Raw genomic sequence first — 113,367 nt, 5'->3', positions numbered from 1 at the left:
CGCGCTGCTGGTGTTCGCGGTCGTCATTCCGGTCTTCGCCTACGCCAACGTGGGCCTGGCGATCCATGACGAGGTGCCCGCCGGGCTGCTCGGCTACGGCCTGGGCCTCGGCCTGCTGGCCGGCGTCGGCCATCTCGCCGTACGCAAGTTCGCGCCCTACGCGGACCCGCTGCTGCTGCCGCTGGCGACGCTGCTGAACGGACTCGGACTGGTCGCCATCTGGCGGCTGGACCAGTCGAAACTGCTCCAGCAGATCGGACAGGCCGGCGGCAAGGCGACCAACCAGCTGATCTACACGGCCATGGGCATCGCCCTCTTCATCGCCGTGCTGATCTTCCTCAAGGACCACCGCACACTGCAGCGCTACACCTACATCTCCATGGCCGGCGCGCTGTTCCTGCTGCTGCTCCCGCTCGTGCCCGGCCTCGGCGCCGACATCACCTACGGCGCCAAAATCTGGATCCAGATCGGCAGCTTCACCATCCAGCCCGGCGAGTTCGCCAAGATCGTGCTGGCGGTGTTCTTCGCCGGCTACCTCATGGTCAAGCGCGACGCGCTCGCCCTCGCCAGCCGCCGCTTCATGGGCCTGTACCTGCCACGCGGCCGCGACCTCGGCCCGATCATCGTCGTCTGGATCATCTCCATCCTCATCCTGGTCTTCGAGACCGACCTCGGCACGTCGCTGCTGTTCTTCGGAATGTTCGTCATCATGCTGTACGTCGCCACCGAGCGGACCAGCTGGATCGTCTTCGGTCTGCTGATGTCCGCGGCCGGCGCGGTCGGCGTCGCCAGGTTCGAACCGCACGTCAAGACCCGAGTCCAGGCCTGGCTCGACCCGATGCGCGAGTACACGCTGAGCCGCACCCCGAACGGCGACGGCCTGGTCCACTCCGAGCAGGCCATGCAGGCCCTGTGGGCCTTCGGCTCCGGCGGCACCCTCGGCGCCGGCTGGGGCCAGGGCCACTCCGAACTCATCCGCTTCGCCGCCAACTCCGACTTCATCCTCGCCACCTTCGGCGAGGAGCTCGGCCTGGCCGGCATCATGGCGATCCTGCTGATCTACGGCCTGATCGTGGAGCGCGGCGTGCGCACCGCCCTCGCCGCCCGCGACCCCTTCGGCAAGCTGCTCGCCGTCGGCCTCTCCGGCGCCTTCGCCCTCCAGGTCTTCGTCGTCGCCGGCGGCGTCATGGGCCTGATCCCGCTGACCGGTATGACCATGCCGTTCCTCGCGTACGGCGGTTCGTCGGTCATCGCCAACTGGGCGCTCATCGGCGTACTCATCCGCATCAGCGACACCGCCCGCCGCCCGGCGCCCGCCCCCGCCCCCAACCCCGACGCCGAGATGACCCAGGTGGTCCGCCCGTCATGAACAAGCCCCTGCGCCGGATCGCGATCTTCTGCGGCCTTCTCGTCCTCGCCCTGCTCATCCGCGACAACTGGCTCCAGTACGTCAAGGCCGACACCCTGCGCGAGGACCCCGACAACCGCCGCGTCCTCATCGCCCGCTACGCCACCCCCCGCGGCGACATAATCGTCGGCGGCAACCCGATCACCGGGCACACCGAGACCACCTCGGGCGACTTCAAGTTCAAGCGCACGTACAAGAACGGCGCCATGTGGGCGCCCGTCACCGGCTTCGTCTCGCAGGCCTACGGCGCCAACCAGCTGGAGTCCATCCAGGACGGCATCCTCAGCGGCACCGACGACCGGCTCTTCTTCCGCAACACCCTCGACATGATCACGGGCAAGGAGAAGGAGGGCGGCAACGTCGTCACCACCCTCAACGCCGCCGCCCAGAAGGCCGCCTACGACGGTCTGAAGAAGCAGGGCGGCAAGGGCGCCGTAGCCGCCATCGAACCCTCCACCGGCAAGATCCTGGCGCTGGCCTCCTTCCCGTCGTACGACCCCTCCACGATCGCCGGCGGCGGCGACTCCGACGCGGCGGCCTGGAAGAAGCTCGACAAGAAGAACAACCCCGACGACCCGATGCTCAACCGGGCGCTGCGCGAGGTCTACCCGCCCGGCTCCACCTTCAAGGTCGTCACCGCCGCAGCGGCCCTGGAGAACGGCCTGTACACGACCGCTGACGAGAAGACGAAGTCGCCGGACCCGTGGGTCATGGAGGGCACCACCACCAAGCTGCCCAACGAGGGCAACATCCCCTGCGAGAACGCCACCCTGCGGGTCGCCCTCCAGTACTCCTGCAACACCGTCTTCGGCAAGATCGGCTCCGACCTCGGCAACGACAAGATGCTGGAGGAAGCCAAGAAGTTCGGCTTCACCGAGGAGCAGTTCACGCCGACCCGCACCAGCGCGTCGGTCTTCTCCGACGACATGAACCCCTCGCAGACCGCGCTGTCCTCCATCGGCCAGTTCAACACCGCCGCCACCCCGCTCCAGATGGCCATGGTGGCCTCGGCGGTCGCCAACAACGGCACCCTGATGAAGCCGTACATGGTCGACGAGCTCCAGACGCACAACCTCGACGCCCTCGAGAAGACCGACCCCGAGGAGCTCAGCCAGCCGCTGACGCCGGAGAACGCCCAGATCCTCCAGTCGATGATGGAGACGGTCGTCGAGGACGGCACCGGCAAGAACGCCCGGATCCCGAACGTCAAGGTCGGCGGCAAGACCGGTACCGCCCAGCACGGCGTGGAGAACAGCGAGAACCCCTACGCCTGGTTCATCTCCTACGCCAAGCTCAGCGACAACAGCTCGCCGGTGGCCGTGGCCGTGGTGGTCGAGGACGACAACGCGGTCCGCGACGACATCTCCGGCGGCGGCCTCGCGGCCCCCATCGCCAAGAGCGTCATGGAGGCGGTCATCGACAGCAAGAAGTGACCCCGCTCACGTCCCCTTCACATCGGTGCACGTTGCGATACCGGTCCTGTATCGGGTTACGGGCTTGGCCAGGTCACACAAGATGAGCCGGGTACGGTATGCCCGGACGGACCACCGCCACACCCACAAGGGTGACGGCGGGACCGACGGAGAGGGCTGGTAGGTAGCTATGGAAGAGCCGCGTCGCCTCGGCGGCCGGTACGAACTGGGCCAGGTGCTCGGTCGTGGTGGCATGGCGGAGGTCTACCTCGCGCATGACACCCGGCTCGGCCGCACCGTGGCGGTGAAGACGCTGCGAGCGGACCTCGCGCGCGACCCGTCATTCCAGGCCCGGTTCCGCCGGGAGGCCCAGTCGGCCGCCTCGCTCAACCATCCCGCGATCGTCGCGGTCTACGACACGGGCGAGGACTACATCGACAACGTGTCGATCCCGTACATCGTCATGGAGTACGTGGACGGCTCCACGCTGCGTGAGCTTCTTCACTCCGGCCGCAAGCTGCTGCCGGAGCGCGCCATGGAGATGACCATCGGCATCCTCCAGGGCCTCGAGTACGCCCACCGCAGCGGCATCGTCCACCGCGACATCAAGCCGGCCAACGTCATGCTGACGCGCAACGGCCAGGTCAAGGTGATGGACTTCGGCATCGCCCGCGCCATGGGCGACTCCGGCATGACGATGACCCAGACCGCGGCCGTCATCGGCACCGCCCAGTACCTCTCGCCGGAGCAGGCGAAGGGCGAGCAGGTCGACGCGAGGTCAGACCTCTACTCGACCGGCTGCCTGCTGTACGAGCTCCTGACGGTACGCCCGCCCTTCGTCGGCGACTCCCCGGTGGCCGTGGCCTACCAGCACGTCCGCGAGGAAGCCCAGGCCCCGTCGGTCTTCGACCCCGAGATCACGCCCGAGATGGACGCGATCGTGCTGAAGGCCCTCACGAAGGACCCCAACTACCGCTACCAGTCGGCCGACGAGATGCGCGCCGACATCGAGGCCTGCCTCGACGGCCAGCCCGTCGCCGCCACGGCCGCGATGGGCTCGGTCGGCTACGGCGGCTACCCCGACGACCAGCCGACCACGGCCCTGCGCGCCACGGACGCCGGCGCCACGTCGATGCTGCCGCCCATGAACCCGGACGACGGCGGCTACGGCTACGACGACCGCATCGACCGACGCCGCCAGAAGAAGTCCAACACCTCGACGATCCTGCTGGTCGTCGCGGCTGTGCTGGTGCTGGTGGGCGCGGTTCTGATCGGTAAGTGGATCTTCGACGGGGAGGGGGTGGCCAACGACACCACCTCCGTTCCGGACTTCGTGAGCAACACCGAGCCCGAAGCCAGGCAAGCGGCCACGAACGCCGAACTGAAGCTCGAGTTCACGCAGAAGCCCTGTGAGAACCAGGTCAAGGGCAAGGTCTGCACTCAGGACAAGCAGCCCGGCGAGAAGGTGAAGAAGCAGTCCGTCGTCAACCTGGTCATCTCGACCGGTGCTCCGAAGGTGACGGTGCCGAGCGTGATCGGCCTGAGCCTGGAAGACGCCAAGACGCAGCTCGAGGGCGACGACTACGGCTTCGAGATCAAGACGGAGACACGTGAGGTGTCCTCCGACGATCCCGGCACCGTCCTCGACCAGGACCCGCGGCGTGGCGAGGAGGTCGAGAAGGGCTCGACGATCACCCTCACCGTCGCCAAGGAAGAGGAGAAGTCCACCGTCCCGGCGGTCCTCGGCAAGACCTGCGACGAGGCAAAGGCCCAGATGACGGCCAACGACCTGGTCGGCAACTGCACCGAGGTCGAGACCCAGGACCCCAACCAGGTCGGCAAGGTCATCGCGACCTCGCCGGAGGCGGGCAGCCAGGCGGACAAGAACTCGACGGTGACGATCCAGATCGGCAAGCAGGCCCAGCAGAAGACGCCGGTGCCGAGTGTGGTGGGTCAGACGGTGGGCCAGGCCAAGCAAACCCTGCAGGCAGCAGGCTTCACCAACATCCAGTTCGCCGACGGCAGCGACCAGAGTGACACCGCCTTCGTCACCGACCAGGACCCGAAGGGCAACCAACAGGTCGACGACCCGGCGAACACGCAGGTGACCCTGACCACCTTCGGCGCCGGAGGCAACGGCGGCAACAACGGAGGTAACAACGGCGGCCAGATCTTCGGCGGCGTGACGGGAACGTCCGCCCGCACGGAGGACTGACCCTCCCGCACACAACCGAGCCCCGGCGCCCTGACAGGGTGCCGGGGCTCAGCCATGTCCCTGCCGCGAACCGGCGAGGCTCGGAAACCCGTTCCCCTCTCGCTCGTGCCTTCCCACTTCACGGCTCGTTGACCGGGTGGGGTGGGGACCCAGAGCTCTGCCCCAGCCATACGGCTACACCGTGAACGGAAGGGCAGAACGTGATCGACCAATCGGCACTGCTGGAGTCCAAGAGCCTGCGCGACAGCGTGCTGGAACGAACCGACGTCCTCGACAGGGTGAAGGCGCTGTCACTGCTGCCGGACGGGATGCATGTGACTACGGCGATGGTGGCGGCGTACTTCGGGGTCACCACCGATGTCATCCGGCAGCTCACGAAACGCCACCGCGAAGAGCTGGAAGTCAACGGGATGGTTGTACTGCGCGGCTCTGACCTGCGGAAATTCGAGAGTGACAACGTGTCACTCTCGCTGGGCAGTCATCCACAGGCACGTCGAAGCCTCACCATCTACTCCCGGCGCGCCGTCCTCAACATCGCCATGCTCCTCCGCGACAGCGACGTCGCACGTCAGGTGCGCGCGTACCTCCTCGACATGGAGTACGCGGCCCGCACACAGCCTGTGGAAAACCCGCCCCCGACCGACATCGCCTCCCTCGACGACCGCATCGCCCGCATCGACCAGCGCATCACCCACATCCTCGGCAAGACCGTAGTGCCGATGTTCAACGCACTGATCGCCACCTCCGGCGAACACCGCCGCGAACTCATCGAGCTCCGCGAGGACATCCAGAACGTCGAGCGCAAACTGTGCTGGCACCACCGGCGGATCAGCACCCTGGAAGGAGAGTCACCGACAGACCAGGTACGCGCCTCCATCGCAGCCATGACCTGGCAGGCCTTCGAACGCCACGTCGCTGATCTGCTGCGCCGGGACGGCTGCATGGGCGTCGTCGTACGACAGGCCCGCAGCGACCGGGGTATCGACATCACCGGGCACACCGCGGACGGCCGCAGCGTGGCCGTCCAGTGCAAGAACCGGACCGGCCGTGTGTCCGTCCCCAGCGCCGAGATGCAGAAGTTCGCCGGAGCGGCATGCGCGATCGGGCAGGTGGATATCGCGCTCTTCGTCGCCACATGCAACTTCAGCAGCGAGGCACAAGCAATCGCTGACCTGAGCGGAGTCGTCACCGTAAACCGCGACGAATTGGAGGCATGGAGCGCAGGCGCCCGCCTCCCGGCCCTGCGATAGACCTCACACGCCAAGGGCCCGAAGCCGCAAAGACAAGTTGCGGCTTCGGGCCTCCACCATGCTAGGTGACCGACCTCCTGCAAGGAGCTCAGTCAGCGCAACTCCTCCGGCAACGTCCGCTCCGCATCCACCTTCTCCACCCGCTCCAACTCCCCCCACACGATGTACCGGTACCGGCTCGTGTACACCGGCGTGCAGGTCGTCAGCGTGATGTAGTGGCCCGCCTTCGTCTTGCCCGACTCCTTCGGGATGGCGGAGAGGACCTTGACGTTGTACTTCGAGGTCTCGGGGAGGATGCCGTAGACCTTGTAGACGTACCACTTGTCCTTCGTCTCGAAGACGATCGGGTCGCCCTTCTCGATCTTGTGGATGTTGTGGAACTCCGCCCCGTGCCCGTCACGGTGCGCGGCCAGGGAGAAGTTGCCCTTCTTCCCCGAGGTCGGCAGGGTCGCCTTGACCGGGTCGGTGTAGTAGCCGGCGACGCCGTCGTTGAGGATCTTCGTCGACGTGCCCTTCTCGACCAGGATGTCGTCACCGCTCATCGTGGGCACATGCAGGAAGCCGATGCCGTTCTTCGAGTCGAACTCGACGGGACGACCGGAGCCCTCGTCGTCCTGGTGGGCCCAGATGTCACGCACCTTGTCGGCCTGCTTCGCCGCCGCGCGATCGGCGACGACGTTCGTCCACCACAGCGAGTAGACGACGAACAGACCCAGCACCAGGCCCGCCGTGATGAGGAGTTCCCCGAACACGCTGACCGCCATCGCGCCCCGGCCCATACCCCGGCGGCGTGGCGGGGGCGCATTGGTTTCCTCTGGTGCGCCTTCAGTAGTCGCTGCCACGTTCATCGGGGTCCTCCGTGGATGCCCTGGCCTTCAGGCCGGGAAGGAAACGTACTCCTGCAGAACAGGGCAGGGAGAGCCAAGTCGTCGCCAGGACGATTCGGCGTCCACCACTGATAATTCGTCAGGCACTCACAAGATGACATGATAGTTTGTGAGCCATGTCCACTCATGTGAAGCGGGCGTTCAAGTACCGCTTCTATCCGACCGATGAGCAGGCAGCGGAGCTGTCGCGCACGTTCGGATGCGTGAGAAAGGTCTACAACCTGGCGCTCTCGGCACGTACTGAGGCGTGGGCGCTGCGGCAGGAACGGGTCAACTACAACGCAACATCGGTGATGCTGACGGCGTGGAAGCAGACTGAGGATCTGGCATTCCTCAACGACGTCTCCTCCGTCCCGCTCCAGCAGTGTCTGAGGCACTTGCAGGCCGCATTCACCCACTTCTTCGCCAAACGGGCCAAATACCCGCGGTTCAAGTCGAAGAAGAGGTCCCGAAAATCCGCGGAGTACACCTCCAGCGCGTTCCGGTTCCGGAACGGAAAGCTGACCCTGGCCAAGATGACGGAACCGCTGGACATCGTGTGGTCCCGTTCCCTCCCAGAAGGCGCATCGCCGTCCATGGTGACCGTGTCCCAGGACAGCGCGGGCCGCTGGCACGTGTCCCTGCTGTGCGAGGATCCGTCCGTCAAGCCGCTCCCGGCCACCGGCACGGCGATCGGCGTGGACGCTGGGCTCGACCACCTGCTGACCCTGTCGACCGGAGAGAAGATCACCAATCCCCGGCATGAACGGCGTGACCGCTGCCGCCTCGCCAAGGCCCAGCGGCAGCATGGCCGCAAAGCCACAGGCAGCAACAACCGGGAGAAGGCGCGCCGGAAGGTCGCCAAGGTCCACGCCCGGATCGCCGATCGCAGGCGTGACCACTTGCATCAGATCACCACTCGCCTCGTTCGTGAAAACCAAACGATCGTGATCGAGGACCTCACCGTTCGGAACCTGCTGAAGAACGGCCGCCTCGCCCGCGCCATCTCCGATGCGGCGTGGAGCGAGTTCAGGAGCCTGCTGGAGTACAAAGCCCACTGGTACGGCCGCGAAGTGATCGCGGTCGACCGCTGGTTCCCTTCGTCCAAGCTCTGCTCCACCTGTGGCAGCTTGCAGGACAAGATGCCGCTCAACGTCCGTATCTGGACGTGCGCCAGCTGTGGTACGGCCCACGACCGGGACGTGAACGCAGCGAAGAACCTCTTGGCCGCCGGGTTGGCGGTGTCGGCCTGTGGAGCCGGTGTAAGACCTCAACGGAGCACTCCGGGCGGGCAGTCGGCGACGAAGCAGGAAGCCCTACGGCGCGAGCCGCAGGATTTCCCCTCCCGGAGGAGGGGAAGGAAGCCAACTGCCCTTAACTGACGAGCGCATCCGGCTTGCCCTTGCTGCGCGGCCGTTCCTCGACCATCTTGCCCCAGACGATCAACCGGTACTTGCTGGTGAACTCCGGCGTACACGTGGTGAGTGTGATGTAGCGGCCCGCCTTGGTGAACCCCGACCCCGGCGGAACCGGATCCAGCACACTCACATTGCTCGGCGACGTCACCGGCAGGATCGACGCCATCTTGTACACGAAGTACTTGTCCTGCGTCTCCACGACGATCTCGTCGCCCTGCGAGAGCCGGTTGATGTACCGGAACGGTTCACCATGGGTGTTGCGATGCCCCGCCAACCCGAAGTTCCCGGTCTTGGCGTCCGGCATCGGCGTCTTCAGCTTGCCCTCGCCGTAGTGACCGACCATGCCCCGGTCGAGCACCTTCTTGTTGCTGACGCCCTCGGCGATCGGGACGACGACATCCAGCTTCGGGATGTGCAGGATGGCGAAGCCCTGCCCCGGCTCGAACGTCCCGGGATTGCGCTTGCCGCTCGCCCAGTCGTCCTGAAGGCTGCTCGCCTCCTTGTCCGCCTGCGCATGCGCCCGGACGTTCGTCCACCACAGCTGGTAGCTCACGAACAGCAGCATCAGCACACCGGTGGTGATGAACACCTCACCGATCGCCCGGCTGGCCAGCACCCCCGGACTGGGCTTACGCGCCTTGGCCTGCCTACGGGCCTCCACCCGCGAGAGCGGCGCACCGGAACTCTCCGAGCCCGACCCCGACTCCGTCTCCTCGCCCTCCGACGCCGGCCGGGAACCCCCATGGCGCCCATGACGCCGCTTGGCCGCCTTTCTACGGGCCGCACGGCCACCCGTCGGGGTTCCGGTGGTCGAAGTGACGGAAGAGGCGGCAGAAGCCGATATGGACTCGCCGGCACCCGCAGTCGGCGGATCCGCTATCCGCAGCGCTACGGTCTCGTCGTCCGCCGGAGGTATGTACGGCTCCGCATACGGCTCCTCGTACGACGCCGCCTCATACGGCTCCTCATAGGCGCCGGGGCCATACCCCTCACCCCCATAGTCGTCACCCCCATAGTCGTCACCCCCGTAGGCGTCACTCCCGTAGGCGTCACTCCCATAGGCGTCCGCGGCATGACCGTCAGCGGCAAAGCCCTCACCGCCGTAGCCATCACCGCCGTACCCCGCAGCGCCGAACCCCTCGACCCCCTGGCCCCGCGCCTGCCCCTGCCCCTGCCCCTGCCCCTGCCCCTGCGTGACGTAGTCCTCCCCGCCCTGCCACTCCCCGAGCGCACCGGAGCCCTCGTACGGCTGCTGCCCGTACGAGGTGCCCTGGTCGCCGGCGCCGCCGTAGGAGTCCGTGAAGGACTCCCCGTACGAGGCGCCGGACTCGCGCTCGGGGCGCAGCGCGGTCACGCCGTGGCCCTGCCCACCACCGGGGCGAGCCCCGCAGACCTTGCCACCGCACCCTGGTCGCCGCACTCCACCAGCCAGTTGGCCAGCATCCGGTGCCCATGCTCGGTCAGGACCGACTCGGGGTGGAACTGCACACCCTCGACCCGGAGTTCACGGTGCCGCAGCCCCATGATGATCCCGTCGTGCGTACGAGCCGTGACCTCCAGCTCGGCCGGCACCGTCCCCGGCTCCGCCGCCAGGGAGTGGTAGCGAGTCGCCGTGAACGGCGTCGGCAGGCCCGCGAAGACACCCCTGCCCTCGTGCTCCACCAGCGAGGTCTTGCCGTGCAGCAGCTCCGGCGCACGGTCCACCACACCGCCGTACGCCACCTGCATCGACTGCATACCGAGACACACACCGAAAACCGGCACGCCGGTCGAGGCACAGTGCCGGACCATGTCCACGCACACCCCCGCCTCCTCCGGCGTCCCCGGCCCCGGCGACAGCAGCACACCGTCGAAACCGTCCTGGGCATGCGCCGTCGACACCTCGTCGTTGCGCAGCACCTCGCACTCGGCACCGAGCTGGTACAGGTACTGGACCAGGTTGAAGACGAAGCTGTCGTAGTTGTCCACGACCAGAATGCGCGCGCTCACTGGTTGTCCACCGTCACATCGTTGAAGGGCAGCAGCGGTTCGGCCCACGGGAAGACGTAGTTGAACAGGACGTAGACCACGGCCACGACCAGAGCGAGCGAGATCAGCGCCCTCACCCACGCATTCCCCGGCAGATGCCGCCAGATCCAGCCGTACATGCCGTCCCTTTCGTCGCACCACGGCACCAGACTCACGCCGTACAGCCAACAGACTAACGGCGCAACGCCTCCGGTTTCCCGGCCTCCACAGGCTGGGTGGAGTCCAGATGGGCCCACACGATCAGCCGGTGACTGTGCCCCCACTCCGGATCACACGTGGTCAGAGTGAGATAGCGGCCCTCACGCGTGTACCCCGACTTACGGGGCACAGCGTCGATCACCTCAATGTCCGTGGGCAGGGTTTTGTAAGGGCCTTTGTCGATCCGATACGTGAACCAGGTGGTCCCGTCGGTCAGGACCACGGCGTCACCGGGCCTCAGCCTCGGCAAGTCCTTGAAGGGATCACCGTACGTACGCCGGTGACCGGCCACCGAAAAGTTCCCCTTCTGCCCCAGCTGCGCGGTCCTCGCGTAATGACCGAGCCCCTTCTTCAAGGTCCCGGTGGCGGTGCCTTCGAGCACCGGCTTGTTCCACGTGAAACCAAGACGCGGGATGTACATGATCGCGAAAGGCTTGTCCGCAGAGTACGGCGCGGGCGTCGGCGGACTCGCCTGCGCGCCCTTGCCCTGACCGGCCTCGCTGCCGGGAGCCGCGGCCGTGGGCCGCACCGCCCCCTGCGCCCACTGCTCCTGTAACCGATCAATCTGATCGTCCATGACGTGATCGGCCTTCACACCGGTCCAGAACAGCACATAGACGACGAACAGGACGATCACAGAGCCCACAGTGATGCACAGCTCGCTGACGGTCCTGACGACGACACGCACCGGCAGCTCCAGAGAGGACTAGAGCGGGCTCATTCCACAGGCTTGGCGTACTGCAGATCCACTGTGCCCGAGTAACCCGGCAGAGTCACCGTCCCGTCCTCGGTGACTTTCCAGCCAAGACCGTAGACATTCACGTACACCATGTAGTTCTGGATCGCCGGCGAAGCCGCGAGCGCCGTCTGCATCTTCTCCGGGTCCCCCACCGCCGTGATCTTGTACGGCGGCGAGTAGACCCGCCCCTGAAGAATCAGGGTGTTACCCACACAGCGCACCGCACTGGTCGAGATCAACCGCTGGTCCATGACCTTGATGCCCTTGGCGCCGCTCTGCCACAACGCGTTGACCACGGCCTGCAGGTCCTGCTGGTGAATGACCAGGTAGTCGGGCTGCGGCTCGGGATAGCCGGGAAGCTTCGCGGTCGCGTCCGGCGGAGCGTCGTTCAGCGTCACCGAGATCGCCTCACCCGACAGCTTCTGCGTCCCCGCGTTCCGCTCCAGCGCCGCCAGCTTGTCGTCCTCGGCCTGGGTACTGCCGTCATCCCGCTCGGCCAACGCCTCCACGTCATCCCGCAGGACCGCGTTGGACTCATTGAGCTGACCGTTCTTGTGACTGCGCTCCTGGATGAGGTCCGACAGCTTCAGCAGCGAGGCGTCCGTACGGATGTTGGTGCCCTTGGCCGTGTTGAAACTGGTGAAGAAAATGAGCCCCGCGAGAGCGAAGACGGCCGCGGTCAGCACCCGCACCGGCCGGAATCGGCCACGGACAGGACTGGATCCCGTCCCGGGGGAGTCGGCAGAATTGCTCAACGTACCCTTATCTCCTTCGGCGCCGCGGAAGCACTACGCTAACGGACGCCCGGGGGAGCAATCAGAGTCCCCTTGTACGCTGCCCCGAGCCAGCCACAGTTCCCTGCGCGGCCACGCAGCGCATCGACAGGAGAGACCCTCGTGCCGAAGTCACGTATCCGCAAGAAGGCCGACTACACGCCGCCGCCGTCGAAGCAGGCGGCAGCCATCAAGCTGAACAGCCGCGCCTGGGTCGCGCCCGTGATGCTGGCCATGTTCCTCATCGGCCTGGCCTGGATCGTCGTCTTCTACGTGACTGACGGTTCGCTGCCCATCGACGCCCTCGGCAACTGGAACATCGTGGTGGGCTTCGGCTTCATCGCCGCCGGATTCGGCGTCTCCACCCAGTGGAAGTAGCCGCCGAACGGGCGGTCACTTCACGGTGAACGCAGCTCTGCCCAGGGCTATCCGCTGAGTTATCCACAGCCGTTGTCCACAGTGTTGAAAAAGAAAGACGATCTGTGGATAACTCATCGACCGTTGACGCCGGTGTGACGAATTAACAGACCGGCGCCCGCAATCGAAAACCTGTTCACCCCCTGCCTGACCTGCGGAAACGCGGCTCGGTGACAGGGGGTACAGCTGTTCCCGCACAATGTGCACAAGATCCGGCACCCACTGTGGACAACAGGGCGCGTTAAGTGAGCTGGGCAGTCCTGAGCAGGGTCAGGAGCACCACGACAGCCAGGACCAGCGCGCATGTGCCGTACTGGATCAGCGCCCGGTGCTCACGTGGGGCGTGGACCATCGCGTAGCCCGTGATCACGCCGGCGACGAGGCCGCCGATGTGGGCCTGCCAGGAGATGTTGAATCCTGGGGCGAAGGTGAAGATCAGGTTGATCACCAGCAAGGCGATGATCGGCCGCATGTCGTAGTCGAGGCGCCGCATCAGGACGGCGGTGGCGCCGAACAGGCCGAAGATGGCGCCGGAGGCGCCGAGTGTGGCGGTGGTCGGTGAGGCCAGGAGGTAGGCGAGGGCGCTGCCTGCGAGGCCGGAGACGAAGTAGACCGTGAGGTAGCGGGCGCGGCCGAGGGCGGTTTCCAGGGGGCCGCCGAGCCACCAGAGGCTGAGCATGTTGAAGCCGAGGTGCCAGGGTGCCTCGTGGGTGAACATCGAGGTGACCAGGCGGTACCACTCGCCTCCCGCGACGCCTTGGGTGGGTGTGTACGGCGCCGGTGGCCATGCGCCGAGGAGGACCAGGTCGTTGCGGAGGGCGTCGCTGGTCTGGACGGCGATGAAGATCGCCAGGTTGATCCCGATGAGGATCTTGGTGAGGAGGCGGGGGTCGGCGGTGAGGGTGCCGCCTGCCAGGGTGCGGGGCTGGGAGGCGCTGGGGGCGCGGCCGGTGCCGGATCCGGTGCGGACGCAGTTGGGGCATTGGAAGCCGACGGAGGCGTTGACCATGCATTCGGGGCAGATGGGGCGTTCGCAGCGGGTGCAGCGGATGCCGGTCTCGCGGTCCGGGTGGCGGTAGCAGACGGGCAGGCTCTGGGCGTCCTGCGGGCTGCCTGCCGGCTGGTCCATGAGGTCCCCTAGGTCGTCGTACGCGGTGCACGTCCTCATGCACCGCCCCGCTCATCCTTACGGACGAGCGGGGCGTTTGGTTCCCTGTGGGAGGTGTCGGGCGCTGTGCGCGTCGCGGTCTCAGCTCTCGCGGGTTTCGATGACGACCGACTCGATGACGATGTCGTTGACGGGGCGGTCGGTGCGCGGGTTGGTCTGGACGGCGGCGATGGTGTCGACGGTCTTCTGGCTGGCGGGGTCGGTGACCTCGCCGAAGATGGTGTGCTTGCGGTTCAGCCAGGTGGTCGGGGAGACCGTGATGAAGAACTGGGAGCCGTTGGTGCCGGGCCCGGCGTTGGCCATGGCGAGCAGGTAGGGCTTGTCGAAGCGCAGGTCGGGGTGGAACTCGTCCTGGAACTGGTAGCCGGGGCCGCCGGTGCCGTTGCCGAGGGGGTCGCCGCCCTGGATCATGAAGCCGCTGATGACGCGGTGGAAGACCGTGCCGTCGTAGAGCTTGGCCGTGGACTTCTCGCCGGTGGTGGGGTTCGTCCACTCACGCTCGCCCTGGGCAAGTTCGACGAAGTTCTTGACCGTGATCGGCGCGTGGTTCGGGAAGAGCCGGACCTCGATGTCGCCGTGGTTGGTCTTCAGGGTGGCGTAGAGCTGCTCGGCCACGATCTGCCTTCCGTTGTCTTCCTGTGACCCTCCGATCCTCGCATGGACGTGGGTGTCCGTCGCCCGGCGTTCGTTCACCCGCACGCAACCGGGCTGATTCCTTGCAGAAAACCCATCGAGTCGGTCCGTGGCGGGGGCGCGACGGGAAGAACCGTGGCATTGTCGACGACAAGCCACGTTGCCCCGCATTGGTCCGTTATTGCACTTGATCAAGCACATCGGCACCCATATGCCCGCCCTCACATGCCGCAGAGCGTTCCGGCAGGCATGATCCGTAAAAGGGTGGAAAGTCGAATTACCGTACGCCACCGAGGAGGAGGAAACCCGTGACCCGCATCGACAGCGTGCGCGCCGCGACCGGCTCGGCGAAGGACAGCGTGCTGCACGCCGCGGAAGTGGTGGCGCCCTACGCCGACACCGCCAAGGACAGGGCTACGCACTACGCGCACGAGGCGCGCGTACGGCTCGCGCCGAAGGTGACGCAGGCCACCGAGCAGGCCCGCGCGCAGGCCCTTATGCAGTACGGCACGTATGTCGCGCCACGCCTGGAGCAGGCCCGTGCACATGTGCCGCCGAAGGTCGACCAGGCTGCCCATGAGGCTGCCGTCCGTACGCGTCAGGCTGCCCGGCAGGCCGCCGTCTACTCCCGGCCGAAGCTGGAGCAGGCTGTGGCCGCGGCCGGGCCCGTCAGGGACGAGGCCACTGCGCGTGGTGCGGCCGCGTTGGCCGCGTTGCGCGGTCAGGTCTCGCCGAAGGAGATCCAGAAGCTGGTCCGTAAGCATCAGCGGCGTGCCAAGGCGGGCCGTGCCGCGAAGATGCTGGCGGTGCTCGGTGTTCTGGCGGGCGGCGCTTTCGCGGCCTGGAAGTGGTGGGACAAGCAGGCCAACCCTGACTGGTTGGTCGAGCCTCCGGCTGCGACCGAGGTCCCCGAGGCGAATCGTCTGTCGTCGGTGGACGGCAGCGGCCAGTCTGTTCTCGATCCTGAGGTGCAGGCGAAGGAAGCCGAGGAGGAGGCGGCCCGGCGCGACGAGGGCCGGTGATGTGAAGGGCCGGTGACGGCCCTGGGCATCGAACTGGACTGTGGGGCGGGAGACTTGAGGGTCTCCCGCCCCACAGTGATGTTTCACGTGGAACACCGACCGGGTTCCACCAGGCGACTGCGCGACGGTGCGTGTTTACGCCCGCCCTCCACGATGACGTTTGCAACGGCCGCCATGTGCAGGTCCCGCGCAGATTTCCTTAACGGCATGCGTCCGCCTGATTACGCGAAGGCATGCACACCAGCTCACACGGGCCCCCCGCACCCGGGCGCCCACCCCGGCATCATGTCCACGACCTGCGCAACCATCGACGTCACCACTCGTCGCGGGCATTTGCGCAAACATCTGCAATGACGCCACGTCGCTTCACGTGACGCACGTCACCCGGGGCGTCGCGCCCGTTCGGGTCCGGGCATGCGAAGACCGGCCAGAGGCGGTGAAGCGTCTGACCGGTCCGAGGTGTGGAGCCTAGGGGAGTCGAACCCGAAATTGTTACCTTCCCGACCTGCGGAAATGCCGGAGAACCCGGACAAACACTCCTGTTCCATACTCCTGCATCCCGCTCGATCCCCTTCGATCCGCGCCCCGTGCTGACACGTCAGCACGGGCCTGCCAGCCGTTGCAGCCACGAACCTTGGACCGACCTTGATCTTCCACAGGCCCATAATCCCTGCGATCGCAAGCCGCTGAACTGACAGTGCTATCGCAAACTTCGCCTGATGTTCCGACCACACCCCACGAACAGCATGTCGGGCCCCTGCCCCCAAGCGAAGGCCTCTGATTCTGATGCGCCTCTGACCGGCTACTCAAGGGTTTGGCGGACTGGTACGTCGGACCTGGGCACCACCGGGACCTAGTGCACATGTGTGCCAAAAGGGAACCAACGCTCCCACCTTCCCCAGCCGAGCAGTCACGGTCTTCACTCCGCGAGGCGAGGCATCGGGGCGCCGCAACGGACACTCTCACTTCACCCCTGCGGCTGAGCTCCGACCGAGGGTCAGTGTTCAAGCTTCGCCGAACATGACGTTAGCGGTCGAGTTCAGCTGCGAACTCATCTGGTCCAGCCGGCCACTCCCGCACTTCCCAGTGTGACGCTCGCCGCATGCGGAAGCTGACTTTTCGCCTGCGGCCCCTACCGAGTCACGGGCTGTTGGGTCAACATCAACTGAAGACGTATCAAGGCCCGTGAGGTTCAGGGAGAAGCGTGCGCGAAGACATGACCATCGCAGGCCGCTACAAGCTGTTACGCACGCTCGGCAGCGGCGGCTTCGGTGAAGTCTGGGAGGCACTGGACCAGACTCTTGACCGGCTAGTCGCCATCAAGTTCATCACTGGCATCGCTCAGTACCCGGAAGCAGCCAGCCGGTTCGCACGCGAGTCCAAGACCCTCGCCAAACTGAACCACCGCAGCATCGTCACGGTCCACGACGCCGGAACGATTGAACACGGCGGCCACTCAGTGCCGTACGTCGTGATGGAACTCTTGGCCGGCTCGACTTGGGATGTCGCGCAAGTGAACTCGGTCGTTGAAACCGGAGCGAGCCTGGCGGACGCGCTCGCTCACATCCACGACGTGAAGATCGTTCACAGGGACGTCAAGCCCGCGAACATCATGATCCGCGCGGACGGGACCGCCGTGCTGATGGACTTCGGCATTGCGCGCGACGACAACTCCATCACGCGTACCGTCACCGCACCCGGGATGGGGTTCGGTACCCCTGCCTACATGGCTCCCGAACAGCTCGACGGCGAACCCGCCACCCCCGCCTCCGATGTCTATGCACTGGGCCTGGTCCTGGTCGAGAAAGTCACCGGCACGCGCGCCTCCTCCGGGCTGCTCGCCCCCAAGGACCGCGACTCGGTCCCCCCCGGACCTGCTGATGCTGCTGGATCGGATGACCTCCCTGCAGCCGGCCGAGCGGCCTTCCGCCGTCGAATGCCGCGAGCTGCTGCGAGAATCCACCTCCACGCCACCCCCCGGCGCGCTCCCAGGCCGCCGCGCTGCGACGTCGAGGGCTACGGCACACCTTCGCGGTGTGCCAGCCGCAGCGGGCCAAGCGGGGCCGGAGAGCCGCCCGGTGACGATCAAGCACGGTGGCAGGAGCGCGACCGCCGCAATCACGCTGGCATTGCTGTGCGCTGCAGCGGGCCCGGTCCTAGCGCAGGCTCAGCCGCTGATGGGCGTGTCATGGGCGGCCTGGTTCGTCACGGGCGCGCTGCTGCTTCTCCGGCGCAAGGTGGCCGGACGCTGGGTGATCGCGACAGCTGGCGGCGCGGTGACCCTGCTGTACCTATTCCTTCTGGGGGTGGGAGCGGCGACGAAGGGACCCCCGGTGATCGTCTTCGTCATCGGCCCACTGACGGCCCTTTCGGCGGTCGCCGCCATGATCACAGCCCTAGACCCGTCCACCGGCCACTGGTGCCGCCGTCAAAGCTAGATGAGCTGCCCTCGTTCGAACCGGTTTTTCCGGCACGAACGAGGGCGGCGAGGTGGGGAGCCTTCACGGCCCGCCACCGGGCCTGGGGATTCGACCGGCTTGAACACCATGGCCAGGGCGGGGGCCGCACTGTCAGCGCACTTGGTGACCTTCGTGTGCACCTCAACGTACGCCGACCGACGCCGCACTCCGCGTCGTGATCCCAACACGACTGCGCTCTGATCCGCTGACATTGACGTAAGCACAGCGACGGTCATGAGGAGATCACCCCGCCTGGGGAACACCCGGTGGCCCGAATCTACGGTGGCCGTTGGATCTGGTAGTCGATCGCGGCTCCGGACCCGTCTCGGTGTTCAGCGATTGCTATCCCAAGGCGGGCGCGCCATGACCTCAACCCGGATTCGGCAGAGCCGCCCGTGGGGTGCAGGCCACCCAAACCGGGATGCCGATGCCGGTGGCCAGCGGTTCACCGAAGAGCTGCCCGGAGACAAGATCCGACAGTTGCGTCGTCCCATGCCGGTCGGTGCGGGCGGCCAGAAGACGGCTGTCGGAGCAGTTCACGATGGTCACCGACCCGCCGGTGGGAGCGGTCAGAGGCTGGTCGAGGAGCCGGCCGGTGGCGGGATCCCAGAGCCGCACCGTGCCGTCCTTGCCGCTGGTGGCCAGCAGGCGGCCGTCCGGGGAGAACGCCACCGCCCAGACAGTGTCAGTGTGGCCGGTTAAGGGCATGCCGACGGGCTTCCTGGTGACCGTGTCCCACAATCGCACCGTCCAGTCCCGGCCAGTCGTGGCCAACAGGCGACTGTCGGGAGAGAAGGCCACGCCTTCCGAGTCTGCGGTGTGACCGGTCAGGGGTCTGCCGACTCGCTTGCCCTGGACCGGGTCCCACAGCCGCACTGTTCCGTCCCTGGAGGTGGTGGCCAGCACACGGCCGTCAGGGGAAAATGCTGCCCTGACCACGGTGTTGGTGTGGCCAGTGAGCGGTTTGCCGACGGGACGGCCGGTAGTCGTGTCCCACAGCCGCACCGCGCTGTCCCGGCCGCAGGAGGCGAGTAGGCGGCCGTCCGGTGAGACCGCCACGCCCACCACGGCATTTACGTGGCCGGTGAGGGGCGGGAGGAGCGGCTTGCCGGTGGCTGTGTCCCACAGCCGGACCGAGCTGTCGCCGCTGCCAGTGACCAGAAGGCTGCCGTCGAAGGAGAACTTCAGGTCCCAGACAGCGGCGGTGTGCCCGGTCAGCGACGGCCCGACCGGTCGCCCGGTCGCCGGATCCCATAGCCGGACGTCGCTACTGCTCGCTGCCAAGGTCTCTTCGCCGCCCGTGGTGGCAACGCAGTACTCGCCGGGCCCGGGGCCCGGTGCGTCCGGGGCGAAGTCCGCCTGTCGGAACGGACCTGTGTCCACCTTGGTGGGAGGCACCGTCGACTCGGACGGACGGTCGAGCTGCCGCAGGGCACCGGCTAGATGCCCTGCGTCCCGGTGCCGTCGATCGGGCTCCTTGTGCAGCAGGGTCAGTACTAGCTGGTCCCAGGCGGGTGGGATATGGCCGGACACGGAACTCGGAGCCGGCGGCTCCTGGACGAGGTGCGCCGAGATCTGGCCCACGGCGTCGGGGGCCTGGAACGGCAGCTGCCCCGTGATCATCTCGAAGAGGAGGCAGCCGAGCGCGTACAGGTCACTGCGTGGTTCGGGGAAGCCCCGTGCCTGTTCCGGGGCCATGTACGCGGGGGTGCCCACGAGGAAGCCGGTCTGGGTGAGCCGGTCGGCGGTCGCCCCAGTGTCGACCGCCCGGGCGACACCGAAGTCGAGGATCTTCACAGTGCCGGACTGCGTGAGCAGGATATTCGACGGCTTGAGGTCCCGGTGCAGAATTCCGGCCTCGTGCGCGGCTGCCAGCGCGTCGCACATCTGCGCGCCCCATCGGGCGGCGTCCGACAGGACGACCGGGCCCCGGCGCAGGGTCACGTTCAAGCCCTCGCCGCGGAGCAGCTCCATCACCAGATACGGCACCTTGCCAGGGCCGGCGCCAGCCCCGATCTCAGAGTCGGCTTCGGTTTCGCCGAGGTCGTGGATGGTCACGATGTTCGGGTGCTGCAGGCGCGCGGTGAGCTGTGCCTCCCGAAGGAACCTGGCGCGTGCCTGGTTGCCTCGGCTTCCGCCTCCGGCGAGCGGGGAGATCACCTTGGCCGCGACAGGTCTGCCCAAGGTCTCGTCCTGGGCCTCCCACACCTGCCCCATCCCACCCTCACCGACCAGCCGCACCAACCGGTAGCGCCCACCGAGGAGTTGACCTTGCCGCATCACACCACCCCCTGTTCCAGACGCAATTAAGCCTCCCGTCGCCACGGGCGGGCCTGAATCCCGCACGAGGACTACGGAAGCGGGGGACGGCCTGCCGATGCCGGGCAAGCATTCCACCCCATGCGTCTCCGTGACCATGGAACGGCTGGTGACGCACACAACCGACACGGATCGGCTCCCACCCCAACTCGCCGCGCAGCCGGCAATGCGGTGGCACCAGTGCAGAACCCGCGCCCGGGCGCGGGCGCCTCGCGGCCCTGCGTACAGCGCCTGCCTCAGTGCCTCGAAGCAGCTCTCCCCCTACGTGACGGTTTGCCGGTTCGCTTGGCAGGTCGTTTCGGCTGTGGGTGGGGGCATCCCCGCCGCTGACTCTGGCTGAAGCTCGCCAGCGCGGCACTCGGCGGGGCACCGGTGGCCTTCGCAGAGACACATCAAATCGGCGGCGCGGACGCAAAGCGCTTCATGGCCGAGGGCCAGCGGCGCCTCCCCTGCGATCGACGCCGTCACAAACGGCGTCGAGTCCATCGTCGAGATCCTGTTCCTCAAGGGCGACTACGAGGAGAACGTCTTCGCGAAGTCGAGCTGACGGGCACAGGAGACGCCCGCTTCGGCAACCGGAGCAAGAATCCCGGACGTCGACTGCCAGGACGAAGACGGACACCGCGCGCACCGACCTGCGACTCGCGGTAGGCACTCCATCCACATGTAAGAGATGCAATGCAACTTCGCAGCTTACGCAAACCTTCGATGGTGGCGCTCGCCGTGCACTTGAAGAAGCAATCTTGAGCCGACTGCGGACTTTTTCTTCCTCACAGGCTGGGGACAGACAAACCTGCTGTTCAGAGCCACTATTTCGTGCGGCGCGACCCGCTATCCACAGGCCCGTCCCTCGGGTTGCCCACAGCCGAAGGTCAAGTATCCCCAGAGGCAAGGCCGTTGTACCCAGGCGCCTGTGGACAGCCAGATTCGACTGGGGCCATGGGCGTGCCACTATCAGTGAGCCGGGCGACCGAACTGGTCCTCTGCGTATTGCAATTGACGTTGAGTAGGTTTCACGTGAAACGACGCGTGGGCGCAACTCGCCGACATGAAGCGGAGTTGGGCCTCTCGTTTGTCAGGTGCGTGCCGTAGAAACGACATGCCAGACACGACGCACTGCCCCAGCTGACCCGCTTCGTGTCAGTGACGCACCACAGAATTGTTCATGGCGGCCTTTTGGAGCCACCGCCAACACGGCGCTGGCTCCCTGCTCGCAACAGAAGGCCACCGACTTCGACAGCAAGAACCGACGACCTCAGGAGGTCACGATTCCCACCGCGAAAGAGCCTGAGGGCTCCCACCGTCAAAACAGCCCTGACCAGCACCTTGAGGGTCCCCCGCTCGGCGAGAAGCCGCAGACCAAGCGGCTTAGCCCGGCCCAGATCCGGGCGCGTCGACTGCTGGACACCGCGAGCGACGAACTCGTGCGCCTGGTCATGCAGGCGTCCGCGACCGGTGCGTACGTGTGGGCGGTCCACTGGATCGAGCGCCGCTGAGCTCATGCCGCCTGGGAGTAGTGGTGCTCCCAGGCGGCCACCGTGTACCGACACGGCCGCCTGGTCAGACCGCGTTCTGCCGGAGATCGAGGTAGTCCCGACGGACCCCGGGTACTTCATCGAGATCCTCGACGTCAGGGCGACTACGAGGCGAACGACTTCGTGAACACAAGCCGGCAGACATGGGCCTCGCCGAGTTCGGCAAGCTGATCGACCATCCCGTACGTCGACCGCCAGGACGAGAACAGGCATGTCGCGCAGGCACCAAGTGCGAGACGTGAATCGTGATGATCGGGAACATCTACCGGAAGCGGAGACAACAGCATCGGACGCCGCCGAGTGCAAGGCCGGGGACGTGCTCACCGGGATGTGTACAGATTGACGTCTCAGTGATCGGACGCGCACATCGGCATCGGGCGGGCAGGAACACGCCGGTGGACTACAAGGACTTCGACGTCGCGTACGTCTTCGTCACCTTCGACTACGTACGCGACAACCTCACCTTCCGCGAGGAGACGGGGCGACCACCGCTGACTTCGAGGGCCAGACCAAGAAGGCGACTTACCCCAAGTCAGCAACCACAAGGACGACGGACATCTGGTGAGCGGGCGCACGGCGACCATGCTGCACGCCGGCGGCAAGTTCGGCGAGTAAGAAGCACCTGCGGGAGGACAACGAGGAGAACGGCGGCGCGTAGCCGCGAATGTGCAGGTCACCAGACCTGTCCGAGATCAGCGGCGAAGCAGCGGCGTGGTTCATGGGCTCCAGGTACCGCGCCATCCATTGCGTCGGCGGAGACCGATAGACCGCCGCCCTGAATCGCGTTTGCGCAGTTCAGCGTGCCAATGGCGCAGGATGCGGCATGCACGAACGGCTCTATGTGACCGGCTTCACCATCGGGCGTGTCGGGGTGCCGAGCTATCCGGCGTTGTCGGTCGCGCCCCACACAATGGTTCCCGGCGGCCTTTTGGTGCCACCGCCACAACGGCGGCGGCCCCCTGCTCGCAACAGGAGGCCACCGACTTCGACAGCAAGAACCGCCAACCTGAAGGAGACAACGATTCCTACCGAGAACGAGCCTACGGGCTCCCACTGTCAAAGCAACTCTGACCAGCACCTGGACGGTCCCCCGCTCGGCGAGAAGCCGCAGACCAAGCGGCTTAGCCCGGCCCAGATCCGGGCGCGTCGACTGCTGGACACCGCGAGCGACGAACTCGTGCGCCTAGCGGTGAAGGCGTCCCTGACCGGCGTGTTCGCGGGGGCGGTCTACTGGATCGAGCGCCGCTGAACCGGGCCGCCTGGGAGTGCCCGAGGTGCTCCCAGGCGGCCCTCCCTGTCAGGGAAGCTGCGAGATGGGATACGGCGCTGACGACGACGTCGACATCTTTCCGCTTCTCCAGTTCGAAGTGGTCAAGGACGACTATGTCGGGCATCGCTGAACGCGCGGGGCGTGAATGACAACGCGGCCGGTATCCGAAACCGGGGGCTGGCGATCACAGAGCCTGAAACCCTGACCACACCACCCAGCCATGCGTGAGACGGAGCCGCTCGCCTTGATCATCCTGGACACGAACATCCTGACGAAGTCCGGCATCGACAGCGCCACCACGGATCTGGTCAAGATCATCAGGGCGTCCGGCATTGAGCGCGTGGCCGTGCCATGGGTGGTGCTGGAGGAGTTGACGGCACATCGGGCAGTGCCGTACCGCCGGAAGTACGAGGCGGCGGAAGCGGCCCTGCGCAGCCTCACGGAAGGAACGCCGTGGCCGATCCGCGTGCCGCTGCCGCAGATGGATCTACAGCGCTTCCAAGAAGAGTGGCGTGAGAAGTGGCTCGACGTGGTCGATCTCGTCCCAACGAGCGAGGCCGCGCTCAAGCAGGCATTGATCCGGGAGGCGAACCTCCTGCCGCCATGCAAGCAGGTCACCATCAACGAGGGCGGCGACACGGCAAAGATCGGCGGGCGGGACGCCGCGATCTGGCTCACGGCCGTCGAGTACGCGCGGGAGAACCCTGACGAGACGGTCTACTTCGTCAGCAAGAACACGACGGACTTCGGCGACGGGGACGCCTTCCCGTACCCGATGAACGAGGACCTCGCCGACATCGAGGATCGGTTCGTGCTCCTCACCACCTGGCACGCCCTCGTGGAGAAGTTCGCACAGCAGACCGACGACGCCGACGAGGCCGCGGTACGTTCTATCCTCCAGGCACCGGAAAGCCTCAGCGCGATCGAGGCTGAGGCCATTCGTCTGATGCTCGTGCCGCCGAGCCTAGAAGGGCCGGGCTTCGAGGGCACTATGGGCTTCTTCGTCGAGGGCGAGGGCACGCTGCTTGATACCGACACCGTGCGGGTGCTGGGCTGGGCTGTGCCCCCGTTCGTCGCATTCGATCAAGCAACCGATCTGAAGGCCTACCGCATCGGGGATCATGTCTGGTGCATGGCTACCGTGCGGTGGGTCCTGAGCGGGCCCGCTGCCCTGAGAAACACCCTCCGAATTCAGGGCGTCGGGTGTATCTGGGAGACCCGCGTCCTCGTGAGCACGACGAACGCTGACGCCCGGCTCACTGTCCTGCGAAGTCAGGGCACTCGTGCGCTGCCCGCGGGACACTTCTCCGTGCTGTCCTCAGAGCTCGCTGATTACACCAACCTCATCAGCCACGAGCGCAGGTGGATGGAAGTTCAACGCCTCCAGCTCTCTGGCCGCCGCACTGTGGAGAGGCTCATCGCGGAAGGCCGTCTGGACGTCCCTCTTCCTCCGCTGCGCTGAGCCTGGCCGGGTCGAAGTTGTCGCCCCGGCACGGCCGTTCCGCTGCTCACTAGCCGATCCTGCGCCCGTACGCCGACGCTGCGCCGCGCGGCCGACCGGTGGGCTGCGGGGTGTGGGGCGCGGACGATGGCGCCTTGGTTGGCCTCGGGGGGTCCGCCGTACACGCGGATGCAGGAGGCGTCAATTCGGCCTGGCGAGTCCGGGTCGGTGGACTACGACGTCGAGGTCGCCTACGCCAGGCAAGAGGGAGCACGGGGTCCCCCGGGGGGGCATGGCGATGTCCCGGGCCCCACACCGTTGGGGTCGAGATGCTCACCGCGGCGGGCACGCGCGGCGTGGACGGATTGTTGGAGTGCAGCCATGAGGTCGACGAGTTGCTCGCGCTGTGGCGGTGCGGAGGGCTGGGTGAGCTCACGGACGTGGACTTTGGCCTCGACGAGTTCGGCGAGGGCTTGGGCGTAGTGGTCGGTTAGGTCGTCAATGTCGCTCAGCTCGTCGGCGCTGAGGGTGTCGACGAGTTCGAGCGCGGCGGCCAGCTCGGCCTCGTTGATGTCGGCTGGGGCGGGCGCGATGCCGCTCTCGACGTCACGGACCTCCTCGGGCCAGAGCAGGCCGTTGAGGACCAGGACGTCGCCGAGCGGCCGGAGCATGCCGAGCCGCTCACGGTCCCCGCGGGTCGCGTACTTGACAATGGCGACCTGCGAGCGTCGCTTGAGGGCCCGTACGAGCAGGGTGTAGGGCCGGGCGGTGGCGGGGGAGCTGTCAGCGGCGAGGTAGTAGCCGCCAGCGCCGATCTCCCGGGGGTCGATCCGGGCGGCGGGGATGGCGGCGACCAACTGGATGGCGCGTGCGGTGGCGATCGGCAGGTTGTCGAGGTCGGCGTCGGTGAGCGGCACAATGCCGGTGGGCGTCTCGTAGCCGCGGCCTATCTGGTGCTCGGCGAGAGCCTGCCCGTCGAGCTCGCACACCTTGCGATAGCGGATGCGTCCGAGGCAGCCGCCGGCGGTGTGGACTAGGTGCAGTGGCGTCGTGCTGCACTCGGTCGCCTTGACCAGGCCGACGGGTACGGAGATCAATCCGAACACGATGTGGCCGTTCCAGATGACGGGCCCCGGCATGACGGCTGCCCTCCCTCATACCCCCCCTAGTGAGCTGGGCTTTCATGCTATGCCGCAGGTGGTGGTGAAGCGTTCGGTGTCTCGCCTATGTTGCATGAGGGCTCATCGGTTCGGACCGAACCCGCACAACGTGCACAGCCGTACGCCTGCCTTCTCGGCAGCGTCCAAAACCCGGTCTGCCTTGAGCACCGGCGCTCCGCGCGGCGCCTCGTCACAGTCCGGAGCGTGCAGGACTCCGCGTCGGGCCCGCACTCCCCCTCCAGCTGCTGCAACACTCAGCCCGTCGGCCGGCGCGGCCCGCGGATCCCAGCGGCCTCCGTCGATCTGGCAGACAGCTCGCGGGCTCCACCGTCCGCCGCCGTGATGTTGGCGACCTTCTTGCTGGATTTGCGCGTGCCAACCCGGCCCACTCCCGCGTCGGCGCGACTGTGACTCCGACGGGCACCACATGCGGCCTCCCGTCGGGATGCATCGTGGGTCAGCGTACACAGATGGTATTCGCTTCAGAACGCAGAGTACTCAAGCGCCTGGCTGATTTTCTTGCTCCGCGCGGTCGGGAGCGGACCGCGAGGTGCCGCCCGGATTTACGCAGAAGTGACCCCTTCCACACACAACGCGAGGCCACCGCTATGCGCCATTCATAGAACTCTGTTCCTATTTGTCGGGCACTAGAGATCTCAAATAGATAACAGAAGTATGCGCTTGCTACGTCACACCGATCAATATGAACACAAGTGAATCCGCACTTCAGAGCCTTGATCGAATTCGGGAATGGTGGATTTGGCGGGTTTTTTCGCCACCTTCGCCCCATTCAAGAGATGTCGCTTTCCGGCCTTGATCTCGGGTGGCCTCACGTAGGGTCCGAGACAGTTCCCGCGCCCCCCACCAAGGGACCTTCCCCAAGCCAGTTGCTCGTTCGCGCTAGCGATGACACGTGTCGGCAAGGGGCAAGCGCGGCGTGGCGGTTCCGTCACCGAGGACGGCGTGGGCCATTTGGCCAACGCCTCTCCAGGTCCGTGATCATCTTCGTGGAGTCAGCCCGGGAACCGAACATCGTTGACCCGTGGTGGCTGTCGCCCGGCTAGGAGCAAGGGCCTCGACCAGCCGGTACGAAGGGATTGCTCACATGTCTCTGGGAGAGAGCCTCCGCGGCACTCAGGAAACCGGGCCGCCTGCGCCTGAGAGAGCGAGCCGCCGCCGCTTGGGACGGTGGCGTACGGCAGAACGGCGGACGGTGGAGCGCAGGCTCCACAACCGACTGCGGAAGGAGTTGCGCAGTCTGGGCATTCGCCCTCCGCTGAATGTGGAGGAGTTGGCCAGGGCCCTCGGCGAGAGGCGCGGGCGCCCGATCGTCCTTCACGCCGTCCCGCTGCCGGTGCCAGGCCCCTCGGGGATGTGGCTCGAAATGCCGGAGATGGACTTCATCCTCTACCAGCAGCACACGGCCCGGTGGCACCAGCTCCAGATCATCCTCCACGAACTGCTGCACATCATCGTCGCGGAGTGGGAGGGGGACACCCCGGAAGCGCTCTCGGACGACTTCATCGAAGACTTCGTGGAGAACTTGGCGGGCCTCATTCCTGTAGTGGATCCGAAGCTGATCCGGCGCGTCGCCATGCGTTGCTCGTATGAGGACAAGACGGAGTGCTCGGTCGAGCTCGCTGCGACGATCATCCTGGAGTGGTCCTCTGTCGTCGACGCGCTGCCGCCGTTGTCGGATGACCCGGAGGTCCGCCGGGTGCAGGCTGCTCTTGGTGACCGGCGGGGGTGGCTGTAAGCCATGGCAAGGTACCTTCCGCTGATCATCGCCGCTGCCGTCGTGTGGAGACTGTTTCTGTGGTCGCGCGCCCCGCGCGACGCTCCCACCCGGTCGGTTGCCCTCACCCTCCTGAGCGTGTGCCTGTCGTATGCAGTGGCCAGGCCAGGGGGCGCCCATGGCCTCGACATCATGGCGGGGCACGACATCGCGCGGCTGGTCCAGAACCTGTTTCTGCTGCTCGCGTGCTACTTCCTGATGTGCTTCTACCTGTACTCGGCCGACGAGCCGGTGGCTCGGCGTCGAGCCCGGGTGGAGGGCGCCGTCGTCGCCCTGGTCTCGGCAGTGATCACTGTGGCGGCCCTGACCGTTCCGCTGGGGGCGCTGAGCGGGCCGAGCCGCACGATGGACATGACGATCCCGCAGGTCGCCGTCTTCTACCTCTGCGCGGGCCTGTACATGACGTACGCGATCGGGATGGCCGCACGGTGGTCCACCCCCTATGCCCGCAAATCTGGTCGGCCTCACGCCACCGGGCTGTGGATTACCGCGGTCGGCCTCGGCGGGATGTCGGTTGCCTGCGCCGTCCGGGCGGTCTTCACCGTCGTCCGCTGGAGCGGAGGGGCCGTGCCGCACCAGCTCACGATCTCGGCAGCGGTCTTGCTGACGGTGTCGAACCTGGCCTTCGTCGCGGGCGTCACCTATTCGGCCCTGCGCGCGAGGATCACCGCCACCCGGCTGTGGCTGCGTCGGCGCCGGCATCACCGTCAGCTCACTTCGCTGTGGGAGCTGCTGATCGAGGTCTACCCGCAGAACGAGCTGAAGCCCGCGTCCCGCACGCTGTGGGATCGGTGGCGGGCGCGTGGCGTACACCGCCGCTACACCCGGCGGATAGTGGAATGCCAGGATGGACTGGTCCGTATCAGCCCCTACTTGTTCCATGAGGGGGAGGAAGCTGACTTGCGCCGCCTGGAGGCTGCCGAACTGGCCATACGGCTCCGGCGTGCCTACGGCGCGATCAAGCAGGGCGCTCCGGCGCCGACGACGGCTCCCCAGGCGTTGAAGCAGGCAAACGATCAGAACGCGGATGTCGACCAGCTGATCGCGGTGTCGGACGCGCTGCGATTGACCGCGTGACCGTGAAAGAGACGGGGACAGGCGAGACGACATGCTGATCACCGCCGACCGGGTCCTGACCGGCTCCGGGACCTACCTGGAAGACGGTGCCGTCCTCGTCGACGGTGACCGCATCACCGCCGTCGGGCCTCGCGCACAGTTCGCCGGCCACTCCCGCGCGCTGGGGGCAGAGCTCTCGTTTCCCGGTGCCACGGTCATGCCCGGGCTCATCGACGCCCACGTGCATCTGGTGTTCGACGGCAGCGCCGATCCGCTGGCCACCTTCAACGCATCGAGCGACGAGCAGCTGCTGCGCGACATGCGGCGACGCGCGGAACAGCTGTTGTCGAGTGGTGTGACCACGGTCCGTGACCTGGGCGACCGCAACGGACTGGCCCTCCGCCTTCAAGAGGAGATCAGCCGGGGCGGAACCCCCGGTCCCCGGATCGTGTCCGCGGGCACACCCGCGACAACTCCCGGTGGCCATTGCCATTTCCTCGGCGGTGAGGTCGGTGGCGAGGCCGCGATTCGTGATCTGGTACGGCGCAACCTTGCGGCGGGTGCGGGAGTGATCAAGGTGATGGCGAGCGGGGGCGGCCTGACGAAGGACGGACCGCCGAGCTGGCAGAGCCAGTTCTCCGCGGACGAGCTGCGGACCCTGGTGGAGGAAGCGCATCAAGCTGGCGCGCCGGTGGCCGCGCACGCACACGGGGCGGACAGCATCGCGGCGGTCGTGGATGCGGGCGTGGACACCATTGAGCACTGCACGTGGATGACCAAGGATGCCTTCGGCCTGCGTCAGGACGTCCTGAAGAAGATTATCGAGCGGGGCATCGCGGTCTGCCCGGCCGTCAGTCCGCACTGGCAGATGGTGGCCCGCCATTTCGGCGAGGAGCGGACGAAGGTGTTGTTCGGGCAGGTTCGGCAGATGGCCGAGGCCGGCGTCAGGCTCATCGCCGGGACCGACGCCGGAGTGCAGCGGACCGGCTTCGAGAACTCGCTTGCCGGGGCGCTCCCCTTCTACGCGCACGTGGGTATGCCGACCGACAGGATTCTCGACATGGTCACTGCCCACGCGGCCGACGCTCTTGGGCTCGGTGGGTCAGTGGGCCGTATCAAGTCCGGGCTCCGCGCGGATCTGGTGGTCGTCGACGGTAATCCTCTGGCCGATCTTGGGGCGCTCAGGGAGATCCGTGCCGTGATCACGGCAGGATGTGTAAAGGACCCGGGCTCGTCAGCGGAGTAGAGCGGTAGCTGCGGCGGCGGCGCGCACAGAGTTGGGCGGGCTACTTCCCGCTCTCGGCTTCCTTCTCCGTCATCTCCTGCGCGAGTTGGGTGACCAGCGCCATCACGTTGGGCGGCAGACCCTCCGGTCCCAGACCCCGGGCCTTGATCCTTCCGACCAGCCCTTGTTTGTGGGCAGCGATTAGCTTGAGCCCTTCGTAGACCTGGGCGGCGACGGCCTCGTCCGATTTGAAGTACATCTCCGATACACCGACAACCGTGGCCAGCGCGTCCAGGACACCGGGAGGCGCCGTCTCCTTGGCACCGGTGCGCAGACCTTCGAAGTCCTCTGCCGTCAGGACCTCCGCCCCGAGATGGGCGTTCACATCGGCAGCCATCTCGGCATCCGACGGAGGGCCCTGGGGACCCGGGTAGGACCGCTGAAGGATGAAGGTGATCTTCTCGGCCAGCGAGGCCGGCGGCCTGTCCAAGTCCGCAGCGGCAGAGCCTTGGTCTGGTCCGGGCTCCCTTCCCCCTCGCTTCTTCTCTTCCGCCGCGGCGATGGATCGCTCCTGGGCCCGCAGCAGCTCTGCCGTGCTCACGCCATACCTCTCCGCGAGGAGCGGGACATACCTGTCCTTGAGCCGGCGCTCACCACGCTCCGCTGCGGCCACCGGGCCGGCGCTCTTCATTTGGATCACAGGTGCCGTCTCGTACTGGTAGAGGCCGGCATCGCAGCGCAGGTCCGTGAGATCGGGCAGGCCATCACGGGGGAAGAGGTCGTCCAGGTTTTCCTTGAAGAACTTTGCCAGGGCAGGAAGCTTTTCCTGGTCCGGCACGGACGTTCCGAGCTCCCACCCGGCCACCGTGTTGTCTGCGACGCCGACGGCTCGGGCCACATCGGCCTGCGGGACCTCGCGGGCTCGCCGCACGGAGCGCACACGACCTCTGTCGAAGCGTCGAGCAGCCATCAGAACCAGAACCTCATTTTTCGGCAAACCGAAGAAACATCGACCCGTTGACTTTTTTAGCCAGTCGCGATAGTTTCAGTTTAGCGAAAAAAGAGGGGACTCGCACCCCCTCCGCCTTCGCTCACCCGCCGTTCACCATCTGGCGTGCGGTGGGGTGGAGGGTGAGCCCGGTACGTGCTTCGCACATGACCCGCGCCCCCTCAAAACGCCATCGGCGTCCGAGAGTTCGCACCTCCCGGACGCCAGACAGCTCGTGACTTGCGCCCCTACTGAGGTGCTAGTCACGCGAAACGGCCACTCCGTGTCCCTCGCACGGCACTAGCGGAGTGGCCTACCAACACAGAGGAGTGTCGCATGTCCCCTACTCAGGACTGCAACCCCAAGCCGGACACCGCTCCGGCTCGCGCTGAGCGGCTGGCAGCCCAGCTCGCGTCGATGCTGCCCGGGGCCGCCGTTGTCCAGGTTCGCCTTCAGGGCCCTCGGACCCTGTGGCCCCATCTGGGGCTCAAGGCCATCAACGACTGCGGAACGGCTCTTCGCGTTCCTCGCGCCAAGTCCCTCACGATCGCAAGGTGGATCATCCGCTCGTTCCCGCACGCGGGCTGGACGACCGCAGGCCACGCATTCGACCTGCGAACGGCGAAACTCCACGGCTTGGACGCGTGATGGCATCTGTCGCCCACCCGGACACGAGTACCGCACCCTTCGGACCCAGTGAGCTGCAAGGACTCGCAGCAGTCCTGAACCTCCTGGGGCGTGTCAGCGACTTCGAGGCTCTGATCGACAAGCTCCCGACCAGCCCACGCGACAACCGCCTGCACATCGGATACGCGGAAGCTGCTGAGCGTCTGAACATTCCTGAGAAGTGGCTGCGCGAACGAATCTCCACACTTCCTCACCGGAAGTTCGGGAAGTTCGTCCAGTTTGCCGAGGAAGACCTTCGCGCAATCTCTGAAATGCATCTCGTGAAGCCTGTTACCGAAAAGCTGAGCGCAGCGGCCCAAATTCCGCTTCAGCCATCCAGGCGATCACGAAAGCGTTCCTGACTCCTCTCCGTGTACTCGCTCCATTCTTGAAGCGAGTGCCGCAATCATCGTGAGTTCAAATGAGCACAGACATATACGGGCTTTCCGAGGCTGCACGGCAGGGTAATTGGTCACCTCTCCTCAGGGAAGCCGAAAAGGTCCCGAGCAAGCATTGGGCAGAAGATGCCAACTGCGCCGCCGAGGACACAGATACTTTTCTCCCTTTCGGAGACGGGCCTCGGGAAGATCCTGAGGAGGTAAAGGAGCAGCTGGGACCCGAGCTGGTCCGGCCTCTCAATCTCTGCTCTTCCTGCCCGCTGCCTATCGCGGCCCGATGCCTGGTCGATTCGATCAGGCACGACGATGAGTGGGGTATCCGCGCAGGACTCCTCGCTTCAGAGAGGTCAGCGCTTCGGGCCACGTGGAAGGACCGCGTGGACGAAAAGACAGTGCAGGGCGCTCTGAGGGGTGCAACCGCGCCGCTTACCAAGAATGAGCGCAAAGCGGCAGTCAAGCGTTTCGTGGCAGATCAGACTCTGGATTCGGCAGCCGTCGCCCGAGGGCTCGGAATCACCCACGAATATCTGCTCAAGCTTGCCTGGCGCGAGCGGCAGCGCTCCAAGCAGACAGCCTCTCCATCGGCCGATCAGGAAGCCGACGCCGCCTGACACGCGCCTCATCTAGAGGAACCATTCTTCACGCAGGAGCATTTCTCTGCGCTTCCGGGAGATTTCCCATGCCTCAGAACAACTCTGCCTCTTTGCCGAGCGCGAACCTCCGTGACGATATTCACGCCGTCGCCCCAACAGCAGCCTTGGTCCGCATTTTTCCGGAGTACCGGGCTGTTACCCACATCTTCGAAGATGACTTCTACCGCGTGTGCGCTTCCCGGGAAATCGAGAGAGAAGTGACGCGCATGATCAGGCAGAAGTTCGGTCACACCGCCGACTGGCGTCGTGCACACGATTTCTTCCTGCCCACGGGCACGCTGTATCTCACCCCTGAACCGAATCGGATCGGATTCGTACCGGAGGACGATCTCAGCTTTGGGCTTGCGCCCGCGCGCCTCATAGCAATATGCGACGGGAGCAACTAGTGAGTGATATAGCCACAGAACTGGTCTGGTCACAGTCGAAGTCCTGCCGTGGTTCACGTCTTGTAATGCTCGCGCTGGCACGCATGGCGGACGACATGGGCAGAGCTACCCTCACTCTGGAAGAGATTTCGCGCCTGACCCGTCTTACGGCCCGTTCTATCACCAAATGCCTCGGCGAGTTGGCTGCTCTTGGTGAGCTGAGCCATCAGCGTGGCGGCGGGGCTTCCAATCCCAACAGCTACTCAATTCTCCTCTTCAACCGGTCCCGGGACGACTCCCAGCAGTCTGGTACGGAACTTCCCACTTCGGCCGCTGATGAGGGGATAGATGGAACGACGTTCCAGGAAGTCCCTTCCCAGAAACCCGCTGAAGGTCCTGGAAGGGGGAAGTCTCTGTCACGCGAGTCAGAAGTTTCTTCCTCGCGTACGCGTGGTGGTAATACTCCCTCTGGGAGTATTACCACTTCTCAAAAGCAAGCTAGCTTGCCTACTCAGTACCGGAGAACCCACGCTTCGGGGCAGGGGCCGGTAACAGTTCCGGACGCAGCTAATGAGCTTGTGTCCGCGATTACGAGCGCCGGGATGCTCGTTGGATGGCGCCTCACGGAATCCGAATGGGATCGGGTAACAGCTCTCGTGGGCCGGTGGGGACATGAACGGCTGGTCGAGATGGTTGCGCGGCGTTGGAATCCGGACCGCCCGCCTCAGTCGGCCCGCTATCTGCTCCGTATTTGGGCGGATCTCCCGGCCGATGCCCTCGCTGCTGCGAAGCCCGGCAACGTCGTACCCATTCGACGCGCGCCAGGCAGATGGGCGCCTTTCCAGAACACAGCGAAGCCCAGCGCCTACCAGAACGGATTTTGATCATGGCGGAGCCGGAACGTGTGAGCAGCGCCGGATCAATGCGCGCCATCGAGCGAATACTTACTGCGAGAGGAATCCAAGTCGTGCCAGAGAGCCTTGGCTTCGAGCCGCCGGAAGAAAATCCCGGCGACCAGGCATGGCACCGACGCGCTCGTGCCGAGTACGCGCTGAACCGATGGCGCACCGCTACCCCGCCTCGCTTTCGCGATGCCGAGGCAACGGTGCCGGAGGTCGCGGCCTGGGCAGATCACACTCTGACGGACAACGCATCTGCGGGCGGCCTGCTTCTCAGCGGCCACACTGGGACGGGCAAGACGCACCAGGCGTACGGCGCCTTGCGCAGGATCGCGGCCGGCGGTCCGGACAAGTTCGAGCTGATCGCCGTGAACAGCGCGGACATGTACGGAAGCCTGCGGCCCACACAGGTCCTGGGTGCTGCCGAACGGGAGCTGCGGCGCCTCTGCGAAGTGCAGTACCTGCTGCTTGACGATCTCGGTACGGCGAAGACCTCGGAATGGACCGAGGAGATCACCTACCGGCTCATCAACTACCGGTACAACCACTGCCTGCCGACGATCATTACGTCCAACCTGCCAGCCCGCGACGACGCGGGGCCGGACCTGACCGACTTCGTCGGCGCTCGGGTGGCGAGCCGCCTCGCCGAGATGGTGACGACGCTCGTACCCATGATCGGGGACGACCGGCGTCGTGGTGGGAGGGCGGCCTGATGCCCGTCCGTATTCGCGGAGCCGACTGGTCCGCTTCCCTCGCGCCTACCCCGTGCGTGTTCGTGGGCTATGGCAGCCGGTACGCCAACCCCTTCAGCAAAGGGGATCGTGGCCCATCGCTACTCGGTCAGCCGATGGACGCAGCGGACGTCGTGGATCTCTTCGCCGCCACCCTCCAAGGCCCGGTCGGCCGCCGGTACGCCGAGCAGTTCGCGAGCGAGCTGCACGGCTTCGACCTGATGTGCACCTGCCCCCTCGACATGCCCTGTCACGCGGACGTCCTGCTGCGTATCGCCAACGGCCCCGGCTTCGCTGACGAAGCCTGCACCGCGTTCAACCTGAAAGGCCGCAACCGATGAGTCACCCGATCATGATCGCTGCGGCCAATCGCCTCACGCGCGCCGAGGAACGTCGCACGGCCGCGCGGGAGAACGCCTTCCGGACCTGGGGGCCCCGCTCAATCGCGGCAGCGTCGAAGTATGCACGCCGCCTCCTGGGCGACGAGGCGGTGACGCTCGACTGGGAGGTGCTGGGACTCCTTTCCTTCGAGGAACACCTCCAAGCGTTTGCGCCCCTCGACACCGTCGCAGGTCAGCACCTGGAGCTGTACTACACCGATGAAGGCGGCACGGAACGCCTCCAGTTGCGGGTGTCCTGTGCGAGCTGCCCCAGTCAGCACGTGCACGACGTGACGTCCCTCGAACAGCTCGGGCAGTTGCTCTCACAGACACCGGCCTGGCAGTCGATCGACCCGCGCAACGGAGGCACGCTCTGATGTCTCACGCCCACATACTCCCGACGGACGCTGAGTCGCAGACCGCAGGCAGCTTGCGCCCGATGACGGCCTGGGACAGAACGGCGATCGTCCTCCTTGGCTCGGCCGGCTTCGCCTTCTCTTACGACGCGCTACGGCAAATCGCCGTCGCGATCCACGCGCGCGAGAGCCTGTCCTATCTCTTCCCGGTGTTCGTCGACGGGTTCATTGCGTACGGCGTGCGCGCGATCGTGCTCCTCCGCAACCGCCACTTCGGTGCGCGCCTGTACGCCTGGGTCCTCTTTCTGGCGGCCACCGGAGCGAGTCTCGGAGCTAATGCTCTTCACGCCATCACTCTGAACCACGGACCGCAAGCCGGACGGTCCGCACTGCACCTCTCGGACAGCGTGGTCGGGGTCCTTTCGACCCTCGCGCCGTTGGCGCTGGCGGGGTCTGTCCACCTCTACATCCTGATGGCGCGGACCGCCGAACACACGGTCCGGGACCGAGCAGACGACGGTCCGGGACCGGTCCGCGGCAACGTTCGTCCCGAACACGATGATGCCCACTGGACCACGGCTGTCCGCCTGGTGCCCGAAGTCCAGGCACCGGAGGCGCAAGGCGATGGAACCGGTCCGTCCGCGCCGGACGGACCTACCGGAATCCGGGTTGACCTGCACAAACACGGTCTGCCGCTTGCGGACACAGCTCATCTCGCGCCCGATGAGCTGCCGGGCCTCGCACCGTCCCCGGTGTCTGCGGACGGCTCCGGCGAGGCACGGGACGAGTCGGACGGACAGCTGCTTCACGTCGCGGACCAGGAGTCGGCGACGCCGTGCGCGACGGTGACGCCCTACCCGGCTGCGGCGCCGGTCCGCGTCTCGGCGGACGGGGAAACGCCGCCCGTCCCGGACGGCATTGAGTCCCCGCAGGACCGGAAGGCTGAAGACAGCTGGCTGGACGACGTCATGCCGATCGCACGCGCCGCCGCCAGTCAGGTCGGACGCATCAGCCGGGACGCCTTGAAGGAACACATCCGAGCGCACACGGAGCTCGGCAACGATCGCATGGGCGTTGTCCTCGCTCGCCTCAAGGAAGAGGAGAAGGCCGCAGCGAAGGAAGCCGCCGCTGCCTCCAGCGCTCCCCAGTGATCTCATCTACAACGTGCCTCCCGGCCGCTGCCCGCTCACTGGGCATCGGCCGGGGACGGCCAACGGACCAGGAAGGAAGCATCATGTGGCGAGGCCGCCCGAACCACACAGAGGAGTCCAACCGTCTCGAAGCCGTGTCACCGACAACGGCCCTGAGGAACCACCTCCTGAGCGGCGGTCGCCTTTCGCCTGTCCACGTGCCGGACCTCCCCTTGGCCGAGGGCGAGACAGCCTTTGCCGATCTCGTGGCTACGACAGCACGGTTCTACGGCACTGAGCCCGCCTTTCCGCCCGACCGCCCCGCCGGGTACTACGAGGACCACCCGGCGTTCGGCCGGCGCTGGGTGCCCAATCCGCGGCTCGACGCCCGGCGCAGACGAGAGGCAGAAGCTGCGGCCAGTCCCCGCTGGCGCGACTTCACCCCGGCCCGGGTCGTCCTGACCTCCATGGGCCTTCGGATCAGGCCCGCTTACGCGCCGGAGACTTGGCTGCCGTTCGACCACTGCCTTCTCACACAGGTCGTGGTGGAGCCCCACGAGACCGTGCTCTCTTACAGCGTGTGCGCCCCGCTCCTTCTCGCCGGTCCAACCGCGTCCTGGCTCGGCATCGTCACCGAGCACATTTGGCACGCCGCCGCCTAACTGTGCTGTCTCATCAGGTTGGTGCCCCGGCCCGCGTCCCGTGCTGGGTCGCCACCTGCTCCAGCGCCGCGTAGAAGGCGCTGGCCCGCTGGCTGCGCGGGGGGCGTGCCCCGCACGGGCACTGCGGACCAGGGCCGTGCGGCCGTACGAGCCCGCTGAGTTTTACACGTCACTGCTACCAGATCACCCGATCCGGTCACGATCAGAAGAGCGCATTGTGCTCCGTTATCGGGAAGGTCGAGTCTGAAAGCATCGGAATCCTCAAGAAGGAGGCGATGTGGCGGGTTTTCCTTCGGTATGGCGGCGCAGTGTCGGGGTACTGATCGCGGTGCTGCTGGCGTTGGCGATGTTGCCGCAGACGGCGGCGAGGGCGACCTCAAAACTGGCGCCCACGGCCACGGCACAGGCCAACGGTTTCCCCGAGGGCTATTTCTTCATCCGCAACGCGGCCAGCGGTTTGGCGCTCGACGTCGACGGGGGTAGCACGGAGCCTGGAGCCTCGGTCATCCTCTGGCCGAGGAAGGCCGACGGCTACGACAACCAGCTGTGGAAATACGATCAAGGCTTCCTCGTGAACAAGGCGAGCGGGCTCGTCGTGGAAGTCCCGGGATATGAGGGCGGCGGCAACATCCAGCCAGGCACGCCAGTGGCGCAGGGCGAGCGACGAGAAAGGCCGGACAATCTCAACCAGCTCTGGGCGGAAAATTACCGCCACATGATGCCGTACGACCCCAAGGTCACCCTCTGGGGAGAAGGCGGCAATGTCTCCCTTCCAGGCACCAGGGTGGTCGTGGATACCTCCTTTTCTAACGAAGTGACACAGGAATGGGAGTTTGAAATGCCATAACACGGAAGCGCGCTGCCGCCTGCCCGGTCACCACCGTGGCCGGGCAGGCAGGGCTGATGCGTTCTCACCACCGACCACTACCGGTCACGAACGACCACGCACTCCAACTACTCGATCTTGAAATCTGAGAACGCATCAGCCCTGGCGCACCGGTGAGTAACCAACCTCCCGAGATACCACAGATAACCGCGAGTCGGGCCAACATCTCCTCCACACCGAGAAGTCGGAACCTAATTCTTGGAATTAGGTTCCGACTTTTTTGTTGATTCGAGTTGTCCGCAGACCCCTGCAATGATTCAGGCACGGCCAGCGCCACAGCTAACTGGCTATCGCTGGAGACTCGCCATTACAACGGATCTCCACTTCTGGGAGGGGCTGATCGACCTTGATATGAGTAACGGCTAACGCCACATCACCCTGCTGAATACTCACTGCCCACGGATACAGGAAGCGCACCCAAGCATCGAGCGCACGGATATTCGCCCGGCAGGTCGGAGAAGGGGCTATGTGCGCCCCTCGATCCACGCATCGGATTCCCGGCAATCGCCGGTAGAAGCCCGCGGGAGAGCTTCCCCCACTCCTGCGAAGGGGTGTTGCGGTCCCCTGGTCAGGGACCGCAACACCCGCTCTCCCCCTAGAACACTGCACCAAGGTCGTGGTTCCCTCATGCCTAAATCCAGGCGTTTCATAAATCCATGGGTCGGAATAGGAGCCGTCTGCTGTCTTGCGGCTCTGTCAGTCGGCTGCTCCAGCTCGGCGGACGCCGCCTCGAAGGCGGCAAGCCCGCAGCACCGCTCCGTCAGCGTGGGCATCGCCGAGACGTCCACCCCGAGCGCAGAAAGCTTCGCGCCAGCACCAAGCACAGCCCTGCCCAAGGATGTTGAGCGCACAGCGCGGGCGTTCACCACGGCCTATGCGGAGCACGATGCCCGCGACGGCAAGGACAGGTCCTATGCGGACGCCGGCGCTCGCGCAGCCAAGCTCGTTTCCGGTGAGCTCGCGAGCGTCCTCGCCCAGAAGAGGCCGAGCCAGGACGCCGCATGGGCAGCCCTTCGTGCTGAAAGGGCCCGCCAGACCGTAAAGATCGACTCCGTGGTAGTTCCCGACGGAGCTCCCTCTGTTAGCTCGTCCTCGGCCCTTGTCCGAGTCGGCTACACAGTCAGCACGACCCCGAAGTCCGGACAGGTGCGACAGAGCCGCGACCACCTGGTCGTGCGTCTGGAGCACAGCTCCGCAGGCTGGCGCGTCACGGCTCTGCCGTGGGCGTGACGGGGGCGGGATGAACAAGGGCATCCACTTCGGTCTGGGGCTCTTCGCACTCACGGTCGTTTCGACTATCACTCTGCTGACCACATTCGGCGGGGCTGACAGCGCCTCCGCTCAGGAGACCGGCCCGGGCGGCAGCATCACGACGGACGCCCCCGTTCCGGGCTGGGTCCGAGCGCTGATCAGCAAGCACGCGGGCGAGTGTCCGCAGGTCACTGCATCACTCCTGGCGGCTCAGCTCTACACCGAGAGCAAGTTCGATCCGGATGCGAAGTCTCGGGTCGGGGCACTCGGTATCGCACAGTTCATGCCTGCGACCTGGTCTCAGCACGGTGTGGACGGGGACGGGGACGGCGTCAAGGACATCCGTAACCCGGCTGATGCCATCGCGGCCCAGGCGAAGTACGACTGCACGCTCGCCAGAGAGGTCAAAGAGGTACCGGGCGACTCGACGGACAACATGCTCGCCGCGTACAACGCCGGCGGCCCTGCTGTGATCGACTTCGGCGGCATCCCGCCGTATCCCGAGACACGCAACTACGTACGGGACATTCGGCAGTTGGCGGAGAAGTGGGCCGACGCAGTCCAGCCCAACGCTCCGGCTGGCAAAGGCGCCGCCCGCGCGATCTCCGCCGCGAAGACTGCCCTGGGCAGCTGGTACCGGTGGGGCGGCGGCTGCGTCAAGCCGTACGAGGGCGCGAACGGCTGCGACTGCTCCTCGCTGACCAAGATGGCCTGGAAGCAGGCAGGCGTGAACCTTCCCCGGGTCACCTACGACCAGGTTCATGCCGGGACGGCGGTCAAGAGCGTCTCCCAACTGCGCCCCGGTGACCTCCTATTCAGCGTTCCGGGCAGAGCTGGCCCGGAGCACGTCGGGATGTACATCGGCGACGGCCAGGTCATCGATGCCCCGCACACCGGGGCGAAGGTCCGGATCAAACCGCTCAGTTTCTGGAAGCCGCAGATCATCGCGATGCGGCACGTCGGATGACCACTGCGGAATCCCGTGTTCCATGTCGCTCTTAGCGAACTCCCACACATCGGATTCGCCTTACGCCCAGCCAGGATCCCAGCAATTTCTGGTCGATGAGGGCGCAGCCGCGCGGCCGGATTAGGCGAATTTCGCACGCCCCGTAATCACCCAATCAAGTCACTTCGAAAGGTAGGACTTTCATGAACCTGCATACCCCCGCCCGTCTGGCCACTTCGGGCCTGCTGGCCCTGTCGGTGGTCGCCGGCGCGACAGCAGCCACCACCGTGCCCGCCAGCGCCGCGGCCAGCAGCGTCGGTACGAAGGCTTGCACCGAGTGGGTCCACCTGAAGACCGATGTCTCCGCCACTGTGAAGCTTCGCAGCGGCCCGGGGACCAAGTACGTCGCAATGAAGCAGCTCTCCAAGGACACGAAGGTCTATTGGGACTGCAACCGCGGATCGACCGGCAGCGGGAAGTCCTGGGGCCACGTCCAGGTCAAGTCCGGCGTGAACAAGGGCAAGACCGGCTGGGTGGCCCGGACCTACATCAACACGCCGATGCAGCTCTCCTGAGGAATCCGGCGTGGAAAACGGCACCTGTGTGCCGAAGTTCTTCTGCACTCCTTCGGGCATGCAGATCCTCGTGAATACTCATCTGACGAAAAGGAATTCCATGAACCTACGCACTTCGCGTCTGGCCACTTCGGGTCTACTGACCCTTTCGCTGGTCGCTGGCGTGACAGCCGCCACCTCCGCAACTGCCAACGCCGCGGTCAGCAGCGTCGGCAAGAAGGCATGCACCGAGTCGGTGAAGTTGAACACCAGGGTTTCCGCCACCGTGAAATTCAGGACGGGGCCCGGGGTCAAGTGTCTGGCGAAGGGGCAACTCGCTGAGGACACGCGGGTCTATTGGGGGTGCAACCGTGGTTCCACGGGCTCCAACAAGAGCTGGTCGTACGTGAAGGTGAAGAACGGCGTGCACGCGGGAAAGGTCGGCTGGGTGTCCCAGCGCTACGTACCCGTGCCGATGCAGCTCGACTGACCGAGCAATTCTCTCCGCTGCCGGGGAATCCGACCCATTCGATATCCAAAGCATCAGGGGAACCAATATGAGCAGCTTCCTATCTGCCGTCTCCGACTCTTCCTTGCACTCGACCCTCGCCGCCGGAGCCGACGTCGTGTCCGGCGTAAAGCCGGACTGGGGCCCCTTCGGCAAGCTCGGCGGGACGGCGAAGGTGATCCTCGGCGTCATCGCGGCTGTGGTGCTCGTCATCGGTGCCGGGGCGTTCCTCGCGGGTGTCGGCAAGAGCAAGGGCTGGTTCGGAGAGGGGCACTCCACGATGGAGAGCTCGCGCGGCAAGGGCATGATGGTCGGCGGGCTGACCTGCGTCTTCCTCGTGGCGTCCTTCGGCACGATCTTCGTCATCACGTACGGCATGGGTGTGTGACCCATGGCTTCTCGCTCCCGTAGAAGGACCGATCCGGCGATGCCGGCCGGCGCGAAGCGGTCGTCCGCAAAGCTCTGGGGCGTGGCTGTCGCTGGGGCGGCAGTCGTCACTGCGGCCGGGGTGATCGTCAGCCTCGCCACCGGCAGCCCGTCCGCTCCCGCTGCAGCGCAGTCGTCGCCCGCGCACTCCGTTCCGCGGGTGGGCGAGGAGCGCGTACGCACCGTGAACGGCGTACCCGTGGGCTATCCGCGCACGCAGGCCGGTGCCAAAGCGGCAGCGGCCAACTACACGACCGTCAGCGGCAGTGCCGCGTTCCTCACGAACAGGGGAGCGCGGCACCGCGCGGTGGCGGTAATGGCGAGCGACGCCGCCACCAAGGCTGTGACGAAGAAGGCCGACCAGGACGCGCGCCGCGTTGTCGGCGCACTTCGCGGCGACAACGCCAAGGTGCACCCGGAGCGGACCATCGCCCGCACCGGCGTGCTCGCCGCCCGCCTCCTCGGCTTCGATGATCACGGCGCGATGGTCCGGCTGTGGACGACGACCGTTCGGGGCAGCACAGCCGGGCACGCGACTCCGCGGGTGGGCTTCCAGTCGGTGACGGTCACGCTCTCCTGGGAGTCCAACGACTGGAAGCTGAGGGACAGTTCGGGCACGAGCGGGCTCGTGGCACCGATCGACGAGCGGCAGGCATCGAACGTCACGAGCGACTTCTCTGACTACGTCCCCTCGGCTGCCGACGACCCGGTCCTGAGCGGCTCCGCCGGGAGGAACGGCTTCCCGGCGAACTACGCCCGGGACGAGCACGGCGCCCACGCTGCTGCGGTCAGCGCCGCGATGCTCTTCGGCGACCCGAGGTTCTTCGTCAATGACGACTGGCGGCACAGGATGCTGGCGGCCACGGCCGCGCCGAGCGTGCTGGAGGCGGTCACCTCGGATGCGGACTCGACGGCACGCCTGGTCATGGAGAACCGCGGGGTCGGCGTCGACGGCAAGACCGCGGACGGCAGCGAGCTGGTCACGCGGACGGCGGCGCTCGCCACCCGCTCCATCTCGTACTCCGACCAGGCTGCGAGCGTCGAGTTGTGGACGGCGTCCGTGGGCGGAGTCGCTGGCAAGGTCGAGACCCAGCGCCCGCAGATCGCGTTTCTGCGTATGACCGTCGATCTGGTGTGGATCGACGGGACATGGAAGACGACGGCGGTAACGCCCTCCGAGCCGCTCGTGCCGTCGCCATCCGCTCTGCAGGAAGCCTCGCCGGCCGACAGATTCGCGGACGTGGGAGGTGCCAGCAATGCGCCTGCGCTTGCGTGATGACGCCCCTGGTCTCCTGAGCGTCGAGCGGGGCACGCCGGGCCGGTGGGGTCGCCGTCTTCAGACGGTGGTCTGGGTCAACGTGGTCCTCGGATTCGTCTTTGTTCCGTCCGCGGTGGCCAACCCGTTCTGCTACATCCCGATGGTGTGCGAGGCGAAGGCCGCGATCGATTTCGTCTCGGATCCGCTGGGCTTTCTGCTGCAGAAGCTCACCGACGCGAACATCTGGTTCCTGCGGAAGATGCTGGAACTGATCCAGAACACCACGAAGATCGATCTCACGAGCAGCGGGTTCCTGAAGCAGTACGCGATCATCTTCGCGGTCTCCAGTCTGCTCACAGTCGCCCTGTGGCTGATCGCCGTCGCGAAGCGGGCGGTACGCGGTGTCGCCCTGACCACCGCGATCTCCGAGGCGGTCGGCTTCCTGCTGCTCCAGTTCATCGTCAACGCCATGACCCCGGCTGCAATCGCCCTTCTGATGAAGGCGATTGACGAGGTCACCGCGATGTTCGAGCCGTACGCGACTTCGAACTTCAGGCCATTCCTGGAGAACATCCTCAAGACGATGGCGGCGAACCCGACGGGAGGCGTCGGTCAGCTGCTTGTCGTCAACCTGATCATGCTGATCGGCGCCCTGCTGATGTGGGTCGAGCTCCTGATCCGCAGTGCGGCGATCTACGTGGGCGTCGCGCTCGGCCCCATCGTGAACGCCGGACTCGTCGACAAGGATCTGTGGGGCAAGAGCAAGCGGTGGTTCGCTGCGATCTTCGCGATCGGGTTGAGCAAGCCGGTGCTCTTCGCCCTGCTCGGCCTGGGCGGCGCCCTGCTCAGTGACTCGTCAGGCAGCATGTCCGACGAGGTGTCCAAGACCCTGGTAGGCGCGCTGATCCTGCTGCTGGCCGTGTTCGCCTCAGCCACCCTCTACAAGTGGGTGCCTGCCTTCGGCGACGAGATGGCACAGCTCCATCACGACCGGAAGAGTGCCCAGTCCGCGGGCCCGGCTTCTGTGATCGACGGCCCCGGCCAGCATGCGAACCGGGCCATCAACTCGTACGTGCAGGATGCGCTGGTCGGGGGCGGCTCGAAGAGCACGGCGGCCAAGACGGCCGCGACGACGGGGGGCGGCGGTGTGGCTGCCGCCGGGCCGATCGGCGTTGCGGCCGCTGCGACCAAGGCGGGCGTAGACGTGGCGAGGAACAAGGCCGCCGCTTCTCCCGGCATGCAGGGCGCCGATGCAGTCAACGGCGGCTCCGGCCAGGACCAGGCACAGCACGGCGACGACAGCCGTGCCGGATCGGTCGGTGCACCAGCTGCTGCGCGCCCGGAGGGAGCCTCGTCCTCCCCTGTCGTCGGCTCGGCTCCGGACTGGGGATCAGCGGGCAGTCACGCTGCCTCCGGGCGTCCACCGGGCACTGGTGGAGCACCGATTCCGGCACCGCCGACCTCGACGCAGCCTCCCGCCTCGGCGGCGCCGACTTCACCCGCGATGCCTGCCTCCCCCACGTCCGCATCAGGAACTACCTCGGGCCCCGGGCCCTCGGTGACGCCCCCGCCGCCGTCGCGGCCGTCGGGCGGCCCACTGCCCGGCAGGCCGACCCCCAGCAAGGACCAGTGACATGACGACTCGTACGTATCAGTTCGGAAAGCACCGCCCTACGGGCTTGGTAGGCCGCCGCGACATGGGTGAACAGGTCGTACTCGGTGGTGGCGCGGTCGCCGGGATCCTCCTCGGCTATCTCTTCAGCGGTGCCACGGCCATCGCGGCAGTCGGCCTTGTGACGCCGATTCTGTTCGCGCTCGTTGTCGTGTACGCCCCGTACCGGCCGAAGGGCACGTCCCAGCGGCGCACGCTGTACCGGTGGTGGAGGATCAACCGCTACCACCGTCGTGCGCTGCGTCGTACGGGCGGCGTGTGGGTGTCCCCGGCGTTCGAGGCCGGCGTGCGCCGGGACGGCACGCCGCCGGACGCGGCGCTGGCCGAGCCTGAGGGCATCGCGGGGATGACCTGGGTCCGGGTCTCGGTACGCGGTCAGCGAGCCGCGGTCGTCCTCCAGCCGGAGGCCCGCTGTGTCACGGCCACCCTGGAGATCGCCTCCCCCGGCCTGGGCGGCAAGGAAGTCGCCGAACAGGTCGTCGCCCTGGAGCGCTGGGGCGAACTCCTCGACGCCTTCGGCAACGTCGACGAGCACCCGGTCAAGCGGGTTCAGGTCATCGCCCGGCAGATGAAGTCCGACCCCTACGCGCACCAGCGGTTCATCACCCAGCGGGACGAGTCCGCGGCGACGGCCGCAGCTCCGCAGTGGCTGAAGGACTCGTACGACGTGCTGGCCAACGCGGTGTCGACCTCGGCGGAAGAACACCGCTACTACATCACCATCCACGCGAAGTTCACCCGCGACCTGGCGGCCGAAGGCGCGGCCCGGGGCACGGGGGACGAGGGGATCGCAGCGGCGATGGCCGCGTATCTGGAGGAGCTTTGGTCACGCGCGGAGGATGCTGACCTGTCGGTGATCGCACCTCTTGATGAAGGCCGGCTGGCTGCGTTTATCCGCAACAGCTACGACCCGGACCACGCCATCTGGGACACCGAGCTCCCACCGGCACACGCTTTCCCGCGCAACGTCGATGTCCGTCCGGGCACACATGTGGCCACCCGGGCCGCGGGCTCAACGAACCAGTGGTTCCATGCCACTGCGGCCGTCGTCGGCTGGCCCACCACACCGGTCGGCCCCGACTTCCTGGCGCCCCTGTTGATCGGCATGCCTGACGTGATCCGAACCATCGCGATCACTCAGCAGCTGGAGCCGAACAACAAGGCCGTGGAGCGCATGCTCGCCGAGGACACCAACAACCAGGCGGAGATGGACCGCGACCGCAAGCGCGGCAAGAACATCGACCCGCGCGACCAGATCGCGGCGAACGCCACCGGCTCGCGAGGCATGGCCCTGGCCCAGTCCGGTGCCGCCGGGTCCGCAGTAGTCGGCTACATCACGATCTCCGCGCGCAGTGCTGAGGAACTGGAGCGCATCAAGCGCACGACGGCTTCCCGTGCCCGCAACGCCCAGCTCCGGGTGGAGTGGCTCGACCTCGAACACGCTCGCGCCTTCGCCACCACGCTGCCCTTCGCCGGAGGCGTCAAGTGACTGAGCTTCTCGATCTCGCCCCTCTGTCCCCGATGTATGAGACGGTGCGCCGCCCGCTCTACACGGAGACGACCACCAGCCAGGCCCTGTACCTGCCCATCGCGCCCCCGACCCTGGGGACCGCGGGGGCGATCATCGGCCGGGAACTCTACTCCGGCAAGGCGTTCATCTACTGCCCCTTCTCCGCCTTCGGGGATGGCTTGCCCGGCGGAAACATGCTCGTGGTGGGTGACACGGGCCGGGGCAAGTCGGCGCTCGTCAAGACCTACGCCGCCCGGCAGATCCGTCTGGGCCGTCAGGTGGTGGTGCTGGACACCAAGGAGCAGAAGGAACGGGAAGAGGGTGAGTGGGCCGCGCTGGGCCGCTCGCTGACGGGCAAGGCCCCGGTTAAATTCGCTCCAGGCGGCGGGCGCGGCGCCTCCTGCATCAACCCGATGGACCCCGCGATTGCGGGCAAGCGACAGATCGAGCTCGTTCGGACGATCGTGGAACTCGGGCTCGGTCAGCCCCTGGACGAGTTCGCCGGCTCGGCCCTGCGCCTCGCCATCCGCCGTGCCCGTCAACGGGCAGGCGACGCTGGACGCACACCCGTCCTCGCTGACGTCGCAGCCGCCCTCCGGTCCCCGGAGGGAAGCGACGCACTGGCCAAGAAGCGGACGCGGGAGGAACTCCTCGCCGACGGGCTGGAAGCGTCCTACGTCCTGGACCGGCTCTGCGGCAGCGAACAGGACGCAACCGGCGACCTCACCGGCATGCTCGACGGACCCACGAGCCTCGGCGTGGATCTCGACACAGACATGATCGTCTTCGATCTCACGAAGGTACCCAGCGGCGGCGTCGCCATGACGATCCTCGTCGCGGTGATCTCGGTATTCCTCGAAGAGGTCTGGCTGCGTCCACGGTGCGAATGCGGCTCCGCTCCGAGCCAGCACGAGCGTGTGGTCGTGGACGCGCATTCCGGGGCATGGGAACTCGGGGGGAACCCGGAGTCCGGATGCCGCCGCTACACCCAGCGCAAAAGGATCCTCGTCTGCGAAGAGGCATGGCACATCCTCGGAACGCCCCAACTCGCCTCTCTGCTGGAGAAGTTCCTCAAGTTCGCGCGAGGCTACGGTCTGTCCTGCATCTTCATCGTCCACCACTTGTCGGACATCGACGACAGCCCGGAGACCCAAGCGGCGCTGAAGATGGCGGACACCATCGTCATCTACTCGCAGAAGAAATCCGAGGCGGAAGCGACGGTGTCCCGGCTGGGCCTGCCGTCCTGGACGGCGGAGCACATCATGCGCCTGCGCCGCGGAATCGCTCTGTGGAAGGTCGGCGAGGTCATCTATCCCGGCGTCCAGCACCTCTTGGTCGAGGCCGAGCAGCACCTGTGCTTCTCCTCCGGCTCGATGACCGACCTGACCAGCACATCTCCGGACGCCGAATGACCAGGTACCGCCACCTCTCCGCCGCCGACCCCTTCCACGCAGATTCGGAGCGTGCCCCTTCCATGACCACCACCACCGACGAGACCACGTTCCCGACCGACGAGCACGCGGTGCGTCAGGACATCGACCAGCTGCACGCCGAAGCTCTCGCACTCGCGGGTCGTACGAAGGCGCTGGCCACCGTGCTGGACCACGGGGACTACTCCGCCGCCGGGGGCCGCGTCCGTACGGCCGTCGCCCACATCTGGCGAGCTGCCGAGGACCTTCACAGCGCCTTCCACACGGCGCCGCCGCGCTGTGCCGGCCCCGACGCGTCTCTCTCCCGGCTGTGCGGCCGGCGGATGCGCTACCTCGCGGCCCGCGTCGCGCGGAGGGCCGAGTAGTGGACGTCATGCCCAGTGGGACCGCCCTGGCTCTGTATGCCCTGACCGTCGTGTGCGCGGTGGTCCTGGTGACGGTGTGGGTCCTAATGAACCGGGGCCGACGCAATGCCGGATTCGCAAGCAAGGGGCAGCTGAAGCGCCAGATGTCGGCCAAGGCGGTCCTGAGAGCCACGGAGATCCGCCCTTCCCTCACGCGCGGTGACGACCAGCCCGCTCGTGTATCAGCGGTGAGTCTCGCGAAGGACCGCTCCGTCGGTCGTTGATCCGCCCTTTCCTCGCCCTACTTTGTTCCGGAGCACGTCATACACCACCTCCTTGATCCTTACGACTTCGGCTATTCGCTGGGAACCTCGCAACGCCCGAAGGGTGTTGAGCTGTGGTCTCGCGCTGACAAGGCATGCCGGGTCATCGGTCCCATGGGCAGCGGAAAGACTCTGCGTTTCTTCGCTCCGACCATCCGCAACTGGGCCGGTCCGGTCCTAGCCACCTCAACCAAGCCCGACCTGGTCGAACTGACCCTCGACGCACGGCGGCGTGACGGCCGCCCCGTCATGGTCTTCGACCCGCAGAACATCGCGCCCTCCCTCCCGAAGTTCCGTTGGACGCCGATCAACGGCGCATCCGAAACGGAGGTCGCGATGATGAGGGCCAAGGCGTTCGTCGCGGGATCACGGACTCCCGGTTCCGCGGCGCAGTCCAGCGAGGGCAGCGCCTTCTACAAGGGACAGGCATCCAAGATCCTCGCCGCCTTCTTCCACGCCGCCGCCCTCGACGGCGCTAACCTCAACTGGGTGCTGAAGTGGGCCCGCAAGCTCACGGATCCCGCCCCCCTTGGCATCCTCAACGCCCATCCCGGCGCCGGCCCCGGCTGGGCGGACATGCTTCGCACTGCCACCACAGGAGATAGCCGCACCGTCGGCAACACCGCCTCGACCCTCGACGCGGCCCTCGAACCCTTCATGCACCAGACGGTGATCCGCGCTCTCCAAGGAGACGGAGAGGACGCTACGGACTTCCACGAGTTCCTTGACGCAGGAGGCACTATCTACCTGCTCGGCAAGGACTCGGAGGTGAACAGCGTCGCACCGCTGACCACGGCGATAGCCGAAGACCTGCTCGACCTCGCCGAGGCTCACGCCATCGCCTCCCCGGCCGGACGCCTCGACCCGGCCCTCCTCGCCGCCCTGGACGAGGCACCGAACATCGCGCCCATCCCGAGCCTGCGCCAGCGCGTCGCCGACGGCCGTGGTCGAGGCATCACGGTCATCTACGGGCTTCAAGCTTGGGCCTCCGCCCGAGCCCGCTTCGGAGAGGACATTGCGAAGGAGCTGGCGGCGTTCACCAACAACGTCGTGGTCTTCAGCGGGGACAAGGACCCGGCCTTCCTCAAGGACATGTCCGACCTGTGCGGTCAGGTTGAACGGGAGCGGACAACTAAGACCACGACTGGGGGAGACCGCGGCGGCCACTCGACCGCCACGCACATGGCACTGGAACCGGTCCTGCGCGGGGACGAAATCAGGGGGCTGCCGGAAGGACACGCTCTGGTCCTCGCCGACAACCTCCCGCCCATCGTCACGCGTCTCGACGGCATGTGGACCTGGGAGTCCTGGACCGAGATCGAAGGTCACGTCCGCGACCTGCGAGCTGCGAACGAGGTGGAGCGCTCACGGCAGGCCACGACGAAGAAGAACCAGGCCAAGGCTCACGCCGCCGCGTGGGCTGACCGCGAGGGGGCGGCTGCCGCATGACGAATCTCCTTGCGCAATTCGAGCCCTTCCCCGAGCCGCCCGCGCTGATCTTGGAGTACATCGCGGAGCGGAGCGCGGAGGAGTCCGTGGTCGATGGCCCCGCTCCGTGGGATCTGGGAGCCCTTCCAGCCGAGTTGATCGCTCCGATGCCCACATGGCTCGACTCCGTGTGCCGCTGGCTGAACTGGACGTATGCCTGGCAGCCGCAAGACGTCATCCCACCGTGCTGGACGCAGCACGAGGGCCTTGGGTACGAGATCGCGGCCCTGGCCCTCGCCCGAACCGATGCCTACGCGGACGCGGGCTCGACCGTGATCTGGCACGAGCAGTACGACCGGTTCCTCACGCGGATGAACAAGGCCCTCGGCAAGGCTGGCGACGAATGCCGCGTCGGACGGCACGAAGACCGTCCAGCTCGCTTCCAGCTCGCAGCCTGGCCCTCACAAGCCGATGGGGGCCGCGAAGAAGCCGAGCCTGCGGGACGAGCCGAGGAGATGGCGAAATGATGACGAACCCCGACATGGTCTTCTCGGCGGACCCCCGACATGGGTTGGTGGCGCGGAGCGGCTGGGAGAAGGAAGAAGCTCGAACGGTGCTCCGCGATCTCGGCTGGGAGTGGGTGGAGGAACTGCACGCTCTCCTCCCGCCGGACGACGTGCCACAGGTCGATGCCGCGGTTCAAGCGGTGGCAGAACTGCATCTGCACGGCCACCGCACCGGTTACGCGGTGGGACCTTACGGCGCCATGCGGCTGACCCTGGCCCGCGCGGAGCAGGTGTTTACAAAGGTCGCTGGTCGGGAGACCTCCGAGGCTCGACCAACCGCAGCCACTCAAAATGATCAATCCACAACGGCGAAGCAGCAACAACAGTCGGCGTACGGCGACGCAGTTGTCTCAGGGAGCCCCGTTTCGCCTGAAGGCCCCGGGGCCCCGTTGATCTAGTGCCGCCGCGGAGCCCTGGGCGGCAGCCCGGCCTCTGATCAGGCCCGGACGGCGGCGAACTCCCTGCCGGAGACGGCACCTGGATCGCTGATCATCGTGCGGGCCTCGCGAGCGGCGAGCGTGACGCCGTTCGACGATTCGAACCCGGCCTCCCGGTGGGCGCGCTGATAGCGACTGATCGATGCCCGCATAATGACGCCCGTGCTGAGCCCGAGGAGAATGACGACAGCGAGCGACCCCAGCGTCAAGAATCCGGTATCGATGCCGGCCCAGGCCGACACGATCCCGGCCACGAGCCCTGCGAGAGCCACGTAGGCCAGGTAGAGGAGGACCCTGGACCTTCGCTCGCCGGAGGCGCTGGCATGCTGCAGCCCCTGCTCCATGGCATCGAGCTGCTCGATCTTCGGCGTCCACGTCGTCGCAAACTGCTGGAACAGCTGTTCGTGCTCCGCGCTGCCCCGGGACCGCTGCTTGATCACCGTTCCATCTGCGGCAATATGCCACTGGATCGTCCATGGCTTCTTCTGTTCCACGCTTCACCCCGCCATATCAGTAAGCGACGGCCTTCACCTCGCCACGTCGGCGACGATGCTACTTCTTCCTGGCACGCCCCGATCCGCTCTCCGGTCAGGGCCTCTGGCCGCCCACACCCAGCCGTTCCTGCTCCTCCTCGATGATCCGGCGGGCGAGCTCGGTGTCGGACACGTTCACCGCGTCCAACGTCGCCTCGGCCCGGCGACAAGCCGGTGCACGCGGACCGGTCCGACCCGGCCCATACGGTGGGCACGCGCCACCGCCTGGTGCACGAGGGCCGTGTCCGGCGTGGCGCGCTATCTGCCCAGGTCCGGCAGAAATCCGTCCGCCCACACCCGGCCGACGCGCCACCAGTCGGAGCATCCGAAAGCTCTCCGCAAAGCCCCCCGCCGAACCACTCGCGAGCCATGGGCGAACAGAGACCCGCCGGGGCAATAAACGAGATCAACAGAGGTTCAAAGATGGGCTCTGAGCCGCCTCCAGCATGATCGAGTTGTTGGAGACTCCTGTGTCGGGCTGAGCACGGGCACTACATGATCCCTTTCCAGTGCCAGGGTCGTGGTTCTGCTCGGCCGCGCAGACAGTCGACGCGGTATTGAGCCTCGGCCCGCCACTCGGGGCGGGTTGCGGCGTGCTGGGCCGCATAGGTGGTCATGCGCAACTCGCGGGCTCCTGCGAGTAGTTCGTACCCCTCCCACTGCGTGACGTCCGTGCCGTACGCCGTGCAGAACTCGGCATACTCGGCCCGAGTAACTGCGCTGGTCGTCGTCATCTTGACCGCGGTGGAGACGAGATCCCACTCCGGCGGGCCGACAGAGACCCGTTCGAAGTCCATCAGGAGCGGCCCGGCCGCGGTGCGGGGGACGTTGCCGACCCACGCGTCACCGTGCACGACGCATTCGCGCAAGCCTACGGGCCTGCGCTCCCACCAAGCGCGGAGTTCCGCGTGCCGATGCCGCAGCCAGCCGCGATCTTCTTCGGACAGGGACGTCGCCGCGTCGATCCGCTCGGTGACCCGTACAAAAGGGTCGAGCCGGTCCAGTGGAAAGTCCGGCACGGGCAATGGGTGGAGCATCTTCAGCAGCGTGACGACGTCTCGGACGGTGCCGTTCTCATGCGGCGGGAGCTCGACCCAAAATGTCACCGGGCGCCCCGCGGCCTCTACAGGCTGCTCGATCGGCAGTGCGCGGACGGCCGGCACGTCGTTGTCGGCGAGCCAGCGGGCGACGCGGACCTCACGGACAGCCGCCTTCCACTGGCCGGCGCGGGCGATGCGGACGATCACCTTCCCTGGGAGGCGCCATATCTCGTTCTCGGCCATGCGAACGGGCTCGGCGCCTGCCGGGTTGAAGCCAGCGGCGCCGCACGCTTCTTCCAGTATGGTGCGGGTGGGGCCATCCGAGAGCGTCATGCCTGCAAGGTAGCCGTGATGCGCTGGCGCAGGTGCGCCGCCTCTTCCAGCGTGCGGTGCTGTCCGGCGAATCGGCGAAGTTCCTTCAGATCATCGGCTGCCCTCTGTGAGGTGAGACGGCCGACATCGGTGAGGGCCCTATGGCCGAGAGCAATGGCCTGCATCGGGTCCCCCTTCGCCATGACGAGCGACGCCAATTTCGTACCGGAGATCCCGCGCGAGCGGGCGTAGTCGTCGCTGTGTCCGGCTACCGCCTTCGCGAACCGGTCCGCAGCCCGCCCTGGGTCCTGCTCAGCGTGGATGGCCAAGTCCCACAGCGCGTGTGCCGTGTCGCCGTGGTGCTGCGCCTCGTCGTAGTAGTGCATCCACGTCGGGTCTTCGGCGGGGTTCGAGTGGGCGAAGGCGTCATCGGCCTCGCCGACTGCGGCCATCGTGCCCTGTATGTCGTGCATCTTGCCGAAGGCGCGTGCGCGAGCGCTGTGCATCATGGCCCGGATCGTCGGGGTGAGCCGATCGGAGCGGACAAGGCCCTTCTCCGCGTACGTCAGGCCCGCGTCCGGATCGCCGAGCCAGGTCGCCTGACGGGAGAGGAATGAGAACGTCTTCGCGCGGAGCCACCAGTCGCCGGCCTCCTCCGCGCATTCGGAGGCGACCTTGAAGGCGACCCGGGCCTCGCCGTGAGAGTAGGCGTCGAAGTGGGTCGCACCGACGACTATTCCCAACCTCGCGATGCTGCTGAGGAGATCCGGGCGGAGCTGCTGCGGGCAGTCGACGGACAGCAGCCGTACGGCCCATGCCAGGGAGCGACTCGCGAAGTCGCCGACCAGACCCCCACCGCCCTGGGTGTTGTCCCAACGGTGGATGCCGTCGGCGATGAGACGGAGGTGATCGAGTTCCTTCGGCCGAATCCGCTTCGGGATCTCGGGTGGTGCAGTCGGAGCTACGAGGCCGGCGAGGTCTATCGGGGCGATGGCGGCAAGGCTGGTGTAAGCCAGAAAGGCGCGTCGGTCCACTGGCGGAACGCTCCCAAGTAGCGCGGCTGAGGTCTCTCCGCCCAGCATGCGGCCTCGGTGGACCTGAATGGCGCCCTCCACGGGCCCTTTGCGGGCACTATCCGCATCAGCCCGCTTTTTATCCGCATCACCCCACACCATCCCCCACGCGCGGGTGAGGACTCCGCCCGTTTCGAGGACGGCGTCCAGGCGCTCGGCGAGGTCCCGTTGGCACCGGTATATGCCCTTCTCAATCTTGGAGATCATATCCGGGCTGACCTGCACCATCGGCCCCAACTGGGCAGCGGTCAGGCCGGGTTGTCGCTTGCGCCAGTAGCGCAGTTCAGCGCCGAACCACTCCTGTGGTGAGGCGTCGGGGTTGAGCTCCTTCTCGGGCTGCGGCATCAGCGTCCCCTAGGTCGTGATGCGGATATCTCAGGTCTCCGCATCCGGATCTGCACGCGGGTCTCGCGGCCTGACTGAATGGTTGCCGACCGGTTCCACCAGTACACACCGCAGTCAGACCTCATTGGTGGGGATTCCGCCAGACCGAAGTGGATCTGAGATGGCCGACCTCCTCTTGGAAGTACCAGCTGCGCCAGCAACCAGCGTGCGTGCGATGACGCGCAGCAAGCCGGGACGGCTGGAGATAGACCTCGATGTCACCCCCGAGGCCGTGCCCAGCGTCCGAGCCATCATCCGCGCCCACTTGGAACTGTGGGGCCTGTCCCGCCTGAGTGGCCGTGTCGCGCTGACGGCCACGGAGCTGCTGACAAACGTCCTACGGCACACACAACCTGACGCGCGTACGGGGGCCAGGGGCGCGCGGCTAATGGTCACGCGATTGCCCGGAGCGCTGAATATCTGCGTACGGGACTTCGATGTCGCTCTACCACAGCTCGCCCACGCTGGCCTTGAGGCCGAGCGCGGCCGAGGGCTGCAACTCGTTGTGGCCTCCGCTGACGACTTCGGATGCTCGCTCATCAACGGCGGCAAGGACGTGTGGGCCAACTTCCTTATCAGCGACAGCGATGCAAATGAGAGCTCGCAGGGGCGTGAGGCGTCGTGACGAGTTCGCTTACGTCCAGAGAGCAGGGGCCGGATGCATCCGGCGGCGGCAGGCTTGAGGCAACGGGGGTCACGACCCTGCCAGAGCGCCAGCTCGCCATTACTCACTGGCTCCTCGGCGCCGCCGTGGAGCAGGACCTTGCGCGTAGCCAATGGGAGGACCAAGGGGGGACCGCGCTCCTTGCCTGCGGCGGCATCCTGGCCGCCGTACGGATCCCCGCTCACATGGTGTGGGCTGTGGCCAAGACGGACGAGTTGGAAAAGGTGGACGCCTTCCTCCATCAGTGGTTCGACGGCGGCGCGGTGTTCATGGACCTCCACGCACAGCTGTACTACGCCCTCGTACCCGGGAGCGCCGCCTGGCGATGGAATGACCGGGACTTCCCCGGCGTGGAGTGCCTGCGCAGTGACAACTACCTCGGTGTTCCGGCGATCCGGCTCACTAAGCCGAAGGGGCGCGCGTACTGGTGCCGCCCGATGGATTCCCCCGGGGACCTCTGTTTCGTGGACGAGGTGGAGGAGCTGGTCCGCCACGGGCGAGCGGCCCGGGCAGAGGGAGGCAGCCAGTGAACGTGCAGGCTTTGACTCCGGTGCGGAGACCTGGTGTCGCCTCGTCCTCCCTGTGGCGAATCCGTCTGACCTTCATCAGGGCGTAGACGGCGGACTCGCGTCGCGAATTGCCCGTTAACCCACTCACCGACCTATCGGAGATCCCCTCCTATGTCTGACCGCGTGTCCCCCACTCGCCCGGTCACCCACCGCCGCAGACGAGACCGCCGGCCTCGGGTGGACCGTTACCTCTTCGATGAGGTGGCTGGCGTGTTGGCCGCGCCGCTTGTGTCCATCGTTGCGCTGTGGGGCGTGGTCCTCGGCGCCGCGTGGCTGTACGAGTTCAGCCTCACGCAGATCGCGCTTGCTCTCGGCGGCGGCCTCGTCATCACCGGCCTGGTGGGCGTCTCCCGGATACGGGCCGTGGCCCTGTCTCTTCAGCAACAGCGTGCCGCCGACTTCGAGCGGATCGCGGAATCGGCGAGTGCGGCCGAACAGACCATGATCTGGACAGCGGAGCAGCTCTGCCAGGGTGCCCGGCCCCCGCTCCCCCAAGAGCCTCAACCGGCTGGCGACGACCCGCTTGAGAGGGTCATCGAGCTGATCGGCAACCTCCAGGTGCAGGGTGCGGGCGCCTTGCTGCGGACGCACGACGAGTCGCAGGCGGCGGTGCTCGTAGCGATGCACCGGACCCTCACGCGGCGCCAACACGTGCTGATCGACGAGATGCTGGATCACCTGACCCGTCTACAGACGGCGACCGAGGACGCAGAACTCCTGGACCGAAGTTTCAAGATCGACCACCTTGCGACGCGGCTGCGTCGCATGGTCGAGAGCGTTTCCGTCGTCCTCGGCGGCCAGTCCCTGCGCGAGACGCGGGCGCCTGTGCAGGTCGCCACGGTGTTGCGCGGCGCGAAGGCGGAGGTGGTCAAGTACAAGCGAGTGCAGACGGTGCCCGGCGACGTCGGCAGCAGGTTCGCGCTGCCCGCGCATGTGCACCCCGACATCGCGCACTTGCTCGCCGAGCTCATCGACAACGGCTTGGAGCACTCCGATCCGGCAACCAAGGTCACCGTCAGTGCGCAGAAGGTGGCCCACGGCCTGCTGATCGAGGTTGAGGACCGGGCAACGCTGCTGATGGACTCCCACAAGCGGGAGGTGCTCAATCAACTCCTGGCCGACCCGGCTCAAGCCGATGTCGCAGGCCAGGTCCGCGCTGGGAACCTCGGCCTGATCACTGCCGCGAAGATCGCCGCCAAGTACGGCCTGAAGGTCTGGCTGGCGATGAACCCGATGGGCGGGACGACCGCCAACGTTGTCGTCCCCAATCAGTACCTCGTGCCGACCACGCCCACGATCGGCACCATCACGGTCTCTGCCGCCCCCGTCCCCGCCGGCCCGCAGCTGGCGTTTGCGGGAGCCGCCCAGCAGCCCGCGCGCCCGGCGCCCAGCACCGCGCGCCCTGCGGAGCAGGCTGGCAGCGGCAGCGCATCCCCTCTGCCCCGGCGCCGACGGGTGGCCAGGCCGATGCCTGACCAGGCGGCCGGCGAGCCTGCGGCGCCGGCCCCAGCCGCGAACCCCCAGGCCCTGGCCGACTGGCGTGCGGGCCTGCGCGCTGGGATGAGCACAGATCCAACGCCCGACACGCCCGCCTCCCCCCAGTCCTGACCTCGTTACCCCGCAGGAAGCGACCCGCCATGACCCACGATGTGAACGCCGCCCCCGTGATCTCCCCCGAGGACGTCAAGGAGGAGATGACGCGCCTGATCGACGAGTTCGTAGAAGACACCCCCGGTGTCACGCACGCCCTGCTGGCCTCCCGCGACGGCATGAAGCAGGTCGTCCCCTCGCACATGAACTCCACCAAAGCGGACGAGGACTGGACCGACGAACTGGCCGCGGCGGCCTCGGGCTTGGCGGCCCTGGCCAAGGGCGTCGCGGGCCCCACAGGCGACAAGCGGCCGGTGCAGCAGATCCTCATCGAACGCGACGACGCCCTGTTCCTCCTCACCGAGGCCGGGGTGGGAAGCGCGTTCACCGAGTCCGGGAAGAGCGTCGCGACGGTGCTGATGGTGCTGACCCGCACGGACGCGAACGTCGGCGCCGTCGCCTTCGCCGTCGGGCGTCTGGTGCAGCGGTTCTCCCCATTCATGACGACCCCGGTCCGCGCCCACGACGGCCAGGGCGATGGTGCCGCATGAATTCCCCGACAGGCCAGGACTCGTTAGAGGCTGAGGCCCTGGAGGACACGGCCACCATCGTCCGGCTGTACGCGGTGACCGACGGGCGCACCCGCGCCCGTCACCACCTCAGTCTCCACACCGTCCTGGGCCCCGGCCGCCGTCCGCCGCGCCCCGGACTCTCCGAGGAGAGCGCCAGGATCGTCGAGCTGTGCGGCCAGCGGCATCGTCCGCTCGCCGAGCTGGCCGGCGTCCTCGCACTTCCCGTGACCGCGGTGAGCGTGCTCGTCTCCGACCTGATCGACGCGCAGGCTCTGGCCTTGCCCATCCCGGACCGGCGCAGCGCAGGCAGCGACCTGCAACTACTCCAGGCGATCAGCGCCGGGCTCAGGCGCCGGCACCCCAACGCGACCGCGAAGGCCGGGTGACTCCCATGACCCAGTTCCCGCCCCCCGCCAACCGGGCCATCGCCAAGCTGGTCATCGCGGGAGGCTTCGGCGTCGGCAAGACCACCGCCATCGGCTCCGTCAGCGACATCACACCGCTGCGCACGGAGGAAGTCCTCACCACACAGAGCACCGCGACCGACAGCCTCCACGGCATCGAGGACAAGACGACCACGACGGTCGCCTGCGACTACGGCCGCGTCGGCTGGGACGACCCCGACCCCGTGGAGCTGTACCTCTTCGGCACACCAGGACAGCCCCGCTTCTGGAGCTTCTGGCACGACCTGTGCGAAGGGGCGCTCGGCGCCGTGGTACTGGCCGACACCCGACGGCTGGAGTCGAGCTTCCCCGCGGCCGACTTCTTCGAACAGCGCCGCCTGCCCTTCGTCATCGCCATCAACCGGTTCCCCGGAACCGAGACCCGGACCCTGCCCGAGATCCGCGAGGCATTCGACGTGGACGAGCAGGTACCGCTGATGTTCTGCGACGCCCGCAACGCCGATTCCGTGGCCGGGGTCCTGCTCACCCTGGTCCAGCACATCACGCGCATCACATCCGCCCACTCCACCCTCCTGGACGCATGATGACCCACCCCCCGCAACACCCGGCCCCCACCGTCCCCATCCCCGCCCCCCGCACGGCCCAGGTCCAAACGTTCACCGATGACCCGGGCACCGAACTCGCCGAGATGCAGCAGCGCCTGAACAGGTTCAGCGAGCTGGGCATCCGCCTGGAAGGCCACGAGGTACTCGACGACATCGCCACCGACATGGCCCAGCGCAGCGGCTTCATCTACGCCATGGCGAACGCGTTCGGCGAAGAGCAGACCTTCCTCGGCCTGTACCAGCCGCCGCCCGACGCCGGCTACCCGATCGTAGGACGCACGATGAGCCGCGGCCACGGCTACTGCCCCGAGGTCGTGCAGCGCAAACGGGGCCTGCCCCTGCCCGACGTAGCCGCCTCCCCACGCTTCCAGAGCAACCACGTCGCCGACGCCATCGGCATCCAGAGCTACTTCGGCAGCCCCGTCATCGACACCGACACCGGCCTCGTCCTGCTCACGTTCTGCATCATCGACCCCGAGACACGCACCCTGAAAGACGCGAACCGGCTCCAGGCCATCGTCAAAGACGCCGCCCAGACCACCGCGGACGTACTCAAGATCAAAACCCCTGGTCCCTGACACCAAAACCCCTCCGTGCCCCCACACGCGGATCCGGCCGCACCCCGCTTTGCGACCCCACACAGGGAGAGGTAGACGACCATGCCCATCACCGGCACCCCACCCCTGGCTCTCCGCCCGTACCTCACCGCCGCCCACGAGCAACTGTGGGCTGAGGCCGAAGAGTTCGCCTCCGAGCACGTCGCTCCCCGTGTGCCTCTGATGGAGGCCGCCCCACACCGGCTGGAACGCGAACTGCCCCGCCTCATGTCTCACAAGGGCTGGTTCGGGGTGACGATCCCCGAGGAGTACGGGGGGATGGCGGCGGGGCACGTCGCCAAGACGGTGCTGATCCACCGCATCGGGGTGGTCTCCGCCGCCGCGGCGGCGATCCTCCAGGCCACCCTGATCCCCGTCGGCGCCATCTGCCACTGGGGCACGGTCGAGCAGAAGCAACGGTGGCTGCCGAAAGTGGCCGCCGGGACCATGCTGGTGTCCATCGCGGTCACCGAGCCGGATACGGGCGGCCACATCGGCGGTTGCCAGACCGTCGCTGAGCTCGTCGGGGACGAGTGGGTCATCACCGGCGAGAAGATCCACATCGGCAACAGCCACATCGCCGGGCTCCACGTCGTCGTCGCGCGTACGGCCCAGCCCGGCGTCACGGCCTCCGAGGCGCTGACGGCTTTCCTGGTCGAGAACCAACGCGAAGGGCTGAGCCACGGTACGCACCGGGCGCGCCTCGGCCTGCACGGCTTCTCGGCCGGGCGGCTCATCCTGGACGGGGTGCGCATACCCGCGGCCAATGTCCTCGGCGAGGTCGGCCAGGGCCTGTATGTGGCGCAAAGCGCGAGCATCCTCTACGGCCGCCCCAACCTAGCCGCCGTGAGCCTCGGCATTCACGAGGCACTCGTCGACACCACCGCGCGCTTCCTGAGCACCCGGCCCCGCTACGGGGGCTACCTGTCCGACCACCCCGTTGTCCAAGACCGCCTCGGCGAGATGCAAGGCCGCCTCCAGACCGCCCTGACTACCGCCTACAGCGCCGTCCATCTCCTCGATAATCATGTGGCCTGCGACAACCTGCTCATCGGCGCCAAGCACACCAGCCACCAGCTCGCCGCCGAGTCCGCATGGGACGCGATGGAGCTGCACGGCGCACACGGCCTGGACGGCGACTACGAGCTCCAGCGCCTCTTCCGTGACATCCCGCACGCCTATTCACCCGCAGGCACTGGCGAGTTCCAGCGTATCCACCTCGCCAAGGCCGCCCTCGGAACGACCCCCCGGCAGTGGAGCGAGCACTTCGCGGCTGACACCGCCTGACGCCAGCCGACACCAGACCTCGCCCCCGCATGACCCTGCACGGCAGGCCAGCCACTCCCGTCCCATGCTTCAACCACCAAACGACTTGTTCAGGTAATCCATGACGAATGACGACCTGCTGGTAGCGGAGGGCAATCCGCTGCAGGCAGTTGAGAACACCGCCAGTCGGCTCACGATGGCACCGCCCGAACTCACAGAGCGGCAGCGGAAAATCATCGCGTTCATCGGCGACGCAACCCTAGAGCGGGGATACCCGCCTTCCCTGCGCGAAATAGGCGACGCTGCCGGGCTGGCAAGCACCTCATCCGTGACCCACCAGCTCGACCGATTGCAAACGATGGGGCTGATCGCCTATGACGCGGGCCGCCCACGCTCGTACCGAATAGTCGCCGACGTGCCCGCAGCGCCAGCGCCGTCCCATCCAACCCCGAGACACACCGAGTGCTGCCACCAGCACGGCGGTGCCATATACGGAGAGGAACCCATTGTCCTCAGGGTCGTGCTCGATCGCGCTCACCGCCAGGCCCTGCTCGACGGAGCACTGCTGACCGTGCAACAGCTGCCGATAGTTGACGCCCACACCATCACATTCCCTGGCCGTGCCCTCTTCGGCCAGGTCACAGACTTCGCCTACCCGGTGGACACCCCTCACCCGTGAGACAGCCAATCTCTTGCCCCTTACTGCCCTGCCCACCAGCCACTGACGCCCGAAGCTGACGGGGAGCTGATGCTCTGATGCCCGACACCCCACGCCTGGACTGTCCGCCGTCCGGCACCGGCACGCCGCCGGCGGCCGAGCTGCGGCAGCACCTGGACGACGCCTTCGTGGCCGCCCGGCTCGCCGCCCGGGTCGATGTGGCGCCCGGCGGCGCCCTGGACCTGACCCTTCTCACGGCCGGCAGGATGCCCTTCGACCGTGACCCGGAACAGGCCAACGCCTGGCTCACCGAAAACGGCATCGAAGCCAGCGCACGGTTCGACGATGCGATGGACCTCGTGATCAGACTTCCCACCGCCGAGGCTGTTCACCAGCTGACCGAGCTGACTCTCGACGCCCGCATCGTCACGCATGCCGCCGCCGCAGCTCTGGACGGCGCACTCGCCGCCCACTGCCTGATCTTCGAGGTCAAGGTGAGGGGACCTGGCCAGTTGAGCCTCGTCCTCCACGACTCCGAAGGCGCGGGCACCGTCCCCGCCTTCGCCGCACTGTTCGGCGCCACGGGCATCGACGCCGAGCTCGACCTCGCTCGTGCCCGCGGCATCCGCCGGATCACCGACCGGCTCGCCTGGCTGCTCACCGGCGTCACCAACTCCCTCGTACAGGCAGAAGGGGCCCCGGGATGCCGGCATGAACCCGACCGAGTGGAGCTTTATCTCGACCCCGGCCAGGCCGATCTGCTGACCCAGCGGCTCGAACAGGCCAGTGTCCCCTGACCAGAGCATCACCTGCTGACTCCCGTGCGCAGCAGCCTCGTTGCCATCCACTGCCGCGCACAGGTTCCACTCCCTGTCGCCGAGAAGGCCCCTAACTCCCCTCCCGGCGGCAGGAACCTGCCCCCTCGTTCCCTGGATCGGCCGGTGGTCCAGGGAACGAGGGCCAGCCCGGCCCTGTGCTCGCCGTGCGTGGGGTTCTGCGGTACAGGGCCGGGAGCCTGCCCCGGCTGCGGGCACACGACACACCTGCCAGCGAGGAAACACCCACCGATGAATACGACGACGCGAACGACCCACACCGGCCTGCCGGAAGACTGGTTCCTGCGCCCTGCGGTCGCGCGGATCAACACCTTCCTCACGGGCGGAAGCGACCACTACAAGGCCGACCGACAGCTGGCCAGCCGCCTCCTGCGCTCGGCTCCGTGGCTGAAGGACATGGTGACGATCAACCAGCGGCACCGGCCCCACGCCGTGACTGTCCTCGCACGCGAACTCGGGATCACTCAGTTCCTGGACCTGGGATGCGGGCTGCCCTCCAGATGGAACCGCGCACTTGAGCGCCACGAACCCGCCCTGACCTATGAGGCCGCGGTCGGCGTCCACGCGGCCTCCCGCGTCGTCTACGTGGACAACGACCCGATGGTGTTCGCCCTCACCCGCTTTCTCCTGGGGGAGACCGCGACCGCCGCTCTCCGGGCCGACATCCGCCAGATCGACGAACTCCTCAACCACTACGAGATCCACTCCACCCTCGACCCCAGTCACCCCATCGCCGTGCTGGCCCACGACCTGCTGCCATGGGTGGACGATGAAGCGGCTGCCGCGGCCATGACCGCCCTGCGGGAGTGGCTTCCATCTGGCAGCGCGATCTCCATCACCCACGCGAGCACCGATATGGAGCCGCAGGCGATGGACAGCCTCGTCGACCACTACGCCGAGGCCGGCATCACCTACCGGCCACGCCAGCTCAAGCAGATCCGGTCGCTGCTGGGCTCATGGACCCCTCTCCCGCCGGGCCTCGTCCCGACCGCGCAGTGGCGTAGCGGGAGCATCCGTTGTCTGCCGTCCGCCGAGCACTCGCACGCCTACGCCGCCGTCATCACCTGCCCATGACCCAATCGCCCGTCCGCTGGACAACGGCCGGCGGGTTCCCTCCTGTCACCGAGTTGTGCCAGCAGATCACCCACGCACGCCGAGGAGTTGAGCAGTGACCACAACGACCATCTCCAGGATCATCCTCGCCCCCCGAGAGCGACAGGTCCTCGAAGGAGTGGCCGACGGAAGCACGCTCGCCGCGGTCGCGCTGAGCCTCAAGATCCGCGAGAGCACAGCAACGGGCTACCTCAAACTCGCCAGGCGCAAGCTCTACGGCGTGAGCGAGAACGCCGCCGCACTCGCCGTCGGCTACGCCACCCAGGCCATCACTAGGCCGGAAATGCTGGCCCCCGAGGCCCTGGACGTTCCCCGTGAACAGCGAGAGATCGTGCCTCTCATCGCGCGGGGAATGGCGGCTGCGCAGATGGCCACCGAGCTGAAACGCCCGGTCGACATCGTCCGCCGGGACGGCCGCGACCTGCTGCAGAACCTCAAGGCCCAGAACCGCGCCCACGCCATCACCCGCGCGTGGCAGTACCAGATCCTGACCGAAGATCAGGTGATCGCATGGCTGCGCTGACACCGGCCGTCCCCGACAAGGCCGAGATTCTGCCGCTCGTGGAGACGACGCTCGCCTGGGACCTCAGGGGCCCCCACCTCCCGTCCATCGTCGTCGCGCTGAACATGGTCGAGAAGTTCACCGAGTTCGGCCGGGCCGCCGCCGACGACCTGCGCACCGGGTGCCTGAGTATCCCCGCCGACTCGGAGGCGGGGATCGGTGCGCAAGCCACGCTCGGCCAAGCCGCCGGGCTGCTGTACCTGTCGCCCCCGCACGCCAGCCAAGAGCTGGCGGCGCACCGCGCGCAGAACCTCGCCCATCTCGTCCATCGCCTGGTTGAAACCGCCGAAGAAGTGCGTCAAGAACAGGAGCGTTCCGCGGGCGGGAATCCGCAGCACGCGCGTGGGGAGAGGTCCCCTCTCACTGTCCTCTCCCCACGCGAATCGGCCCAGCGAGAAAGAGGGGGGAACGGCGGTGACGATCTCTGAGACCGCTCTTCAGCCGAACTCCGACAGGCACACCGACCGGCGGCGCCAATCCGTTCTCAGTACGGAGCCCTGGTTAGCGTCCTCGCCGACCACAAGGACGAGCTGGGCTGCCGCAAGAACCGACACCAACGGAAGTAGGGAATTGGATGACTTCAACGGATGACTCGCCTGTTCGCGATCCCGACACGCTGCGTGCGGACATGGTCCGCGCCCTCCGTGACCAGGACGCGATCACGTCCGACTCGGTGGCTGCTGCCTTCGCCGCAGTGCCCCGGCACCAGTTCACGCCGGAGGCGTCCCTGGAGGTCGTTTACGATCTCCACCGGATTGTGCCGGTCAAGAAAGACGAGAACGGCCTAAACGTCAGCGTCATGTCCGCCGCCCACCTTCAGGGTGTGATGCTGGAGCAGGCCGACATCGCGCCCGGGATGAGGGTCCTGGAAATCGGCTCGGGCGGCGTCAACGCCGCCTACCTCCAGGAACTCGTGGGCAGCGACGGTGAGGTCACCACGGTCGACATCGACCGCGACATCGTCGACCGTGCCCGCCTCTTCTTGGACGAGGCCGGATACCGGCAGGTGAAGACGGTCCTCGCCGATGGCGAGACCGGCGTCCCCGACGGGGCACCGTATGACCGGATCGTCGTCACCGCCGCGGCGTGGGATATCCCCCCGTCGTGGATCGACGGGCTCACCGAGAAGGGCCGGCTCGTCGTCCCGCTGACGGTGTGCGGCACGACCCGCTCGATCGCCTTCGACCGGGACGGTGCGGGCCTGCTCAGCTGCTCCTACCGCCTGGCTCACTTCGTACCCATGCAGGGCGAGGGCGCCGCCGAGGAACGCAAGGTGATGCTGCGAGAGGGCGTCGTCGTGCAGACCGACGACGTACGAGTGCCCCTCAACGCGCAGGCGCTGAACCATGCCCTGGACACCCCCGGGCTGGTGCACTGGTCGGGGGCGGCTTGGGATCTGCCGGACGAGCTGGACCTGTACCTCACGCTCAACCTGCCGCGTGCGGTGCGGCTGCACGCGGCCAAGGACGTCATCGAGCAAGGGCTGTTGACACCGGCGGTCCAGTTCGGGGTACCCGCCCTGGTCAGCGAGGACAGCATCTCCTACCGCACCCGCCGCGAGAACGAGGACAGCGGCGGCTTCGAGAGCGGTGTCATCGCCCACGGCCCGCAGGCCGAAGCCCTCGCCGACCAGTACGCGGGGCTGCTGCGCCGCTGGGCCCAACACCACCGTCGCCGGGGAGCTGCGACGTTCCGGTACCTGCCCGGCCCCGCCCCGACGCCGCTGCCCCAGGACGCCGTGCTGCGTCGCCACGGGATCGTCACCGCGTCCTGGGCCTAAGACTCCGGGGCCCACGAGGGCTCCGGGACCTTGCACCTTCCATCCACGGGCACGCGTCGCGATGGCCGAGAACGCCATACTCTCCGCCCTGCAAGACCCCCTCCACCTGGACAAGCTTCCCGAGACCGGGCTGTGCCACGGCATGGCAGGGCTCCTTCAGGCGGCGTGGCGGATGGCCACCGAGACGGACAGCCCGGAGATCGCCGCGGAACTGCCGATCCTGACCAACCACCTTGTCACCGCGCTCGACCAAAGCGACCCCAACCCGGAACTCCTCGATGGACCTGCCGGAGCAGCACTCGCTCTGCACACCGTGGGCACAGGCCGCGCGCCCGCTCCGCACTGGGACACCTTCCTCGCTCTGGCGTGATACCGCACCTATCCGCACTGATATCGAAAGGTCTGAAGTGACTGACCTCGTGACCGTCGCCGTTTGGAACATCGAGGCCGACGGTGGCCGCAACGGCGAACACCGGGATCTCGCACTCGACGTTCTTAGGGAGTTTGAGCCGGACATCTTCCTCCAGCAGGAGGCCAAGTTCAGCCGCGATCGGGGCAGTGAGCGCCTGCACGCCACGGAGAAGCGGCTCGGGCTGCGCGGGTTCCTGTCCGCGCCGAACCCGTACGCGGACGCTGACATCGCGACCGCCGTCTACCTCCGGCCCTCCCTGTTCGACGTCGTCGAAGCACGGCCCCGCGCCAAGCCGTGGTGGCTGCACCCCTGCCACGTGGTCGCGCGGCTCGGCAGCTGTCCGGTACCGCTCAACCTCATCTCCTTCCACATGTGCTGCTTTGACGCCAACCAGCGTCTGATGGAGGCCAGTTGGCTGGCCATGCACGCACAGCCGGGCATGGTGACTCTTGCGGCCGGCGACACCAACAGCTACCCGCGCAATCCCGAGCGCCTCGTCCTGCCCACCTGGGACACGGTGACCGATCGCGCGCACATGGTCCACCGGACCTACCTCGACGCCGACGGACACCGTCGCAGCGACACCCGCCCCGACGCCGCCCTGACCGACGCCGGCTACCTCGACCTCGCCCGCTACGCCGCCGACCACCTCAACCAGCCCGAGGCACTCAACGCCACGGCCGGACAGCAAAAACCGGACCAGGGCGGTCCCCAGCGCATCGACCGCCTCTACGGGGCAGGCGGCCTCGCCTCCGCACTGCACAGCGTCGAAGTCGTCGACAACGACGAAACCCGCGAAGCCACCGACCACTCACTCCTGATCCTGCGCTTCTACCTGGTACGCCTCGAACGAACGCTGACACCGCACCTGGCCGCTGCTCACACCGCAGAGACCCTCCGATGACCTTGCCCGCCTGGTGCCAGGCCAATGTCGTGTTCCCGGACTGGGACGGCGCCGAGAGGGTTGCCGTGTCCCGGCTCGCCCCCGTTCTGCGTGCCGCCGAGGACGATGGCCTCCTCGCCGGGTGGTTCGTCATCCGCAAAAGCCCGCGCTGGCGGGTGCGCTACATGCCCGCCATCGGAGGAGCAGACCGTATCGGCCAGGGCCTCGACGACCTGGTTGCCGAGGGTGCCGTCACCGCATGGACAGAGATCGTCTACGAGCCGACCAGCCGCTCACCGTGGAGGACCTGGCCCGCCAGGCCCGCATGAGCTCACGCCACCTCGCCCGCCACTTCAAACACCTCACCGGCACCACCCCCCTGCAATGGCTCCACACCCAGCGCATCCGCCACGCCCAGGAACTCCTGGAAACCACCAACGCCACCGTCGACACCATCGCCACGGCCACCGGCATGGGCACCGCCACCACCCTGCGCCGCCACTTCCACCGCAGCGTCGGCGTCCCACCCGACACCTACCGCCGCACCTTCCGCCCCTGAAAACCAGTCCCAGGAAATCTGACACTTCACGCTCGGTAGCCATCGGTGGCCAGTTGGCTCCCCGGTGACTGGCCGCCGATGGGGAATTCCAACTGGCCGCTGTCAGGCCACCCCAGCGTGCTCAGCACGAACGCAGACGTTCCAGGAACTCTGGCACCCCGTCGACCAACTTGTACGGCCGGAAGGCCGGAGCAAGGTCGCGTACCAGGGCCACGCACCGGTGAGCTCCGATCCGCCGCGCCACGTTCAGCGACTCGTTGGAGACCACGAGCGCCTGTTCGACCTCCCGGGCCTGAAGCAGGGACCTCGCCTCGTATGTACGGAACACGCCCCGCGTCTTGTCCCGCGAGCCCGGCAGCAGCAACAGTCCCTCGTCGATCCGAGCCCGCGCCTGTTCCGTCTGGCCGAGATCGAGCATGCACTGACCGGAGTCGACAGCCAGGTCCGCGGTGCTCATCCACCGGCACCAGGACGGTGCCGGGTCCCGCGTATCCGTCAGCAGCGTCTCCTCGGCCGCCTTCAGGTCGTCGTGGCATGCGCCGGCATTTCCCATCGCCGCGTGTGCACGAGCCCGGCGCAGATGGAGCAACGAACGCGCCATGGGGTGGCGAGTGTGAATGAGGGCCTGGCTCAACGGCCCGACGGCCGACTCCGGCTTCCCGAGCCAGATCGCCTGATACGCGAAGTCTGCCAGGACCCCCGCGCCTTGATCCCGGTCCCGGGCGGTGTGGGCGTTGGATAGCGCGGCGGTCCAGAGTTTCCCGGCCGCGTAGTGCTGTCCCTGGTCGAACCGGTACCAGCCGCACGTGCTCGCCAACGACGACGCCAGCTGATGCAGACGGCGCTCCGTCGTCTCGTTGTAGCGGCCTCCTTCCAGCAGGTCAGTGACCGTATCCAAGTGGGCTTCGGTCAGCTTGTTCATGTGCTGGCGCTTCTCCGTTGGGAGCGCCGACAGTTTCGCGCCGGTCTCCTCCAGCCAGCTCATCAGCTCCTCGTCAACGCGAGTGCTGCCCTCGGCGGCGGTTGTGAGGCGTTCGGGCTCCAGGTCGGCCCACTGCGAGGCGAGTCCCGCCAGGGTGAGCGCGCTGTAGGTCAGGAAGGTTCGGCGTTCGCGGTCCATCACGGCTCTCTGTGCATCTCGAAGGGCGTGGACGGTGTACGCCGACCCGAGCGGCACTGGTTCCTCGCGGCCGGGCAGCCAGTGAGGCCACGGATAGCGCTCAAGGTCGGAAACCGGCACGTCGAACGCGTCAGCGATGAGGAACTGCGTTTCGACATCGGGTTTCTTCCGGTCGTTCTCCCACCGGCTGACAGCAGCCTTGTCCGCCCCGCACCGAAGCCCCCGCCTCCGCGCAGCCTGGTGCATCCGGGTCACCAGGTCGCTTTGTGACCAGTCACGCAGAAATCGTGCGTACGCGAGGGGATGCCGGATCGGTTCGTCCACGGAATCAACCCCATCATCGGCAGCTACTTCGAGGGTAGCGAGTGTGCGCCCGGGACAACCTCGGGACAACCCCCAACCCCTCGATCGCGAAAGGGAGTTGGGATGTACTTGTCATCCCCGGAGGCGTTCGACGCCCACCCGGACACCTCCCGCACAGAAAGCGACGCGCCGTCGCGCTCCGGGCATAGCCACGCGACCCCGCGCAACCGACGGGCTCTCCCCACGCTGCGATGGCAGCCACGCCCGGACGGGAAGCACGCGCATCACATCGCCGCAGAAAGGGACACCACCATGTCCGAGATCGTGACTGCCGACCAGCACGTCTTCATCGACCTGCCGGAGCAGTTGGAAGCCGATCTGATCGACCTTCTTCTCCCGCCCTGGGAACTGGACGGTTCGTTCCTGGCGCAGTCCACCATGGAGCGGTATCGGACCGAGCTGACGGCCACCCCGCTGTTCAGGGAGACCGCCGCGACCCTGCGCCACGCGCTGACCGAGGAGGGCGGCGGATACGCCGTGCTGCGCCTTGGGATCCTCGCCAAGGCGCTGGGGGCCGATGACGGCCGGTTCCTGCGGCTGGCCACGGCCTTCGCCGCCGAGGTGGCCGTCCCCTTCTCGCCTTTCCCGCGGTGGCCTCTCTGGAAGGACATCGGGGTCAAGGTCGACAAGGACCCCGGCAAGTCCAGCGGCATCGGGTACAACGCGTTCCACATGGACCTGGTGAACGGGACCCGGCCCCCGGACTACACCACGCTCCTGTGCGTTCGCCCCGACCCGCTTGGTGGCGGCCGCAGCATCCTCTCCGACGCCCACGCGGCGGTGGCGCGGCTGTCGGAGGACAGCCGCGCCCTGTTGGCCGAATCGGCCTATTCCTACGGGACCTTTTTCGACCTGTTCGACGTGGGCGAGGAGTACAAGCCGTTTCCGATCCTGGATGACTCCAACCCGAGTGAGGAGTTCGTCCGGTTCACCGCCAAGATGCTGGAAAGGTCCGAGCTCGGCCAGGCGCACGCCGAAGCCGCCAGAGAGCTCGCTGAGGAGCTTGTCCGGGGTCAGGTCTCGTTCATACTCCAGCCCGGGGACTACCTCATCGTGAACCAGCGCCGCTTCCTGCACGGCCGGGAGGCGCTCCACAGCCGTCAGGAGACCGTCCCGGTCTCCGACCGGCGGCTGCTCCTCCAGTTGTTCCTGCGCGCGAGGGCCGACGATGGCTCGGCCGCGTAGCCGGCCGATGGCACAGGTGACCCACCGAGTCACGCCCCGGGGTCCAGCCCCCGAGCACGTGGCACGGCCATGGGCGGGGCCCGGTCAGGCACCCTCAGAAACGGTCGCGTACCGGGCTCCCCGGGCCGTGCACGGATCTAGATACGCGAGTTGCGCAGCGACTGCCACACAGCGCCGGCCAGCGCCCGCGTCGCCCGCGGGACCGACAGATGCTCGTGCTCGCGGTACAGCTCCCAGTTGTACGGGATCAACGACATCTTGTTGGAGGACAGCGATCCCGACTGGTGGGCCCTGTACACCGCCAGCGGCTCATCCAAGCCCCGGGCGTCAGCCCCGTCCCGCATGATCGACAGCCAGAGGGCGTAGTCCTGGCGCTTGCGCATCTCCGGCATCAGCCTCGTGCCCAGGACAGTGCGGTCGTACATGGCGGTGAGGGCGCCGATGTGGTCTCGGACCAGCATCGCGCGGTAGTCCACGTGCTCCCGCGCACGGACCACCCGCCCGTTCGGGACCCAGTCGGTGCTCTCGCCGTCGTAGTCGGCGTCCATCTTGAAGTACGAGGTGAACGTCAGCGGCGCATCACCATCCCCGGCGAAGGCGAGCTGCTTCTCGGTCTTCTCCGGCAACCACATGTCGTCGCTGTCGAGAAAGGCAATGTAGTCCCCGCGGGCACGCTCGATCGCGAGGTTGCGGGCTCGGCCCGCACCGCCCCGTTCGGGTGCCGACTCCGGCAGAACGCGCTCGTCCTGCTCGGCGAACTCGCGGAGCAGATCCATGGAGCCATCGGAGGACTGGTCATCAGTGACCAGCAGCTCCAGGTCGCTGTGGGTCTGCGTGAGCACCGATCGGACGGCTGCGCCGAGGGTGGCTGCCGAGTTGTACACGGGCATCACGACGGACACCAGGGGCACAGCACTTCTCCTTGCCAGACCAGGAACGACGGTCCATTCAAGCACCGCAATCGCGTAGGAGCTGCCATGCAGATAGTTATCGCTGGTCAGGGCTATGTAGGACTTCCCCTGGCCGTACGCGCCGCAGAGGTGGGTCACCATGTCGTCGGCTACGACGTGGACCCGCACCGCGTCCAGCAGCTCGCCGCCGGCCAGTCCCACGTGAGGGACGTGGACTCTGCACGGCTGCGCGCGGTGCTGGACTCCGGGTCCTACTCCGCGACCGCCGACGCTGCTGCGCTGGCCGACTTCGACATCGCAGTGATCACCGTGCCGACCCCCCTACGGAACGGCGTGCCCGACCTGGGCCACATCGAGTCCTGCGCCCGGACCCTGGGCGAGCACCTTCGCCCCGGTGCGACCGTGGTCCTGGAGTCCACGTCCTATCCTGGCACCACCGAGGAACTGCTGCTGCCGATCCTGGAGGAGACGTCGGGCCTCAAAGGCGGGGTGGACTTCCTGGCCGGATTCAGCCCAGAGCGGATCGGAAACAAACGGTGGTCGTTCGAGACGCCGAAATTGGTGTCCGGAATCGACGCCAAATCACTCGATTCGATCAAGGGTTTCTACGACGGCATCTTTCAGACCACGGTTCCGGTGTCCGGGACGAAGGTCGCCGAGCTGGCCAAGCTGTTGGAGAACACCTTCCGGTTCGTCAACATCTCCATGGTCAACGAGATGGCGATGCTGGCCGCTTCCCTCGGCGTGAACATCTGGGAGGCGATCGACGCCGCCGCGACCAAGCCGTTCGGATTCACGCGGTTCACTCCGGGGCCGGGGGTCGGCGGGCACTGCTTGCCCGTTGACCCGATGTTCCTCTCGTGGAAAGCCCAGCAGGACCTTGGCATCCCGTTCAGGTTCGCGGAACTCGCCGCCGACGTGAACCGGCACATGCCCGACTACGTGGTCCAGCGTGTCGTGGAAGGGCTCGACAAGCGCGGCCTGCCCGTCAGGGGGTCTCGGGTTCTGCTGCTCGGCCTGACGTACAAGTTCAACGCCACCGACCTGCGCAATTCCCCCTCGGCTCGTGTCGCCGAACTTCTCATCGGCTTTGGCGCCGATGTCCGCGGCGCCGAACCCAACGTCCCGAACGACGCCGAGCTGGACGTGCTCAGGGTCGATGCGACCCCAGACGAGGTAGCGGCCGCTGAGGCAGTGGTTCTTCTCATGGACCACCCGCTCTTCGACCTCCCGATGATCGAGAAATGCGCGACCTATGTTCTCGACTGCCGAAACCGCCTTTCCGGAGCGAACGTCGAGACCCTGTAGCTCCCGAACTCCCGCGGCCCGCTGCTGACTTCAACCCCAGGAGTTCCCTTGCGTAACGAGTGGGAGCACGCCCACACGGACTACACCCGGCCCGCGCGGCGCCCGGCCCCAGCTTCGCTGGCCGAGAGCGAGGGTGACTGGCGCCGCTACCTGGAAGGTGACACCCCCAACGGCTGGCTGATCCAGCACAGTGCGATGACCGAGGCGCTCGTCAGCGGCCGGCCCATGTACCTGCTGCACACCACCAAGGACATCGACGCCATCCTCACCAGCGGCGAGCTGCACGTTTCCACCGGATGCCTGGTCGGGGCCCTGTACTGCTCCCCGCTGGCCCGTCAGCGCGAGGGACTGCGCCCGCACAACCTCGGTGCCTACCTGATGCGGATGAAGCCCAACACCACGCCCGTGATCTTCGAGGTCATCCCGGACGCTCCGATCCCCACCAAGGGCGTGGACTACCTGCACCTCGGGGCCATCCACCTGCGCACCTATCTGCGCTACCGGAGTCTCCTCACCCTGGCCGAGAACGACCAGCTTGACCATGCCGTTGCGGCCGGGCTGGGCTCCGCGGCCGTGTTCCTCGACACGGCCCTGCGCAACGCAGCCGGCCGCGCCACGGCGGCTCTGGAGTTCATCGACCAGTTGGCCGCTGCCGTGCCCGCCGTGCCGTTCCTCGGATACCTGTACTTCGAGGTGCTGTCCGAGTACCTGATGCTCCACTCCACGACTCCGGAGACCAAGAGCTACGCCCAGGCCGGGGAGCTGAACAACTGGCTGTACAAGCGACTCGCGTTCGCCGCTGTGGACGGCATGCACCAGTTGTTCGACCTGGCCCGCTTCCATCCGCGCCACCAGCAGCTCGTCCAGCTCATCGAAGGCGTGGAACCGGCGCTCGCCCCGGGAGCTGCAGATTACGTACGGCGGCGGCTGTCCCACCTGCTCGCCCGGACCACGCTGCACCCTTCCCGAGACACGGCGTCGGTCAGCTTCCAGGGCGCTGATCTCAACACGCTCCGGCAGGTCGCGCCGGGGCTGATCGGTCAGATGGTCTTCCGCGAAATCCGTTACATGCCCCGCTACAAGCAGCTTTACCACTGCTTCGAGAAGGCCAAGGCTCTGGAGGCATGGGACTACTGGAACCACGAGGGCATCCCCACGCCGTTCAACGGCATCCTTCCCAAAGGCGAGATCGGGATACACCCTGTCTACCCGCGGTCAGCCGTCAGGGCGTGGACAGCCCAGCAGGACAGGAAAGGTCTCCTGCACCCGGTCCAGGAGGTGAACGCCGTCCTCACGCCACACCTGGCGTCGTGGTGGGCGCCACCTCGCAACCGCAGCCGGAAGGTCACCACCGATCCGCGGATCACGGTGGACCGTAGTGCCTCGCTTCCCGCCCGCCACTTATCGATCAAGGGGATCTCCGCATGAGCACGAAACCCCTGACCATCCTCACCGGTATCAACCGCAGGTCCGAGCCCTCGTCCGGGAGCCTGATCCTCGTCAACGACCTCTACCGCGCCATGCCCGACACCCACACGACCTACCTCGGCCGGACGCCGGTCGATCAGGAGTGGAAGGCCGCGTTCGATCACCTGATCCCCCTCTCCACGACGAAACGCCCCCAGGGCCCCGGCTTCGACGACTACGTGGACGAGTTGACGCGTGAGGTCGGTGCGCTCGTTGAGAAGATCCAGCCGAACGTCATTCACGCTCAGTACCTCGGGTTCGCTCTCAGCCTGGCCGTCACCCGCACCGCCGGCAACATTCCTATCATCGCCATCGCCCACGGTCCCGATGTAATGGCGGCCGAGCGCAGCCCATCGGAACGCGAGGCCATGAATGAAGTCGCTGCCGCCAGCGCCGCGATCGTCGCCCCGACCTTCGCCCTCGCCGACCGCATCGACCATCTCACCGGACGCCGATTCACCGATCGGCTCACCGTCATCCCGTGGGGTATCCCGTTGAGCGATGCCCAGGTACGCGATCAACCGCCTACCGGAACCGGACCCCTGTCTCTGGTACACGCCGGTCGTCTGGACGACAACAAATCCACGATCACCGCCGTCGAAGCCCTCGCCCTAACCAATCAGCCGCACCACCTGACCGTGATCGGCAAAGGAACCCTGCGGGAGCATCTGGAACAGCGGTCTATCGAACTCGGGCTCCGGGACCGGGTTCAATTTGACCCGTTCCTGCCCCGCACTGAACTCTGGCGCCGCCTGCCGAACTACGACGCCTTCGTCTTCACGACCAGGGGCCTGGAGGCTTTCGGGCTCGTCCTCATCGAGGCCCAAGCCAACGGACTTCCGGTCGCCTACTCCGATCTTCCCGGTGCGAGGGAAATCCTCGGAAGCTCGGGCGTTCCCTACACTCCTGGCGACCCGCGCTCGCTGGCCGTGGCCCTAGACGAGATGAGCCGGGACATCCACCAGCGCAAGGCCCTGACCAAGGCGGCTTTACACAACGCGCGCCGATACGACATCACCATCACCGGCCGCCGGCTTCGCGAACTGACGCTCTGCGTTACCTCCTGATGCAAGGGATATCGGACGCCGATCCAGACGACCCCCGGAGTGGGAGGCGGCGGATTCCATCACAGGAGTGGCCCTACGGGTGGCTCGCTCGGTCCATCGTGCGACTGATGCACATGCATCTCAGCCTGCCCGGTGTAGGGAGAGACAGGAACCCCATCCCGCCCATTCTGGCGACGAGGCTCGTCACTCGACGTCGGCGCCTTCCCTTCGGCCCGCGCTGACAACTCATTGCGAAGACCAGCTACGCGGTAGGCCGCACCGTTGGACGTGTTCCGAGCCCTGGCGGCCTCGACCCGGAGTTGCTTGGCTGTCTGGTTGTCCTTGTCCTTGGCCCGCCGTAGAAGCTCGGTCTTCTCCTCCTGCGACAGGTCCGCCGCCGCGAGCACAGCTTCGTGTTCGCTGACAGGCCCGGCGTGCTGGGCAACCTCGTGGACTCGCGTGTTCATCTGCTCCAGTTCCCGTCCGGTCTCCTCGCACGTACGAAGCAGTTCCTCACGCTCCGCCTCGACCGCAGCCCGCTCGTCCCCGCGGAGCACTGGACGCCCGAAGCGGCCGGTCACGGCCAGCTGCTGTTCGAGTCCTTCGACACGGGCCTGTGTGCTGTGCAGTCGGGCAATGCGTTCGGTGATCGTGCTGTCCAGTGCTCGAACTTCGCGGATTGCCTCGGCGCGGTCGGCCACAGCCTGATGCCGGCGATGAAGCGCGAGCGCGTTCCGACCGGTTCCCGCGGCGGCTTGCTGTTCGGCACGGTCGGCAGCAACCTCAGCCTTCTCGGCCGCTGTCCTGGTGGCGCGCGCAGCCGAGGCAGCCTTGCGCGCGGCGTCACGCAGGGCCGAGTTGCTGAGGTGAGCGTAGGGACGGTCGGCAGTCGGCGCGGGTTCCGAAGGCATCGGGGGCTCCATGGGCCGCTCAGTCTTTACCGGGGCGGGCCAGTCCTCATGCTCCGGAGCCCCTTCAGGAGTGTCCGCGTCGTAGGGCTCGTCGGCGCCGGGAGCACGCGGGATCGGAAGGTCCGCTACGGCCTGGCGAACGTGAGCGGGGACCGCGTTCTCCGGGAGTTCGGTGAGGATCATGCGTTCCTCGGTGCCGTTCTCGATCTCGCGAATGAGGCCCGCGACCGCGCGGTCAAGTCGTTCCTGCTCAGTGAGTGCGTCGCCGTGGCGGGCGCGGTCGGCGTCGGTCTCGTAGACGGACAGCGGCAAGAACAGGTGAGACTCTTTCTTGTCGCGGCTCATCATCGTGTAGAGGGCGTTCGCCTGCGCGCCAGGACCGTAGACCAGGGCCTCTTGGACGCTGAGGCCCTGGGACTTGTGGCCGGTGATCGCGTATCCGAGGCGGAGTCCGCCCTGTGCGATGTAGTCGGCGTCAACCCATTCGGCAACGTCACGGTGGCCGTCGGCGGTCTTCTCTCGCCACTCGACCAGCACCCGGCGTTCCTCGTCTACGGCCCGCACGATTCCGCGGTAGCCGTTCAGTACGTCTTCGTTCGCGCCTCGGCTCTTTTTGCCCCGGTAGTCGTTGATCCGAAGGAGGACCTGGTCTCCGATGGACAGCATCAGCTCGCCGCCGCCGGGCAGCGCGTAGGCGTGCTCGGGGCCGGTGAGATCACCGTTCGCCTTCCGCAGTGCGCGGGCCCCGATGTTCAGTTCCTCCACGATCTCATTGGTGGCGGCCATCATGAGGAGCTGCTGCACGGCGGTGTGGTCATCGGTGTGCGCGGCGCGCTTGTCGGCCCAGACGGTGAGCATCGCGGCGAGGGTGGCGTCCTTGTCCGCGAGTGCGTGTACGCGGCCGGTTCCGGCAAAAGTACGTAGTGCTTCCACGCGGTTGTCGTCGCGCCACAGTTCCAGTGCCCGGCGCTCGACCAAGTCCTTCTGCCGGTAGTTCTCGCTAAGGCTGAGTCCGCCAACGATGTGGTGCACGGCCGCGAAGGACCCGCCGATGCCGGGCGAGTGCAACTGCTTGGGGTCACCGATACCGACGACCTTCGTTCCGGTTTCCGCAGCGTGGGTGAGCAGTTCGGCGACGTCGCGGTCATCGCACATGGCGGCTTCGTCCACGACCAGCACGTCAACGCCCGTGAGGCCGGGGCCGCCGTTTCGAATGCCGGTGAGCCAGGACGCGAGGGTGCGGGACTCGATGCCCGCCTCCGCCTTCAGGTTCGCGGCGGCGACGGCGGCCGTGCTCGCGCCGGCAATGACAAGACCGTGAGCCTCCCATGCCTGCCGGGCGGTGTCCATGATCGTGGTCTTGCCCGATCCGGCGATGCCCTCCACCGAGTCGATCCCATGCCCGGCCGTGAGCAGTCGTTCGAGGACGGCGCGCTGTTCGTCGGAGAACGCGAAGCTGCCGCCGTGCTGGGCCTCGACGGTGGAGAGGGTCATGTCGACCGTGTCGCGGCTGACGACGGCGGCCTGCTTGTTGAGCCGGTTCGTGGCCTCGGAGACGATCAGCGTTTCCGCGGCCACGATGTCCGCCGTCGTGTACCGGTCGGCGTGCGTGAAGTGCTGGGCGCCCCTCGGATTCAGCTGGACCGCGTAACCGGCGTGACGGAGGACGGAGGTGGTGAGCTGTTCGGCCTCCTCGGCGTTCGCGACTCCGTATGGAAGGGCGTCCAGCACAGCGGCGATGGCAGCGGCGTGGGTGAACTCCTTGGAGTGGCTGGTCAAGCCGGTCTTCGGGTCGAAGACCTGAGCGCACAGCTCGTCCAGACCAGGGTTCTGATCCGCTCGGTCCTGCTCCATCGCGCTGGCTGCGATGGCCTCGGGATCGTCACCGGCAGCGCGGCCTTCGGCCTGCCAGTAAGCGCGCAGAACGTCGTCCCCGACTCCAGCGGCTTCGCCGTTCTTCGCGGCCTTGGACGCGGTGGAGGCGGCGGTGCGCTCGCGGGTCGTGGCGCTGTCGTAGTCGATGCCCAGCTTCGTCAGCAGTTCCCGGACCTGGCTGTCACGCTTGCTGAACAGGCGGATCGTGGCCTCGGGAATCGCCGCGATCTCCCACGCGCCGGTCCGCTCCTCGCGGCGGAAGCTGATGCCGAAGGTGTCGGTCAGCTCCCTGCGGATACGGGCGTTCATGAGGGACTGGGTCGCGCGGGTGTGCCGGTGGAGGTCGCGGCCCCCGCTGGCCATGGTGGACCACTTGCCGTCGGTGCCCTTGACCATGTTGGCCAGGGTGAAGTGCAGGTGGAAGTGAGGGTCGCCGTACGGGGCGCCGTCCACGGGCCGGGCGGCGCGGTGCACCATCATCCAGCCGGAGAACCCGCTCGTCTTTACCGTCTCCGCCTCGTCGCCGTCACCGTGGTGACCGCGCATCGCGTACGCGGTCCAGCGCTCCAGGGCGCTGATGGACTCGCGGCCGGCAGAGGTGTAGATGCCCTCCACCTGGGCGGCGATCTCCTCCGGGGCGTAGGCGAGGAACGCGCTCTTCGACTTCGCGAGGTCCAAGGTGACGTCGGCACCGAAGTTGCCGACCTGCACGCGGCCTTCGAGGAGGGCGGCTTTGATCTCCTCGGCGTCCCACACGTCCTCGGGCGCGAGTCCTGCCGCCTTGGCCATGGCGACGGCTTCACGGACGTCCATAGGCAGGTCCCGAAGCCGTCGTTCGCCCTCGCCCGCGGTCTGGACGTACCGGCGCTTCATGGACGCAGCGGTGAACAGGTCGGCGGGCTGCTGTCCGATCTCGGTAGCGCGCGCCTCGACGGCGCGCAGGAGTGCGCGGGCGTCAAGGTGGCCGCCTGCCTCGGCGGCCACGGCCTTCTCCAATGTGTCTTCGCCGTACAGGTCGACGGCATCGATGCCGACGGCGTCGGCGAGTTTGAGCAGAGTGGAGGCGGGGATGCGGTGCGATTCACCGAACCGCTTGAGCTGGCTCTCCATCCTGCGGAAGGCGTCCTGCTTGCGCTTGGAGTCCAGCAGGGACACGGGGTTCACGCTGCGTTCGGCGGCGGCGCGGCGGATGGCGCGGGCCAGCGGGGCGGCGGGGAGCTTTGCGGCCGGCGCGATGGCGAGCTTGGGTTCTACGAGGGTTTGCCCGGTCCGGGGGTTCTCACCGTGCATGAGGCGTCGGGCGGCCTGGAAGTGCTCGGGGGCGAGGATGCTGCCGGGGGTGATGTCGAACTCGGTGAGGCCGTCTCCGATCCAGACCAGGGGGCGTTCGCTGGCATCGAGGTGGTAGTCCACCTGTCCGTCGTTGGCTGGTTGGGGAAGGGCCTGGTCGCCGTAGAGGTCGCGGGCATCGAGTCCGGCGGCGGCAGCGACTTCGACGGCGTCGAACCCGGTGAACCGCGCCGTGCCCTTGCTGCGTATGAGCCCGCGGGCGCGGAAGAAGGCGCGCTTGGCCTCGCGGGAGCCGAGCAGGGAGGCGACGCGGGCACCAGCCGATTCGGCCTTGGCCTCGATGGCGGCGACGAGGGGGGCCGCGTCGACCGTGGCAGACTTCCCGCAGCCGTGGCCGCCGGTAAGGCGGTATTCAACTTGCTCGTCGGAGGGGCCGATCATGGTCACCCATCCCATCGGCCCGCTCACCCCCCGTACCGAATCGATCAGATTCGGTCATCTTGGCTGATTGTATCGTCACGAAGTGACGATACCTTGGTCCTCCGGACATGGACTTGCTGTGCTGAGCAGGGGGTTTTCTCCTGGGGGCGCGCTACGAATCAGTGGGCTTTTGCGGCTGAAGGCGTCGACGGCTTGGGGCTGTTACCTCGGCTCGCTAGAACGGCGACTCACTCATCAGACGCGTTGTAACCTGCGCTCATGGATACGTGGGACGCCGAGCCTCGGGGACATCGCCCCCTGGTGGATTTCCGGAGAGTTCACGAATTCTGAAGGGGTGCAGCCTGCGAACTCAGGTGCTGAAACCTCGACTTCGGCATGATCAGCCCCAGGTTCGGGAACCCACGTGCTTGCGTGTTCTGCGGCCAAGATCGTCATGATCCGACGGCTCGGCCGGATTACCCGTGGAACTCGGTGAGATCGATGCTGTGAACTCTCAGCGGAAAGCCGTACATCGGGTGTGTCGTCTCGTGCTCCGGTGCCATGCCGAGCTTGCGGATGACGTTCTCGGAAGCGTCGTCACCCAGAAGGCTGATGCTGATGACGCGGTCGAGGCCACGGTCCTGGAGCGCGAACTCCAGCGTGGCGTGGGCGGCTTCGGACGCGTACCCCTGGCCCCAGAACGGTGAGCCGAATCGCCAGCTGATCGCCACAGCGGGCAGCACCTCCGGCAGGAACTCGGGCACGGACAGACCCGTGAAGCCGGCGAGTTCGCCCGAGGCCAGCAGCTCGACGGCGAAGATGCCGAAGCCTTCCTCGTCCCACTCCTCCTCCCACCGTTCGATGTCCTCCGCCGTGCTGTCCAGGTCGCGCAACGAGCCGTCGTCGATCCAGCGCATGACCTGCGGGTCCGCGTTGATGTCCGCCATAGGCGCAAGGTCGTCGTCATGCCAGCGGCGGAGGAGGAGGCGGGGGGTGCGGATCTCGGTCATGGCGACCATCCTGCCGAAGGCATGGGCCTCATCGGTAATCGGCGCTCGACCGTGGTGCCGCCCGCGGACCGCACGGCATCAGGCCGCCTGCGCCGCACGCCGAGGCGGTCGACAATCGGGCCGAGAGCTGGGGGGAGATGACGAGGCGCTTCCGTATGGTGGTCGAGAGGTGAGACCGATTCGGCGGCGGCCCTGACGCGGCACGAAGATCGTTCACGGAATCGCGGTCAAAGCCCAATTGCGCGACATTCCACATGATTGAGGAAACCGCACCGCACGCTGGCTCAGGGCTGCGTAGTCGCCGGGCGTCCGGGTCATGACGGTCTGTCGGCTTGATTGGCCAGGAAGAGCGGAACAGGCCCAACTCACATCCGCTGCAAGTCACCACTCCGGTTCAAAGTTCCCCACGTTGTTCTGCGGGAGGCGGTGCGTTCTTCGTTCGGCCTGAAGGCGCGCGGCAACACGGCGAAGGGCTTGGTGAACCCGTAGGGGCACGGTCGGTTCACCAGAGGGCGCTCCGTGTGCGGGCAGGCACCCCCGCCGTTGAACTGTTAATCGAACACTGGACAAGTTTGGCCGTGTCCGATGCCTGCGACGTCACAAGATGCGGCTGCTGTAGTTCGAATCTAGGGTTGCGGGCGGAGGGGGATCCCACCGAGGGCTGGCAGAACCGTGGCACCCCCATGCCGTCATGCGACGTGCTGGTGTCCGGTTCGTTCTCTGGAAGGAAACCTGGAAATGCCCACGGAGAACCTCGTTCGAAACGGCACCTTCACCGAGCCTCGCGTCAGCGGCGCCGCCAAGTCGTGGCGCCCTGTGCACCCGGCCGCTGCCTATCGGGCCACGGGCTGGGACCCGGTGAACGCATACGGCTACGACCACCTCAACGCCGCGTTCGCCAATCACCCGAACGGCCTTCAAGCTGTCGACCTGGGGATAAATTTCACCAACGGCGGCATCAAGCAGACCGTCGAGACTAAAGCGGGTGCCACCTACAACCTCTCGTTCGAGTGCAGCCCGAACGAGTACAACAACTGCAACGGCCGGCCGAACAACTTCACGGTGAAGGTGACCGACGATGTCGGCGGCAGAGAGATCACCTCCCGTGACTTCGACCCCGGAGTCGGGTACGGCCGGGCGAACTGGCAGCGGAAGGAGTTCTCCTTCCAGGCGAAGAGCAGCCGCACGACGATCACTTTCATGGGCATGGCGCCCGGCAGCTGTCAGTCGGGCATCACCAATGTGTCGGTCATCGGCCTGACGGACGGCCAGGGCACGAGCACCACGACCCAGAACCAGAACCAGAACAAGGGCCCCGTCACCACCGGTCAGGACCAGGAGCTCACGAACCTCCGGAACAAGGTCAACGAGCTCACCGGTCAGGTCAGCGACCTCACGGGGAAGCTGGCGGAGTGCCAGAGGACCTCCGAGCAGCTGCGCAAGAACGCGCAGGACGCCGCCGCGGAGTACCGCCGTGGCAGGCAGGAGGGGTGGGCGAAGGCCACGGAGCACTTGCAGCAGGCCAAGCCTTAGTCGCCTCCGTCGCACCACCACCCCCACCACAGTCAGGAGCTGGACATGACCAGTGCACTCGGCATCGACACCACGAAGCAGGACGCCTACAACCGCGGCGAGGACCAGGGCGTCGCGGACGCGCTGGCCGGACGGCCGAGCACCTCGCCGCCTCGCGACGGCAGGAGCGGGGAGCAGGACTACTACGCCGACGGCTACGACTTCGGCTACCAGCAGGGCCTGAAGATGCGCCGACCCGGCGAGGGCAACGGCGGGCAGCCCGTCGTCGACCCGATGCAGCCTATGGGCCAGACGACACCGCCCGTCGGTCAGACCACCACGACGGGGGTGGACGCCCAACTGCGCGTGGACCAGGCCGTCACCCCCAGTATCGACCTCGACGACCCCAAGCCCGCCGGCCTGGCCGTCCTGATCACCTCCGGCGGAGTGCCGGTACGCCCGGGACGCGTCGAACTGCGCATCGCCGCCCCGACGGGCATGGTCTTCGACGACTACATGACGCCCTCCTACCTCTACTCGCCCACGCCGGTCTCCGAGGCGGAGCGTCCCACGCACCGTCTTGAGGAAGGCGGTCGGGTGATGGTGATCACGGGTGACTTCCACGTCCGCACCAACGAGGCCGACCAGCACGGCTGGCTGATCTCCGCGTCGGTACGCCACATGAACGGCGCCAAGCCCGGCAAGAACAAGGACGGCCTGGTGACGATGAACGGTGTCACCAAGTGCGCCCTGGGCGGCAACCTCTTCTGACCCGGAGAGGGCCATGCGGAAGCAGTGGGTGATCGGAGTCGGCTCCGATCACCCACTCCGACGAGCGGGACTGGGCGTAGTGGCGGGACAAGTCGTGGTGATGCCGAAGGAGTTGAGCCATGGACACAGAGATCCGGGGGTCGCGGCGGGGCAGGGCACCGGTGCCGCTGTCCGTGCTGGACCCCGTGGTCGTCGGCAGTGGGTCCACCGCCGCACGGGCACTGCGGGGCTGCGTGACGCTGGCCCGGACGGCGGAGCGGCGGGGGTATCACCGGTTCTGGGTGACCGAGCATCATTCGGTGCCGGGTGTCGCCACGTCCTGCCCCACGCTGATCCTGGCTCATCTGGCCGCGCACACCTGGCGCATCCGGCTCGGCTCGGGCGGTGTGATGCTGCCCAACCACGTCCCGCTGGTTGTCGCCGAGCAGTTCGGCACGCTTGAGGCGCTGGCGCCGGGGCGGATCGACCTGGGTGTGGGGCGTGCCCCGGGCGCGGATCTGGGCACGGCCACCGCGCTGCGCCGCACCGACCCGCTGCTGGAACGCCCCGAGGATTTCTCCCGCCAGGTGGGCGAGTTGATCCGGTTCCTGGACGACGACTTCCCCGAGGGCCATCCGCTGGCCGGCGTGCACGCGGTGCCCGGCCCGGTGCAGAGCCGTGTACCCGGCGGTGCGCCCGCATCGGGGCGGCCACCGGTGTGGGTGCTGGGCTCCGGCGGCAACGGCGCCCAGCTGGCGGCGGCGCTGGGGCTGCCGTTCGCGTTCGCCCATCACATCGCGCCGGCCGCCACCGCCCCGGTGCTCGACCTCTACCGGCGTGCCTTCCGGCCGTCGGCGGTCCTGGACCGGCCGTACGCCATGGTGTCCGTCCTCGCCTTCGCCGCGGCGAAGGAGACGGAGGCCCGTCGGCACGCCCTCACCGGTGCGCACACGATGCTGCGGATCCGTAGCAGCCGCCCGCCCGGCCTGGTGCCGGCCATCGGTGAGGCCGAGTTCTGCGAACTCACGCCGGGGCAGCGGGAGTTCGTCGACGGCTGTCTGGCCGACACCGTGCACGGCACTCCGGACGCCGTGCGGGCCGGGCTGGACGAGCTGGTGGACCGTACCGGCGCGCAGGAGCTGATGATCGTCTCGCCCGCCCACAGCCTGACTGCCCGGATCCGCTCGTACGAGCTGATCGCCGACGCCTACGGCCTAGCGGGCTCCGCCGTCGAGCAGCGGCCCGGCGATCACGACCGTGCCGAGGACGACGTCCTGGTACAGATGGAAACCGGCCGCCAGCTCGGGCAGCTCCCCCTCTGAACCGCCCGGCCCCTCCTCGGCCGGAGCGTCGGCCGAGGTCGCGGCCATGGTGCCGAGGTCGCCCGCGATGCCGTCCAGCGCCGCCTTGGCCGTGACGGTCAGGAACCGCAGCGGAAGGTCGAAGGCCGCGGCCGTGCGGTGCAGCGGCCCGGTCTGGAGCATGGTCGGCGCGGCGTCGACGGCTTCGGACAGCAGGCGCAGCGGCAGGCGCAGCGAGGCCGCGAGGTCCTGGGGCCGGATCGGCGGGGGAGGGTCGCCGTCGAGCATGAAGTCCTCCCACTCCAGCAGGTCGAACAGGAACTGTCCGCCCTTGTACACCGGCCACACGCCGAGGGCTTCGAGCAGCCGAGCGGCTCGCTCGGGTTCGTCGCGGCGCAGGGCGACCCCGTGCCGGGCGAGGGTGCACAGGACCGCGCGCGTACGGGCGTTGCCGCGGCGGACGAGGTCGAGGAACGCCGCGTCCTGGGATTCGGTGGTCCCGCCCGACCCCGACGCCGCTCCCGACTCCGGTGTGTCGGATCCGGGCGTCTCGCTCTCGTGCGTCTCGGTCTCGGGTGTCATAGGAGCCTCGTGGTGACGTAGTGGGCGATCTGTCGGAGGATGGCCTTGCCCTCGTTCTCGGGGATCACGGCGAGATCCTCCTCGAACCGGGTGATCCCCTCGTCCGCCAGCCGATCGGCGAGGGCTACGGCGTAGTCGATGGAGCCGTGGCGCCGCATGGCGGCCAGGATCTCCTCCGCGTCCTGCTGGGCCTTGGCGGACCGGGGGCGCCGCAGGATCTCCCGCATCCGGGGCCGCTCCGCTTCGGCCATGGTGCGGAAGAGGTGGATCAGCATGACGGTGCGTTTGCCTTCCAGCAGGTCGCCCAGGGGCTCCTTGCCGTACAACTCCTCCTGGCCGACGAGGTTGAGGATGTCGTCCTGGATCTGGAAGGCGATGCCGATGAGCCGGAACGCCTCGTCGAAGCGGCCGAGGAGCGCGGGGTCCGTCACCCCCGCGCACACCGCGCCGATGCGGCACGGGCTGATGCAGGTGTACCAGCCGGTCTTCTTGGTGCTCATGGTGAAGTACGCCTCGTCCTCGGCCGGCACCACGTGCTTGTGGATCCAGCCGAGTTCCATGGCCTGGCCCTCCACGGACTCCCGGCACATGTGGATCGCCTCGTGGATGAGGGCCAGGGTGCGGGCGAGACCGAGCGTGTCCAGGTTGGACAGGATCGCGTCCACCGCGAGGAGGTTGAGCCCGTCACCGCAGTTGACCGCCAGGCCGATGCCGTGCTCCTCGTGCAGGGTCGGCAGACCGCGCCGGTGGGTGGACTCGTCGGCGATGTCGTCGTGCACGAGGAAGCCGTTGTGGAAGAGCTCCAGCGCGGCGGCGGCCCGTACGGCGTCCTCAGGGCGTCCGCCGAAGGCGGCACAGGCGGCGATGGTGAGGGTCGGCCGGAGCCCCTTGCCCTGCCGGGCCGGGTACAGCCGCATCAGGTCGTAGAGCTCGGCCCTGGGCTCCCGGTACGGGACGAAAGCCTCCATCGCCTCGCCGGTACGGGCCCGGCAGGCCGCCATCGTCGCCAGCAGATCGGCGTCGTGAATCGGCGATTCGTGCCACCACGGCGAGCTGCCACGGCCGTCCCACAGCAGGCGTGGACGGGTCACCACCGTCCCGCCGACCAACTCAGGCTCGACGTCCGTGGCGTCCTGCGGCCGGCGGCGCAGCAGGTAGTCCACGCCCTCCCAGCCGGAGACGGGCTCAGCGGGTCCCGGCGACTCGGCCTCGTCGGCCCTCTCACCCCATGGGGCGGGCGCGTCGTCCCGGTAGGACCGCCACAGTTCCTGCACCGAGCGCAGCCCCGCGGCGCGCTGGGCGAGCAGGCTGAAGGCGCGCCAGACGGCCAGTACCTGCTCGCGGGGGCCTCGGGTGTCCAGACTGTCCGGCAGTGCCTGGTCGGCCGGTCGGTGCTGCAGGTCGAACAGCAGGTTCATGGCCCGGTTGTCGAAGACGACCTCGACGTCGGGCTCGACATCGGGGCCGGCCGCTTCGGTGCCGTCGGTGGGATGTTCGACGACCAGGCGGCTGTGCCGGGCGGAGAGCAGGGCTCGGCTGCCGTCGTGGAAGCCGAGCCCCAGCCGGATGCCGCGCATCTGGCTGGCCGCCGCCGCGACGATCGCCGGCGCTCGCTGCGAGAGTTCCTCGACGGTCGCCGTCAGCAGGGCTGCCCCCGTACGGAGCGGGATCGGGTCACTCACCGCTCGCACCGCCGGCGTACTCCACGATGCCAATGGCCGAGAAGGACGTACGTCGCCCGGAGACGCGGGCGTCCACCTCGCACTCACCGAGGGTCTCGTGCACGCTGAACGGGTTGAGGCTCGTCTCCGACGGGTTGGCGATCCGGCCCGCCGTGCGGGCGCGGAAGTCCATGACGAGCCGGTCCTCGCCCATCCGCGCCGTGATGAGCAGCCGCCGGGGAACGGCGGCCGCGGGGGCCGTGCCCAGCATCTGCGCCAACGGCGGGACCAGGACCACCTGGTCCCTGGCCAGCGTGTCCTGCACCGTGATGCGCAGGCTGCGACGCGGGAAGTGGCGGACGAGCCGACCGTCCCGCCACAGCATGACCGAGCCGTTCGCCGCGTCGACGGGCCGACTCGGCCGGGTCGGCTGAATGAGGGTGAAGACCACTGCGGACGGCGGCGGACCGGTGGGGTCGCCCCCCGGGTCGTTGACGAAACCGAACACCCAGCCGCCCAGGGCGGGCCAGCTCCAGCGCCCGCGGACCCGCTCGTGATAGCCGATCAGGTCGGTGTGCCGTGCGGCGTCATCGCCTCCCGCCTCCGCCCGGGACCACCGCAGGGTGCCCGTCGCCAGGATGCCCGGCTCGGACTGCCAGCGCAGGTGCTCGCCGTCGCCGAACGGCGCGCACTGGGAGGTGCAGGACCTGCTCGTGCGGCGCAGGCGCAAGTCGACCTCAGGGCCGCCACCCCGCCCGGCGACACGGAAACCGTCCTCCGGGCCCCGGCTGCCGTGGGGGCGCGGGCGCGGGAGCCGGAAGGCCGACCACGGGACGGACGGCTGTTCCGCGTTGAACTGGCTCGACGACCAGCCCCGGCCTTCCTGATGGACGAGCAGGATCGCCATGCGTTGCGGCTCCGGGCCGGTGCCACCGGTCGCTTCGCCTTCGCAGCCGACCGCTCCCGGCTCACCGGAGACGACGCCCGTGGAGGCGCCCAGGACGGAGAGGTTCGCGATGATCGCCTGGCCGCCCTGCCGGGACAGGAAGGCGTAGTGCAGCCACCTGCGGTCCAACGGATGGCTCAGGGGAGCTCGCGGGAACGGTCCGGACACGCCGAGATCGGCCCCCGGCCAGAGGGTATTGGTCGTCGACACCCTCCGGATGGTAACGGAATGAAGTCATTAATTACTGTGAGTAATCGTTTCTCTGGGCTGGCTCGGTTCCGTGGCGTCGTGAGCCGGAACGAATGGCCTGCGAGAACACCTTGTCCGCCGTGACCGTCTCGGCGCCGGCCAAGCCGGAACAGGCGTCTGGCTCCGTTCGCGTGAATCGCGGTTGTGTCCGGGTGCCACAGTCGGTGACCGCCACGATGCGCCCTCATCGTGGATCCGGCCCGCCGACCCGGGCCGTTTCTCCCCGGTACCCGGGCCTGCCGCCCGGTGTCCGGGCTCACCGCGAAGGGGTCCACCCGTGGAGACCGACCGACGAAATGTACTGAGGACCGCAGCGGCCCTCGCGGCCGCCGGGACCCTGATCGGTCCGGGCGGCAGTGCAGCCGCTGCTCGCACCCGTTCCGGTGCGGCCGCCGCCCATCCGCCTGTCGAGGGTGAGGGTGTCGAGCCGGCCGCGTGGCGCGAACTGAGGCAGCGCCTCAGCCCGGCGGCAGCCCTGCACCGCCCCGGGATTCCGACGTACACGGCACAGGCCGCGCCCGACAACCAGCGTTACGCCTCCGTCCAGCCGTCCGGCGTCCTCGCCTGCGCGACCGAGGGCGACGTGGCCGCAGCAATCCGGTGGTGCGCCAAGCACGGAGTGCCCTTCGCGCCTCGCTCCGGCGGACACAACTACGCCGGCTACTCCACCACCCCCGGTCTCGTGATCAGCCTGCGCGCGCTGAACGAGGTGGTGCCACAAGGCCGGCGGCTGCGGCTGGGCGGCGGCGCCACCAACTCGGACGTGTACGCGGCCCGTGCGGCGAACCTCTACTTTCCCGGTGGGCGCTGCCCCGGAGTGGGCGTCGCCGGGCTGACGCTCGGCGGCGGGCTCGGTTTCAACGACCGTAAATGGGGCCTGACCTGCGACCGGCTCACCGAGACCCGGGTCGTACTCGCGGACGGGACGCTGGTACGCGCGGCCGACGACGAGAACGCCGACCTGTTCTGGGCCTGCCGGGGCGGGGCAGGCGGCAACTTCGGCATCAACACAGGCTTCGTTTTCGAGACCGTGCCGGTCGGCCGACTGCGCGCCACCGTCTTCGATCTCGCCTTCGGCCTGCACGCGGGCGTCCGGGTGATGGAAGAACTCCGGCAGATCCTCGACGCGGACGGCGACAACGACTTCGACGTGCGGATCGGCTTCAAGCACGCCGGCGACGGCAGCACCTCGCTGGTACTCCTCGGGCAGCGGCTCGGCGACGGGGAAACCCTGCGCCGCCTGTTCGCACCCCTCCTCCGACTGCGACCGACCCGGACCTTCGTCGAGGAACGCGGATTCTGGTCCGCGCAGGACTACCTCATGGAAACCCCCGGAGCAAAGGACGCCTACGCCTCCAAGTCCCTCGTCCCCGACCGATGGCCCACTCCCGACACCGTGGCCGCCGTAGCCGACTGGACACGGGGCTGGCAGCCGGGGCCCGGCCGGGCCACGGGCTACGTGACCCTGTTCGCCATGGGCGGCGAAAGCGCCACGCCCCGCCCGGACGAGACGGCCTACCCACATCGCCATGCAACCTTCGTGATCGACATCGGTACCCACTGGAAGCCCGGCGCCCCGCCGTCCGAGGTCCGCGCCCTCCTGGAACAAACCCGCTCCGCCCACCACATGCTCTGCCGCCGCCTCTCCACCCGCGCGGCCTATGTCAACTTCCCCGACCCCGACCTGCACAACTGGCAGCGTGCCTACTACGGAATCAACTACGACCGCCTGGTCACCGTAAAACGGCGCTACGACCCCGCCAGCCTGTTTCGCTACCAGCAAGCCGTCGGCGGTCCCCGCAGCTGAGACCGACAGACCCCTGGCCCCAGGGTGGAGGCGCTGTCTGGGACTCAGGCCGCGGCTGTCCTGTCGTTTCGGGGCGGAGAGAGGTGCGTCCGCAGTGGTCTTGCCGGTCTTGCGGTCGGTGCGACGGCGCTTGATCTGGACGGCCTGCAGGGCTCCGGGAAGGAGCAGGCCGTTGACCGTGGCCACGTTGATCCGTCGGATCTCCAAGCGTCCGTGGCCAGTGCCCCTCACGCGGCCCTGCAGGGGGATCTCTGCCCACGGAAGGGACTTGAGCTGCTTGCTTCGTCTGGTTGCCCTTGACGATCACGGTGTAGTGGGCTTGGCGGCCGAGAAGGTAGTCGGCGTGCTCGCGCTGGGTGTGCATGGCGTCGCTGGTGACGACCACTCCGGCCAGGTCGGCCACGGTCTCCAGCGGGAGCTGGAAGCAGGTGATTTCGTTCGTCTTTTCCTGCACGTTCAGCTGGGCCAGGACCAGGCCGGTAGCGTGGTCCAAGGCTGCGAGCAGGTGGATCTTACGGCCGTGGGCCCTGGCCGCTCCGCGAAGGTTCTTACCGTCGACCGCCAGGCCGCGGAGCCGGCCCCCGGCTCGGTTGCGGCGGTCGGCGAGCCAGCGGCCGACTGCCAGGTCCAGTGTGTCGCCGTCGATCCGGGCTAGCAGTCGTCGAACCGTTGTTTCCGCAGGTAGGGACTGTTCGGGGAACAGGGGGTCGATCCGCACACCGACGTTCTCCAGCACGTGGGGCGGAGCGTCGGCGATCCATTCGCCGACCGCCAGCAGCGATGTTGCCCCGCCAACACCGCGCAGGCGGGCAGGGCAAGGGCGCCGACCAGAGCGTGGGGCACTCCACGGGAATCACGCGGATCGGGCACCTGGGCGAGGCAGTCCAGCCATGAACCGGATGCCCGGCGACTACGCCGAAGCCCTGCACGCTGGCCACATGGACATCGCGCGCGAGCTCATCGAAGAGGCCACCGGCGACCACCTTTGGTACTGACCCGCTGTCTCAGATCCTGACCATGCAGCCGTGAGGCGCCGGCTCGGTGGAGTAGCACTGGGCCGCATCCCGTCGCAGCTGTCACGGATACACGGTCAGTATCAAATGGAGGGCGCACCGCCGCCGCCCGGCTGGACTTTGACCGTCATCGGCGCGGGCCTGGGCTACGCGGCGGTGATAGCGGTGGCTTGCTCGGAGCGCTCGCCACAAGGCGCTTCCGTCGCTTCACCCGAATGGCCCGTCCACTGCGCCGACGGATGCATCGCGCGCCACGGTGGTGTGAGCGGGATGTCGTTCGGGCTCCACTTTCCAGGAGGTTCCATGAACATGTTCATCACCGGTGTACGCGGTGACGGTGACGCAAAACAGATCCGTGTCCATGAGCGGGGGAAGCCGGACCCCGTGTGGACGTGGAGTCCCCGTGATGCCGAGAAACTCATGACCGAGGCAGAACGCACAGAATTCGCTGCAGTTCTCCAGAGCATGCGCAAGGGTTCGTCGATCACGGAGTTCAAGTGGGCTGCCGGCGGCACGAAGATCGCGGCCATTGTCGGCTGGGCTGCCGTTCTGATCGGCTACCCGTCGAAGAAGCTCCTCTTCGGCAACGCCAACGAAACCTCCATGCACTCTCTGGAAGTGCTGCCCGGCAACAAGCTCGCCCTGGTAACCAGCGGGGCATCGCAGAGCGACGGCGTGTGGGTGTTCGACACCAGCCGCAAGGTCGCCGACCAGCCGATCCAGAAGCTGCCGGGACTGCCTTCCGGGCATGCCCTGGTGTGGGACCAGGCCGAGAGCATGCTCTGGGCAGCGGGAACGGACATCTGGCCCGAGACGACCAAGCCGGTGCGCGGGCGCTTGGTCGGCTACAAGTACGACGGCAAGAGCGCCAAGCCGCTGTCGTACAGCGCCGACCGCGATTACACGATGCGCGAGGCCGGGCAGCTCAAGGACGAATACCCGGCTTGGAAGGAAGGCCCGCACGACCTCGCTCCTGTACCGGACCAGCGGAAGATCCTAATCGCCACTGATCTCAGCATCTACGAATTCGACCTGAGCACCAAAAAGTTCAAGTACGACATCGCGGACACGTACTTCAACGGGTTTATCTCCTCCCCGGAACGTGGCGAAAAGAAAATCCCACGCTCTGGCCTGAAGAGTCTTTCCCTGTCCTCTTCGGGTGGCGACTACGTGTATCTAGCGAACGACTGGAAGGGCGACTTCAGCAAGCAGGTCCGCTTCTTCCGACGGGGCGAGAAGAAGCCGGGAGAGACAGTGCAACTGCCGTCCTATGCCTACAAGGCTCGCTGGTTCTATGAAATGCCCGGCTGGCCGACCGCGCGCTGAAGGCGTCCAGGACTGTCCGGCGGATCATTGACGGTCGCCACGACACGGATGCCCTTGAGTGGCCCTGGTCGCCGGCTGGATCCTGCCCACCGCGCTCAATCTCGCGGTTTTCTTCTTCGCTGTCGCCCCCAGCCTGCGTCCGACAGCAGCCGTGGGCCATGTCTGGCCCAGTTCGGCCAGTCAGACAGCGTTGCTACTGCTCTGTACCGCCGTCCTTTTTGCATGTGCTCAGCGCTCTCCAGACTCCCCTCTACAGAATCCTTGAGGGCTATCTGCTGTGGCCGCGCATTGCCGATCCGGGTCGGGGCAAGTTGGGCATCATCTGTCGGGTAGCGAGCCAACTGCTCGCAGCGCGCCCGCAAAGTACAGCTGCTGTCCCTTCCGGTTGCCGTCCTCGAGATCCATGCGTGCCTTGCTGCCGCGCTCGCGCTCGGCGAGCGCGGCCTGGCGGCGACACAGGCGGCAGGCGCCGTCCCACAGGGCCCCGGTGTGCCGGCAGATGCGGCACACCCCGCGTTCGGGGTGCCGCTTGCGGAACATACGGCAGGCCAGGCAGATCCCGCGCGAGTGTTCTGCTACCGGCCGATCGGCCACTCGCCGAACGGCACCGGGGTCCGGCCTGTCGCTTCCCTGACGGCCTCGTCCGATCCGCACGCGGAGCAGATCCGTACTTCACGGTCGACGGTCATCCGGGTGCGGGCAGGCCGTTCGCCGAGGGGACCGCCGCAGCGCGGGCAGGGGGTAACAGGCACGGTCACTCCTCGGGGTGCTCTCGGGCAGACTTGAGGATGAGGTTCCAGACCGTACGGGAGTACGTCTTGTCCGTCTGCCCCTGAAGCTCGGCGATGAGGTCGGCGTTTTTGGCGCCCGGGTTCGCGGCGAGTGCCTGCCGGGCAAGCATGAGCCGTTCGTCCCCTTGGTAGGGATAGGCCAGTCCGCGGCGGCCCCGGGGCCGTCCGCCGGCGTGCCCGCGCCCCTTCCGCTCCGCTACGTACTGCCACAGCCGCCACCGCTTCCACTTCGGGCGCCGCCGGGTCGGCAGCTCGTCCCAGTCGTCGGGGTCGGGCCACCCCTCGGGCGGGTTCCTTACGTAGTGGGAGACGGTGGTGGAGTCCGCAAACCCGCAGACCTTCGCGGCTTCGGCGGGGCCGACCATTTCTTCGGGGTCGCCGTCGAGCTTCGGCGGGTTGGTGGTGTTCGCGGCGGCGCGCTGTCGCTGAAGCTCGTGGTGCCACTTCGCCCAGACGTCGCCGTCCCAATGCATGACACCGTCGATGGTCTCAGCGACGGGGGGATGGCCGTTGTTCTCGCGGTCACTCCAGAGGTTCTGGAGCGTGGGCTCACTGATTTTGTGGACCTTGCGCAGGTCGGCGCGCGAGTAGAGCGTGCGGCCGGTCTTGCTGGGCACGGCGGTCTCCTCTTCTTGTTCGGGGCCGTGATCGAGTGGCGGGGTCATGTGCTGTCGCCGGGTTCGGGTGCCGGCGTCCATGTGCGGCTGCCGTCTGGCTCGATCCGGGTGAGGGTGGCGATGTCGTCCAGGGGGACGGCTGCAGCCCAGTCCGCGCGGCTGGGGTGGTGGGCCGGGAGGTTGAGCACGAGGTGCCGGCCGGTCGGGGGAAAGTCCTCGACGAGGATGAAGCACTGCTTGGGCGAGGCGCCGATGCTGTTACCCCCCTTCAGCTGGGCGATGTCGCCCGGCTGGGGACAGTCAGGGTGTCGTTCGCATAGCATGGTGTGGTCTTTCTGGTGAGAGACACCGACGGCCAGCGCCTTGTTGCCCTTGTGCGCTGGCCGTCATTTGTTGTCTGGGGTTCGTGGCGCCCCGTGGGACGCGCGGCCGGTCGGAGGTTGCCCTGCTCCGCTGACGGCGGAGTAATTAAACCACCTTTGCATTGGGGTGGGCGGGGCCCTGATCCGTAGGGCGGCGGTCGTCAGAAGAGGGCCTCTTGATCTGTGGGGCGTTGCCGCCGGTTGCTCGGTGGCCGGGTGATGCGGAGTTCGTAGTGGGGGCGGCTCGCGTGCGGCGGTGCGTGGGCTTCGCGGCGGTACCGGCTCCAGGCCACGATGGGGGCGCCCTGGTCGATCCAGCCTGCGGGGTACTGGGAGGTGAACTGAGCCCAGCGGCTCCGGCTCTGTAGAACGGCCCATCGGTCCTCGACCTTGGTGATCGACGGCAGTGTCCGCCAGCCGGGGAACGCGTGGTCGTGAGCGTCCTCCACCGCCTCGTTGTCGCCGTCGCCGTACCCGCCGCCGCGGTGGACGGGACCTTCCCAGTCGCAGCTGAGGCACCCGCCCCGGAACTCCTGCTCGTCCCCCCGGCGGCCGGTCGGCCGACTGCGGGAGAGCAGGGTCGGGGCGTGGTGTGCGGGTGGGTCGAGCTGGTGGCCGAGGTCGCAGTACGCGCCGCCGGGGTGACCGGGCTGGATGTGCCACGCCCTCCCCGCGCTCGCGGGGGGCTGGCGGGTCCGTGCGTTGCGCACCCGCCAGTAATGCGTCTGCCGTGCCCGTGCTCCGGTCGGCTCGGTGACGGACGAGGTCACGACTTCCCACCTCCGGCGGCAGCGAGCACTTCGCGGAGAGGATCGGCGAGCACGGTCTGTTCGTCGGGGGCGTCGTGGAACCGCGGCCCGTACGCGCGGCGCACTGCACGGCGGGCGTCTTGGTGGCGGGCGAGTTCCGGGTAGTACGGCGATCGGTCGAGCACGGCATAGCCGTGCTGGGTGAGCACGTCGGCGATGAGCGACCGGACCCGTACGGGGTCAAGGGTGTGGAGGTCTGTCTCCACTGGAGCCGCGAGGAGTACGCGGATCAGCTCGGCGGCACTGAGCCGGGGGTGGAGGGGCACGCTGAGCCGGTGGACGCCGTCCCGGCTGGGGGTGGCGGCTCCTCGGCGGCTGGGGGTCCTGGTGGTGCTGCGGTGGTCTGTCGTCTCGTCCATGGTGCTGGCCTTCGATGACTCGGGGTGCTTGCGGTGGGGGCTGTCAGAACAGGGCCTGTTCGGCGCGGGCGGCGGCGGTGCGGAACGCGCGGGCGGCGTCGGCGGCGGTGCGGCCGGGCTCGGCGCTCCATCGGTCGATGACCTCGCGGTGCTGGGCTTTGGTGGCGGTGGGCTCGTCGGTGTCGACGGGGTGACCGGTGAGGGTTTCGGCGAGGATGCCGATCGCCTGATCGCGGGCGCGGTCGATGCGGTCCCAGTCGTACCTCCGGCCGGCGGCTCCCCGCCCGTGGCCGGCGGCGACTTCGAGGGCACCGCGGGGCCAGCACGGCAGGGTGGCCGTGCGGCCGGGACCGGCGAAGAGATGAGGGCCTTGGTGGATGTCGACGTGTTCGATGTGGCGGGCGGCCCATTCCAGGATCGCGGCCGGGGTGTCCGCGATGACGATGCTTTCGGGGGTGTGGCGGGTCGGCACGCTGGTGTCCTTCGGGAAGTCGGGGGCGGCGGCGCGGTGCCGCCGCCCCTGGTCGGGCTGCTACTGGTAGGCGGGGATCAACCGGCGAACCTTGTCTTCGCCGATGCACCCGCCCTTGTGGCGGCGCGCGCTCGGCGGCTCTCCGTTGCGCCCGCGCAAGTGCGACCAGAACTTCGGTCCCTCCCACGGGCACAGTTCGCAGGAGAGAAACCAGTGGTTGTCGGAGCCCGGAAAACCTGTGAGGACTGCCCGCCAGTGGTGGGCCGCGAGCCCTGCGAACGCGGTCTGTGCGCTCTCGATGTTGCGATCGTTGATCGGCATGCGCGGGTGCAGGAGTGGCACCGGTCCGCATAGCGGTGTGGGTGCCTCGGCGAGCACTTGGTCCAGGGGGACGGCGCCGATCCGACCGGCGGCGTACTCCTCGGCGAGGTGGGCGGCGGCCATGTCGGTGCCGGGGGTGCCCTTGGGCGGGCGACGGAGGTTGTGTTCGCCCTTGGTGGTGATGACAAACCAATCTCGGTGCCAGCGGTAGGCGCGGCCGATGACCTGGTCTTCACCAACGATCACGGGGTATCGGCATTGGATGTCGGGGGCCCCGACGCGGTACGGCGTGGCCGTCTCGACGGTGATGGTGTTGCCGCCGAGTCCGGCCGTCGACTGGTCGCCGGAGACGGTGATGGCCGTGGGGCGTTCGAGAAGTTGGGTGCTCATGGTGCGTGCCCTGTTCTGGTGAGAGCGGGGCCCGCCCCGGGGCGCTCGGCCGCTGGGGCGGGCGGGGCAGTCTTTACGCGGCGTTGGCCGGGGCCTTCGGGGCGGCGGTCCATTCACGGCGTGGGGTGATGCCCAGGTCCTCAAGGACCGGGTCGAGGCTCCCGTTGTCCGGGACCCAGTCCCAGTCGGCGCCTTCGGTGCCGGGCCGCTCGGTCCAGGTGAGCATGTATGAGCGGCCGGAGGTACGGGGGTCACCGCATACGGCCTGTGCCTCGCGGCGGGTCATCGCCCACAGGGCGCGCTTGCGGGAGCGGCGGGAGTTCTTCGAGGCGATGAACACCAGCGCCATGCCCTCCTGCCAGCTCTTCCCCGCAGCGGGGGCCGACGCGGGGCTCGGCTTCTCCTCGGGGGCGTGGTGGCAGTGAGCGCAGCGGCGTGCTTCCGCGTGCCACTGGCTGGAGTGGCACGCGGGGCAGGTCTCGGCCGCCGGTGCCGGCTCCTCGACGGGCGGGACCTGCTCGGCCTGCTCCTGGTGTTCGGCGGCTTCCGGGGCGGGCGCGGGCGCTGCCTTGAAGTTCTTCGGCTTGGCGTGGCCGCACACGGTGCACATGCCGCGGGCTTCGCTGAAGCGCTTCTGTCCATTCGCAACCCTCACACAGTGGGGGCACACGGTGCGCTCGGTCTCGGGCTCAGGCTCGGTGGCCTCAAGTCGGGCGATGTCCTCGGCGGATGCCCACCCCCGCACCCTGTCGTAGGGGATTGTGAAGCCGCCGCGGGCCTTCTCCTTGGGGTCCTTGCGCAGGACCGGGACGCCCACCCCTCCGTGGATGTGAGGGATCGTCAGCGTCTTCTTGTTCACGCGCTGGACCTGGTACCAGGTGCCGCCGGTATTAACGAAGTCGCCCTTCGCGAAGTCGCCGGGGCCCCACACCTTGAAACCGCGCCGCTCGGCCTCGGCGATGACCTCGCGCCAGTAGGCCAACTGCTCCGCGATCTCGGCCTTCCTGCGGTGGAGCTCGTCGGTGTCGGAGCGTGTATAGCCTCCGGCGGACTGCCCTGCCAGCCACTTGTCGACGCGGCGGTCCTCCACCTCCAGCATCTCGATGCGGCGCAGGGTGCGACCGGGATCGGTGCGGAACGCCTTGTATGCGGCGGCGGCCTGTTCGCGGGCTGTCCAGTACCCGGCGCGCTTGCCCTCCTCGACGTGCTTACGCAGGGCGCTGTCGATGCGCTCCTGGTCACGGCGGGCGCGGGCCTCGCTATGGTGCCCGACGAGGATCGGTTGGCCGAAGGGGATACCGTCGGCGATCTGGTTACCGCGCTCTCGGGCGGCCTCGGATCGGCCCGCCGCGTTGTCCGCGTACTCGCCGAACCGCTCGGTGCGGCTCTCGGCCCGGTCGTACCGCTCCTGTTCGGCTTCGGCGAAGGTGCGGCGGGTGTCCTCGTCGATCTCGATCTCGACGGTCCATCCGGCCTGGCGCAGGGCCTCGGCGGCGGCGTTGATCTTCCAGCGCTTCGCGGCCTTGTCGCGGGACTGCTGGATGCCCAGCATCCCGAGGGAGCGGAAGTAGCGGAAACCGCAGGGGCGGATCAATTCGTACACACCGTCGCCCTTGCTGCTGCCCTCCACGAGGGTGCCGTCGGCGCGAGTGTGGGTGATCTTGATAGTCACTGAACTGGTCTTTTCTGGTGAGAGTTTGTGGTCCGGCCGGAGGGCGGACCGTGCGTTGGCAGCGGCGCGCACCACGGGCGCGGGCCGTGAGGGACGATCGGCTCGCGGGCCGTCGCGCCTTGCGCGACGGCAGGGGCTGCCGCGCCCCCGCGGGGCGCGTCCGCTTTGGTCCGGTGCCCGTCGTCGGTCGGCGGAGCCGCCTGCGGCGGAGTCGGCCGGCGGCGGTGAACGCACCGGGCCATGTGCTGTCGCCCCGAAGGGGTGTCCGCTTGAGTGCTGGGGGCCTGCCGGTCCGGAGGTGTTGCCCTCCCCCGGACCGACGGGGCCTGGTTCAGCTGCGGTGGAGTGTGTGGCGGGCGGCCGGGTCGGCGTCGGCCAGTCCGGTCCGCTCGCGCCATGCCTGGCGGACGGCGGCGCGGAGTGCGTCCCCGTCGTCGTAGGCGAACCGGCCCCGGCGCAGACCGCACACGATGTCGCGGAAAACGTCCTGGTTCATCGTGGTCAGCGTGTCGTCAAGCGGCGTCAGCTCGTGCGGGAACATCGCCTGGACGCTGTCGCCGGGCTCCGGGGCCCCGAGGGTGAAGAACCAGACGACCGCCATGGTGGCCTCGTCCGCGAACTCCGGGCCGCCGAACGGGCCGACGACGACAGCGGGGCGGGTGTCGAGCTGGTGGCCCCGGAACCAGGGCCCGGCCAGTACGAGCGTCGCGGTGGGGAAGTCCTGGACGGTGGGCTTCTTGTCGGTGGTGACCATGTCGTGTCCTGTCTGGTGAGAGGTTCCGCCGGGGCCGGTTGGCCCCGGCGGGGGTGTCGGTCGGGGGGTTGCCCTCCCCCTTCCGACACCATTAATTAAACCATGTTTATGCTCTTGGGTCAACCAGCCGGGGCAAGTTCGCGGCGGCGCTCGGCGGCTGTGGTGACGGCGTGGGCGATGGCGCGGCCGGTCTCGATGGCCCGGACGGCGGACTCGTGGATCGGGGGCTTCTTGTCCTGGGTGATGATGCCCGCGAGCGGGGGCATGACGGCCGGTCCGGGGGCGATTCCGAGGATGAGCGCGGCGACGTGGGCGGCTGAGGCGACTTCGGCGGCGTGCTGGCCGGGGAGCGGGGCGGCGGCCTCGGTGATGCGTCGCCATGCGTGGCCGTACAGCAGGATGCGGACGGCGTTGTCGGGAGCTTCCTGGGTGAATGCAAACCCTCCGGCCTGTTCGGGGTCCTCGCGGTACCAGTCCCGGTACTGGCTGACCAGAACGTCCCGGATGACCTCGGCGGCGAGCGGGGCGGCGGCGGGCGGCTCGTAGGTGTCGCCGTCGGTCTGGCTGATGTCGAATACCGGTCCGGCCTTGAAACCGGACACCTTCCGCTCTCCGCCCTCGGCGTTGGTGGCGGCGTCCTGCTGCCCGCCGCCGTCGGCGGTTGCGGCCGTGGCGTCCTGGGCCTCTTCCGACCGGCGCTTGATCGGCGTCCATATGCGGATGGAGGTGGAGCCCTTGACCGGGAACCGTCCGGCCTTTCGCCAGTCTCCGGAGCTGAGTACGCGGGTGGCGTGGGGGCACTGGGCGGCGATGGCGATGGAGTTGACGGGGCTGCGGTCGGTCAGGGTCGCGGCGGCGCGCATGACCGTGGCCCAGAAGTCTTCGCTGGTGACCATCGCGCCGTACGCGCGGTCCATCACGGCTTCGAGCTCACCGCGCATCTTGGCGCTGTAGGCGCGACGGTCCTCGTTGGTCATCGGCTTGCGGGGCATGTCGCGGTCCTCCTGGTGAGAAATTGGCGTCCGGGGCCGACTGGCCCTGCGGCGTCGGTTCGGGGTGTTGCCCTCCCCTCCCGACACCATTAATTAAACCATGTTTAGAGGTGTTCAGCAACCCCTTAAATCCAGTGCAGTCCTTCCGCGTGGCTGGCGGCGCGGTATGCCTCTATGACCTGGTCCTCGATTTCTGTCCAGTGTTCGATGATGCCGGGGGCGGATTTCCGGTCACGGGCTGCTCGCGTCGCTCTGCGCCACTCGATGGCGATTTTGAGCGTGCGGAGTTGCGAGCGGGTGAGCAACCAGCGTCCGGAGTCTGGAAGTTCGTTGCCGTACGCCATGGCTACGGCGTTGTTGATGTTCTCGGTTCCGGACCAGACATTCTGCGTGGCCTGGAGGGCAAGAGCCCGTTGGAGCGTGCACCGCAGATGGCGGGCCTGAACGGTCCATCGCGGCGTGATGACGAATATGTCGGCACTCATGACTGATCTTTCGCCGTGGGGAGGGGGCGGCGCGCCGCAAGAGCGCGCCGCCGGGAGGTGTTCGGGAGTCAGAGGATGTATCCGTCGACGTATCCGTGCTCGCCTTCTGGGGTCTGAACATGGGGGAAAGGAATCGGCTCACGGCGAAGACGACGGCGTCAGCGATGATCCGGGGAGCGTCGTTGAGCGTGATGCTCACCGCTTCTCCGTCGAACCCGATCCGCACTTCGCCCGGCTCAAGGTTCATGTAGACGTAGGCGCTCGTCCCGTCGATGCGGGTTCGGGCTCCTGGAAGCCGGGCAGAGAGGTCGCGAGCCACCTCTTCAACACTCCGCCGCATCTCGGCTTGGTCGCGGTTGTGCTCCTTCACGCGCTCGTGAACGTCACGGTGCACGGGAATCAGGCCATCTGAGATCAGGGCCGCAATGTCCGCAGGGTCGCCGCCCACAACGACGCGGACGCTGTCGCGCTCGCCCCTGCGGAACGGATAGTCGGTGACGGGGAATACGCCTCGAATGTGCAGGTGACCGGGGTCATCGAAGCGCTCAGAGAGGTGGAGCTGCCGGCCGTCAAGATGGGTGAGAGTGGCGGCATAGTCCAGGACCTTAGGGCCGTAGTACGCCTGCTGCGGTCGCCAGTTCCCGCCGAGTTCGATGGCGATCAGGTGGGCCAAGTCTGCGACGGTGGGCCGCTGGTCCATTTTTATCTCCTGGTGAGAGGGGTTCCGCCGGGCCGTTCACCCGGGGCTGCCGGTCGGGGGTTGCCCTCCCCTTCCGACATCACTAATTAAACCATGTTTCAGGGTCTTGGTCAACCCCGGTAGAGGCTCTGACCTGCTCTTTCTCACCTCACCGGCCCGCACCTGCCCGGCCACAACGGGCCTGGGCGGGGTTCCCTCCTCGGTCGGACAGCTCCGCCGTACCAGGGTTCCGGGCGCGGTGTCCTGGCTCGCGTAGCGACCGCGCAGCGGCTCGGCCTGGACGCCGTGTCCGGGTTCCTGGTACGCCCCTTGGGGTGTCCGGCCGAGGAGGGAACCCCGCCTTCACCCGCACCACAACGCACCCGCACCCGACCAACCAGCCCCCACCCCCTCCGAGAGAGGACCCGCCGGAGGCAAGAAGGCTTTCCGGCCGGCGCCCGGTGTCACCACAAGGCGGGCTGCACGGCGGACTTCGCGCCCGACCATGAACTTGTCGGGGCAGGGGGCGGCTCGGCCGGGGTCGTTGCTGGGTGCGGCGCCTTCACCGCGGGGCAGTAGCCGCCTTCGTCCTCCCAGCGGTCGACGGCGTCGCGCTCGGCGCGGGCCTGCTGTTCGGTGAGCAGGAGCGGTTTCCGGTACAGCTTCAGGGCGATGGAATCGAGGGGCGGGAGTACTCGGGCGGCGGCCTTCTGATCGTCGCGGCGCTTATGGCGTCGCCGGACTCGGGCGAACCGTGCCTCGTAGGCGGCCTGGTCGCTGTCGTGGAGCCCGGCCGGGTGGAGGCGGGCCAGTTCAAGGGCGGCTTGACCCATCGGGGTTGGGGTCAGTACGCGGGTGCCGTCCTCCTGGCGGACGGCGGCGAGGAAGCGTGCGGCGAACAGGGCCTGGGTCCGCTCGCGGCTGATCCACCGGCCACCGTTCCACACGCCGTGACGTGCTGCCTGCCGGGCTCGCCCGTCTCGCCAGTACAGGCGTGCGGATTCGGCGGCCTCCAGCACCCGGACGTGTCCGGCCGTCCAGCCGAGTTCGGCAACGTGACCTTCCGCGAGATACCGATTCCTCGCCGCCCGGTCGCGGTTCTCCCTGTCCATGCCGGTGGCCGCGCGCTCCTCTGCCTCCCGCTCGGCTTCTTCCCGGCGGCGTTCGGTCTCCCGCTCGGCGTACTCGGCCGTCGTCAACTTCCGCTCCAGTTCGGCCCGCAGGTCGGTGGCCGTCGTCTCGACTCCGGCGGCCGACTGTGCCCGAACAGCGTGGTCGACGGCCTCACGGGCGCAGTGCAGCAGGGCATTGCTCGGCATGGTGGGGTCGTCGGCGTACTGCTCGGCGCGGTCGGCCCACTTCTCGGCCTCGACGGCTTCCTTGTGGGCCGCGTGCATGACCGCCTCCAGACGGGCGGCGGCACCGGCTCGGCTGTGGCACGCAGCGGTCATGGCGTCGTCGGCTGCGGTGACGGCGAGGTTCGCGGCCTGCCTGGCGACCTGAAGACAGGTCTGCGGAGACGGGTCTCCTACCGGGCCAACCTGACGTTGGACGGCGCACGCGTTCTCGGGCATGGGGATGTTCCTCGGAGTTTGTCGGTGGTGCAGTCGGCGGCGTGCCGTTCCTCCGTCGGAGAGGTGCCGCCCGTGGTCGCGCGGAGCGCGATGGACAGTGCCGTCGTGCCCGCAGGGCACGCCCGTTTGGCCCGGCGTCCGGACGAGGCGGGAGGGCCGTCTGCGGCCCGGACGTTCCGGCCGGCTGCGAGCCGGGCCAGGCTGAGCCGTCCCGGAGGGACGCCCTTCGTACGGGGCCGGTGAGCGGGGCCGGCCGCCGACGCGGGCGTTCCCGGACGGTGATGGGCGGAGCGTGGGGTGGGCGGCTCGATGCCGCCCACCCCACGGCCCGGCGGCCGGGGCCCGGCCGGGCGGTGGCTCCCGCCCGGCCGGGGCTGCTGCTACGCGGCGACCGGTTCGCGTGCGGCGACGCGGCACCGGGTGAGCACGGTCTGTGCGGTCTCGCCGTAGATGCTGTGGTCCTTGACAGTGCCGGTCAGCTCGACCTCGTCGCCCTGGTCGGGGACGTCGGCGGCTGAGCTGAACCAGACGAACACGTTGCCGCTCGGGTCCTGGAACTTCACCAGTCGGCGGCGCTGGGTGTGGTAGCCGTACGTCCGGCCCTCCAGCTCGATCACGGTGGTGACGGTGGCGGTGGTGGTGATGCGCTCACCCACGGTGCCTTGCGGCTTGCTGTTCTGGGCGGCCCGCTCGGTGGCCTCCTTCTCCTGATCGCGGTACCAACCCGCGATGGCAGACACCAACGTCGGCAGGTGGCGGGGGTCGACGGTTTCACCCTTGGCCAGCTGGCCCACCTTGTGGCGGTAGTCGGACAGGCTGCCGTAACCCTGGATGGCCCATGCCCGGACGGCGGCGGCGGTGCCCGGCGCGTCCGGGTCGGCATCGAGCGCGTCCCGCCACTCCTTCGGGGCCTTGCGGTCGAAGAAGTACGCCTCGACGCCGTCGGCGGTCGGACTGGTGTCCTTCCACTGCTCGGATCGGCTGTAGAACCGGCCTTCGGCCTTCACGAGGGCGGCGGTCACCCGCAGCACCTTGTCCACCGGGACGCGGAGATCGGCCGGGATGCCGCCCTCGTCCCCGTCCCAATCGGAGTCCTTCAGCGTGCCGAACCTCCACAGGGCCTCAAGACCCTTGATCGGCAGACCGGTGTACGGCTCGACGCACGTCGTGCCCAACTGCCGCATCTCGCCGTTCTCGTGGCGGGCGAGATAGGTGGCGGTGCGGTGGCGGGCGACGGCGCACCCGTGGCAGAAGTTCTCGATCGCGCGGTACTGGCGCGCGGCCTCGGCGTCCTGCTCGGGCAGACCGGGGAACAGGCTGGTGATCGTCTCGCCCTCATCGTCGTGGTCCAGGCGGGCGATGACGGTCCAGCCGTGGTGACGGGGGATGTCACCGGAGATCGTCACGGTGACGGTGGGACGCTTGCCGATCAGGCGGCCGTCCACGTCGTGGTAGTCCGCCAGGAACGGCGTGGAGATGTCGAGCGTGTACGCGGTGAGCTGGTGGACGGCGGCGCGGGCGTTGGTGGCCTCGACAAGCTGACGGACGCGGGACTCGGCCGTGGCGGGGATGGAAAAACGCATGGCTGCGCTGGTCATCGTGGGTGCTCCTGCTGGTGAGAGAGGAATCGAGGCCCCGGCCGGGCGGGTTGCCCTCCGCGTACGGCCGGGGTCGGGGCCGACGTGCGGCCCGTGGTGTCGGAGGGGGGTTGCCCTCCCCCTCCGACATCATTAATTAAACCATGTTTTGAGCTGTGGGGCAAGCATCCCGGCCGGGAATGTCGAGTGCGGCGCGGTCGCGCAGGAACGCGGCGAACAGGGCGGCGGTGTAGCTGTCGGCGGTGCCGTACGTGCGGCGGCAGTCCAGCGCGCCGATGCGCTCGCCCCGGTGGCGGACGGGGAACGGCTGGCCGGGGGCCGGGATGGCGAGTGCGTACAGTCCGCGCGGGGTGTCCACGCGCAGGACGACGGCGGCGGCCTGGTGGTCGTAGGCGGCGGACCAGCGGGCGGGCCCGATGCCGAACTCCGCGAGTCCGGCCGCGATGGCGCGGGCCTGCATGATGTCGGCGGTGGTGCCGGGGTCGGGCTCGGCGGGGGCGGGGACGCATCCGCAACCGTGGTCGTCGGCGTGGGTCTCGAACAGAGCTGTACGGGTCATTGTGGGGCTCCTGGGGCGACCGGGGGCGGGTGGGTTCCCGCCCCCGGCATCGGGCTGAGGTGCTTAGGCGGCGGCTTCGTCGTCGTGCGCCGGTTCGTCGCCCTCCTCGACCTCCGGCTCGTCCGCCTTTTCGTCGGTGCCGGACTCCTGCTCGGTCTCCGGCTCACTGCCGGACGTGATCGCGGCGCGGGGCTTCTTCTTCGACGGGTCGTAGGGCTCGTCGTCCACGACGGACTGCTCGATGGGCGTGAGCGGGTACCCCAGGGATGCGAGCACCTGGAACCAGCGGCCGGTGGGCTTCCGCGTCCACGGGGCGTGCTGGCTATCCGTCCGCCACGCCGACCGGTTCGCGCACTTCTCCCGGACTGCGGCGATGGCCGCGAACTGGAGCTGCGGGGCCCGGCGCGGGTCCTTGGCGACGTGTCCGGCGAAGCTGCCCCGGTCCTTGGCCTGCTGGGCGTTCAGGCCCAGGAATCCGGCCAGGATCTCAGTGGTGCCGTCCTTGTTCAGATCGTCGCAGATTCCCCAACTGCCGTTCAGCAGTGCGTTATTGACATGCCCGATCAGGGTGTTGGTGGTGTTCTTCGGTAGGTTGCGCCGCTTGATCAGGTCCGTGATCCACTTGCGGCGCAGGTTCTCGGCCGCGTCCCAGTCGATGTTCCCCTTTTTGACGGCGGCGCGGGCGGCGCGCTCGGCCTCCACCTGAGCGGCGGTCTTCGTCCCACCGCTGCCGCTGGCGCCCTCGGGGACGGTGTGCCCGTACAGGCCGGGGGCGGAGCAGTAGGGCTCGTACCGGTCCCCCCGCCGCTCGTCGAACACCCACACCTGCCCCTTGCACTCGGCGTGCTCCTCGGTGCTGATGCCGCGCAGTCGCCACACGGGCATAGCGCGCTCGGACAGTTCTTCGGCATCCCGGATCTTCTGCCCGGCCGTCTCCAGCTCGGGGCGGTGGGCCTCGGCCTTGGCCTTCTTGTCGCGCTTGGTCCGCTCGACGGCAATGGCCCAGTCGACATCGTCGGCGTCGGCGTTGTCCTCGGCGGCGGCCTCGGTGATCGCGGTGAGCGCTTCGGGGTCGTCGGCAAACTCCGAGAGTGCGGCCAGGTGCTCAAACGTCCACTCGTAGCTGCTCGCGCCCGCGACGGCGGCGCTCAGCTTCTCGTCGGACTTCACCTTGACCAGCGTCCTCACGTCCTTCTGTCGCACGCCTGCGGCCTTGGCGATGCGGCCGACCTGCGCGCCCGCTTCGGCGGCGCTGAACATGGCCTGATTCATCTCGGCCGTCGTAAGGCTCTTGCGGTGCTGAGCGGTCGTGATCATGTCCATGAACTGTCCGGCCGCGTCGCGGTCGTCGTCGTCCCACTCGTACGGCAGGTGGGTGAGGCCTGCGTCGGTCGCTGCGTGGTAGCGGCGGTTACCGTCGTTGACCTGGAGGACTCCGCCGTCAAGTCGCTGGATCTTGACGGGGATGCGGCACCCCTCGGCGCGGAGCGATTCCACGAACGGCGTGTTGATGTCGAGGTCTTCGCGGGCGTTCTTTCGGGTGCGGGGTGAGCGCGTCGATCCGGATGACGGGGCGGGGCGTGACCGGCACGGTTTCCAGCCCTGCGGCGACGGCGGCGGCCAGCCGCTGGAACCCGTCGATGATCTGCGGCACGTCGCCGTGGGTGCGCACGACGTACAGCGGCTCCATGACGCCGTGGTCCTTCACGTCGGCCAGCAGATCGGCCGGGGTCTCGATGTCGCGGACGTTGCCGGGGTGCGCGGCGAGTTCGGCGACGGTGAGGGTCGGCCACGAAGCAGGGGCGGCCTGGACGCCGGCCTGGGTCTTGGTGTTCGTCATTGGTCCTTCTCTTTCTGGTGAGAGTCCGTCGGGCCGTTCGGCCCGGTGACGGCGCCGGTCGGGGGGTTGCCCTCCCCCTTCCGACACCACTAATTAAACCATGTTCTTGATGCTGGGGCAACCGGGGGTGCTGTGATCGCCGTCACTCGGGTGCAGGGCTGCGGCAGCGCGGATCATCGCGGCGGCCTCGGCGGTGGTCCGGTCGGGCTCGTCCCCCCAGCACCACAGCAGGGTGCGCCGGTAGGCGTCCTCGGTGAGCTTCAGCTTCCGCCACCGGACGCCGGACACGGGGCGGCCGTTGATGTGGTTGCTGAGCACGACGAGGGAGTCGAATAGGGCGCGCTGGAAAATCTCCCACGGTTCGCCGCGTACGGACCAGCGGGGCCGGACGGAACGTACGCCGCGCTCCCACGCATGCAGCACGGTGCACGGGGCGGTGCCACCCATCTGGCCGGGCTGCCAGAGGTGGTCACCCTGATAGAGGCCGACGCGTTCGATGTGGTCGGCGGCTGCCGTGAGGATACGGGCGGGGGTGGGCGCGATCCGGTGGGGAGGCATGGCGTTCTCCTGAAGGGGGCGGGAAGGTCAAGAGCGTTTGACAGCGGTGGACTTGGTGGCAGCCGCTAGGTCGTACAGGAGCGCTATCGCCCTGTCTTCAAACGAGTTGGTGGCGGCTTCCTCGTCCTCCTGGTCGCGCTCGGCGTACTCGGTGCGGGGGTCCGCGTCGGCTTCCCACTCGTCCAACAGGGACTGGGCTCGCATCACGAACTCCTCTGGCACTGCGGCAAGTCCGGACCACTCAAGGAAGTCTTGCCGTGCGGTGTCATAGCTCTCGCCGTGATAGTTGCCCTGCCACCATTCGGAGGGGTCGGGGCCGAAGGATTTCGGGATGACGGCGGTAACCCATTCGTCTCCGTTGTGGAGCAACGCCGTACGCATGCCGGTCTGGCGGATGGTGTGAAAGCTGAGCACTTCGTGATTGCCGATCTTCATAGCTTGCCCTCCGGGGCGGCTTCGGAATTGCGGGCGCCGCTGATCGTGAACCGCGCCCGGGACCGGGGGCGGCAAACTGCCGCCCCCGGCACAAGGTGGCTACGCGGTTATGGACCCGGTCGTGGCGCGACCGATCCGCTTACCGCCGATGTCGGCGCGGCTGCCTGCGGCCCATCCGGCTCCGTACCCGTTGCCGGTCATGGTGATGGTGCCGCCCTTCCGCGAACGCGGGTACGCCTGCCGGTAGTTGCGCGAGACGACGGCCTTGCGGTCGGCGAGCACGAGTGCCGCGCTGCGGCCGGTGGCGGTGGTCTCGCCCCTGGCCTCTTCGCGTGCGCCGCGCTCAGCCTCCTCGATGCGGTCGCCCACCCGCTTGATGAAGCCGAGGAGCCAGGAGCGACGCCATGCGCGCGCCCCCTGCCCGGCCGGGACCGACTGAGCGGCCAGTCCGCTGTTCATCTGGAGAAGAAGGGAGGTGTAGAGCAGTTCGACGCGCCGAAGGTCGCTCGCATACCCGAAGATGTGCACTCGGCGGGACGGGCCGCTGCCGTCCCGGCCAAGGTGGATCAGCTCGCAGCCGAGGGCGAGCGCGATGCGGTTGATGAGGCGGACCCGCTCCATCGCCCACGGGTTATCCAGAACGATCTGGCGGTCCGTCGGGGCGTCGCTGGCCGGGTTGGCGTCGTTGAGCATCGCCTGCTCGACTCCGTACTTCGCCATCATCTCGAACGCCCGCTTCCGGGCCAACTCCGCCTCCGACTCCGGCGTGCGGGGGTCCTCCGCCTTAGCGAGCAGGGCGCGGATGGTTTCGAGCTTCGCGGGGGCCTTCGTGTTGCTCACGTACGTTCTCCTGGTGAGAGAGGTCATCGGCGGCCGGTCGGCCTACCGGTGCCGGTTGGGGGTTGCCCTCCCCTTCCGACATCATTAATTAAACCATGTTCTAGGGTGTCGGTCAAGCCTGGCAGCGCTCTGACCTGCCCTTTCTTCGCCGTCCGGACCTGCACGGCCCGGCCGGGCTTGGCCACAACGGGCCTGTGGCGGGGTTCCCTCCTCGGTCGGACGGCACTGCCCGGCGTGCCGTGGTGCAGGGGTGCGGAGTGGAGCGCCCGGAAGCCGAGACTTTCTGAGGTACGAGGAAAGTCCCGGACCCGGACGAACGACTTCGCGCCCCTGCGGCGCGGTGCGCGAAGCTGGGACGGCCGATCGAGGAGGGAACCCCGCCCCCTCTCCGCAACCACGATGGCGCGGCAGCCGAGCGACCGGCCCCTCCCCCTCCGAGAGAGGACCCGCCGGAGGCATGCCTCCTTCTGCGGCCGGCGCCTCCGGCTGGACGTGCACTACGTGGCCACCTCCACTGCCATATCGACCTTCAGGCTCTGGTAGCTCGCTGGGCGCCTCGCTGCCCTGTGCCATCGAATCTTGGTCGTGTGCCATCGATGTTTGAGTGGCGTGGATCACTGACGGTCACAGATGTCGGGCCACGAGAATGCCCCGCCGCGGACGTGAAGGCCGCGGCGGGGCAAGGAGCCCGACAGATCCGTCAGACGTCGTACAGGGTGATGGTGACTGACCCGTCGGGGCCGGGGATGGTGTACGTGCCGGGACCCTCGACCGGCACGCAGCCGGCGGCGAGGGTGTCGTCGTCGTTGATGCCGGTGTCGTCCTCGCCCACGAGGGCGCACAGCTCGGTGACGGGGTGGTCGGCGTACCTCACGCTGTAGGGGCCGTCGTCCGGGTAGCGCGGGAGGGTGGGGGTGTTGATGTCGACGTCCGGGTGCTCCCACAGTGCGGTCTGCTGGCCCCACGGTGCCTGCACCCAGACCCTGCCGTAGGGCTCGGGCAGGTTGTTGTCGTCTTGCTCCTGGGGGTTGGAGAAGTCGATCGAGTACGCGACGGGTCCAGGTGCCGCCGCCTGTGCGGAGGTGGCCGCCCCTCCGAGCAGCAACAGTACTGCCGAGGCAACGGCCGCCAGTCGGCCCACGGACTTGAAACGCATACGCCTCCCCTTTCACTTCATGTAGTCGCTCGACTACCAAGAGAGACGATAGGGGTGGATGGCGTCCGATCTTCGGGGGCGATGACCAAACCGCCTATGGGGCTGACACTGGTGCTCACCTCGCCTCCCGTGGCCACCTTCGGGCCGTGTGCGCCCGCTCGACCTCACCGCAGGGGCTCGCACGCAGCCCCTCCTGCACGCCGCCATGCGCTCGGAGACCGGTCCAGCACTCAGTGCCGATCAAGCTTCGATGGCGCCAACTTATGGATCATCAACCTTCGATGGCAAAGATCAACCTTCGATGGCACAGGACACTCGCGCATGACTTTGGACGCTCGGGTGTAGCTGAGTGGCACACTAAATCGAACAAGTGCTCTAATCAAGGTATGCGACAGATTCCCGATGACCTGGCTCAGGCGCAGGAGGAGTGGCACGCCACCTACCAGCAACTCGCTGCGTGTCAGCGCACCGCGCACCGAAGGCGCCTGATCCACCTGTCCTCGGTAGTGCTGTTTCACCCGTACTGGCAGGGGCAGCGGTCGGCTGGCTGGGCGGCGCTGCACGGTGCACACCATGTCCGAGCTGCCACCTGACCCCCGCCGGCTCCGGGCGATCCTCGCGCACCTGGACAAGCAGCTCTCGGACAATGGCGCCGTCACCGCGCACCTGGACGAGCAGCTTGCGGACAGCAAGACAGTCGGCACCTATCTGCTGCTCCAGCGGAAAGCGGTGGAGACTGCACTGACCCAAGCTGAGGCCACACCCCCAGGACACCCGAGACGTCCGAATCGGCCAGTTAAGGGAGCGAAGGGGCTTTCCGCTCTGGCCCAGGCACATCCCCGAGTCGGGTTCGTGGTCCAGCAAAAGCGCACCCCCACAGGGCCCGAACCAGCAGTGATCCACCTCAACGACTGCACGATGATCTCGGGCACTCCGCACCGGATCAGGCCCGACGAGGCGCGAGCTGCGCTCACCGACCCGAACATCGAACCTTGCCAGTTCTGCCGGCCGGACACCGAGCTGGGGCTTGATGTGGCCTAGCCGCAGCAAGCGAGGCCCCGTGGTGCCTGGGGCTCAGCCAGCGTCAGGGCCGCAGCGCGGCAGGAAGAGCAGCCGCCGTCGGGGCCACCGGGCTTACGAGGTGGGAGGAAGCTGGAGCGGGAGAGACGAACCGGCGATCGCGGCAAGCTCATCGAGCAAAGTCATGAGCTGGGCGAGCCGGTCGGTTCGGTGCTCCTCCCAGGTGAAGACCACCTCCTGGGCCATGTGGACCAGGTCGGGATGGCCAGGGCTCAGCATGTCCCGGCACCGGTCCAGCTGTGTGAGGGCATCGTGGATGTCGCCGGGGATTTTGTCCCGAGCCGAGGTGATCACCAGGCCGAGGGATTGGCTGTCCGCCAGGCAGTGCAGCGCCACGTACAAGTCAAACGCAGCACGGCGTACGTTCGGGTCCTCGTCCACGCTCGGCACCCTACGCCTGCCCGCGATCGGTTAGGAGGAGCGCGACCATGCTCCCGGCCTCGGTGATCCGGCCGGAGTGGATCGCCGCGACAGCGTCGTCCAGGGGCCACCGCTGCACCGTCATGCCAGCCTCGGTGGCGTCGCGGTGAACTGCCCCTGGCCGAAGGCCAGTGGCCACGAACAGATATGTCCTCGCGCTGGTCGTCGCGGGCAGTGGATCGACGACCCCCAAGAGACGGAGTTCACCGGCGACCAGCCCCGTCTCTTCCTCAAGCTCCCTCCGGGCTGCATCGCGCGGGTCTTGCCCTGCACAGCCACCACCGGGCAGATGGAGAACGCGTTGCCCTTGAAGGTAGAAGTCGTCCTCAACCAGAACAACGTGATCGTCGCCATCGAGGGCAACCACACGGACGCCGTCCTCGACAACGACGTGCTCGTATGTGCCGGCGGTGCCGTCCGGACGACGGACCGAGTCGCGGTACAGGGCCACGAAGGGGCCCTGGTGCAGCAGTTCTCTCGCTGTCCGTACCCATCCCATGCCGTCCCTCCCAGTAGTAAGAGCACTGGCCACCACCGGGGCCCCATGTGTGAAGGGAAGGCCATGCGCTGGCCGGTCCGGAAGAGGGGTGCCGGAACCGGGGACGTGTTCTGTCTGCCCGGGCCCATATCCGCAACAGAGCGCTGGCGCCATCTGGCGGCAGGGCGGTTCACGAACTCGGGAGGTTGGTGTCTTCGAGGTACCTACCGGCGGCGTCGGCGAACGCCTCAAGCACGCCCTTGACCTCGTCTCGGGGTGTGCCGAGCCTTTCGTCAGGGCGCGAAGCTCCGGTTTTCATGGGGTCGGCCTGGAGCCACTCGCGCTGATCGTTCGTGATGATCCCCGCGGTCTCAACGTCCTGAAGTGGCCCATCGGCTTCGTCGCGGCGCCGTTCTCGTTCTCGTTCGGATCGGGCTCTGTACATCTTGATCAGTGCCATACGGGCATTCCGAGCGCTGTTGGTCGGATCCCCCGTGGCTATGTGGAGGTTGCGCCATCCGTAGAACACGTGACGGTCGGCGTCGATCTTCCACGTCACCGTGTTAACCCAGCCCTCAACATCGTGCGCGTGTTGCCAAACGGGACCGGGGCCGAGAATCCGGATGGCGGCCACAGCTTCGGCGATGCGGTTCCGGTGTTTGGCAAATGGATCTGCGGGCTCGTCGGGGGCAATGGTGCGGGAGTTGAGGTGCGCGAAGTCCTTCAGCTCGTTCAGGAACCGTTGGCCGGCCGTGTAGAGCGCGATGTAGGCGGCGCGCCTCGCCTCCTGGTTCTGCTGCTCAAGTGCCGTGGTGTACCCGGCGCGTGCCGTAGTGAGGGCTGAGTCCTGCGCACCACGTGCCCCGATCCGGGCGCCGACCACGACTCCCACCAGCCCAGCCACAACGCCGACAATCGCGGGCACGGAGGTGATGAGCGCGGCCGTCACCTCGGGTTCGCCGCTGGCTATCTGGAATGCGTCTGCTGTTATGTAGCCCACGCTGGCTGATCATGCCCGAGGTTTCGACGTGGCACTCCGCATCGCGGCCCTTTATGGCCGCGATCAATGGAAACCGCGGTTGGCGGTGAGAATGATCTTGGATGCCGTCACAGGTCAGGGTGACACGGCCGCCGCTCTCAACTGCCCTTTCAGCTTTGATGGGTGAACACAACAGTGCCGAAGGATCGGTAGCTCCCTCGAAACAGGTGATCACCTGCTGACGCTGAACTGGCACCTCCCCTCGGTTCGAGATGTCCGCGGACCTGTGCCTACGGTGCGCGCGACGAGCAGAGATTTCGAACAAGACTGGGGGCTCGGGTGAGCACGACTCCGGCATCGGTGAGCGCGGCAGAGCTGCGGCGGCGGGTTCGCGCTGTCGAAGCACTCCAAGCGAGAACGCGTGAGATGGCCGCGGCAAACGTGCTGGCCACGCGCGAGGCCGCGGTAAAGGCGGCACGGGCGAAGGACGAGGCCGATGTTGCGGCGCGGGAGGCCGCGGCGGTCGTCCTGCGGTTGTTCGACAACGACGCGGACCTGGTCGCGGATCTGCTGGGTGTGCCGGCGGAGGAATTGGAACGTGAGGCGAAGCCTGTTACCGCCGCTCGCGCCAAGGAGGTCATCGAGGAGTTGCGCGCCCGCGCGGAACGCCCGCCGCGCTCCCGCCGAGCCCCTAGGTCTCGGGCGGAAGCGTCGCCCCCGTCCCCTCCGGTCTCCGACGTTCCGGTCCGGGTCTCCGCACCGGACGACGGCCGGGCTGATGCCGCCTGAGAACGACTTCGGGCCCGGACTCTTCCCGCTCTCAGCGGTGAACGGGTCCGGGCCCGCTCTCGTTGACGAACAGCTTGCTCTGATCGGTGAACCAACTCCCGTACGCATACCGGCGGTTGAGTGGGCTAGCTGGCTGGCTGACGAGTCCGTTCGAGCGCGCTACTGGGCCAAGGTCTACCGCACCGAATCCACTGAGGACTGCTGGTTTTTCCTCGGCGGGATCTCCAGCACCGGACATGCCAGCTTCAGGGCGGCCTCGCGGCCGGGCAGGACTCGACGTGGCACAGTACCGGGCCACCTGTACGGGTATCAGCTCGCGCACGGCGTCATCCCTCGCCTCGGGTGGGGGACTGACAGCCCGACCGTCTGCCACACCTGCGACAACCACTCCTGCCAGCAGCCCACGCACCTCCGACTCGGCACAGCGGCGGAGAACCGGGCCGAATGGCTGGCCCGCCGCAGAGACCCGGGCAGCCCCCTCGCCGACCTCCGCGGCCCCGCCGGACGCTCCCGCGCTATCGGTGCCGCTATCCGGGCCGGCCAAAAAGACGGGGATTCCAAGGCGGAGATCGCGGCACACATCCGGGTGGCCATCGCAGCGGGCAGGCCCTTGAGCCTCTGGTGACCCCCCGCCCTACCGCGGCATTCCTCTTCAGCATGAGCATGGATAACCGATGCATGCCCGGCGACTTCGCGCATCTCGGCGATCGCATCCGACTTGGGTGCTCGACACTGAGGGACCCGCGCGGCGCTGTGGGTGGAGGCGCCTCCGGGCCCGCTGGCCTGCCACCGAAACCAGTGCGCCAGCACTCGCGTGGACAGGCGTGGCTTGCTGACGGGTCTGAGCGAGGCGATCCTCGAACTGGCGGGGTGGGTCCACCCTGGCTGTGGGCCCACCTCGTCTCGTGGCTGGCGGTCAGGTCTTCCGGCTCCTGGCCGTTGCCGGAGACCTCTTCTTCGGGGTCGTTGCCGCTGCCTTTGCCGCCGTCTGCGGTGAGAAGCCGGCAGCCTTGAGGATGTCCATCGCGTCGAAGATGGACTGCAACTGCTTGGTCAGCAGCGTCACCGTGAGGAGTTCCTGAGCTTCGGGCGGCAGTTCCTTCAGCGAACACTTGTAGATGCGCACAGCCTGCCGATACAGGGACTGCATGCGCTCGGCCGCGTAGGCCGTGCACTTGTCGGCGTCAACGGTGACCGTGTAATGGCCCCGGTACCGGACGAAGCTCTTCTTCTCGGCTCCGCACTTAACGTCTCGGATCCAGCCCTTGCCACGCTCGAACTGGCCCCTGGTGTTGCGGCCCATGGCCTCCGCAGGGGGAA

The 113,367-nt window shown here is 67.6% G+C and carries 109 protein-coding genes and 4 pseudogenes (1 of these 113 cut by a window edge); 65 read left to right on the top strand and 48 right to left on the bottom strand.

Annotated features, from left to right (window positions below; translation table 11 throughout):
- The 4 genes from AQJ67_RS24875 to AQJ67_RS24860 form a co-directional block, all read left to right on the top strand.
- Positions 1-1,369, top strand: partial view of an FtsW/RodA/SpoVE family cell cycle protein gene (locus AQJ67_RS24875; RefSeq protein ID WP_062721290.1) — the 3' portion only. Its footprint begins 83 nt before the window's first position; the window shows 1,369 of its 1,452 coding nt (coding positions 84-1,452); the start codon falls outside the window, past its left edge; its stop codon occupies positions 1,367-1,369.
- On the top strand, positions 1,366-2,841 hold the full coding sequence (locus AQJ67_RS24870) for a peptidoglycan D,D-transpeptidase FtsI family protein (protein ID WP_062721289.1): 1,476 nt from the start codon (positions 1,366-1,368) through the stop codon (positions 2,839-2,841). Before AQJ67_RS24875 ends, AQJ67_RS24870 begins: the two co-directional genes overlap by 4 nt.
- A gap of 169 nt (positions 2,842-3,010) precedes the next feature.
- Positions 3,011-5,035: a Stk1 family PASTA domain-containing Ser/Thr kinase gene (gene pknB, locus AQJ67_RS24865; protein WP_062721288.1), complete on the top strand. Its 2,025-nt coding sequence runs from the start codon at positions 3,011-3,013 to the stop codon at positions 5,033-5,035.
- A 200-nt stretch (positions 5,036-5,235) separates the two neighbouring features.
- Positions 5,236-6,285: a restriction endonuclease gene (locus AQJ67_RS24860; protein WP_062721287.1), complete on the top strand. Its 1,050-nt coding sequence runs from the start codon at positions 5,236-5,238 to the stop codon at positions 6,283-6,285.
- 92 nt (positions 6,286-6,377) lie between these two features.
- Here AQJ67_RS24860 and AQJ67_RS24855 read toward each other — a convergent pair whose 3' ends face one another.
- Positions 6,378-7,133 carry a class E sortase gene (locus AQJ67_RS24855; protein WP_208615037.1) on the bottom strand — a complete coding sequence of 252 codons (756 nt, stop codon included), beginning with the start codon at positions 7,131-7,133 and terminating at the stop codon, positions 6,378-6,380.
- A 155-nt stretch (positions 7,134-7,288) separates the two neighbouring features.
- Here AQJ67_RS24855 and AQJ67_RS24850 point away from each other — a divergent pair, with 155 nt between their 5' ends.
- Entirely contained in the window at positions 7,289-8,533 is a 1,245-nt protein-coding gene (locus AQJ67_RS24850) for an RNA-guided endonuclease InsQ/TnpB family protein (RefSeq protein WP_062721286.1), read from the top strand.
- On the opposite strand, the gene AQJ67_RS24845 is transcribed toward AQJ67_RS24850, so the two are convergent.
- Genes AQJ67_RS24845 through AQJ67_RS24830 form a run of 5 tightly spaced genes read right to left on the bottom strand, consistent with a single transcriptional unit; the run spans position 8,526 to position 12,289 of the window.
- The gene (locus AQJ67_RS24845; RefSeq protein WP_062721285.1) at positions 8,526-9,923 is read right to left on the bottom strand and encodes a class E sortase; all 1,398 of its coding nucleotides are present in this window, start codon (positions 9,921-9,923) and stop codon (positions 8,526-8,528) included. The two genes, AQJ67_RS24850 and AQJ67_RS24845, sit on opposite strands and share 8 nt — an antisense overlap.
- The gene (locus AQJ67_RS24840; protein WP_062721284.1) at positions 9,920-10,558 is read right to left on the bottom strand and encodes an aminodeoxychorismate/anthranilate synthase component II; all 639 of its coding nucleotides are present in this window, start codon (positions 10,556-10,558) and stop codon (positions 9,920-9,922) included. Before AQJ67_RS24840 ends, AQJ67_RS24845 begins: the two co-directional genes overlap by 4 nt.
- A complete protein-coding gene (locus tag AQJ67_RS46985; protein ID WP_167366221.1) occupies positions 10,555-10,752 on the bottom strand; it encodes a hypothetical protein in 198 nt (65 codons plus the stop codon). Before AQJ67_RS46985 ends, AQJ67_RS24840 begins: the two co-directional genes overlap by 4 nt.
- A 17-nt stretch (positions 10,753-10,769) precedes the next feature.
- Positions 10,770-11,483: a class E sortase gene (locus tag AQJ67_RS24835; RefSeq protein ID WP_062721283.1), complete on the bottom strand. Its 714-nt coding sequence runs from the start codon at positions 11,481-11,483 to the stop codon at positions 10,770-10,772.
- Between the two features lie 29 nt (positions 11,484-11,512).
- Positions 11,513-12,289, bottom strand: a complete 777-nt coding sequence (locus AQJ67_RS24830; protein ID WP_079056149.1) for a DUF881 domain-containing protein — start codon at positions 12,287-12,289, stop codon at positions 11,513-11,515.
- A 141-nt stretch (positions 12,290-12,430) separates the two neighbouring features.
- Between AQJ67_RS24830 and crgA the strand changes: the two genes are divergently transcribed.
- Complete coding sequence (crgA, locus tag AQJ67_RS24825) at positions 12,431-12,685, top strand: cell division protein CrgA (protein ID WP_062721281.1); 255 nt, start codon at positions 12,431-12,433, stop codon at positions 12,683-12,685.
- A gap of 280 nt (positions 12,686-12,965) precedes the next feature.
- Here the strand turns inward: crgA and AQJ67_RS24820 are convergent, their stop codons facing one another.
- Positions 12,966-13,853: a rhomboid family intramembrane serine protease gene (locus AQJ67_RS24820; protein WP_062721280.1), complete on the bottom strand. Its 888-nt coding sequence runs from the start codon at positions 13,851-13,853 to the stop codon at positions 12,966-12,968.
- Positions 13,854-13,973: 120 nt separating this feature from the next.
- Complete coding sequence (locus tag AQJ67_RS24815; RefSeq protein ID WP_062721606.1) at positions 13,974-14,507, bottom strand: peptidylprolyl isomerase; 534 nt, start codon at positions 14,505-14,507, stop codon at positions 13,974-13,976.
- A 326-nt stretch (positions 14,508-14,833) separates the two neighbouring features.
- Between AQJ67_RS24815 and AQJ67_RS24810 the strand changes: the two genes are divergently transcribed.
- Together AQJ67_RS24810 and AQJ67_RS49530 are read left to right on the top strand one after the other, a co-directional pair.
- Positions 14,834-15,547 (top strand): DUF5324 family protein, encoded by a 714-nt coding sequence (locus tag AQJ67_RS24810; RefSeq protein WP_062721279.1) that lies wholly within the window; start codon positions 14,834-14,836, stop codon positions 15,545-15,547.
- Between the two features lie 1,216 nt (positions 15,548-16,763).
- Positions 16,764-17,357, top strand: a pseudogene (locus tag AQJ67_RS49530) (serine/threonine-protein kinase); the annotation flags it as partial.
- Between the two features lie 656 nt (positions 17,358-18,013).
- Here AQJ67_RS49530 and AQJ67_RS49525 read toward each other — a convergent pair.
- Positions 18,014-18,158, bottom strand: a pseudogene (locus tag AQJ67_RS49525) (IS256 family transposase); the annotation flags it as partial.
- Positions 18,159-18,375: 217 nt separating this feature from the next.
- Entirely contained in the window at positions 18,376-20,286 is a 1,911-nt protein-coding gene (locus tag AQJ67_RS45555; protein ID WP_079056147.1) for a WD40 repeat domain-containing serine/threonine protein kinase, read from the bottom strand.
- 2,397 nt (positions 20,287-22,683) lie between these two features.
- Between AQJ67_RS45555 and AQJ67_RS47780 the strand changes: the two genes are divergently transcribed.
- Together AQJ67_RS47780 and AQJ67_RS24790 are read left to right on the top strand one after the other, a co-directional pair.
- On the top strand, positions 22,684-23,109 hold the full coding sequence (locus tag AQJ67_RS47780) for a hypothetical protein (RefSeq protein ID WP_159058822.1): 426 nt from the start codon (positions 22,684-22,686) through the stop codon (positions 23,107-23,109).
- Positions 23,110-23,350: 241 nt separating this feature from the next.
- Positions 23,351-24,592: a PIN domain-containing protein gene (locus tag AQJ67_RS24790; protein ID WP_062721276.1), complete on the top strand. Its 1,242-nt coding sequence runs from the start codon at positions 23,351-23,353 to the stop codon at positions 24,590-24,592.
- A 230-nt stretch (positions 24,593-24,822) separates the two neighbouring features.
- On the opposite strand, the gene ku is transcribed toward AQJ67_RS24790, so the two are convergent.
- Positions 24,823-25,710 carry a non-homologous end joining protein Ku gene (gene ku, locus AQJ67_RS24785; RefSeq protein WP_063807362.1) on the bottom strand — a complete coding sequence of 296 codons (888 nt, stop codon included), beginning with the start codon at positions 25,708-25,710 and terminating at the stop codon, positions 24,823-24,825.
- A 102-nt stretch (positions 25,711-25,812) separates the two neighbouring features.
- Entirely contained in the window at positions 25,813-26,160 is a 348-nt protein-coding gene (locus AQJ67_RS50755; RefSeq protein WP_425264180.1) for a DUF6233 domain-containing protein, read from the bottom strand.
- Positions 26,161-26,944: 784 nt separating this feature from the next.
- On the opposite strand from AQJ67_RS50755, the gene AQJ67_RS24780 reads away from it, so the two are divergent.
- Genes AQJ67_RS24780 through AQJ67_RS24770 form a run of 3 tightly spaced genes read left to right on the top strand, consistent with a single transcriptional unit; the run spans position 26,945 to position 29,828 of the window.
- Positions 26,945-27,487 carry a hypothetical protein gene (locus AQJ67_RS24780; RefSeq protein ID WP_062721275.1) on the top strand — a complete coding sequence of 181 codons (543 nt, stop codon included), beginning with the start codon at positions 26,945-26,947 and terminating at the stop codon, positions 27,485-27,487.
- Between the two features lie 3 nt (positions 27,488-27,490).
- Entirely contained in the window at positions 27,491-28,603 is a 1,113-nt protein-coding gene (locus tag AQJ67_RS24775) for an MAB_1171c family putative transporter (protein WP_062721274.1), read from the top strand.
- Between the two features lie 31 nt (positions 28,604-28,634).
- Entirely contained in the window at positions 28,635-29,828 is a 1,194-nt protein-coding gene (locus AQJ67_RS24770) for an amidohydrolase family protein (RefSeq protein ID WP_062721273.1), read from the top strand.
- A gap of 40 nt (positions 29,829-29,868) precedes the next feature.
- Here the strand turns inward: AQJ67_RS24770 and AQJ67_RS24765 are convergent, their stop codons facing one another.
- Positions 29,869-30,777, bottom strand: a complete 909-nt coding sequence (locus AQJ67_RS24765; RefSeq protein WP_062721272.1) for a helix-turn-helix transcriptional regulator — start codon at positions 30,775-30,777, stop codon at positions 29,869-29,871.
- A 572-nt stretch (positions 30,778-31,349) separates the two neighbouring features.
- Between AQJ67_RS24765 and AQJ67_RS45545 the strand changes: the two genes are divergently transcribed.
- The 22 genes and pseudogenes from AQJ67_RS45545 (at position 31,350) to AQJ67_RS24660 (ending at position 50,535) form a co-directional block, all read left to right on the top strand.
- Positions 31,350-31,823: a helix-turn-helix domain-containing protein gene (locus tag AQJ67_RS45545; protein ID WP_244190586.1), complete on the top strand. Its 474-nt coding sequence runs from the start codon at positions 31,350-31,352 to the stop codon at positions 31,821-31,823.
- Between the two features lie 59 nt (positions 31,824-31,882).
- Positions 31,883-32,203: pseudogene (locus AQJ67_RS50750) on the top strand (WhiB family transcriptional regulator); the annotation flags it as partial.
- A 33-nt stretch (positions 32,204-32,236) separates the two neighbouring features.
- Positions 32,237-32,470 (top strand): hypothetical protein, encoded by a 234-nt coding sequence (locus tag AQJ67_RS49510; protein ID WP_244190585.1) that lies wholly within the window; start codon positions 32,237-32,239, stop codon positions 32,468-32,470.
- A 68-nt stretch (positions 32,471-32,538) separates the two neighbouring features.
- A complete protein-coding gene (locus AQJ67_RS24750; RefSeq protein WP_159058821.1) occupies positions 32,539-32,898 on the top strand; it encodes a hypothetical protein in 360 nt (119 codons plus the stop codon).
- Between the two features lie 865 nt (positions 32,899-33,763).
- Positions 33,764-34,489: an ATP-binding protein gene (locus tag AQJ67_RS24745; RefSeq protein ID WP_079056144.1), complete on the top strand. Its 726-nt coding sequence runs from the start codon at positions 33,764-33,766 to the stop codon at positions 34,487-34,489.
- On the top strand, positions 34,489-34,848 hold the full coding sequence (locus tag AQJ67_RS45535; RefSeq protein WP_079056143.1) for a DUF4326 domain-containing protein: 360 nt from the start codon (positions 34,489-34,491) through the stop codon (positions 34,846-34,848). The genes AQJ67_RS24745 and AQJ67_RS45535 overlap by 1 nt, the downstream gene beginning before the upstream one ends.
- Complete coding sequence (locus AQJ67_RS24735; RefSeq protein ID WP_062721266.1) at positions 34,845-35,264, top strand: DUF6195 family protein; 420 nt, start codon at positions 34,845-34,847, stop codon at positions 35,262-35,264. Before AQJ67_RS45535 ends, AQJ67_RS24735 begins: the two co-directional genes overlap by 4 nt.
- Before the next feature lie 62 nt (positions 35,265-35,326).
- The gene (locus AQJ67_RS24730; protein WP_079056170.1) at positions 35,327-36,394 is read left to right on the top strand and encodes a DUF2637 domain-containing protein; all 1,068 of its coding nucleotides are present in this window, start codon (positions 35,327-35,329) and stop codon (positions 36,392-36,394) included.
- A gap of 245 nt (positions 36,395-36,639) precedes the next feature.
- Positions 36,640-37,035, top strand: a complete 396-nt coding sequence (locus tag AQJ67_RS24725; protein WP_244190584.1) for a hypothetical protein — start codon at positions 36,640-36,642, stop codon at positions 37,033-37,035.
- Between the two features lie 277 nt (positions 37,036-37,312).
- A complete protein-coding gene (locus AQJ67_RS24720) occupies positions 37,313-37,882 on the top strand; it encodes an RICIN domain-containing protein (RefSeq protein ID WP_062721263.1) in 570 nt (189 codons plus the stop codon).
- 1,279 nt (positions 37,883-39,161) lie between these two features.
- On the top strand, positions 39,162-40,139 hold the full coding sequence (locus tag AQJ67_RS24715; protein WP_062721262.1) for a bifunctional lytic transglycosylase/C40 family peptidase: 978 nt from the start codon (positions 39,162-39,164) through the stop codon (positions 40,137-40,139).
- Positions 40,140-40,321: 182 nt separating this feature from the next.
- Positions 40,322-40,693 carry an SH3 domain-containing protein gene (locus AQJ67_RS24710; RefSeq protein ID WP_063807360.1) on the top strand — a complete coding sequence of 124 codons (372 nt, stop codon included), beginning with the start codon at positions 40,322-40,324 and terminating at the stop codon, positions 40,691-40,693.
- A gap of 10 nt (positions 40,694-40,703) precedes the next feature.
- Positions 40,704-41,162, top strand: coding sequence for an SH3 domain-containing protein (locus tag AQJ67_RS46970; RefSeq protein ID WP_208615036.1), 459 nt, complete (start codon positions 40,704-40,706; stop codon positions 41,160-41,162).
- A 136-nt stretch (positions 41,163-41,298) separates the two neighbouring features.
- Positions 41,299-41,568 carry a hypothetical protein gene (locus AQJ67_RS24705; RefSeq protein WP_244190583.1) on the top strand — a complete coding sequence of 90 codons (270 nt, stop codon included), beginning with the start codon at positions 41,299-41,301 and terminating at the stop codon, positions 41,566-41,568.
- 81 nt (positions 41,569-41,649) lie between these two features.
- On the top strand, positions 41,650-42,882 hold the full coding sequence (locus AQJ67_RS24700; protein ID WP_244190582.1) for a hypothetical protein: 1,233 nt from the start codon (positions 41,650-41,652) through the stop codon (positions 42,880-42,882).
- Positions 42,863-44,497 carry a hypothetical protein gene (locus AQJ67_RS24695; protein ID WP_244190581.1) on the top strand — a complete coding sequence of 545 codons (1,635 nt, stop codon included), beginning with the start codon at positions 42,863-42,865 and terminating at the stop codon, positions 44,495-44,497. The genes AQJ67_RS24700 and AQJ67_RS24695 overlap by 20 nt, the downstream gene beginning before the upstream one ends.
- A 1-nt stretch (position 44,498) precedes the next feature.
- On the top strand, positions 44,499-46,025 hold the full coding sequence (locus AQJ67_RS24690) for an SCO6880 family protein (protein ID WP_062721260.1): 1,527 nt from the start codon (positions 44,499-44,501) through the stop codon (positions 46,023-46,025).
- The gene (locus tag AQJ67_RS24685; RefSeq protein ID WP_062721259.1) at positions 46,022-47,458 is read left to right on the top strand and encodes a P-loop NTPase family protein; all 1,437 of its coding nucleotides are present in this window, start codon (positions 46,022-46,024) and stop codon (positions 47,456-47,458) included. The genes AQJ67_RS24690 and AQJ67_RS24685 overlap by 4 nt, the downstream gene beginning before the upstream one ends.
- Before the next feature lie 62 nt (positions 47,459-47,520).
- Positions 47,521-47,841: a DUF6238 family protein gene (locus tag AQJ67_RS24680; RefSeq protein WP_244190580.1), complete on the top strand. Its 321-nt coding sequence runs from the start codon at positions 47,521-47,523 to the stop codon at positions 47,839-47,841.
- A 416-nt stretch (positions 47,842-48,257) separates the two neighbouring features.
- Entirely contained in the window at positions 48,258-49,592 is a 1,335-nt protein-coding gene (locus tag AQJ67_RS24670; protein WP_244190579.1) for a type IV secretory system conjugative DNA transfer family protein, read from the top strand.
- Positions 49,589-50,098, top strand: a complete 510-nt coding sequence (locus tag AQJ67_RS24665; protein WP_062721255.1) for a hypothetical protein — start codon at positions 49,589-49,591, stop codon at positions 50,096-50,098. Before AQJ67_RS24670 ends, AQJ67_RS24665 begins: the two co-directional genes overlap by 4 nt.
- Positions 50,095-50,535, top strand: coding sequence for a hypothetical protein (locus AQJ67_RS24660; protein ID WP_244190578.1), 441 nt, complete (start codon positions 50,095-50,097; stop codon positions 50,533-50,535). Before AQJ67_RS24665 ends, AQJ67_RS24660 begins: the two co-directional genes overlap by 4 nt.
- A gap of 38 nt (positions 50,536-50,573) precedes the next feature.
- Here the strand turns inward: AQJ67_RS24660 and AQJ67_RS24655 are convergent, their stop codons facing one another.
- From AQJ67_RS24655 to AQJ67_RS24645, 3 genes are all read right to left on the bottom strand, one after another.
- Positions 50,574-51,068, bottom strand: coding sequence for a hypothetical protein (locus tag AQJ67_RS24655; protein ID WP_159058820.1), 495 nt, complete (start codon positions 51,066-51,068; stop codon positions 50,574-50,576).
- A 530-nt stretch (positions 51,069-51,598) separates the two neighbouring features.
- Positions 51,599-52,480, bottom strand: a complete 882-nt coding sequence (locus AQJ67_RS24650) for an aminoglycoside phosphotransferase family protein (RefSeq protein WP_079056140.1) — start codon at positions 52,478-52,480, stop codon at positions 51,599-51,601.
- Positions 52,477-53,877, bottom strand: coding sequence for a helix-turn-helix domain-containing protein (locus tag AQJ67_RS24645; RefSeq protein ID WP_079056139.1), 1,401 nt, complete (start codon positions 53,875-53,877; stop codon positions 52,477-52,479). Before AQJ67_RS24645 ends, AQJ67_RS24650 begins: the two co-directional genes overlap by 4 nt.
- Positions 53,878-54,091: 214 nt before the next feature.
- Here AQJ67_RS24645 and AQJ67_RS24640 point away from each other — a divergent pair, with 214 nt between their 5' ends.
- The 18 genes and pseudogenes from AQJ67_RS24640 to AQJ67_RS24555 form a co-directional block, all read left to right on the top strand.
- The gene (locus AQJ67_RS24640; RefSeq protein ID WP_063807357.1) at positions 54,092-54,541 is read left to right on the top strand and encodes an ATP-binding protein; all 450 of its coding nucleotides are present in this window, start codon (positions 54,092-54,094) and stop codon (positions 54,539-54,541) included.
- Positions 54,542-54,777: 236 nt separating this feature from the next.
- Positions 54,778-55,110, top strand: coding sequence for a hypothetical protein (locus AQJ67_RS47775; RefSeq protein WP_159058819.1), 333 nt, complete (start codon positions 54,778-54,780; stop codon positions 55,108-55,110).
- A gap of 216 nt (positions 55,111-55,326) precedes the next feature.
- Positions 55,327-56,757, top strand: coding sequence for an ATP-binding protein (locus AQJ67_RS24630; protein WP_062721252.1), 1,431 nt, complete (start codon positions 55,327-55,329; stop codon positions 56,755-56,757).
- A 29-nt stretch (positions 56,758-56,786) separates the two neighbouring features.
- Positions 56,787-57,290: a roadblock/LC7 domain-containing protein gene (locus tag AQJ67_RS24625; protein WP_062721251.1), complete on the top strand. Its 504-nt coding sequence runs from the start codon at positions 56,787-56,789 to the stop codon at positions 57,288-57,290.
- Positions 57,287-57,697: a DUF742 domain-containing protein gene (locus tag AQJ67_RS24620; protein ID WP_062721250.1), complete on the top strand. Its 411-nt coding sequence runs from the start codon at positions 57,287-57,289 to the stop codon at positions 57,695-57,697. Before AQJ67_RS24625 ends, AQJ67_RS24620 begins: the two co-directional genes overlap by 4 nt.
- 5 nt (positions 57,698-57,702) lie before the next feature.
- Positions 57,703-58,299, top strand: coding sequence for a GTP-binding protein (locus AQJ67_RS24615; protein ID WP_062721249.1), 597 nt, complete (start codon positions 57,703-57,705; stop codon positions 58,297-58,299).
- The gene (locus AQJ67_RS24610; protein WP_107122973.1) at positions 58,296-58,898 is read left to right on the top strand and encodes a GAF domain-containing protein; all 603 of its coding nucleotides are present in this window, start codon (positions 58,296-58,298) and stop codon (positions 58,896-58,898) included. The genes AQJ67_RS24615 and AQJ67_RS24610 overlap by 4 nt, the downstream gene beginning before the upstream one ends.
- Positions 58,899-58,979: 81 nt before the next feature.
- Positions 58,980-60,203, top strand: coding sequence for an acyl-CoA dehydrogenase family protein (locus AQJ67_RS24605; RefSeq protein ID WP_062721247.1), 1,224 nt, complete (start codon positions 58,980-58,982; stop codon positions 60,201-60,203).
- A gap of 100 nt (positions 60,204-60,303) precedes the next feature.
- Positions 60,304-60,861, top strand: a complete 558-nt coding sequence (locus tag AQJ67_RS24600; RefSeq protein ID WP_062721246.1) for a LexA family protein — start codon at positions 60,304-60,306, stop codon at positions 60,859-60,861.
- Positions 60,862-60,938: 77 nt separating this feature from the next.
- Positions 60,939-61,637, top strand: a complete 699-nt coding sequence (locus AQJ67_RS24595; protein WP_062721245.1) for a hypothetical protein — start codon at positions 60,939-60,941, stop codon at positions 61,635-61,637.
- 270 nt (positions 61,638-61,907) lie between these two features.
- A complete protein-coding gene (locus AQJ67_RS24590; protein WP_062721244.1) occupies positions 61,908-62,750 on the top strand; it encodes an SAM-dependent methyltransferase in 843 nt (280 codons plus the stop codon).
- A gap of 94 nt (positions 62,751-62,844) precedes the next feature.
- Positions 62,845-63,312, top strand: coding sequence for a LuxR C-terminal-related transcriptional regulator (locus tag AQJ67_RS24585; RefSeq protein WP_062721243.1), 468 nt, complete (start codon positions 62,845-62,847; stop codon positions 63,310-63,312).
- A complete protein-coding gene (locus AQJ67_RS24580; protein ID WP_062721242.1) occupies positions 63,300-63,779 on the top strand; it encodes a hypothetical protein in 480 nt (159 codons plus the stop codon). Before AQJ67_RS24585 ends, AQJ67_RS24580 begins: the two co-directional genes overlap by 13 nt.
- A 146-nt stretch (positions 63,780-63,925) precedes the next feature.
- Complete coding sequence (gene fxlM / locus AQJ67_RS24575) at positions 63,926-65,131, top strand: methyltransferase, FxLD system (RefSeq protein WP_062721241.1); 1,206 nt, start codon at positions 63,926-63,928, stop codon at positions 65,129-65,131.
- A 61-nt stretch (positions 65,132-65,192) separates the two neighbouring features.
- Positions 65,193-65,501 (top strand): glycoside hydrolase family protein, encoded by a 309-nt coding sequence (locus AQJ67_RS24570; RefSeq protein ID WP_062721240.1) that lies wholly within the window; start codon positions 65,193-65,195, stop codon positions 65,499-65,501.
- 37 nt (positions 65,502-65,538) lie between these two features.
- A complete protein-coding gene (locus AQJ67_RS24565) occupies positions 65,539-66,447 on the top strand; it encodes an endonuclease/exonuclease/phosphatase family protein (protein ID WP_062721239.1) in 909 nt (302 codons plus the stop codon).
- Positions 66,444-66,755, top strand: coding sequence for a hypothetical protein (locus AQJ67_RS24560; protein ID WP_062721238.1), 312 nt, complete (start codon positions 66,444-66,446; stop codon positions 66,753-66,755). The genes AQJ67_RS24565 and AQJ67_RS24560 overlap by 4 nt, the downstream gene beginning before the upstream one ends.
- Positions 66,704-66,985 (top strand): annotated as a pseudogene (locus tag AQJ67_RS24555) (helix-turn-helix domain-containing protein); the annotation flags it as partial. The gene AQJ67_RS24560 and the pseudogene AQJ67_RS24555, both read left to right, overlap by 52 nt.
- A 121-nt stretch (positions 66,986-67,106) precedes the next feature.
- Here AQJ67_RS24555 and AQJ67_RS24550 read toward each other — a convergent pair.
- Positions 67,107-68,429 (bottom strand): helix-turn-helix transcriptional regulator, encoded by a 1,323-nt coding sequence (locus tag AQJ67_RS24550; protein WP_062721236.1) that lies wholly within the window; start codon positions 68,427-68,429, stop codon positions 67,107-67,109.
- A 291-nt stretch (positions 68,430-68,720) separates the two neighbouring features.
- Between AQJ67_RS24550 and AQJ67_RS24545 the strand changes: the two genes are divergently transcribed.
- Positions 68,721-69,653, top strand: a complete 933-nt coding sequence (locus AQJ67_RS24545; protein WP_062721235.1) for a TauD/TfdA family dioxygenase — start codon at positions 68,721-68,723, stop codon at positions 69,651-69,653.
- A 137-nt stretch (positions 69,654-69,790) separates the two neighbouring features.
- On the opposite strand, the gene AQJ67_RS24540 is transcribed toward AQJ67_RS24545, so the two are convergent.
- Complete coding sequence (locus AQJ67_RS24540) at positions 69,791-70,564, bottom strand: glycosyltransferase family 2 protein (RefSeq protein ID WP_062721234.1); 774 nt, start codon at positions 70,562-70,564, stop codon at positions 69,791-69,793.
- A 66-nt stretch (positions 70,565-70,630) separates the two neighbouring features.
- Here AQJ67_RS24540 and AQJ67_RS24535 point away from each other — a divergent pair, with 66 nt between their 5' ends.
- From AQJ67_RS24535 to AQJ67_RS24525, 3 genes are read left to right on the top strand one after another with little or no spacing between them, the layout of a single operon-like run.
- A complete protein-coding gene (locus tag AQJ67_RS24535) occupies positions 70,631-71,872 on the top strand; it encodes a nucleotide sugar dehydrogenase (RefSeq protein WP_062721233.1) in 1,242 nt (413 codons plus the stop codon).
- A gap of 48 nt (positions 71,873-71,920) precedes the next feature.
- Positions 71,921-73,300, top strand: coding sequence for a hypothetical protein (locus AQJ67_RS24530; RefSeq protein WP_062721232.1), 1,380 nt, complete (start codon positions 71,921-71,923; stop codon positions 73,298-73,300).
- Positions 73,297-74,406, top strand: coding sequence for a glycosyltransferase family 4 protein (locus AQJ67_RS24525; protein ID WP_062721231.1), 1,110 nt, complete (start codon positions 73,297-73,299; stop codon positions 74,404-74,406). The genes AQJ67_RS24530 and AQJ67_RS24525 overlap by 4 nt, the downstream gene beginning before the upstream one ends.
- Before the next feature lie 59 nt (positions 74,407-74,465).
- Here the strand turns inward: AQJ67_RS24525 and mobF are convergent, their stop codons facing one another.
- Together mobF and AQJ67_RS24515 are read right to left on the bottom strand one after the other, a co-directional pair.
- Complete coding sequence (gene mobF, locus AQJ67_RS24520) at positions 74,466-78,917, bottom strand: MobF family relaxase (RefSeq protein ID WP_244190577.1); 4,452 nt, start codon at positions 78,915-78,917, stop codon at positions 74,466-74,468.
- A gap of 440 nt (positions 78,918-79,357) precedes the next feature.
- Positions 79,358-79,891 carry a GNAT family N-acetyltransferase gene (locus AQJ67_RS24515; protein WP_062721596.1) on the bottom strand — a complete coding sequence of 178 codons (534 nt, stop codon included), beginning with the start codon at positions 79,889-79,891 and terminating at the stop codon, positions 79,358-79,360.
- 738 nt (positions 79,892-80,629) lie between these two features.
- On the opposite strand from AQJ67_RS24515, the gene AQJ67_RS24510 reads away from it, so the two are divergent.
- The 3 genes from AQJ67_RS24510 (at position 80,630) to AQJ67_RS24500 (ending at position 83,475) form a co-directional block, all read left to right on the top strand.
- The gene (locus AQJ67_RS24510) at positions 80,630-81,424 is read left to right on the top strand and encodes a DUF642 domain-containing protein (protein WP_062721230.1); all 795 of its coding nucleotides are present in this window, start codon (positions 80,630-80,632) and stop codon (positions 81,422-81,424) included.
- Positions 81,425-81,469: 45 nt separating this feature from the next.
- Positions 81,470-82,174 (top strand): hypothetical protein, encoded by a 705-nt coding sequence (locus AQJ67_RS24505; RefSeq protein ID WP_062721229.1) that lies wholly within the window; start codon positions 81,470-81,472, stop codon positions 82,172-82,174.
- 119 nt (positions 82,175-82,293) lie between these two features.
- Positions 82,294-83,475 carry an LLM class flavin-dependent oxidoreductase gene (locus AQJ67_RS24500; protein ID WP_063807356.1) on the top strand — a complete coding sequence of 394 codons (1,182 nt, stop codon included), beginning with the start codon at positions 82,294-82,296 and terminating at the stop codon, positions 83,473-83,475.
- Here AQJ67_RS24500 and AQJ67_RS24495 read toward each other — a convergent pair.
- The 3 genes from AQJ67_RS24495 to AQJ67_RS24485 are packed head-to-tail and all read right to left on the bottom strand — an operon-like array spanning position 83,368 to position 86,853.
- Positions 83,368-84,036 (bottom strand): hypothetical protein, encoded by a 669-nt coding sequence (locus AQJ67_RS24495; protein WP_062721228.1) that lies wholly within the window; start codon positions 84,034-84,036, stop codon positions 83,368-83,370. The genes AQJ67_RS24500 and AQJ67_RS24495 overlap by 108 nt on opposite strands.
- Positions 84,033-85,718, bottom strand: a complete 1,686-nt coding sequence (locus AQJ67_RS24490; protein WP_062721227.1) for a polyprenyl synthetase family protein — start codon at positions 85,716-85,718, stop codon at positions 84,033-84,035. The genes AQJ67_RS24495 and AQJ67_RS24490 overlap by 4 nt, the downstream gene beginning before the upstream one ends.
- Complete coding sequence (locus AQJ67_RS24485; protein ID WP_244190576.1) at positions 85,711-86,853, bottom strand: hypothetical protein; 1,143 nt, start codon at positions 86,851-86,853, stop codon at positions 85,711-85,713. The genes AQJ67_RS24490 and AQJ67_RS24485 overlap by 8 nt, the downstream gene beginning before the upstream one ends.
- A gap of 316 nt (positions 86,854-87,169) precedes the next feature.
- Between AQJ67_RS24485 and AQJ67_RS24480 the strand changes: the two genes are divergently transcribed.
- Complete coding sequence (locus tag AQJ67_RS24480) at positions 87,170-88,699, top strand: FAD-binding oxidoreductase (RefSeq protein ID WP_062721226.1); 1,530 nt, start codon at positions 87,170-87,172, stop codon at positions 88,697-88,699.
- Here AQJ67_RS24480 and AQJ67_RS45520 read toward each other — a convergent pair.
- Positions 88,626-89,417, bottom strand: coding sequence for an ISAs1 family transposase (locus AQJ67_RS45520; protein WP_244190597.1), 792 nt, complete (start codon positions 89,415-89,417; stop codon positions 88,626-88,628). The two genes, AQJ67_RS24480 and AQJ67_RS45520, sit on opposite strands and share 74 nt — an antisense overlap.
- Before the next feature lie 598 nt (positions 89,418-90,015).
- Here AQJ67_RS45520 and AQJ67_RS24470 point away from each other — a divergent pair.
- Positions 90,016-91,038, top strand: coding sequence for a DUF6528 family protein (locus AQJ67_RS24470; protein ID WP_062721224.1), 1,023 nt, complete (start codon positions 90,016-90,018; stop codon positions 91,036-91,038).
- A 318-nt stretch (positions 91,039-91,356) separates the two neighbouring features.
- Here AQJ67_RS24470 and AQJ67_RS24465 read toward each other — a convergent pair whose 3' ends face one another.
- The 11 genes from AQJ67_RS24465 to AQJ67_RS24415 all read right to left on the bottom strand — a co-directional run bounded on the left by AQJ67_RS24465 (position 91,357) and on the right by AQJ67_RS24415 (position 99,062).
- Positions 91,357-91,632 (bottom strand): hypothetical protein, encoded by a 276-nt coding sequence (locus AQJ67_RS24465; protein ID WP_159058818.1) that lies wholly within the window; start codon positions 91,630-91,632, stop codon positions 91,357-91,359.
- A 160-nt stretch (positions 91,633-91,792) separates the two neighbouring features.
- Positions 91,793-92,446: a hypothetical protein gene (locus AQJ67_RS24460; RefSeq protein ID WP_244190575.1), complete on the bottom strand. Its 654-nt coding sequence runs from the start codon at positions 92,444-92,446 to the stop codon at positions 91,793-91,795.
- Positions 92,447-92,490: 44 nt separating this feature from the next.
- Positions 92,491-92,769, bottom strand: a complete 279-nt coding sequence (locus tag AQJ67_RS24455) for a DUF6211 family protein (RefSeq protein ID WP_062721221.1) — start codon at positions 92,767-92,769, stop codon at positions 92,491-92,493.
- A gap of 200 nt (positions 92,770-92,969) precedes the next feature.
- Entirely contained in the window at positions 92,970-93,578 is a 609-nt protein-coding gene (locus tag AQJ67_RS24450) for a DUF6349 family protein (RefSeq protein ID WP_062721220.1), read from the bottom strand.
- Positions 93,575-93,976: a DUF6181 family protein gene (locus tag AQJ67_RS24445; RefSeq protein ID WP_062721219.1), complete on the bottom strand. Its 402-nt coding sequence runs from the start codon at positions 93,974-93,976 to the stop codon at positions 93,575-93,577. The genes AQJ67_RS24450 and AQJ67_RS24445 overlap by 4 nt, the downstream gene beginning before the upstream one ends.
- A gap of 43 nt (positions 93,977-94,019) precedes the next feature.
- Entirely contained in the window at positions 94,020-94,448 is a 429-nt protein-coding gene (locus AQJ67_RS24440; protein WP_062721218.1) for a DUF6197 family protein, read from the bottom strand.
- Between the two features lie 60 nt (positions 94,449-94,508).
- Entirely contained in the window at positions 94,509-95,159 is a 651-nt protein-coding gene (locus AQJ67_RS24435; RefSeq protein ID WP_062721217.1) for a hypothetical protein, read from the bottom strand.
- A gap of 73 nt (positions 95,160-95,232) precedes the next feature.
- On the bottom strand, positions 95,233-96,831 hold the full coding sequence (locus AQJ67_RS24430; RefSeq protein WP_062721216.1) for a DUF3560 domain-containing protein: 1,599 nt from the start codon (positions 96,829-96,831) through the stop codon (positions 95,233-95,235).
- Between the two features lie 331 nt (positions 96,832-97,162).
- Complete coding sequence (locus tag AQJ67_RS24425; RefSeq protein WP_062721215.1) at positions 97,163-97,585, bottom strand: DUF6409 family protein; 423 nt, start codon at positions 97,583-97,585, stop codon at positions 97,163-97,165.
- A gap of 119 nt (positions 97,586-97,704) precedes the next feature.
- Positions 97,705-98,577, bottom strand: a complete 873-nt coding sequence (locus AQJ67_RS24420; protein ID WP_062721214.1) for an ArdC-like ssDNA-binding domain-containing protein — start codon at positions 98,575-98,577, stop codon at positions 97,705-97,707.
- 125 nt (positions 98,578-98,702) lie between these two features.
- Positions 98,703-99,062: a hypothetical protein gene (locus tag AQJ67_RS24415; protein ID WP_062721213.1), complete on the bottom strand. Its 360-nt coding sequence runs from the start codon at positions 99,060-99,062 to the stop codon at positions 98,703-98,705.
- Here AQJ67_RS24415 and AQJ67_RS47770 point away from each other — a divergent pair.
- Positions 99,061-99,474, top strand: a complete 414-nt coding sequence (locus tag AQJ67_RS47770; protein WP_159058817.1) for a hypothetical protein — start codon at positions 99,061-99,063, stop codon at positions 99,472-99,474. The genes AQJ67_RS24415 and AQJ67_RS47770 overlap by 2 nt on opposite strands.
- 731 nt (positions 99,475-100,205) lie before the next feature.
- Here the strand turns inward: AQJ67_RS47770 and AQJ67_RS24410 are convergent.
- From AQJ67_RS24410 to AQJ67_RS24375, 9 genes are all read right to left on the bottom strand, one after another.
- The gene (locus AQJ67_RS24410; RefSeq protein ID WP_062721212.1) at positions 100,206-101,315 is read right to left on the bottom strand and encodes a hypothetical protein; all 1,110 of its coding nucleotides are present in this window, start codon (positions 101,313-101,315) and stop codon (positions 100,206-100,208) included.
- A 380-nt stretch (positions 101,316-101,695) separates the two neighbouring features.
- Positions 101,696-102,913 (bottom strand): hypothetical protein, encoded by a 1,218-nt coding sequence (locus AQJ67_RS24405; protein WP_062721211.1) that lies wholly within the window; start codon positions 102,911-102,913, stop codon positions 101,696-101,698.
- A gap of 136 nt (positions 102,914-103,049) precedes the next feature.
- Entirely contained in the window at positions 103,050-103,472 is a 423-nt protein-coding gene (locus AQJ67_RS24400) for a hypothetical protein (RefSeq protein WP_062721210.1), read from the bottom strand.
- Between the two features lie 63 nt (positions 103,473-103,535).
- Positions 103,536-104,969 carry a ParB/Srx family N-terminal domain-containing protein gene (locus AQJ67_RS24395; RefSeq protein ID WP_244190574.1) on the bottom strand — a complete coding sequence of 478 codons (1,434 nt, stop codon included), beginning with the start codon at positions 104,967-104,969 and terminating at the stop codon, positions 103,536-103,538.
- On the bottom strand, positions 104,914-105,312 hold the full coding sequence (locus tag AQJ67_RS49505) for a ParB N-terminal domain-containing protein (protein ID WP_244190573.1): 399 nt from the start codon (positions 105,310-105,312) through the stop codon (positions 104,914-104,916). Before AQJ67_RS49505 ends, AQJ67_RS24395 begins: the two co-directional genes overlap by 56 nt.
- 93 nt (positions 105,313-105,405) lie before the next feature.
- On the bottom strand, positions 105,406-105,870 hold the full coding sequence (locus tag AQJ67_RS24390) for a DUF6197 family protein (protein WP_062721209.1): 465 nt from the start codon (positions 105,868-105,870) through the stop codon (positions 105,406-105,408).
- Between the two features lie 27 nt (positions 105,871-105,897).
- Entirely contained in the window at positions 105,898-106,305 is a 408-nt protein-coding gene (locus AQJ67_RS24385; protein ID WP_062721208.1) for a hypothetical protein, read from the bottom strand.
- A gap of 99 nt (positions 106,306-106,404) precedes the next feature.
- Positions 106,405-107,145, bottom strand: coding sequence for a DUF2786 domain-containing protein (locus AQJ67_RS24380; protein WP_159058816.1), 741 nt, complete (start codon positions 107,143-107,145; stop codon positions 106,405-106,407).
- 700 nt (positions 107,146-107,845) lie between these two features.
- Positions 107,846-108,301, bottom strand: coding sequence for a hypothetical protein (locus AQJ67_RS24375; protein WP_062721206.1), 456 nt, complete (start codon positions 108,299-108,301; stop codon positions 107,846-107,848).
- A 573-nt stretch (positions 108,302-108,874) separates the two neighbouring features.
- Here AQJ67_RS24375 and AQJ67_RS24365 point away from each other — a divergent pair.
- Positions 108,875-109,342: a DUF6233 domain-containing protein gene (locus tag AQJ67_RS24365; RefSeq protein ID WP_062721204.1), complete on the top strand. Its 468-nt coding sequence runs from the start codon at positions 108,875-108,877 to the stop codon at positions 109,340-109,342.
- Between the two features lie 93 nt (positions 109,343-109,435).
- On the opposite strand, the gene AQJ67_RS24360 is transcribed toward AQJ67_RS24365, so the two are convergent.
- The 3 genes from AQJ67_RS24360 to AQJ67_RS24350 form a co-directional block, all read right to left on the bottom strand.
- Positions 109,436-109,762, bottom strand: a complete 327-nt coding sequence (locus AQJ67_RS24360; RefSeq protein ID WP_159058815.1) for a hypothetical protein — start codon at positions 109,760-109,762, stop codon at positions 109,436-109,438.
- Between the two features lie 10 nt (positions 109,763-109,772).
- Positions 109,773-110,252, bottom strand: a complete 480-nt coding sequence (locus AQJ67_RS24355) for an NUDIX domain-containing protein (protein WP_159058814.1) — start codon at positions 110,250-110,252, stop codon at positions 109,773-109,775.
- Positions 110,253-110,469: 217 nt separating this feature from the next.
- Positions 110,470-111,279 carry a hypothetical protein gene (locus tag AQJ67_RS24350; protein ID WP_062721201.1) on the bottom strand — a complete coding sequence of 270 codons (810 nt, stop codon included), beginning with the start codon at positions 111,277-111,279 and terminating at the stop codon, positions 110,470-110,472.
- Positions 111,280-111,684: 405 nt separating this feature from the next.
- On the opposite strand from AQJ67_RS24350, the gene AQJ67_RS24345 reads away from it, so the two are divergent.
- Positions 111,685-112,047, top strand: coding sequence for a hypothetical protein (locus AQJ67_RS24345; protein WP_062721200.1), 363 nt, complete (start codon positions 111,685-111,687; stop codon positions 112,045-112,047).
- Positions 112,048-112,963: 916 nt separating this feature from the next.
- Here AQJ67_RS24345 and AQJ67_RS24335 read toward each other — a convergent pair.
- A partial coding sequence (locus AQJ67_RS24335) for a hypothetical protein (protein ID WP_208615035.1) occupies positions 112,964-113,367 on the bottom strand: 404 nt, incomplete at its 5' end.

This window comes from Streptomyces caeruleatus, from assembly GCF_001514235.1.
Classification (GTDB): Bacteria; Actinomycetota; Actinomycetes; order Streptomycetales; family Streptomycetaceae; genus Streptomyces; species Streptomyces caeruleatus.
The sequence above is the reverse complement of the archived record's forward strand: the minus strand, read 5'-3'. Positions and strand labels throughout refer to the sequence as shown.

What these genes read in the sequence shown, in the direction of transcription:
- AQJ67_RS24870 (WP_062721289.1), top strand. Translation starts at nt 1,366, where the DNA reads ATGAACAAGCCCCTGCGCCGGATCGCGATCTTCTGCGGCCTTCTCGTC.
- pknB (WP_062721288.1), top strand. Translation starts at nt 3,011, where the DNA reads ATGGAAGAGCCGCGTCGCCTCGGCGGCCGGTACGAACTGGGCCAGGTG.
- AQJ67_RS24855 (WP_208615037.1), bottom strand. Translation starts at nt 7,133, where the DNA reads ATGAACGTGGCAGCGACTACTGAAGGCGCACCAGAGGAAACCAATGCG.
- AQJ67_RS24850 (WP_062721286.1), top strand. Translation starts at nt 7,289, where the DNA reads ATGTCCACTCATGTGAAGCGGGCGTTCAAGTACCGCTTCTATCCGACC.
- AQJ67_RS24820 (WP_062721280.1), bottom strand. Translation starts at nt 13,853, where the DNA reads ATGGACCAGCCGGCAGGCAGCCCGCAGGACGCCCAGAGCCTGCCCGTC.
- AQJ67_RS45555 (WP_079056147.1), bottom strand. Translation starts at nt 20,286, where the DNA reads ATGCGGCAAGGTCAACTCCTCGGTGGGCGCTACCGGTTGGTGCGGCTG.
- AQJ67_RS47780 (WP_159058822.1), top strand. Translation starts at nt 22,684, where the DNA reads ATGCACGAACGGCTCTATGTGACCGGCTTCACCATCGGGCGTGTCGGG.
- AQJ67_RS24790 (WP_062721276.1), top strand. Translation starts at nt 23,351, where the DNA reads ATGCGTGAGACGGAGCCGCTCGCCTTGATCATCCTGGACACGAACATC.
- ku (WP_063807362.1), bottom strand. Translation starts at nt 25,710, where the DNA reads ATGCCGGGGCCCGTCATCTGGAACGGCCACATCGTGTTCGGATTGATC.
- AQJ67_RS50755 (WP_425264180.1), bottom strand. Translation starts at nt 26,160, where the DNA reads ATGTGGTGCCCGTCGGAGTCACAGTCGCGCCGACGCGGGAGTGGGCCG.
- AQJ67_RS24775 (WP_062721274.1), top strand. Translation starts at nt 27,491, where the DNA reads ATGGCAAGGTACCTTCCGCTGATCATCGCCGCTGCCGTCGTGTGGAGA.
- AQJ67_RS24770 (WP_062721273.1), top strand. Translation starts at nt 28,635, where the DNA reads ATGCTGATCACCGCCGACCGGGTCCTGACCGGCTCCGGGACCTACCTG.
- AQJ67_RS24765 (WP_062721272.1), bottom strand. Translation starts at nt 30,777, where the DNA reads ATGGCTGCTCGACGCTTCGACAGAGGTCGTGTGCGCTCCGTGCGGCGA.
- AQJ67_RS24750 (WP_159058821.1), top strand. Translation starts at nt 32,539, where the DNA reads ATGCCTCAGAACAACTCTGCCTCTTTGCCGAGCGCGAACCTCCGTGAC.
- AQJ67_RS24745 (WP_079056144.1), top strand. Translation starts at nt 33,764, where the DNA reads ATGGCGGAGCCGGAACGTGTGAGCAGCGCCGGATCAATGCGCGCCATC.
- AQJ67_RS45535 (WP_079056143.1), top strand. Translation starts at nt 34,489, where the DNA reads ATGCCCGTCCGTATTCGCGGAGCCGACTGGTCCGCTTCCCTCGCGCCT.
- AQJ67_RS24735 (WP_062721266.1), top strand. Translation starts at nt 34,845, where the DNA reads ATGAGTCACCCGATCATGATCGCTGCGGCCAATCGCCTCACGCGCGCC.
- AQJ67_RS24730 (WP_079056170.1), top strand. Translation starts at nt 35,327, where the DNA reads ATGACGGCCTGGGACAGAACGGCGATCGTCCTCCTTGGCTCGGCCGGC.
- AQJ67_RS24715 (WP_062721262.1), top strand. Translation starts at nt 39,162, where the DNA reads ATGAACAAGGGCATCCACTTCGGTCTGGGGCTCTTCGCACTCACGGTC.
- AQJ67_RS24710 (WP_063807360.1), top strand. Translation starts at nt 40,322, where the DNA reads ATGAACCTGCATACCCCCGCCCGTCTGGCCACTTCGGGCCTGCTGGCC.
- AQJ67_RS24695 (WP_244190581.1), top strand. Translation starts at nt 42,863, where the DNA reads ATGCGCCTGCGCTTGCGTGATGACGCCCCTGGTCTCCTGAGCGTCGAG.
- AQJ67_RS24690 (WP_062721260.1), top strand. Translation starts at nt 44,499, where the DNA reads ATGACGACTCGTACGTATCAGTTCGGAAAGCACCGCCCTACGGGCTTG.
- AQJ67_RS24680 (WP_244190580.1), top strand. Translation starts at nt 47,521, where the DNA reads ATGACCACCACCACCGACGAGACCACGTTCCCGACCGACGAGCACGCG.
- AQJ67_RS24670 (WP_244190579.1), top strand. Translation starts at nt 48,258, where the DNA reads ATGGGCAGCGGAAAGACTCTGCGTTTCTTCGCTCCGACCATCCGCAAC.
- AQJ67_RS24665 (WP_062721255.1), top strand. Translation starts at nt 49,589, where the DNA reads ATGACGAATCTCCTTGCGCAATTCGAGCCCTTCCCCGAGCCGCCCGCG.
- AQJ67_RS24660 (WP_244190578.1), top strand. Translation starts at nt 50,095, where the DNA reads ATGATGACGAACCCCGACATGGTCTTCTCGGCGGACCCCCGACATGGG.
- AQJ67_RS24650 (WP_079056140.1), bottom strand. Translation starts at nt 52,480, where the DNA reads ATGACGCTCTCGGATGGCCCCACCCGCACCATACTGGAAGAAGCGTGC.
- AQJ67_RS24645 (WP_079056139.1), bottom strand. Translation starts at nt 53,877, where the DNA reads ATGCCGCAGCCCGAGAAGGAGCTCAACCCCGACGCCTCACCACAGGAG.
- AQJ67_RS24640 (WP_063807357.1), top strand. Translation starts at nt 54,092, where the DNA reads ATGACGCGCAGCAAGCCGGGACGGCTGGAGATAGACCTCGATGTCACC.
- AQJ67_RS24625 (WP_062721251.1), top strand. Translation starts at nt 56,787, where the DNA reads ATGACCCACGATGTGAACGCCGCCCCCGTGATCTCCCCCGAGGACGTC.
- AQJ67_RS24620 (WP_062721250.1), top strand. Translation starts at nt 57,287, where the DNA reads ATGAATTCCCCGACAGGCCAGGACTCGTTAGAGGCTGAGGCCCTGGAG.
- AQJ67_RS24615 (WP_062721249.1), top strand. Translation starts at nt 57,703, where the DNA reads ATGACCCAGTTCCCGCCCCCCGCCAACCGGGCCATCGCCAAGCTGGTC.
- AQJ67_RS24610 (WP_107122973.1), top strand. Translation starts at nt 58,296, where the DNA reads ATGATGACCCACCCCCCGCAACACCCGGCCCCCACCGTCCCCATCCCC.
- AQJ67_RS24605 (WP_062721247.1), top strand. Translation starts at nt 58,980, where the DNA reads ATGCCCATCACCGGCACCCCACCCCTGGCTCTCCGCCCGTACCTCACC.
- AQJ67_RS24600 (WP_062721246.1), top strand. Translation starts at nt 60,304, where the DNA reads ATGACGAATGACGACCTGCTGGTAGCGGAGGGCAATCCGCTGCAGGCA.
- AQJ67_RS24595 (WP_062721245.1), top strand. Translation starts at nt 60,939, where the DNA reads ATGCCCGACACCCCACGCCTGGACTGTCCGCCGTCCGGCACCGGCACG.
- AQJ67_RS24590 (WP_062721244.1), top strand. Translation starts at nt 61,908, where the DNA reads ATGAATACGACGACGCGAACGACCCACACCGGCCTGCCGGAAGACTGG.
- AQJ67_RS24580 (WP_062721242.1), top strand. Translation starts at nt 63,300, where the DNA reads ATGGCTGCGCTGACACCGGCCGTCCCCGACAAGGCCGAGATTCTGCCG.
- fxlM (WP_062721241.1), top strand. Translation starts at nt 63,926, where the DNA reads ATGACTTCAACGGATGACTCGCCTGTTCGCGATCCCGACACGCTGCGT.
- AQJ67_RS24570 (WP_062721240.1), top strand. Translation starts at nt 65,193, where the DNA reads ATGGCCGAGAACGCCATACTCTCCGCCCTGCAAGACCCCCTCCACCTG.
- AQJ67_RS24560 (WP_062721238.1), top strand. Translation starts at nt 66,444, where the DNA reads ATGACCTTGCCCGCCTGGTGCCAGGCCAATGTCGTGTTCCCGGACTGG.
- AQJ67_RS24545 (WP_062721235.1), top strand. Translation starts at nt 68,721, where the DNA reads ATGTCCGAGATCGTGACTGCCGACCAGCACGTCTTCATCGACCTGCCG.
- AQJ67_RS24535 (WP_062721233.1), top strand. Translation starts at nt 70,631, where the DNA reads ATGCAGATAGTTATCGCTGGTCAGGGCTATGTAGGACTTCCCCTGGCC.
- AQJ67_RS24525 (WP_062721231.1), top strand. Translation starts at nt 73,297, where the DNA reads ATGAGCACGAAACCCCTGACCATCCTCACCGGTATCAACCGCAGGTCC.
- mobF (WP_244190577.1), bottom strand. Translation starts at nt 78,917, where the DNA reads ATGGGATGGGTGACCATGATCGGCCCCTCCGACGAGCAAGTTGAATAC.
- AQJ67_RS24515 (WP_062721596.1), bottom strand. Translation starts at nt 79,891, where the DNA reads ATGACCGAGATCCGCACCCCCCGCCTCCTCCTCCGCCGCTGGCATGAC.
- AQJ67_RS24510 (WP_062721230.1), top strand. Translation starts at nt 80,630, where the DNA reads ATGCCCACGGAGAACCTCGTTCGAAACGGCACCTTCACCGAGCCTCGC.
- AQJ67_RS24505 (WP_062721229.1), top strand. Translation starts at nt 81,470, where the DNA reads ATGACCAGTGCACTCGGCATCGACACCACGAAGCAGGACGCCTACAAC.
- AQJ67_RS24500 (WP_063807356.1), top strand. Translation starts at nt 82,294, where the DNA reads ATGGACACAGAGATCCGGGGGTCGCGGCGGGGCAGGGCACCGGTGCCG.
- AQJ67_RS24495 (WP_062721228.1), bottom strand. Translation starts at nt 84,036, where the DNA reads ATGACACCCGAGACCGAGACGCACGAGAGCGAGACGCCCGGATCCGAC.
- AQJ67_RS24470 (WP_062721224.1), top strand. Translation starts at nt 90,016, where the DNA reads ATGAACATGTTCATCACCGGTGTACGCGGTGACGGTGACGCAAAACAG.
- AQJ67_RS24455 (WP_062721221.1), bottom strand. Translation starts at nt 92,769, where the DNA reads ATGCTATGCGAACGACACCCTGACTGTCCCCAGCCGGGCGACATCGCC.
- AQJ67_RS24445 (WP_062721219.1), bottom strand. Translation starts at nt 93,976, where the DNA reads ATGGACGAGACGACAGACCACCGCAGCACCACCAGGACCCCCAGCCGC.
- AQJ67_RS24435 (WP_062721217.1), bottom strand. Translation starts at nt 95,159, where the DNA reads ATGAGCACCCAACTTCTCGAACGCCCCACGGCCATCACCGTCTCCGGC.
- AQJ67_RS24425 (WP_062721215.1), bottom strand. Translation starts at nt 97,585, where the DNA reads ATGGTCACCACCGACAAGAAGCCCACCGTCCAGGACTTCCCCACCGCG.
- AQJ67_RS24420 (WP_062721214.1), bottom strand. Translation starts at nt 98,577, where the DNA reads ATGCCCCGCAAGCCGATGACCAACGAGGACCGTCGCGCCTACAGCGCC.
- AQJ67_RS47770 (WP_159058817.1), top strand. Translation starts at nt 99,061, where the DNA reads ATGACTGATCTTTCGCCGTGGGGAGGGGGCGGCGCGCCGCAAGAGCGC.
- AQJ67_RS24415 (WP_062721213.1), bottom strand. Translation starts at nt 99,062, where the DNA reads ATGAGTGCCGACATATTCGTCATCACGCCGCGATGGACCGTTCAGGCC.
- AQJ67_RS24410 (WP_062721212.1), bottom strand. Translation starts at nt 101,315, where the DNA reads ATGCCCGAGAACGCGTGCGCCGTCCAACGTCAGGTTGGCCCGGTAGGA.
- AQJ67_RS24405 (WP_062721211.1), bottom strand. Translation starts at nt 102,913, where the DNA reads ATGACCAGCGCAGCCATGCGTTTTTCCATCCCCGCCACGGCCGAGTCC.
- AQJ67_RS24400 (WP_062721210.1), bottom strand. Translation starts at nt 103,472, where the DNA reads ATGACCCGTACAGCTCTGTTCGAGACCCACGCCGACGACCACGGTTGC.
- AQJ67_RS49505 (WP_244190573.1), bottom strand. Translation starts at nt 105,312, where the DNA reads ATGACGAACACCAAGACCCAGGCCGGCGTCCAGGCCGCCCCTGCTTCG.
- AQJ67_RS24390 (WP_062721209.1), bottom strand. Translation starts at nt 105,870, where the DNA reads ATGCCTCCCCACCGGATCGCGCCCACCCCCGCCCGTATCCTCACGGCA.
- AQJ67_RS24385 (WP_062721208.1), bottom strand. Translation starts at nt 106,305, where the DNA reads ATGAAGATCGGCAATCACGAAGTGCTCAGCTTTCACACCATCCGCCAG.
- AQJ67_RS24375 (WP_062721206.1), bottom strand. Translation starts at nt 108,301, where the DNA reads ATGCGTTTCAAGTCCGTGGGCCGACTGGCGGCCGTTGCCTCGGCAGTA.
- AQJ67_RS24365 (WP_062721204.1), top strand. Translation starts at nt 108,875, where the DNA reads ATGTCCGAGCTGCCACCTGACCCCCGCCGGCTCCGGGCGATCCTCGCG.
- AQJ67_RS24345 (WP_062721200.1), top strand. Translation starts at nt 111,685, where the DNA reads ATGGCCGCGGCAAACGTGCTGGCCACGCGCGAGGCCGCGGTAAAGGCG.